This window comes from Paraburkholderia atlantica (assembly GCF_000092885.1).
GTDB lineage: Bacteria > Pseudomonadota > Gammaproteobacteria > Burkholderiales > Burkholderiaceae > Paraburkholderia > Paraburkholderia atlantica.
In genome coordinates, this window is sequence record NC_014117.1 from 803,235 (window position 1) to 918,577 (window position 115,343).

Genomic DNA, 115,343 nt, shown 5'->3' on the forward strand with positions numbered 1-115,343 from the left:
GCGGATCGCGCAGACCGTCGGGCTCGACGAGTTTTCGATCGGCCGCAGCGACGTCGGTCTGACCGATCCGCAAGTGGTGATGGTGTCGAAGGCGATCAACGAGTGGCTCGTGATCGGCTACGAGCAGGGGCTGCAGTCGGCGAGCAATGCGATCAAGGCGACGATCAATCTGACGCGGTACTGGTCGCTGGTCGTCTACGGCGGCACGTTCTACGGCGCCGACGTGCTCTACACGCGGCGCTTCGATCGGATCGCGTGGTGACGCGGGCGGCATAAAAAAACGGCACGCCTGGAAGCGTGCCGTTTTCGTCATACCTGCCTGCTGCGAGGTGGGGTGGGGCGCCCGAACGCGCCTCGCGTTACTTCACGCGCATGCCGGGCTTTGCGCCGCTATGCGGTTCGAGCACGTAGAGGCCCGGTTCGGCCTTCTCGTCCGCCGCCGAAGCCGCCAGCACCATGCCTTCGGACATGCCGAACTTCATCTTGCGCGGCGCGAGGTTCGCGACCATCACGGTCAGCTTGCCGATCAGCTGCTCGGGCTGATACGCGGACTTGATGCCCGAGAACACGTTGCGGGTCTTCTCTTCGCCGACGTCGAGCGTCAGTTGCAGCAGCTTGTCCGAGCCTTCCACGGCCTTGCAGTCGACGATCTTCGCGATGCGCAGATCGACTTTCGCGAAGTCGTCGATCGAGATGATGCCGGACTCTTCTTCCTTCGCGGCGGCGGCGGCCTTGGCGTGGGCCTTCGCCTTAGCCTTCGCGTCGGCCGCCGCCGCTTCCGGCGTGGCCTGCAGCGACTCGCGATTGGCCGCGAGCAGCGCCTCGATCTGCTTCGGGTCGACGCGCGTCATCAGATGCTTGTACGCGTTGATCGGGCGCGCCGAGCTGAGCGGCACGGTGGCGTCGGCCCACACGAGCGGCTCGATGCCGAGGAACGCCTCGACCGCTTCGGCGAGCTTCGGCAGCACCGGCTTCAGCGCGAGCGACAGCAGACGGAACGCCTCGATGCTGACGCTGCAGGTCTCGTGCAGCGCGACCGCGTTGGCCGGGTCTTTCGCCTGATCCCACGGCTTCGCGGTATCGACGTAGGCGTTGACCGCGTCGGCGAGCTCCATGGTTTGACGCAGTGCGCGGCTGTACTCGCGTGCCTCGTAGTGCGCGGCGATCTGCGGCAGCGCCGCGCGCAGCGTGCCGAGCAGCGGATGGTGCATCGCGCTGTCCTGCACACGGCCGTCGAAGCGCTTGATCAGGAAGCCGGCCGCGCGGCTGGCAATGTTCACGTACTTGCCGACCAGATCGCTGTTCACGCGCGCCTGGAAGTCGTCGAGGTTCAGGTCGAGGTCTTCCATAGTGCTGTTCAGCTTGGCCGCGAAGTAGTAGCGCAGCCATTCCGGATTCAGGCCGGTGTCGATCACGCTTTGCGCGGTGATGAAGGTGCCGCGCGACTTCGACATCTTCGCGCCGTCGACGGTCAGAAAGCCGTGCGCGAACACGTTGGTCGGCGTGCGATGGCCCGAAAATTCGAGCATGGCGGGCCAGAACAGCGTGTGGAAATACAGGATGTCCTTGCCGATGAAGTGGTACTGCTCGGCCGCCGAGCCCTGGCGAACCCACGCGTCGAAGTCGAGGCCGCGCTTTTCCGCGAGGTTCTTGAAGCTCGCGTAGTAACCGACCGGCGCGTCGAGCCACACGTAGAAATATTTGCCGGGCGCCCCCGGAATCTCGAAACCGAAGTACGGCGCGTCGCGCGAGATGTCCCAGTCGGCGAGCTTGGCTTCGCCGGCGTCGCCAAGCCATTCGCGCATCTTGTTGGTGGCTTCCGGCTGCGCGAGGCCGCCGACCCATTCACGCAGGAAGCTCTCGCAGCGCGGATCGGACAGGCGGAAGAAGTAGTGCGTCGAAGTCTTGCGAATCGGCGTCGCGCCCGAGACGACCGAGTACGGATTGACGAGCTCGGTGGGCTGGTAGGTCGAGCCGCAGACTTCACAGCTGTCGCCGTATTGGTCTTTGGCGCCGCATTTCGGGCACTCGCCCTTGATGAAGCGGTCCGGCAGGAACATTTCCTTGACCGGGTCGTAGGCCTGTTCGATCTCGCGTGCGTCGATCAGCCCCGCTTCCTTCAGCGCGAGATAGACGTTTTCGCTGAGTACACGGTTTTCGTCGGAATCGGTCGAGTAGTAGTTGTCGAACGAAATGCCGAAGCTGTCGAAGTCGCGCTTGTGCTCCAGCCACACGCGATCGATCAGCTGCTTCGGCGTCAGACCTTCTTTTTCCGCGCGCAGCATGACCGGCGTGCCGTGTGTATCGTCGGCGCCGACGTAGTAGACCTCGTGGCCGTGCATTCGCAGCGCCCGGACCCAGATGTCCGTCTGGATATATTCGACCAGATGGCCGATATGAATCTGCCCGTTCGCATATGGAAGGGCCGACGTGACGAGAATCTGACGGCGGCCGGACGGCGCGCCTGCTGGGAGGTCGGTGGCGGGTGCTGACATAAGGATCGGGGGTGCCTGCGGTGGGACGAAACGGTGATTTTAGCAGGGCGCACGCCGCACGCGGGCCGGGCGCTGCGGGCTGGACGAGCGGAGCAGAGGGGATGGTCGCGAGCGATGGCTGAAAGCGGGAAGCGACGTCTCGCGAAGCGGGATGCAAAACCGTGCGGGCAAAAAAAAACCGGGGTCGATAAACCCCGGAGCAACAACGACAAGAGGAGAATGGTGACGTGACGGCTTCGCCAGTCACGTACCGTAGAGACAGACCGCGGATTTTCCGTAGAGTTCGAAATTTTTTTCGATTCACCGACAAACCGGTCCGGCGGCTCGCTCCGACCGCCAGCCGGGCCCGTGCGGCTGAAACGCCCGGCCGGCCCGGCGGCGCTTTCTCCTTGGGACTTGCCCTTATTGCGTCGCGTGCTGGGCGGTGGCGCGCAGATAGATTTCGACGCGGCGGTTCGCCGCACGGCCGGCTTCGGTGTTGTTGTCGGCGATCGGCTGGTTCGGGCCCATGCCGGTGGCCGACAGGCGCTGCGGTGCGATACCGCGTTGCGTCAGGTAGCCGGTCACGCTCTGCGCGCGGTTGACCGACAGCGTCTGGTTGTATTGCAGAGAGCCGGTGTTGTCCGTATGGCCGACGACCGACGCGACGACTTCCGGATTCTGCTGCAGTGTCTGCGCGAGCTGATCGAGCACCGGCGCAAACGTCGGCTTGATCGCGTAGCTGCTGGTGTCGAACGTGACCGAACTCGGGATGTTCAGCTTCAGCGAACCGTCCGGCTGCTCGGTGATCTGCGTGCCGGTGCCCTTGGTCGCGCCCGACATGCGGTTGCGGATGTTGTCCCAGTTGTAGCCGGTGATGCCGCCCACTGCGGCACCGGTGGCCGCGCCGATCGCCGCGCCCTTGCCGCCGCCGAAGATCGCGCCGAGCGCGGCTCCGGCACCGGCGCCCACGCCGGTGCCGACTGCTGTGTTGGTGCCCTGTTGGGTCGCGCAGCCTGCCACCAGTGAGCCTGCCACGGCCAATACGGCCACGCGAGTCATGATTCTTGCATTCATCTTGGTTTCCTTTCGGGTGCGAATAAACCAGCGGGTAGCGGTCAGTCTATGCAGCGAACATTACGGCAACGCAGCGACCACTCAGAAAGTCAGGAACGATTCCTGCGCCTTGCTTCGCGCGGTCCGACAGCGAAGCAGGGTCTTCGGGCACCGTGTGCCGTCAGACACTACAATAATGCCTGAACACGCAGCGATGCGACCCTACGGCGTCCCGCGTGCCCCGAAGGGTGCCCGGCACGTAAGATTTTCGCAATGCCGCATAACAATTTCTTGCAAATTCCGCCGCGTGGTCGATTCGTCCACCTCGCCACGCCGCACCTCTTCCCCACGGAGTACCAATGAGTATCGATCGGGCTTTGGTCGACGCCGCCGTCGCGGCCGTCACTGACCCCAACACGGGCGCGCCGTACGCGGCCGCGAAGAGCATCCGCAACGTGGTTGTGGAGGGCGACGCGGTCAGCCTTCAGGTCACGCTCGGCTATCCGGCGAAAAGCCAGTTCGACGCGATCCGCCAGCAGTTCGGCGATGCGCTGCGCGCGGTGCCGGGCGTCGCAAACGTGCGCGTCGAGGTTTCGCAGCAGATCGCCGCGCACACGGTGCAGCGCGGCGTGAAACTGCTGCCCGGCGTGAAGAACATCGTCGCGGTTGCGTCGGGCAAGGGCGGCGTCGGCAAGAGCACGACCGCCGTGAATCTCGCGCTCGCGCTGGCGAGCGAGGGCGCGTCGGTCGGCATTCTCGACGCCGACATCTACGGCCCGTCGCTGCCCACCATGCTCGGCATCGAGGGCCGCCCCGAATCGCCCGACGACAAATCGATGAACCCGATGACCGGCCATGGCGTGCAGGCCAACTCGATCGGCTTCCTGATCGAGGCGGACAACCCGATGGTATGGCGTGGCCCGATGGCGACCTCGGCGCTCGAACAGCTGCTGCGCCAGACCAACTGGCACGAACTCGACTACCTGATCGTCGACATGCCGCCCGGTACCGGCGACATACAGCTGACGCTCGCGCAGCGCGTGCCGGTCACGGGCGCCGTGATCGTCACGACGCCGCAGGACATCGCGCTGCTCGACGCGAAGAAGGGCCTCAAGATGTTCGAGAAGGTCGGCATCCCGATCCTCGGCATCGTCGAGAACATGGGTCTGCACATCTGCTCGAATTGCGGCCACGAGGAGCACATCTTCGGCGCCGGTGGCGCCGAGCGCATGAGCAAGGAATATGGCGTCGACGTGCTCGGCAGCCTGCCGCTCGACATCACGATCCGCGAGCAGGCCGACTCGGGCCATCCGACGGTCGCCGCGGACCCGAACGGGCGCATCGCGGAGATCTATCGTTCGATCGCGCGCAAGGTCGCGGTGCATATCGCCGAACGCGCGCGCGACATGAGCTCGAAGTTTCCGAACATCGTCGTGCAGAACACCTGAGCGGCCGTTCGGGCAAGGGATTAGGGGCGATCTCGATCCCTATTTTCACGAGCTCTCGCGGTATCATGTCGACTTCACGAGTTCGGCTCGGCGGCCGCAGGGGCGGCCGCCAGGCCGACAAGAGGATCGCATGGGAAAACGAATCGACGGGCACGCGGTACATGCGTTCATCGTTCTGACCGCCGGCTGTGTGCTGTTGAGCGGCTGTGGCGTCTTCCTGAGACCACAGGAAAAGCGCGCGGACGCGCAATTGCTGCCCACCGTGGGCAATCAGGCACACGGTCTCGTGACCTTTATCGAGCGCTCGGACGGCGTCCAGGTCACCTACAATCTCACCGGCTTGCCGCCCAATAGCGACCACGCGCTGCAGGTGCACGAGCGCGGCGACTGCAACGCCGCCGACGGCTCCAGCGCCGGTCCAGTGTTTTCGCCGGCCGCCGAACGGCTCAAGGCCGGCGCGCGCGTCGAGGGCGATCTCGGCAATATCCATGCGGACGCGAACGGCGTGGCCACCGGCTTCATCGTCGCGCCGGACGTGGCGCTCGACGGCATCCGCTCGGTGCTGCAGCGCGCGGTCTTGCTGCACCGCGACGCGACCGATCCCTACGCGTACCGTCAGCATGGCGCTGGCACGGCCATCGCCTGCGGCGTGATCCGCCAGCAGTGAACGGCGAGCGCGCTTTCGCCGCCAGGCCACCGCTCGGTGGCGCGCATGACGCCATCGGCGGCAGCGATTCCGTGATCGCGTAAAATAAGCGGCCTTCGCCGGCTGAGCGCCGCAGCGCCGCCGGCAGTTTTCATCTATCTTTCCGTCACACCTGACATTCACGTCGAGCAGCGTTCACCTATGACCATCAAATCTGACAAGTGGATCCGGCGCATGGCCGAGTCGCACAAGATGATCGAGCCGTTTGCGCCCGATCAGGTTCGCGTCTCACAAGACGGCCGGAAGATTGTCAGCTACGGCACCTCGAGCTACGGCTACGACATCCGCTGCGCCGACGAATTCAAGATCTTCACCAACATCAACTCGACGATCGTCGATCCGAAGAACTTCGACGAGAAGTCGTTCGTCGATTTCAAGGGCGACGTCTGCATCATCCCGCCGAATTCGTTCGCGCTCGCGCGCACGGTCGAGTACTTCCGCATCCCGCGCAGCGTCCTCACGGTGTGCCTCGGCAAATCGACGTACGCGCGCTGCGGGATCATCGTCAACGTGACGCCGTTCGAGCCGGAATGGGAAGGGCACGTCACGCTCGAATTCTCGAATACGACACCTTTGCCTGCGAAAATCTACGCGAACGAAGGCGTCGCCCAGGTGCTGTTTTTCGAAAGCGACGAGATTTGTGAAACGTCGTACGCGGATCGCGGCGGCAAGTATCAAGGTCAGCACGGCGTCACGTTGCCGAAGACCTGACGTCGGCAGCGTTTCGACCCACCAGTTATTCGGGTGACCGCTGCGCTTTCTACGTAACGCAGCGGTCGTTTTCTTTTTGGAGAATCGCCCATGAAGTTCCGTTTTCCCGTCGTCATCATCGACGAAGATTTCCGCTCCGAGAACATCTCGGGTTCCGGCATCCGGGCTTTGGCCGAAGCCATCGAGAAAGAAGGCGCGGAAGTGCTCGGGTTGACGAGCTACGGCGATCTGACCTCGTTCGCGCAGCAGTCGAGCCGCGCGTCATGCTTCATCCTGTCGATCGACGACGACGAACTGCTGCCGTACGTCGACAACGTGGTCGTCGAAGGCGAGACACCCGAGCTTGCGGCCGCGATCGTCGCGCTGCGCGCGTTCGTGACCGAAGTGCGCCGCCGCAACGCCGATATCCCGATCTTCCTGTACGGCGAGACGCGCACCTCGCGCCATCTGCCGAACGACATCCTGCGCGAACTGCACGGCTTCATCCACATGTTCGAGGACACGCCGGAGTTCGTCGCGCGTCATATCATCCGCGAGGCGAAGGTGTACCTGGATTCGCTCGCACCGCCGTTCTTCAAGGAACTGGTGCAGTACGCGGAAGAGGGTTCGTACTCGTGGCACTGCCCGGGCCACTCGGGCGGCGTCGCGTTCCTGAAGAGCCCGCTCGGCCAGATGTTCCACCAGTTCTTCGGCGAGAACATGCTGCGCGCCGACGTCTGCAACGCGGTCGACGAACTCGGCCAGCTGCTCGACCACACCGGTCCGGTCGCGGCCTCGGAGCGCAACGCCGCGCGCATCTTCAGCGCCGATCACGTGTTCTTCGTGACCAACGGCACCTCCACGTCGAACAAGATCGTCTGGCACGGCACGGTTGCGCCGGGCGACATCGTGCTGGTCGACCGCAACTGCCACAAGTCGATCCTGCACGCGATCACGATGACCGGCGCGATCCCGGTGTTCCTGACGCCGACCCGCAACAACTTCGGCATCATCGGTCCGATCCCGCGCAGCGAGTTCGAACCGGAGAACATCCGCAAGAAGATCGAGGCGAACCCGTTCGCGCGCGAAGCGCTCGCGAAGAACCCGAACCTGAAGCCACGCATCCTGACCATCACGCAAAGCACCTATGACGGCGTGGTCTACAACGTCGAGATGATCAAGGAGATGTTGGGCGAATGGCTCGACACGCTGCACTTCGACGAAGCATGGCTGCCGCACGCCGAATTCCACGAGTTCTATCAGGACATGCACGCGATCGGCGCGGGCCGTCCGCGCATCGGCGCGATGATCTACGCGACGCACTCCACGCACAAGCTGCTCGCCGGCATCTCGCAGGCGTCGCAGATCGTCGTGCAGGATTCGAAGAACAGCCGCTTCGACAAGCATCGCTTCAACGAGGCCTATCTGATGCATACGTCGACGAGCCCGCAGTACGCGATCATCGCGTCGTGCGACGTGGCCGCGGCGATGATGGAAGCGCCGGGCGGCACCGCGCTCGTCGAGGAGTCGATCGCCGAGGCGCTCGACTTCCGCCGCGCGATGACCAAGGTCGACACCGAATACGGCGACGACTGGTTCTTCAAGGTGTGGGGCCCGGACCAGTTCGCCGAGGAAGGCATCGGCTCGCGCGACGACTGGATGCTGCGTCCGGACGACGCGTGGCACGGCTTCGGCCCGCTCGCCGAAGGCTTCAACATGCTCGACCCGATCAAGGCGACGATCGTCACGCCGGGTCTGAACATGGATGGCGGCTTCGACGACACCGGCATTCCCGCGGCGATCGTCACGAAGTACCTGGCCGAGCACGGCATCATCGTCGAGAAGACGGGTCTGTACTCGTTCTTCATCATGTTCACGATCGGCATCACGAAGGGCCGCTGGAACTCGATGGTGACCGAGCTGCAGCAGTTCAAGGACGACTACGACACCAACCAGCCGCTGTGGCGTGTGCTGCCCGAGTTCGTCGCGCTTCATCCGATGTACGAGCGTGTCGGCCTGCGCGATCTGTGCCAGCAGATCCACGGCGTGTATCGCGCGAACGACATCGCCCGTCTGACGACCGAGATGTACCTGTCGAGCATGGAGCCGGCGATGAAGCCGTCCGACGCATTCGCGAAGCTCGCGCACCGCGAGATCGACCGGGTACCGATCGACGAGCTCGAAGGCCGTGTCACGTCGATCCTGTTGACGCCGTATCCGCCGGGCATTCCGCTGCTGATTCCGGGCGAGCGCTTCAACAAGACCATCGTCAACTATCTGCGTTTCGCGCGCGAGTTCAACGAGCGCTTCCCGGGCTTCCATACGGATATCCACGGGCTCGTCGGCGAAATGGTCAACGGGCGCATCGAATACTTCGTCGATTGCGTGCGCATCTGACGATGGGGTGGGTGAAGTTGCTGACGGGGCTGCCCGCTGGGCGTTGGCGGCGCGGGGCCGGCGTGCTGGCCTTCGCGCTCGCGGCCGGCACACTGGTGCTCGGCGCCGTCGTGAGTCCGGCGGCGCGTGCCGAGGTCGCCGCCGCCGATCCGATCGATGCGGCGATGCGCACGTGTCTCGCGCGCGCCGACATGTCGACGACCATCGGGCAGGTGCAGTGCATGGACAATGCGCGCATCGGCTGGATGGCCGCGGTCGATAACGCGTACCAGCAGTTGCTCGCGAAGGTGCCGCCGGCGCGGCGCAGGCTGTGGGAGAAGAGCCAGTCGAGCTGGCTCGCGTCGCGCGATGCCGAGAAACAGTTGCTCGCCGCCGTCTTCGCGACGACCCAGGGTTCGATGTACGTGCTTTCCGAAGCCGACATGCAGCTGCAGCCGGTGCGCGACCGTGCGCTCGTGCTGCGCAGCGCACTCGCCGATGCGAGCGGTCCGGCGCCGCGCCGGCCGCGCGCGTGCAACGCCGATGCGCGTTGCGAACATGCGATGTTCGATCTGAACCGCTACTACCGTGTGCTCGAATCGAAGATGCCGGCGAAGTCGCGGCCGACGCTGGTGCACGCACAACGCGCGTGGAATGCGTATCTGACCGCATCGACGCCGCTCGTCGACGAGCGCGGACGTATCGACATCATCGGCGCGCGCGTCGCGACGATCAAACGGCTCTCCGAAACGGCCGGCAACCACTGACGGCCGCCGAGCGGCGCGTCTTGCCGCAGCTTCAATCCCATTGAACACCGTCTGCGCGCGGCTGCGGCGCCGCGAGTGCCGGCTCGCCGCGCAGATCGCGCATCGCATCCTCGATGATCGCGGACATCGTGTTGAGCGCGAGGTCGTTGTCGTCGGTGCCGAACGGTTCTTCGAGCTGCGACGCGATCGCTTCGTGCGCCATGAACGTGTACGCGACGAACACCGCGAACACCGGCGTGAAAATGCCGATGCTGTTGACGAGCCCGAACGGCAGCGACGCGCAGAAGAAGTACACGGTGCGGTGGATCATCACCGAATACGCGAACGGCAACGGCGTCGAAGCGATGCGCTCACAGCCGCCGATCACGTCCGATAGTCCGTTCAGATTGCGGTCGAACGCGAGCACCGTGATCGGATCGAGAGTGCCCGCGCGTGCCGCGCGCTGCACCCACTCGCCGAGGCACAGCATCAGCGCGGCCGGCTTGTAGCGTGATCCCATCACCCGTTCGAACAGAGCGCCGGGCAGCCGCGCGGCAAGGTCGTCGCGGGCTTCGGTCTTGCGCAACTGATGACGCAGCGCATGCGGGAGCGCGCTCAGTATCGCCAGAAACGCGGCGGTTTCTTCTTTGGGCAACTCGCGCGATGGCAGCGTCAGAGCCTGGCGCGTCAGCGAGCGCGACTCGTTGAGCAATTGCCCCCACAGCTTGCGCGCCTCCCACCAGCGGTCGTAGCTCGCGTTGTTGCGAAAGCCGAGAAACACCGCGAGCGCAATGCCGACCAGCGAGAACGGCGCGATGGAGTTCAGGTTCAGGCTGACAGGCAGCAGATGATCGTGCGCGGCGAGCGCAATGATCGAGATGACGAAGATCAGCAAGAGCCGCGGCAGCAACTGCGGCAGCACCGAGCCGCGCCACGCGAGCAGCATGCGGAACCAGTGGAGATGCGGGCGAATGATCATGGACGCGCGGTTCGTCTGAAGCGATAGAGCGCCTATTATCGATCGCTTTTCGTGTGGCCCGAACAGAAACAGAAAACCCGCGGCGTGCGCATCACGGACGATGCACACGCCGCGGGTTCGTTCACCGCAAGCGGAGCGGGACAGCGGCTAACTTAACCTCAGTCGCGCGCCGACGAAGCCGCGCCGTGGCTCAGCCAGTCGAGTACGGCAGTCGCGTCGTCGTCGGCGCCTTCGCGCGCTTTCTCGACGGTCTCGGCCACTTCATCGCTCGGCACCGCGCGACGAATCGCCACACCGACCGCGAGAATGTCGATCATCACGAGGTGCAGGATGCGCGAGATCATCGACAGCTGCGACTCGCGAATCTCGATGTGATCGGTTTCCAGCGCGACCGTCGCGCGCTTCGCGAGCGGCGTGTTGCTCGAGGTGATCGCGATCACCTGCGCGCCGGCCTGCATCGCGACGTCGAGCACGCGCAGCAGCTCGGGCGCGCGCCCCGACTTCGACACCGCGACGATCACGTCGCCCTTGCCGAGCAGCGCGGCCGAGGCTGCCTGCATGTACAGGTCACCGTACGCGATGGTCGGAATACCGAAACGGAAGAACTTGTAGTGCGCGTCCTGCGCGACGATGTTCGAATTGCCGAGCCCGTAGAACTCGATGCGCCGTGCTCCGTTCAGCAGGTCGATCGCGCGTTCCACGTGCTCGAAGTTCAGATGCTCGCGCAACTGCAGGATCGCCGACACGGTGTTGTCGAGCACCTTCGCGCCGAAGTCGGTCGCGGTGTCCCCGAGATGCACCTGGCTGTGGCTGACCGGAATCGTGCCGGTCAAACCGGTCGCGAGCTTCAGCTTGAAATCCGACAACCCCTGGCAGCCGAGCGAGCGGCAGAAGCGGATCACGGTCGGCTGACTGACGTCGGCCTTGCGCGCGATGTCGACGATCGGATCGTTGATGATCGAACGCGGATGGTTCAGCGCGAGATCGGCGACGCGGCGCTCGGCCGGCGTCAGCGCGTCGCGCATCTGGCGAATCCGCTCGAACACCGCCGACGAGCTGCCGCCCGCGCGGTTCGACAGCTGCTCCGCGAGAATCGCCGATACGCCGAGGAACGCCGGGTATTCGGCGGTGATCACATAGGTCGGCACATTCTGCAGATACGCCTCGAAGCGGCCCTTCGCCTCGAAGCGCTGGCGGAACGACGAACGCGCGAACAACTCGCCGAGACGCGGCACGACACCGCCGCCGATATAGATGCCGCCGAGCGCGCCGAGCGTCACCGCGATGTTGCCGGCGAAGGTGCCGAGAATGCCGCAGAACACGTCGACCGATTCGGCCGCGAGCGGCTCGCCTTCGTGCGCGCGCTTGACCACATCGGCCGGGTTGACGCTGGCCGGCACGCGTTTCTTGTCGCGGCCCGCGAGCGCGCGATAGATCACCTCGAGGCCCGGGCCCGCGGCCACCCGTTCGAACGAAACGTGCGACCACTTCTTGCGCGCGTAGTGCAGCACGATCTCTTCGCGCTCGTCGGCGGGCGCGAAGGTGGCGTGGCCGCCTTCGCTGCCGAGCGCGATCCAGCGGTCGTCGGCGGGGATCAGGCCCGAGACGCCCATGCCGGTGCCGGGGCCGAGCAGGCCGATCACGCTGTTCGGCCGGCGCTGGCCGCCGCCGACCTGCACGCGCTGCGTGTCGGTGAGGCCGGGCAGCGCCATCGCGAGCGCGGTGAAGTCGTTGACGACGAGCAGCGTGTCGAAGCCGAGCGTGCGGCGCGTCGCTTCGATCGAAAAGGTCCAGTCGTGATTGGTCATGCTGACCTGGTCGCCGTCGACCGGGTTCGCAATCGCGATCGCCGCGTGATTGACGCGGCCGATCTTCGTGTCCTTCAGGTACTTCTTGATGACGTCGGCGACGCTCGGATACTCGGCGCAGGGATAGACCTGCACCGAGCCGATTTCGCCGGGGCCCGTCTCGAGCGCGAAACGCGCATTGGTACCGCCGATGTCGGCCAGCAGCCTCGGTCCATCGGCGTGCTGGGCCGCGCCCGGCACAGCTTTAGTTTGCACACCAGTAGACATCGAGTCTCACTCCCTTGTCGTTTGCCAGTTGCGAGATGGCATTTTTTTGTAGCGCAGCGGATGCGGCGTTGAGCACGTCCATCTTGCGCGGTCCTGCGATCAGCAGAAACAGGTGCTTGACGTCCTTCAGTGCGGACAGCGACCAGCTCACGCGCGCGTGCGGCGCCGCGCCCGGATGCACGGCGACGAAACGCTCGGTCGTGGTGATCGCGTGATCCCATTCGGGCGCGTCGGCGAAGATCGACGCGGTGTGGCCGTCTTCGCCCATGCCCAGCACCGCGACGTCGGGCGCCGTGGCGAAGCGCGCGTCCGCGTTCAGCGCGGCGACGTGCGAGTGCAGATCCTGGCTGGTGTCGACGAGCGGCCAGAAGGCCGCGTGTTGCGCGGCGTTCTGCAGCAACGTGGCGCGCGCGAGCTGCGCGTTGCTCGCGCTATCGGTCTCCGGCACCCAGCGGTCGTCGACCAGCGTGATCGCGATGCGGGGCCAGTCGAATGTCTGCGTCGACAACGTTTGCAGAAACGGACGCGGGCTGCTGCCGCCGGACACGGCCAGCATGGCCGGGCGCGCGAGCGGGGCTGACGTGCCGGTGCCGGCCGCCTGTGCGGCAAGCGACGCATGTAACGCATCGCCCACCGCTTTCGCCAGCGCGTCGGATTGGGCGCGTTGGTCGTCGAAAGCGTGAAGCTCGATCACTTCTCCTCCGTGCTGCATTCTTGTTGGATCCGCGGAATCAGCCTGACTGCTGTCGCGCGATGCCTGCAAGGCGGGGTGGCCCGCAGACGCCTGACGCGATACCGGCGCGACTCCGTTCAGTTCGTCGGTGGTGTTGCCGGCGCCGCGCGCCGAGATGTTCATCGCGCGCGGCGCCGTCCGTCAATTCATCAAACTCAATTCTCTTCTTCGAGCCAGCAGGTGCCGTGCTGGGCGAGCATCGCGCTCGCCGCGGCCGGTCCCCACGTGCCCGCCGCGTACGGCTTGGGCGGCTTGGTCGAGGCTTTCCATTCGTTCAGGATCGGCTCGACCCAGCGCCATGCGGCTTCCTGTTCGTCGCGCCGCACGAACAGCGCGAGGCGCCCGTGAATCACGTCGAGCAGCAGCCGCTGATACGCCTCCATCTGGCCTTCGCGGAAGAACCGGTCGAACGCGAGATCGAGGTACACGCTCGCGAGGTTCATCCCCTCGCCGGGCTGCTTCGCGAGACAGTACAGCCGAATCGTCTCGTTCGGCTGCAGACGGATCACGAGGCGGTTCGCGCCCGCGCGCAGCGCCGATGCGCCAAGCGCCGAATGCGGCACAGCGCGAAAATTCACGACGATCTCGGCGACGCGATCGGCGAGCCGCTTGCCGGTGCGCAGGAAAAACGGCACGCCGGCCCAGCGCCAGTTCTCGATCTCGACCTTCAGCGCGACGAAGGTCTCGGTCGAGCTGTCCGGCTTCACACCGTGCTCGGTCGCGTAGGCCGGCACCGTGTTGCCGCGGATCACGCCCGAATGATACTGGCCGCGCACCGCGACCTTGCCGATGTCCTGCGAATCGACCGGTTTTAGCGCGCGCAGCACGCGCAGCTTTTCGTCGCGGACCGAGTCGGAGTCCATCGAGTGAGGCGGCTCCATCGCGACGATCGACAGCAGCTGCAGCAGGTGGTTCTGCACCATGTCGCGCAGCGCGCCAGTATTGTCGTAGAAATCGCCGCGCGCTTCGACACCGAGTTCCTCGGCGATCGTGATCTGGATGCTCTCGACCCACTCGCGGCGCCACAGCGGCTCGAACAGCGCATTGCCGAAGCGCAGCGCGAGCAGGTTCTGCACCGGCTCCTTACCGAGGTAATGGTCGATCCGGTAGATCTGCTCTTCCGCGAAAATTTCGCCGACCGCGTCATTGATCGCATTCGACGATTTCAAATCGTAGCCGAGCGGCTTCTCGAGCACGATGCGCGCGTTGTGGTTCAGACCCACCGCGGCGAGCGCATGGCAGATCGGCACGAACAGCGACGGACCGGTCGCCAGATAGAACACGCGGATGCCGGGCATGTCCTGGATCGCGTCGCGAAGTTGCGCGAAGTCATCCGGATTGCCGAGATCGATCTTCACGAACTCGATGCGCGCGAGGAAGCTCGTCCACGCGGCTTCGTCGAGGCCGTTTTTCGACACATGCGGCTTGACGTGCCCGTCGACCCACTGCAGGTACTCGCCGCGATCCGCGATGTGCCGCGCGACCGCGACGATCTTGCCGTCGTCGGCAAGCATGCCGCCCGCGCGGTGTGCTTCGAACAGCGCGGGCAGGATCTTGCGCATCGACAGATCGCCGGTGCCGCCGAACAGAACGAAGGTGAAGCTTGAGTCGGTATGCATGAGTCTCCGTCGATATCCTGAAAGGCCGCCGCGCTGATCGGGCACTGCAGGTGCAGCGAACCGGAAAAGCGACCGTAGTCCGATAAAATATTTTTTGACACTGAATTGTAGTTTAACTACAATCCAAATCAAGAGGTAGCGTTAATTCGAAGAAAAAAGCGTGCGCTGTGCAGACGAAATGCACGCTTTTTGCGAATCGGCGGGCGTCCCCGGCATGCTAACGGACAATGGGGCAACGCTTTCCGGTACGCGCCAGCAGGGTGCCGGCGGACCTTAGGGGAAGTCGGGGAGTCGACGGGCTTGCGGGGTCGTTCCCGTGGCCGACGTCAGGCTGGCGTCGGATTGGTGTATGAGGTGCCTCGAGTCTGCCGCGCGATGCGGGCAGGCAAAAATCAAAAGAGGAGACAGTCAGTTGCATCCCGAACCACTCACCTCTTGAGCGTCCAGCGGCCGGACATCGGTCCGCCGGCACATGCCCTCGCGCATGCGCCCGACCATGCTCGATCGCCCGGTGTTTTGCCTGTTTGAACCAACCACAGCACCCTGGCGACATCAGGGGCCATTCGTTTTTTTGTTCAGGTGTCTGGAGGAGATAAGCAATGAAATTTCGCGCGATCATGGGCGCTCTGTGCGCTGCGGGTCTGATGTGTGGCGTGTCGGCCGTGCAGGCCGCCGAGTCGATCGAAGTGCTGCACTGGTGGACTTCGGGCGGCGAATCCAGGGCCGTCGGCGTCCTCAAGGACGACATGACGAAGCAGGGCTACACGTGGAAGGATTTCGCAGTCGCAGGCGGCGCTGGCGCGGCTGCGATGACGGCACTGAAGACGCAGGTGATCTCGGGCAACGCGCCGAGCGCCGCGCAGATCAAGGGTCCCCTGATCCAGGACTGGGCTTCGCAGGGCGTGCTGGTGCCGATCGACTCGGTCGCGGGCGACTGGAAGAAGAACCTGCCGCCGCAAATCGACAAGATCATGCAAGCGGACGGCCACTATGTCGGCGCGCCGTTCTCGGTGCATCGCGTGAACTGGCTGTATATCAACAAGGCCGCACTGGACAAGGCAGGCGGCAAGGTGCCGACCACGTGGCCTGAGTTCTTCGCGGTGGCCGACAAGATGAAGGCCGCGGGCATCCAGCCGATCGCGATGGGCGGCCAGCCGTGGCAAGACCTGACGCTGTGGGAAGACGTGGTGCTCTCGGAAGGCGCGGACTTCTACAAGAAGGCGCTCGTCGACCTCGACGAGAAGACGCTGACTTCGGAGAAGATGGTTCAGGTGTTCGACACGGTCCGCAAGATCCAGGGCTACTTCGACGCGGGCCGCACGGGCCGTGACTGGAACCTCGCCACGGCGATGGTCATCAACGGCAAGGCCGGCATGCAGTTCATGGGCGACTGGGCGAAGGGCGAGTTCACCAACGCCGGCAAGAAGTCGGGCACGGACTACATCTGCGCGGTGGTGCCGCAAACGGACAAGGCCTATACCTTCAACGTCGACTCGTTCGTGTTCTTCCAGCAGAAGGGTCAGAAGGCCGCGACGCCGGGTCAGCTCTCCCTCGCGAAGACGATCATGTCGCCGGAGTTCCAGGAGCAGTTCAGCCTGTACAAGGGCTCGATCCCGGTGCGTCTCGGCGTGCCGATGGACAAGTTCGACGACTGCGCGAAGAAGTCGTACGCGGATGAGCAGATCGCCATCAAGGCCGGCGGTTATGTGCCGTCGCTCGCTCACGGCATGGCTCAGCCGGATGCCGCTGCAGGCGCGATCTCCGACGTCGTCACGAAGTTCATGAACTCGCAGCAAGATTCGAAGACCGCGGTTCAGGCTCTCGCGAAGGCGGCGAAGACCAAGTAAGCGCAAGTACGAAGCGCTGCGCCCGGCCGCTTGCATCTGAAGCGCCGGGCGCGCCCTTCGGGCCGTGTCGGGTCGGACCTAATCTGCTTTGGTTCGCAGCGCAGTCCGGCACAACGCGGCTTACCCGGGTTTCATGGAGTCACACCCAGGCCGTCGCGGTCCCGCGCCATGCGCGCACGGGCAGCCCGGCGGTACAGTTTCAGCAGGAGTCGAGTAGTGACTGCTTCCATCAGCGGGAACGGGAAAACGGCCACCGTCACCCGCCGCACGTCGCCCATGGCGGCCCTTGCCGATCGCTATATTCCGAAGCTGGTGCTGGCACCCAGCGTCGTGATCAGCCTGATCTTCGTGTATGGCTTTATCGCAATCACCGGCTATCTGTCGCTGTCTACTTCGCGGCTGATGCCTCGTTGGGAATTCGCGGGTCTCGACCGCTATCGCGAGCTGTTCCAGAACGACGTGTTCTGGACTTCGGCCGAGAACCTCGGCTGGTTCGGCATTCCGTTCATCGGTATCTGCATCGGTCTGGGTCTGTTGCTCGCGATCCTGCTCGATCAGCAGATCCGCAACGAAGGCGCGCTGCGCGCCGTGTTCCTGTATCCGATGGCGCTGTCGTTCATCGTGACCGGCACCGCGTGGCAATGGATTCTGTCGCCGGGCATCGGCATCGAGAAGGTGTTTCACGACTGGGGCTGGACGAGCTTCGAGTTCAACTGGCTCGGCGACCCTGACCGGGCGATCTTCTGTATCGTGATCGCGGCGGTCTGGCAGTCCACCGGCTTCGTGATGGCGCTGTTCCTCGCCGGTTTGCGCGGCGTCGACAGTGAAATCTTCAAGGCCGCGCAGATGGACGGCGCGGGCCTGCCGACCATCTACCGCAAGATCGTGATTCCGAGCATGCGGCCGGTGTTCTTCTCCGTGCTGCTGATTCTTTGCCACATCACCATCAAGACGTTCGACCTGGTCGTCGCGCTGACCGCCGGCGGTCCGGGCACGTCGTCGTCGCTGCCGGCCATCTTCATGTACACGTTTTCGTTCAATCGCGGGCAGCTCGGCGTCGGCGCGGCATCGTCGATCATGATGCTCGCCACCGTGGTGGCCGTGCTCGTGCCGCTGATGTACCTGGAATCGAGGAGCACCCGCAATGCAGCCTAAGATGACGATTAGCCGTGCCGTCATTTACGCGGCCCTGGTTCTGTTCGCCGTGTACTTCCTGTTCCCGCTGTACGTGATGCTGTCGACGTCGTTCAAGGACATCGACCAGCTGCGCACCGGCAACCTGCTGACGCCGCCGACGAGCTGGAGCTTCGCGCCATGGATCAAGGCGTGGAGCGGCGCGTGTACGGGCGTGCGTTGCGACGGCATGCAGCCGTTCTTCATGAACTCGGTGCGCATGGTGATTCCTGCCGTGCTGATCTCATCGATCATCGGCGCGTTCAACGGCTATGTGCTCACGCACTGGCGGTTCCGCGGCGCCGATCCGATTTTCACGATGCTGCTGGTCGGCTGCTTCATTCCGTTCCAGGCGATCCTGCTGCCGATGGCGCGGCTCGAGGGCATGCTCGGCCTGTCGAACACGACGAGCGGCCTCGTGCTCGTGCACGTGATCTACGGTATCGCGTTCACGACGATGTTCTTCCGCAACTTCTACGTGAGCGTGCCGGCTGAACTCGTGAAGGCTGCGCGTATCGACGGCGCGGGTTTTTTCACGATCTTCACGAAGATCCTGCTGCCGGTGTCGCTGCCGATCTTCATGGTGTGCCTGATCTGGCAATTCACGCAGATCTGGAACGACTTCCTGTTCGGTATCGTGTTCTCCGGCGTCGATTCGATGCCGATCACCGTGGCGCTGAACAATCTCGTGAACACCTCGACCGGCGTGAAGGAATACAACGTGGACATGGCCGGCGCGATCATCGCGGCGCTGCCCACGCTGCTCGTCTACATCATCGCCGGACGTTACTTCGTGCGCGGCCTGACCGCGGGCGCGGTGAAGGGCTAACCAGCTTAACCGGGGGGCGTACCCCTGCGAGCGCGGCGGCGCTTCGGCGAATCAGCGCGACTGATCGGGCGCCGCCGTCAGACAGACGTTTTCAGGCAGTATCAGAGACAAGAGGATTCACAGCATGGCAAGCCTTTCCATCCGTGACGTGTACAAGACCTACCCGAACGGGGTGCCGGTTCTGAAGGGTGTCAACATCGACATCGAAGACGGCCAGTTCCTGATTCTGGTCGGCGGCTCGGGCTGCGGTAAGTCGACGCTGCTCAACATGATTGCCGGTCTCGAAACCGTGACCAAGGGCGAGATCCAGATCGACGGCAAGACCGTCAACAACCTGTCGCCGAAAGATCGCGACATCGCGATGGTGTTCCAGTCGTACGCGCTGTATCCGTCGATGACGGTGCGCGACAACATCTCATTCGGCCTGAACATCCGCAAGGTGCCGAAGCAGGAGCAGACGCAGATCGTCGAGCGCGTGTCGAACACGCTGCAGATCAAGCATCTGCTCGACCGCAAGCCGGGCCAGCTGTCGGGCGGCCAGCGTCAGCGCGTCGCGATGGGCCGCGCGCTCGCGCGCGATCCGGTGATGTTCCTGTTCGACGAGCCGCTGTCGAATCTCGACGCGAAGCTGCGTATCGAGATGCGCTCGGAAATCAAGCTGCTGCATCAGCGCCTCGGCACGACGATCGTCTACGTGACGCACGACCAGATCGAAGCGATGACGCTCGGCGACCGCATCGCGGTGATGAAGGACGGCATCGTCCAGCAGTTCGGCGCGCCGCAGGAAATCTACGACTCGCCGTCGAATCTGTTCGTCGCGGGCTTCATCGGCGCGCCGCCGATGAACTTCATCGAAGGTAAGCTGGTCGAGCAGGGCTCGGGCGTCGGCATCGAACTCGATACGGGCATCGCGCGCAAGGTGCTGGTGCTGCCGTTCGATTCGGCGAAGGTGCGCTCGCACGTCGGCAACAACGTGATTCTCGGTCTGCGTCCGGAGCGCATCACCGATGCGCGCAGCGCGCACGGCGACGACTCGAAGCTGCAGCCGGTCGAAGTGAAGGTCGATGTGATCGAGCCGACCGGTCCGGACACGCTGGTGTTCGCGCAGGTCAACGGCAAGCGCATCGTGAGCCGGGTGCACCCCGCGTCGAACCCGCAACCGGAGAAGAACGCGACGCTGCTGTTCGATACGTCGAAGGCGGTGTTGTTCGATCCCGCGAATGAAGAGCGGATCGCGTAAGTAGTCGCATACGCGCTAAAGACGTCGCTTCAGAAAAGCCCCATGCGTTCAGCTACGCATGGGGCTTTGTTTTTGCAGCCGTTACGCCGACTCTGGCAACCGCAGATCAGGATTACTGCGCGCGAGCTCGACGACCCAATCGATGAACGCGCGCAGCCGCGAACTCAGATTGCGGCGGTGCGCATAGAGGATCGACAGCGGTGTGCCGGGGCTCGTGTAGTTGCCGAGAATCTCCGTGAGCGCGCCTTGCTCGATCAGCTCGGCGACCATGAAGCGCGACGGCTGGATGATGCCGTGGCCCAGCACGCCCGCGGTGATGTAGACCGAGCCGTCGTTGACGGCGAGCGTGCTGTCCATCGCGACGCGCTCGATTTCGCCGTCCACTTCGAATTCGAACGGGAAGGTACGGCCGCTGCGCGCGGACACGTAGTTGACCGCGCGATGCTCGCCGAGGTCGGCAAGCGTGATCGGCGTGCCGAACTTCTGCAGATACGCGGGCGACGCGCATGTGACGATGCGCGCAAGCCCGATGCGCTTCGCGACGAGGCTCGACTCTTCGGGCGTGCCCATGCGGATCACGCAATCGACGCCGTCCTGGATCAGATCGATGTTGCGATCCGCCAGACCGAGACGCACGTCGATCGCGGGGTATTGTTCGTAGAAGTCGTCGAGCGCGGGCAGCAGCAGCGAGCGCGCGAGCGTGCCGGACGTGTCGACCCGGATCGTGCCGGCCGGATTCTCACGCTTGTTCGATAGCGACGACTCGGCATCGGCGACGTCGGCGAGAATGCGCACGCAGCGCTCGTAGAACGATGCGCCGTCTTCGGTCACGCTGACCTGACGCGTCGAGCGGTTCAGGAGCCGCACGCCGACGTGTTCCTCGAGCGCCTGGATCGTGCGGCTGACCTTCGCGCGCGGCAGATCGAGCGATTCCGAAACCTTGGTGAAGCTCTTCGCTTCGACCACGCGCGTGAAGATCTCCATCGCTTCGAAACGGTCCATGGTGTGCCTTGTCGGTGATGAGCCAAAAGAAGGGCGGGGCAGGTTTGCGACACGACACGAAGTCTACAGCCACGAAATCAGGTTGTCTGCCGTGCCTCGTTCGCGTGAATCAGCCCCCGCCGCTCGCGGCTCAATCCCGGTCCGGCGCGCCCAGCGGGAATAGCGGCCGATACGGCCGCGCCTCGTCGACCGCGCGGGCGAACGACGGCCGCGCGAGCAGTCGCTGCCGGTACGCGCGCACGTGCGCGAACGCGGGGTCGATCGGATGCGTCCAGTCGGCGTAGAACAGAGACGGGGCGGCGCCGCAGTCGGCGAGGCTGAAGCTGTCGCCGGCGGCCCATTCGCGCTCGGCCATGTGGCGGTTGAGCCAGGCATAAGCGGTGTCGAGCATCGCGCGCGCATCGGCGACGCCACGCGCGTCGCGCTCGGCTTCGGGACGCAGGCTATCGAACACGACCTTTTGCTGCGGCGTCGAAATGTAGTTGTCGAAGAAGCGGTCCAACATGCGCACCTCGAGCGCGGCGCGCGGGTCGGCCGGCAACAACGCGACAGGCCCCGGATAGTGCAGGCCCAGGTATTCGATGATGATGGTTGCCTCGACCACCGTGCGCCCGCCGTCGACGAGCACCGGGAAGCGCTTGATCGGCCACAGCGCGGCGAATTCGGCCATGATTTGCGGATCGTCGTATGCGAGCACGCGCATCTCGAACGGCGTGCCGTTTTCGTACAGCGCGGTCAGGGCCTTCTGGCAGTACGACGAGAACGGGTGGGCATAAAGCTTCAGGGGCATCGCGATCACCTTTGACGGTTGCACAGCACGAATCCACGGTGGCGACGAGAGCCACCGCGCGACGGCCAGGCTGGCCGTTTACCCCACGACGAACGACGGTCGTAAAAATCGACGTCAGACCTTTACGTTTGCCCCATGCGGCGGCAACGACCCCGGCTGCAACAGCACGACCACCGCGCCGGCGCCGCCGTCGTGCGGGCGCGCCTGACAGAACGCGATCACTTCGGCTTTCTGCACGAGCCAGGCGCGCACCTTGCCTTTCAGCACCGGCTCCTTGCCGATCGACCCCAAACCCTTGCCGTGAATCACGCGCAGGCAGCGCAGGCCGCGCTTGACCGATTCGCGGATGAATTCCGCGAGCGCCTCGCGTGCTTCCTCGCGCCGCATGCCGTGCAGGTCGATCTGCGCCTGCACGATCCAGTCGCCCCGCCGCAGCTTGCGCACGACGTCGCGGCTCACGCCGGGGCGGCAATACGACAGCGTTTCGTCGGTTTCGAGCAGGACTTCAGGGTCGAACTCGTCGGAGATCGCTTCGTGCAGCACCGCTTCTTCATCGAGCAGCGTCTGCACCGGCAGCGGCGGCGGGGGATTGCGCGTGAGCGTCGCGCGTGGCGGAATCGCGAGCGGCGCGACTTCGCCGATCTCGCGGCGGAACAGATCGGCGTCGGCGGCCGCTTCGCGCTGCGCCGCTCGCGCGGCCGCCTGTTCGCGCGCGCGCCGCTCGGCGTCACCCTTCAACGCATCACGCAACGCACCGAGGCCGGCGAGCCCGGACGCGCGATCGAGCTTCGGCGCGACGGCGGGCGCAGCCGTTGCGGGCGCGGGACGGGTGGCGGCTTGCGGACGTTTCGGTTCGTTCGGATGGGGCTGATTCTTCGGCATGTCGGCAATACAGGCGGAAAGGTCGGTGGGTAGTGCGGAACTGAGGCGGCAAAAACGACAAAGGCCGCCGGCGTTGCAGCCGCGGCCTTCGTGAGCCAATGACGGTTGCGCTGCGCGCCACCGTCATTTTACTGTCGCGCCCGTTGCCGCGACTTCGCGCCGCCGCGATGGCGGCGCACCGCGCATCAGCGGTCCGCTTCGGCGCTCATCGCGTGCTCGCCGGCCATCTCGTTGATGGTCTCGAGATAGCGCTGTGCATCCAGCGCGGCCATACAGCCGGTGCCCGCGCTCGTGATCGCCTGGCGATAGATATGGTCCTGCACGTCGCCGGCGGCGAAGACACCCGGCACGCTCGTCGCGGTCGCGAAACCGTTCAGGCCGCCCTTCGTGATGATGTAGCCGTTCTTCATTTCGAGCTGGCCTTCGAAGATGTCCGTGTTCGGCTTGTGGCCGATCGCGACGAACAGGCCCTGCAACGCGATGTCGGTGGTTTCGCCAGTCTGCGTGTGCTTGATGCGCAGGCCGGTCACGCCGGAATCGTCGCCCGTCACTTCTTCGAGCACATGGTTCCACTTGATCTCGACGACGCCTTCCTTCTCCTTCGCGAGCAGACGGTCGATCAGGATCGGCTCGGCGCGGAACTTGTCACGGCGATGGATCACGGTGACCTTCTTCGCAATGCCGGCGAGGTACAGCGCCTCTTCGACGGCCGTATTGCCGCCGCCGATCACGGCGACGTGCTGCTGCTTGTAGAAGAAGCCGTCGCAGGTCGCGCAGGCCGACACGCCCTTGCCCATGAACGCCTCTTCCGACGGCAGGCCGAGATATTGCGCCGATGCACCCGTCGAGATGATCAGCGAGTCGCACGTGTATTCGCCCGAATCGCCGATCAGGCGAATCGGCTTCTCATCGAGCTTCGCCGTGTGGATGTGGTCGAAGATGATTTCGGTGTTGAAGCGCTCGGCGTGCTCGAGGAAGCGCGCCATCAGTTCCGGGCCTTGCACGCCGTTGGCGTCGGCGGGCCAGTTTTCGACGTCGGTCGTAGTCATCAGCTGGCCGCCTTGCGCGAGGCCGGTGACGAGTACCGGCGCGAGGTTGGCGCGCGCCGCGTAAACCGCCGCCGTATAGCCGGCGGGGCCGGAACCGAGAATCAGAACCTTGGCGTGTTTCGTTGCAGTTGCGGGCATGATCGAATCCTTGAACGGCGCGCGGCTCGCCATTGCGTAGCCGTGCGTTTTTGAACTGAAACTGTAGATGGGTATCAGACCGGCATTATAAAGGGCGGGGCGCGTGGCTGCGCCATCAAGCTTTCTCATCGCCGCGATAGCGTGGCGGCTTGCGCGCGCGCTGTGAGCACGGGGCCCGATACGACGAAGTCAGCGCGCGTCGCGCACGCATCTGTGGTCAAACCGCGAAGTTACCGTCATTTACAGCCTCGCGCGGGACACAGCGTTTACAATAGCCCGGATCGAAGTTCCCGGTAGCCGGGATCGGGCCCGAAGCCGCGCGCGGCGAGGCTCGGGCCGCGTTCCCGGTGGCAGTTTCAGCCTGAACCGGCTACCCCAGGCAAAACAGGATCAATGGCAAAAGCTCCTTATACCGCGAGCGCGCAGGCATTGCCGCACCGCATGTCGCGCCTCTTCACCGAAATCCGCTGGATTCTGCAGGTGGCCCTCGGCGTGTTCCTGCTGATGTCCCTCGTCAGCTACAGCAGGCACGACCCGAGCTGGACCCATGCCGCGCAGGTCGACCATATCTCGAACTGGGCGGGCCGCGTCGGCGCATGGACTTCAGACATCCTGCTGCTGCTGTTCGGCCTGTCCGCCTACTGGTGGATCGTGCTGCTCGGCCGCCACATCTCCGCGAACTACAAGCGCATCACCCGCAACGAAGAGCCGCAGGACGACGACGCGCCGCGCGGCGTCAGCTGGCTCGCGGATGCTTTCGCGTTCATGCTCGTGCTGCTGTCGTGCAACGGCCTCGAGGCGCTGCGCATGTGGTCGCTGAGAGTGCAGTTGCCGCGCGCGCCCGGCGGCGTGATCGGCGAGGCAGTCGCGCGTGGCATCTCGCATGCGCTCGGCTTCACCGGCGGCACGCTTGCGCTGCTGCTCGGTCTCGGGATCGGGCTGTCGCTGTACTTCCGTTTTTCGTGGCTGTCGGTCGCGGAGAAGGTCGGCGAATCGATCATTTCCGCGGTGACGTTCGCGAAGCTGCGCCGCGAGGCCGGGCTCGATCGCAAGCTCGGTGAAGCGGCCGCCGTGAAGCGCGAAGGCAAGGTCGAGAAGGGCCGCGTGCGCATCGAGGAGCACGAGCCCGTGGTGATCGTGCCGCCGCTCGCCACGCCGGCGAAGTCGGAGCGTGTCGAGAAGGAACGCCAGGTGCCGCTCTTCACCGATCTGCCCGGCGACTCGACGCTGCCGCCCATCTCGTTGCTCGACCCCGCGCCCGCCGCGCAGGAAACCATTTCCGCGGACACGCTCGAATTCACGTCGCGCCTGATCGAGAAGAAGCTGAAGGACTTCGGCGTCGAAGTCAGCGTGGTTGCCGCCTATCCGGGGCCCGTCGTCACGCGCTATGAAATCGAGCCGGCCACGGGTGTGAAGGGCAGTCAGATCGTCAATCTCGCGAAGGACCTCGCGCGTTCGCTGTCGCTCGTGTCGATCCGCGTCGTCGAAACCATTCCGGGCAAGAACTACATGGCGTTGGAGCTGCCGAACCAGCGCCGTCAGACCGTGAGCCTGTCCGAAATTCTCGGCTCGACCGTGTATGCGGATGCCGCGTCACCACTCACAATGGGTCTCGGCAAGGACATCGGCGGCAAGCCGGTGTGCGCGGATCTCGCGAAGATGCCGCATTTGCTCGTCGCCGGCACGACCGGTTCGGGCAAGTCGGTCGGTATCAACGCGATGATCCTGTCGCTGCTGTACAAGGCGAGCGCCGAGCAGGTGCGCATGATCCTGATCGATCCGAAGATGCTGGAAATGAGTGTCTACGAAGGCATTCCGCATCTGCTGTGTCCGGTCGTCACCGACATGCGCCAGGCGGGCCACGCGCTGAACTGGGCGGTCGCCGAAATGGAGCGCCGCTACAAGCTGATGAGCAAGGTCGGCGTGCGTAACCTCGCCGGCTACAACAACAAGATCGACGAAGCGGCCAAGCGCGAAGAAAAGCTGCCGAATCCGTTCAGCCTGACGCCGGACGATCCGGAACCGCTGACGCGTTTGCCGAACATCGTGATCGTCATCGACGAACTGGCCGACCTGATGATGGTCGTCGGCAAGAAGGTCGAAGAGCTGATCGCGCGGATCGCGCAGAAGGCGCGCGCGGCCGGCATCCATCTGATTCTCGCCACACAGCGTCCGTCGGTCGACGTGATCACCGGCCTGATCAAGGCCAACGTGCCGACCCGTATGGCGTTCCAGGTGTCGTCGAAAATCGACTCGCGCACGATTCTCGATCAGCAGGGCGCCGAGTCGCTGCTCGGCATGGGCGACATGCTGTATCTGCCGCCGGGCACGGGTTTGCCGGTGCGTGTGCACGGCGCGTTCGTGTCTGATGAAGAAGTGCATCGCGTCGTCGACAAGCTCAAGGAGCAGGGCGAGCCGAACTATATCGAGGGCATTCTCGAAGGCGGCGTGAGCGGCGAGGGCGACGAAGGCTCGGCGGGAACCGCGTCCTCCGAAGGCGAGTCGGACCCGTTATACGATCAGGCAGTCGACGTCGTGCTGAAGAATCGTCGCGCGTCGATTTCACTGGTGCAGCGGCACCTGCGCATCGGCTACAACCGGGCGGCGCGTCTGCTCGAACAGATGGAGAATTCGGGCGTGGTGTCGGCGATGTCGTCGAACGGCAATCGCGAGATTCTGGCGCCGGCGCGCGAAGCGGAATAGCGGTCGCCGCTTGCGGCCATTGCGTGCGCCGCCGCGCGCACCGTGGTGCGCACCGTTATGGCTCGACGTTGCGCCAATCACTTCATGTTCAGCGAGTGGATCGGCCCGGCGCAGCCCATCACCGAATTCAATCAAGGGAGAAAAACCTATGCAAGCAATCGCGCAGCAGGACGCCCGAAAGCGTCGAGCGGTTGGCCTCGGCGAACTCGCCCGCAGGATCGCGCGCGCCGCGGGCAGTGTCGCGATCGGTGCGTCGCTGCTCGTCGCGTCGCACGCGTTCGCGAGCGGCACCGAGCAACTGAAGGCATTCGTCTCGCAGGTCCATTCGGCGCGCGGAACCTTCGTGCAGCAGGAGGTGCGCGCGCCGAGCAAGGCGCAGGGCGCGAGCGGTGCGCTGTCCACCGCGAACCCGACCAAGCCGACCACGTCGAGCGGCACGTTCATGTTCGCGCGGCCCGGCAAGTTCATCTGGCAATACGAGAAGCCCTACTCGCAATTGCTGCAGGCGGACGGCGACAAGCTCTTCGTCTATGACAAGGATCTAAACCAGGTGACAGTGCGCGCGCTCGGCAACGCGCTCGGCGCGAGTCCGGCGGCAATCCTGTTCGGCAGCAACGACCTGGACAAGAATTTCACGCTGCGCGACGCGGGCGTGAAGGCCGGCATCGACTGGCTCGAACTGACGCCGAAAGCGAAGGACACGCAGTTCGAGCGGGTCGGCATCGGTTTCAAGGACGGCAATCTCGAAGCGATGGAATTGCACGACGTGTTCGGTAATGTCACGCTGCTGACGTTCTCGAACATCCAGAAAAATCCGCAGCTGCCGTCCGATGCATTCAAGTTCACGGTGCCGAAGGGCGCGGATGTGATCAACGGATAAACCACGCGGTGGGCGCCGACGCGCGGCGCTTTCGCAAACGCCGGCGAAGCCGCGCTTGTCGAGCGCGGCTTTTTTATTTCGCGCGGGCATGCGGCGCGTGGATTGCTTAAGATGCGCGCTCTGCGTCGCGATGAAATTCATTTCATCGTAGCGGCAGACGTAATGATTTAGTGCGAGACTGTAAAGACCGGCATCGCTGATCGGCTCGAGTTAGCGCCCTCCGATCAGGATTGGGCCCGCACTCTCTAACAATTTTTTGCTGCGACGCAACAAAATAACGCCTAAACTGGTCGAAGCTGGTTGTTGCTTCGAATGTCTGGAAAGGTGAGGCATGTCATGAGATTGTCTTCTTCACACGAGTTATGCTTGGCCCCGTCCCTCCATGTCTTCGAACAGGAGGGCGGATGGCATTGGGGAATCACGGTTCCGCGGTCGGCCGGAAGTGGTTTCAAGGTCGTTGCATACAGCGAAAAAACCTTTATCGATAAGGCCGAAGCCCATCGGGAAGGCAATCGCGCCCTCGAACGTTTCTCCGATGCGCAGTCGGTTTCCTTTGAGCGGCAATAGGCCGGAGAATTTTCATGCACATAACGTGCACGTTATTTGGACGCCGGGCAAAAAACCGCAATGATTACCTGTCGGTAATATTTCAATATGCAACGAATTGCATATCTTTTTGGACTTCCGCAAAATCGTAGCGATAATGTCTCGTTTTTGAGATACCGCTCTTACTTTGACTTTCGCGGAATATGAAACTACCCACGCACTCAGCGTGGAACTGGACGGCGTGAACTATGCCGGCACTTATCGCGTGATGACGGGCACCGTCGTTGTCCATTTCGCGAACGAGAGCAAATTTGCGTCGTACGCGCCGAACCGGCCCGAGACCGTCGCCCGCTGGCTGCTCACGGACCTGTGTCGAAAGGTCGAATCGCGTCGGCGCAAAACCGCGAAAAAATAGCCGGCGGCGCGAACCGCGGCTGGCGGTTTCAAGGTCATAAAAAAGACCTGCAATTGCATTGCAGGTCTTTTTTATTTTCTGGCAGCCGCGTCTAATGCAACCGCTCGGGCTAACGCGCTCACGCATACGCGGTCTTTCGGGTCGATACGAACACGTAGTAGCACACCGCGCCGATCGCGAGCGACGGCAGCGTCGCGCCGAGATTCGGCAGCCATTGATTGATCACCTGGTACGAAGCGATGCCGATCGCCCACGCGACGAACGCGCTCAGGTGCCAGCCGCCCGAGAAGCCGTAGCGGCCCCGCACATCGGCGAGCACCGCGGCATCGATGCGACGCTTGCGCACGACGAAGTGATCCATCAGCACGACGCCGAACAGCGGCGCGAATACCGAGCCGATCAGCAGCAGGAAGTTTTGGTACTTCGCCATCGGCACGAGCAGCGCGATCAGCGTGCAGAGCGCGCCGAACGCGGCCGACAGCAACGGCACGCTGGCGCGCGTCCAGAACGTGCCGGTGGATACCGCAGCCGAGTGAATATCGGCGAACGCATTGTCGATTTCGTCGATCAGGATCAGCAGCAGCGCGAATCCGCCGCCCGCTTGCGCGAGCGCGCCGGTCAGCAATGCGTCGCCGCCGCCGGCCGCGAGGCCATAGACCGCGCCGAGCGCGTAGAACCAGATGTTCGCGATGCCATAGCCGTACAGCGTGCCGCGGAACGTCTCGCCAGCACGGCGGCCGAAGCGCGTGTAGTCGGCGATCAGCGGCAGCCACGACAGCGGCATCGCGACCACGAGGTCGAGCGCACCGCCGAACGACATGTCGCCGGTGCCGGGACGCAGCATCAGGTCCGCGAGATTGTGGCGCGCGAGCAGGTTCCACGTGAGCCACGCGGCGCCCGCGAGCAGCAGCCAGATCCCCCACTTGCGCAGAAAGCGCCGCACGAACGACAGCGGGCCGCTGATCGCGAGCAAGGTTGCGAGCAGGCCGAAGATCACGGTCCACACGAGCGGCATCGACAGGCCGAACGCCTGTTTCGCGAGCGCATCGGCGGAATCGCGCATCACGATCACCTCGAACGAGCCCCAGCCGACCAGTTGCACCATGTTCAGCACGGCCGGCACCGACGCGCCGCGCACGCCGAGCGTCGGACGCAGCGACGACATCGCCGCGAGCCCGGTATCGGTGCCGATCACGCCCGCGAGCGCGAGCAGCACGACGCCGATCACGCTGCCGAGCACGATTGCGATGAGCGCATGCGGTAGCGACAAGCCCGGCACGAGCAATGCGCCCGCCTGGGCGACCAGCAGGCCGATGCCGAGCGAGAACCACAGCGCGAACGCGTCGCCGGTACGGAACGCGCGGCGCGCGTCGGGCACCGGCGTGAGCGGCGCGTAGGTAGAGTCGGCTTCGCCGGCGACAAAATCTTGAGCCATCTGATGTGTGTTCCTCCTGGTGGTGCGGTGAAGCTCTTCGCTGTGAATATTTGCGCCGCCGGCGCGCCGGGTCGGCCATCGCGCCGCCGCCGTCACTGTCATAATGCAGGACGTTGCCCGCGTTGTTGCCTCTGCTTGCGGCCGTGCGCGGGCTTTGCGCTTGTGCCGCGCGGCGCCGCTCCGAAGCGGCGCGCACCCGGAAAGCCGAGATTATCCCCAAAACGTCATGTTTGAAGAAACCCGTGCCAATGTTCCGCTCGCCGAACGCCTGCGGCCACGCAATATCGACGAAGTGATCGGCCAGTCGCATCTGCTCGGTCCGAACAAGCCGCTCAGGGTCGCGTTCGAATCGGGCGAGGCCCATTCGATGATCCTGTGGGGCCCGCCCGGCGTCGGCAAGACCACGCTCGCGCGGCTGATGGCCGATGCGTTCGACGCGCAGTTCATCGCGTTGTCCGCGGTGCTGTCGGGCGTGAAGGATATCCGCGAGGCGGTCGAGACCGCGCAGATCCATCGCGCGAACGGCCATCAGACGCTGGTGTTCGTCGACGAAGTGCATCGCTTCAACAAGAGCCAGCAAGACGCGTTCTTGCCGCACGTCGAGTCGGGCCTGTTCGTGTTCGTCGGCGCGACGACCGAGAATCCGTCGTTCGAGGTCAATAGCGCGTTGCTGTCGCGCGCCGCCGTCTACGTGCTGAAGAGCCTGACCGACGACGAACAGCGCGAGCTGCTCGAGCGCGCACAGAAGGAGCTCGGCGGCCTCACGTTCACCGACGAAGCACGCACCGCGCTGATCGGCTCTGCCGACGGCGACGGCCGCAAGCTGTTGAACAACCTCGAGATCGTCGCGCGCGCGGCCGCCCAGCAGAAGACCACTGAAATCGATGGCGCGTTATTGGGCAGCGCGCTCGCGGAAAATCTGCGCCGCTTCGACAAGGGCGGCGACGCGTTCTACGACCAGATCAGCGCGCTGCATAAATCGGTGCGCGGTAGCAACCCGGACGGCGCGCTGTACTGGTTCTGCCGAATGCTCGACGGCGGCGCGGACCCGCGCTATCTGGCGCGTCGCATCGTGCGCATGGCGTGGGAAGACATCGGCCTCGCGGACCCGCGCGCCGCGCGCATCACGCTCGACGCCGCCGAAACCTACGAGCGTCTCGGCTCGCCGGAAGGCGAGCTCGCGCTCGCGCAGGCGATCATCTATCTCGCGGTCGCGCCGAAATCGAATGCCGGATACAACGCGTACAACGAGGCGCGGCGCTTCGTCGGCAAGGACCAGTCGCGCGCGGTGCCGGTGCATCTGCGCAACGCGCCGACGAAGCTGATGAAGGAGCTCGGCTACGGCCACGACTACCGCTACGCGCACGACGAGCCCGATGCGTACGCGGCCGGCGAGACCTATCTGCCGGACGGCATGCGCGAGCCGCATTGGTACGAGCCGACGCCGCGTGGTCTCGAAGGCAAGATCGGCGAAAAGCTCGCGCGCCTCGGCGAGCTCGATGCGCGATGGCGCGCCGAGAACAAGCCGAAGAAGGCTTGAGGCGTTTCGCCTGTGCCGGTGCGCTAAAATCGCGTTTTCATACAACGAACATCCGTCCCATCCCATGCTCGACATCCAGTTGCTGCGCAAAGACCTCGACGGCGTCGCCAAGCGCCTCGCCGACCGCGGCTATACCCTCGACGTCGCGGCCTTCACCGCGCTCGAAGCGGAACGCCGCGATACCCAGACCCGAACCGAAGAACTGCAGGCGCGCCGCAACAGCCTGTCGAAGCAGATCGGCGCGATGAAAGGGCGTGGCGAAGACACGTCGGCGGTGATGGCCGAAGTGAGCGGCATCGGCGATGAGATGAAAGCGTCGGCGGTCAAGCTCGAAGACATCCAGACGCGTTTGTCGGATCTGCTGCTCGGCGTGCCGAACCTCGCGCACGAAAGCGTGCCGGTCGGCAACGACGAGGCCCATAACGTCGAAGTGCGTCGCTGGGGCACGCCACGACAGTTCGACTTCGAGGTCAAGGATCACGTCGACGTCGGCACGCCGCTCGGCCTCGACTTCGAGACTGGCGCGAAGCTGTCGGGCGCGCGCTTCACGATGCTGCGCGGCCAGATTGCGCGGCTGCATCGCGCGCTCGCGCAGTTCATGATCGATACGCACACGCAGCAGCATGGCTATACCGAGATCTACACGCCGTACATCGTGAATCCGGACATCCTGTACGGCACCGGCCAGCTGCCGAAGTTCGCCGACGATATGTTCCGCGTCGAGAAGGGCGGTGGTGAAAGCACGGTCACGCAGTACCTGATCTCGACCTCGGAAATTTCGCTGACCAACACGGTGCGTGAGAGCATCGTCGATGCGGACGCGTTGCCGATCAAGCTGACCGCGCACTCGCCGTGCTTCCGCTCGGAGGCGGGCTCGTACGGCCGCGACACGCGCGGCATGATTCGCCAGCATCAGTTCGACAAGGTCGAGATGGTGCAGGTGGTCGCTCCTGATGCATCGTACGACGCGCTCGAGCAGATGGTCGGCCATGCCGAGGCGATTCTGCAGAAGCTCGAACTGCCGTATCGCGTGATCACACTGTGCACCGGCGACATGGGCTTCTCCGCAGCGAAGACCTACGACCTCGAAGTGTGGCTGCCCGCGCAGAACACGTATCGCGAGATTTCGAGCTGCTCGAATACCGAGTCGTTCCAGGCGCGACGCATGCAGGCGCGTTTCCGCAACGCGCAGGGCAAGCCTGAGCTCGTGCATACGCTGAACGGCTCGGGTCTTGCGGTGGGTCGCACGCTCGTCGCGGTGCTCGAGAACTTCCAGAACGCCGATGGTTCGGTGACCGTGCCCACGGCACTGCGGCCTTACCTCGGCGGCATCGAGCGGCTGGAGGTGCCGGCTGCTTGATGAGTGTCGCTGGCATGTGCGTAGGCGCGGTATCGTCGCGTGTTTGACGGTGCCGTTGCCGGCAGCTAGGTCTTTCGAAGAAATTTAGAAGTTTTTTCGTCGAGGGGCTTGGAAAACTGATTCGAGCTGTTTTATAATCTTTTTCTCCCAAGCAACGACCCGCTTGGATCCGACGAAGCAGCAGCGTGTTGGAATACCCGGAAAGGTGGCAGAGTGGTCGAATGTACCTGACTCGAAATCAGGCGTACGGTTTCCCCGTACCGTGGGTTCGAATCCCACCCTTTCCGCCAAATTCTGAAGCCCCTTGATTTCACCGAGATCAAGGGGTTTTTGTTTTGGGTTTTCGAATTGTTTTGCCAAGGCAATCCGAAATTGTTCAAGCATCATTTCTATTGGCGAAATTCATTGTTCCAATTTTTTTTGCATGAGCTAGCGGTTGCTCGTGGTCTTTTTCGTTTCCATTTCCATACAAATACCTTTAACGATACGTGCGTCACTGTCCCCCAAATTCATATGCCGGACATATGAGGCATATGGCTGTCGCATACTATAAGGGGTCGAAGTAAGAAAATTCGCGGGCAACCCGCCCCCCGATCGACTTCTTAAAGTGCGAATCTACGCCGACCCCACAGATATCCGCAAGAACTGCCTTTTTTTACAAATAAATACGATTTTTGGCTGGGCTCGGTCATTCGTTCAGGGTACGATTTACGCCGTCAGCAGCTTTTACGGGAAGATTTTTCCTACCAACAACAGCTGTCGCAGTAATCGGTAAAAGGTTCGCAAGGCAAACGTTTGCGGACTGACGCGCACCAGCATTGTCAATCTGGACCACCGCGAGGAGCCTCTTCGCGCGCATCGGTTCAATCGGACATCACAGACGTGCGTTCCAAGGCACCCTCGGGACAAATGTTTTTAAGGAATGCAAATTCATTTGCATCGAATCCTTATGCATTGTCCGTCCGAATCACAGCGAATTCACCTTTGGTCTTTTTATCGGGAATTTTCCCGACATTTGGAATTACTCCGCGATGATAAAACGACGTCAATTCATTGGGGGCCTGACGGCCCTGAGCGCAAGTTATCTTTTGGCCGCATGCGGCGGGGGCGGATCCGGCACCGCGGACGACAAGGCTGCCGCTGCTGCCGGTGCATCCGGCGCTTCAGGTACCGCGGCTTCCAAAACGGCCGTCGCGAAGACGAGCGATCCGAACAGTGCCTCCATTCCGCCCGCCTCGTCCATCACGGACAACTCCGGCAACGTCTGGACGCTGTCCGGAGGTGTCGGTGGCTCGGTCTACCGCAACGGTTCGGCGGCAGGCAACACCTATAACGTGCAGATGATCCTGTTTTACGCCGGCGTGATCTATCACGAGGGCACGGGTGGTCAGTTCTATCAATGGACCGGCTCGGGCTGGAAGGGTAGCCTCGACCCGCGCCTCGGCGGCACCTCGGCTGATGGCACCACGATCCCCGGTTCGTCGTACATCATCGACAAGTCCAACAACGTCTGGACGGTGACCAACGGTGTTATTTACTGCAATGGGGCGACCGTAGGCAACACGTACAACGTCTCGCTGCTGTTGTGGTACGGCGGCAAGATCTGGCATTGCGGCACGGGTGGCCAGTTCTACGTGAACAACGACTCCGCCGGTCATTGGCTGGCATGTAACGATCCACGTACCGCGATCGAACCGGCCGCGGGCATGTTCTACGGCATGAATGGCCACTTCGACTACAACTACACGCCTCAACAGGTCGTGTCGATCCTGAAGGGCATGGGCTGCACCAGCTATCGCGTGGGCTGCACCAACACTTCGACCCAGCTGAACGCACTGATCGGGCTTGCGCAGGCTTTCCAGTCGGCGGGCATGACGTTGATCGTGCTGATCAATCAGGGCGTCTACGACTCCAATGGCAACCTGTTCGCCAACGAGAGTGCCGCTTACAACCAGGGTTACTCGGTCGCCCAAGGCATCGCGAACGCACTGAAGCCGTATGGCGTGACCATTTACGAATGCGGCAACGAGTTGACGCGCACTAACGCCACCGTGATGAACTTCACCTATGCGGGCACGAAGGCGTCGGACTTCAACAACACGAACTGGCCGGTGATGCGCGGCGTGATGCGCGGCATGATCGACGGTGTGAAGTCGGTTCAGTCCAACGCGAAATGCGGCATCAACTTCTGTGTGAACGATATCGGCGCAGCGGACGCGCTGTGGGACGGTATGCAGCCCGATGGCAGCGGCGGCCACCCGACCGTGCGCTGGGACATCACCACGTGGCACAACTACGAGGTGTATGGCGACGTGTTCTCCCTCGGTGCGGACGGCGCCCAACCGGGCTTCGATCTGCCGATCTATTGCAAGGCCCGTTACGGCGTGCCGTTCCTGATCACCGAGTGGAACACCGGACCGGAACAAAACGAGACCTATCGTGGGAACTACATCACGACGAGGCTCGGCGAGTACTATCAGAATCGCAAGACGCACAATATCCAGGGCGTCATGTACTACGTGCTCGACAGCGGCGACCAGACGTTCGGCATCATGAAAAACGGCACGCCGTTGAATCCGGCGTACAGTGCGTTCCAAAGCTTCACGGCGGCGCATCCCGACAACTAAGCCGCAGATGTCGACGCAAGCAGCCCTGAGCGTCGATAAGAATCGCGCCCGAACCCTTGCCTCAGCGTATCGAGGCGAGGGGGTGGGCGCCTCATGCCATCCGCAACTCCTTCATCACCTCCGTCAACGCCCGGGCCTGATCCGCGGGTGACGCGCCCGCCGCCGCGCTTTCCTCGACGAGCGCCGCAGAGCGTCGATCATGCGTCGGAGAAAGCATTCATTCGCGCGTTCCGGCTCTGGGTCGGCATGGCGTTGCACGGCTCGATGAAGGTTCGAGCCTTATCTGCGCAACTCCATGTGAACGCGCAGGCCGGACAAGCTCACCACGCACGAACGGGTCACCCTGATTCGGGCGCGTGCCCCGCCAGCGCCGCCGCCGTCCGAGCATCTCTTCAGCCGGTTTGCTCCGAGTCCATCCGCGATCCTCTGTACAATTGCCCGAAATCGCCCATCGAGCGGCGGTTGCGGGCCGCCGGGCTTTCGGGCGCGGCGGGTCATTTCGCGTTTGACCCGCGACTCACATCGACTGAATTCATGGCCATTACCTACAAGACTCCCGACGATATCGCGAAGCTGCGCATTGCTGGACGCCTCGCGGCCGATGTGCTGGCAATGATCGGCGAGCACGTCAAGGCAGGCGTCTCCACCGACGACCTCGACGCGCTGTGCAACGACTACATCGTCCACACGCAGAAGGCGATTCCGGCCAACGTCGGCTATCTGGGCTTTCCGAAGACAGTCTGCACGTCGGTCAACCATGTCGTGTGTCACGGCATTCCGAATCGCGGCGAGATCCTGAAGGACGGCGACATCATCAACATCGACGTCGCGATCATCAAGGACGGCTATTTCGGCGACACCAGCCGCATGTACTGCGTCGGCCAGCCGAGCACGGTCGCGCGTGCGCTGATCGACACGACCTACGAGGCGATGGTGGCCGGCATCCGCGAGGTGAAGCCGGGTGCGACGCTGGGCGACGTCGGCCACGCGATCCAGAAGGTCGCGCAGCGCGAGGGTTTCTCGATCGTGCGCGACTACTGCGGGCACGGCATCGGCAAGGTCTATCACGAGGACCCGCAGGTGCTGCACTACGGCCAGCCGGGGCAGGGCGTGCGCCTGAAGCCGGGCATGGTCTTCACGATCGAGCCGATGATCAACGCGGGCCGCGCCGGCACGTCGGTGCAGCGCGACGGCTGGACCGTGATCACGAAGGACCGCTCGCTGTCGGCGCAATGGGAACACATGGTCGCTGTGACCGACGACGGTTATGAACTACTGACGCCGTGGCCGGACGGCACGGGCAACTACGACGCGCCGTGAGCGGGATCGCATATTCTGGTCAATAATAAATTTGACTCGCCGGCCGGTTCGGTTAAAGCTACGCGTTAGGGTTTCCAGGGGTATTCGTCTGCATGAGTCCGTCATTGACCGTTCGCCGCATCACTGCTGATCAGGGCGCCGTATTTCGCGAACTCCGCACCGCCTCGCTGCGGGAGGCGCCATATGCCTTCGGCGCGACGCTCGAGGATGCGTTGTCGGCTGATGCCGCCAGTTTCGACGCGACTGCGGCGAATCACGCCGTTTCGCAGTCCGTCGGCACGTTCCTGCTCTACACCGAGGGCCATCCGGCCGGCCTCGTCGAGGCGCACTTCGACGACACCGCAGCGCGCCGCGCGTTCGTCTGCGAATTGTGGGTGGCGCCGGCCGTGCGTCATCTGCGCGGCGGCGAACTGCTCGTCGACACCGCGAGCAGCTGGCTCGCGAATGCGGGCGCCACGGAAATCTACGCGTGGGTCGCCGACACGAACCGCAACGCGATGCGCTTCTACGAGGCGCTCGGCTTCGGCCCGACCGGCGAGCACCGGCGCGTCGAGCGCGCGCCCGAGCAGGTCGAAAGTCTGCTGGTGCGGCACGTGCCCACTACTTCGCAAGTGCTTCAACACTGATCACCCAGGCGGCGCGTCGCGCGCGCCGCTCGTCTTCGCCGTCCGTTCATCACGGTCTTTTTCCCGCCAGCATTTCTTTCGCACCGTCGCGCGTCGATTGTATCGACGACACGCGTTGCGCCCACGCGTGCGAGCACTGATTCTCCCGGGAAAAATAGTGGCCGCGCGCACGTACGCCTGTAAAATACGCAAAATTTTTTGCCGAACGCTATGTCGCCCAAGAAATCGCCCTTTTTCGAACTGCGCAGCGGCTCTGTCGACACGCTGATGTTCGTGGTCAAAACGACCGACCTCGATGCGATGCGTGCAGAGCTGACGCGACGCTTCGAGGCGACCCCCGAATTCTTCGCTAACGACGTCGTCGCGATCGACGTGCGGCGCCTCGCCGACAACGAACGCGTGCCGCTCGCCGACATCGCGCAACTGCTCGACAGCGTGCGCATGCGTCCGGTCGGCGTGGTCGCGAATGCGGAGCAGCAGTGGGCGACGGAGTCGGGATTGCCGCTGCTCGAAGCGCGCGACCGACGCGGCGCGCCGGCCAGGCAGGCCGATGAGGACAACACGTCGAGCGCGGCAAGCGCCGCATCAGGCACCGAGGCAGGCGCCGGTACGAGCACTGCCACCAGCACCGCATCCGCAACCGCCAGCACCGCTGCCGCCGCCGGCGAGCCCACGTCCGCCGTCGAACCGGTGCGCCTCGCCACGTCGCCGCAAACGATGGTGGTCGACAAGCCGCTGCGCTCCGGCCAGCGCATCTACGCGAAAGGCGATCTGGTCGTGCTCGGTCTCGTCAGCTATGGCGCCGAGGTGATCGCGGAAGGCAACATCCATATTTACGCGCCGCTGCGCGGCCGGGCATTGGCCGGCGTGCAGGGCAATCACGACGCGCGCATCTTCTGTACTTGTCTCGAACCGGAACTGATCTCGATCGCGGGTATCTATCGAACGACCGAGAACCCGCTGCCCGCCGACGTGCTCGGCAAGCCGGTGCAGATCTGGCTCGAAGACGAAAAACTGATGATCGAACCGCTGCGGCTCACGTAAAGCGCCGAGAAACGCGCGCTGCCCGAGCGATTTCGGCATGCGGCGTTTCAGTGCGACGCGCGCCGCGCATCAATTGACGCATTTGACGAACACAAGGTAAGGGTAATGGCAAAAATCATTGTGGTGACTTCGGGCAAGGGTGGCGTGGGCAAGACGACCACGAGCGCGAGCTTTGCGTCGGCCCTCGCGTTGCGCGGCAGCAAGACCGCCGTGATCGACTTCGACGTCGGCCTGCGCAACCTCGACCTCATCATGGGCTGCGAGCGCCGCGTCGTGTACGACCTGATCAACGTGATCCAGGGCGAAGCGAATCTGAACCAGGCGCTGATCAAAGACAAGAAGTGCGAAAACCTGTTCATCCTGCCGGCATCGCAGACGCGCGATAAGGACGCGCTGACGATGGAAGGCGTCGAAAAGGTCATCAACGATCTGATCGCGATGGACTTCGAATACATCGTTTGCGACTCGCCGGCCGGTATCGAATCGGGCGCGCTGCTTGCGATGCACTTCGCGGACGAAGCGCTGATCGTGACGAACCCGGAAGTGTCGTCGGTGCGCGACTCCGATCGCATTCTCGGCATCCTTTCGTCGAAGACCAAGCGTGCGATCGAAGGCAAGGAGCCGATCAAGGAGCATCTGCTGATTACCCGCTACAACCCGAAGCGTGTCAGCGAAGGCGAAATGCTGTCGCTGACCGACATTCAGGAAATTCTGCGCATCGATCTGATCGGCGTGATTCCGGAATCGGAAGCGGTGCTGCACGCGTCGAACCAGGGTCTGCCGGCCGTGCATCTGGACGGCACCGATGTGGCCGAAGCCTATAAGGATGTCGTGTCGCGTTTCCTCGGCGAGCAGAAATCGCTTCGCTTTGTCGATTACCAGAAGCCCGGGCTGCTGCAGCGCCTCTTCGGCACCAAGTAAGGGGAGCGCACGTAATGTCGATTCTTTCGTTTTTGCTGGGCGAGAAAAAGAAGTCCGCGTCGGTAGCGAAGGAACGCCTGCAGTTGATCATCGCGCACGAGCGCGCCGGCGGTCATGCACCCGCCGATTATCTGCCTGCGTTGCAACGCGAACTGGTGGCCGTGATCTCGAAGTACGTGAAGATTTCCGATGACGACATTCGCGTGAGTCTCGAGCGTCAGGACGATCTCGAGGTGCTCGAAGTCAAGATCGAAATACCGCAGGCCTGAGCTTCGGATGGACCGCGGTCCATCTCGCATCATGTGCGGGACGTCGCATTGCGTCGTGTTGGTTCGACGCGATGCCGTGCGGCGTTCGGCTGTTCCTCTGGCTTCTCTGTGAAGCCGCCTCTTCGCGCCTCCACGGCGCGCGCCATTTCCCGGTCGAAATAAACCGTCGCACTTCAGCGGGTGCCGTTACACGCGCATCGTCAGCCTCGTGTCGCCCTCACGCATTAAACCGGTAACGCCGCATCCGGTGTTCAACCTAAGAGGGAAACCATGAACCGAGCCTTTCGCCTGCTGCTTGCCAACACCGTTCTGATTGCCGCGGGTGCCGGCGCGATGGCCTCGGCTTCGGCCGCGGAAGTCGTCATCGTCGCGCCGTCCGCGCCGCCCGTCGAACGCTTCGAAGCGGTGCCCGCGCCGCGTGCCGGCTATGTGTGGGATCACGGTCACTGGCGCTGGGATCACGGCCGCTACGTGTGGGTCGCAGGCCACTGGCAGGCCGAGCGCATCGGGTACCACTGGATGCCCGGCCACTGGATCGAGCATGGTCCGAACTATCGCTGGGTGCCGGGACACTGGGCTTGACGCGGCCGTCGTCGCCGGACGCGTGGTCGTCTACTGACGCGGCGAGCCGGACGTATCCGTCGTGAGGTCGTCTCCGCTATCACCTGCGGGCGGCTCGCCGTCGACGCTTTCCGCTTCCGGCACCTCGGCCTCGGGCACTTCCGGCACCGGTGCAGGCGCCGGTTGCGGCAGCGGCGCCATGTAGCGCTCGGCGAGCGACTCATAGAGCGGCGGTGCGAACAGGCGCGATACGCGGCTCGCGATCAACGCGGTGGCCATCAGCGAAATCACGAGCGCGTGACCGTCGATCATCTCCATCACGATCACGAACGACGTGATCGGCGACTGCGTGACCGCGGCCAGATAACCGACCATCGCGAGCGCGATCAGCATCGGCAACTGCATCGAACCGAACACGATGTGCAGCAGATTGCCGAAGCCCGCGCCGATCGACAGCGACGGCGCGAAGATGCCGCCCGGAATGCCCGGCAGGTACGAGCCGACCATCGCGATCATCTTCAGGAACGGATAGAACACCGACAACTGACCGTGTCCCTCGAGCAGGCCACGCGCTTCGGTATAGCCGCTGCCGAACGTCGTGCCGCCCGCGATCACGCCGACCACGGCGATTGCGAAGCCGCACAGCGCGGCGAACACGACCGGCCGCTCGCCGTGCAACTGGCGCAGCGGCGCCGGAATCCAGCGCGCGGTGTTGAGCAGCAGCCAGCCGAAGATGCCGCCCGCGATGCCCGTGACGATCGCGGTGAGCACCACCGCGACGGCCAGCAGATCGGGGAAATGCGCGCCAATCCTGATCGTGCCGAAATACGTGTAGTTGCCGTTCAAGCCCAGCGCGACAACCCCCGCAACGACGATCGCCGTGATCAGCACACCGCTCGTGCGCGCCTCGAAGCTGCGCGTCAATTCCTCGATTGCGAACACGACGCCCGCGAGCGGTGTATTGAACGCGGCCGATAGACCCGCTGCCGCGCCCGCCAACGCGAGCTGACGTTCTATCTGCGCATTCGAGCGCGGATAGAAGCGGCGCAGATTGAACATCAGCGCGGCGCCCACCTGCACGGTCGGTCCTTCACGGCCGATCGTCAAGCCGCCGAGAATCGCGATAAAAGATACGCCGATCTTGCCGAGCAGAATTCGCAGCGATAGCAGCCTCGCGCCGTACCCCCGCTGCTTCGTGTGCAGCGTCGCGATCACCTGCGGGATGCCGCTGCCCTCGGAGCCACGAAAGAACTTGCGGGTGAGCCAGACCGCGAGTGCCGCGACCGCGGGTGTGATCACGAGCGGTGCCCACGGATGCCGCTGCCGGAGATCGAGAAACACGTCATAGCCCCAGTCGATCAGGCGCGCATAGAGCACCGCGACCAGACCGACACCGATGGCGCCAAGCCAGAAGATGCCGTATTGCCGCCAAAGGCGTTTCGCGCGACGCATGACAGCGTGCGAACGGGAAGGGAAGGGCCGGGACATGAATTGGATTAGTGCAAAGGCCAAAGTATAAAACGTGCGGGACCGACAGAACGCGTGAAAGACTTTTGAAAAAATGAACTACGCTGGATTGTCAGGCGCAGACCTTTCGTTGTCATTCGCCGTACCGAGAACCAGACAGCGCGATGCCCATTTGGCGAGGGGTCGGTAAAAACCTCAGCTAGAATAGTTTCCACTTCGGAAAACGAAGGGACCCTCAATGAAGCGAATCCTAATCGTCAAGGTCACTTCACTAGGCGATATCGTGCAGGCGCTGCCAGTCGTCGCCGATATCAAACGCGCATTTCCTGGTGTTCAGGTGGATTGGGCGGCGGACGAAGCATTTGCGCAAGTCGTGCAATGGAGCCAGAGCGTGGATCGCGTGCTGTGCGCGCCGTTGCGCCGCTTCAAGAAGGCGCGTCGCTGGAGCGATCTGAAGGCGATCCTGGCATCGATCGGCGAGCTGCGCGCGTATCACTACGACTACATCATCGACATTCACGGCGTCTACAAGAGCGCGATCATCGCATTCCTCGCGCGCTCGTCGCGGCGCATCGGCTATCAATCTCAGGATCTGGGCGAGCGAGGCGCCGCGTTCGCCTATACCGGACGTTTCGGGCCACGCCCGCAAGGCAGCGCGTGGCACGGCATGCGTATCAGCGCCAGCGAGGCGCTCGGCTACGAAGTGGAAGGGCCACCCATCTACGACCTGCAGTTACCCGACGCCGTCCCGCAGCCGTTCGCGATGCAGGACGCGCCTGTCGCGGCGCTCTTTCATGCCACCTCGAAAGCCGACAAGAAATGGCCGCTCACGCATTGGGTGGCTGTTGGGCGCGAGTTGAGCGAGCGCGGTTTTCGTGTGGTTCTGCCGTGGGGTTCGGACGGCGAGCTCGCCGAAGCCGGGCAGATCTGCGCACAGGTACCGGGCGCGACGGTGTTGCCGCCAATGAGCGTGACCGAAGTCGCGCAGATGATCGACGCGTGCGCGCTCGTGGTCGGTACCGATACGGGCTTCGTGCATCTCGCGCATGCGCTGCAGAAGCGCACCGTGATGATCTTCGTCGCGACGTCGCCGTCGCATTGCGGCGTCGAGACGCCGTATCGCTCGACCTCGATCGGCGACGGTCGCTCGGTGCCGCCCATCAGCGCGGCACTCGAAGCGATCGACTATGTACACGCAGCGGAGCCGGTGCTCGGGATGCAGCACGGATCGGCCGCCGCCTGAGTTCGTTCTCGCGATCGCGCAATCGTTTGCGCAAAAGAAAAAGAGGCGCGACGCGTAGTCCACCCTTACTGGCGGGGACTGCATCGTCGCGCCTCAAAGAACGCCCGTGTCGGGGAACAGCGGGCGGAGAGGAATCGATTACACGTCTGTTAAAACTGTCGCTTTTCGTTGGACACCGCGGCGTCCGATGCGCGCACGCGAAGGGGGCCAACCGGTAGGTCGCGGTACATCGAGGCTCGCGCGGCGCGCGTTGGACCGCTCCATTGCGGCGACGCTGGTGCGGCCAACAAGGCTTCTATCGCGACGGTGCACTCAACGGAGTATAGGCGGTGTTTTCCGCCCTGGCGGCGTGATCAGGTGACAGCGGGGCGTGTCGATCGACCGCGCCGATCCGGCGCGCCGATCCTGTAACAGCCCGGTGATCTTCCCTTACAAATGGCAACGCTCGGCGCAGCGCGCATCGTGTCCAATCGGGTCATTCGGGGTTTGCGCTCGAATCAATCTGACTCGATGGAGAACAACATGAAACGCTTGATCCTGACTCTCGTGGCCGGCGCACTGCTGGCGTCGGCGCTCGGCGGCTGCGTCATCGCGCCGGCGCCGGGCTACTATTACGGCGGCGGTGGCTACTACCATCACGGCTACTATCGCTAAGCCGCGCTCGGGCCGAAGCCACTGACCTCAGGCGACCAGCATTTCGAATGCGACCACCGCGGCAATGGCCGCGGCGTTCGCGGCCAGCGCTTCGACGACGATGGATTTCCATGACGCCGGGCGGAAGCGCAGCGCAAGCAATAGCGAGCCGAGCAAGGCCAGCGCGATGATCATCACGATATCGGCATTGTGAAGATGGACGTTCATGCGAGTCTCCCTGGTTTTTATAGGGTTATGTCAGGGAGTATAGGCAAGTCAAAAAGACGCGCAAGGCGGGGGATTTACCCGGACCGCCGAGCGGAAATGGCGATGCGATAATGCCCGCTGCATACTGCCGAAGACGCGTAACAACTGCGCGCGTGTGATATCGGTCGAACTTCGGCAAACGCGAATCGACGCAAGCGTGGTTGCGTCGATTCGCATTGCATCACTTCATCAGACTCGCATTGCGCGTTTCGCGCATGCACAGCACGCCGACAAGGCTCACGGCCGCCGCGACCGACACGTACGCGCCGACCCACGGCAAGCCGCCATGCGCGGCGAGCACCTGCGCGATATACGGCGCGACCGACGCACCGAGAATCCCGCCGAGGTTGTATGCGACACCGGCGCCCGTATAGCGCACGTTGGTCGGAAACAGCTCCGGCAGCAGCGCGCCCATCGGCGCGAAAGTCACGCCCATCAGGAACAGCTGGATCACGAGGAACAGCAGCACCAGCAACGGCTCGCCGCTGCCGAGCAGCGGCGCCATCGTGAAGCCCGACAGGATCGCCGCGATGATGCCGACGATCAGCACCGGCTTGCGCCCGAAGCGGTCGCTCGCGCGGGCCGACAGCGGCGTCGCGATTGCCATGAACACGACCGCGATGCACAGCAGGCCGAGGAACGTCTGCCGCGGAATATGCAGCGAGCCGACGCCGTACGACAGCGAGAACGTCGTCGCGTTGTAGAACAGCGTGTAGCAGACCACCATCGCGAGCGCGCCGAGCACGGTCGGCACCCAGTGCTGCGAGAACAGCGTCGCGATCGGCACGCGCACGCGTTCCTTGCGCTCGATCGCTGCCTGGAACGCGGGCGTCTCGGCGATCTTCAGCCGCACATACAGGCCGAGCGCGACCAGCACCGAGCTGACGAGGAACGGCACGCGCCAGCCCCAGCTACGGAACTGCTCGTCGGACAGCGACATCGAGAGCGCGAAGAACAGGCCGTTGGATGCGAGAAAGCCGATCGACGGTCCAAGCTGCGGGAACATGCCGAACCAGCCGCGTTTGCCGGCCGGCGCGTTTTCGGTGGCGAGCAGCGCGGCGCCGCCCCATTCGCCGCCGAGGCCGATACCCTGGCCGAAACGCAGCACGCACAGCAGGATCGGCGCGAGGCTGCCGATCGCGTCGTAGCCCGGCACGAAGCCGATCAGCGTGGTCGACACGCCCATCACGAGCAGCGACGCGACCAAAGTTGACTTACGGCCGATGCGGTCGCCGAAGTGGCCGAACAGGAACGAGCCGATCGGTCGCGCGACGAACGCGATGCCGAACGTGACGAACGCCGACAGCGCTTGCGCGGTGGCCGAGCCGTGCGGGAAGAACACCGGTCCGATCACGAGCGCCGCGGCGGTCGCGTAGACATAGAAATCGTAGAACTCGATCGCGGTGCCGATGAAGCTCGCGAAGATGATCCGCGCGCTACTGTTTTGCCCGCTTGCGGGCTGAGCCGCGGAAATCGGCGAAGTGGACATGCAGGGGTCTCCAATTGTCGTGGGGCCGCGGCGCGCTGAGCCTTGCTTCGCAGACAGGCGGCGCGCGCAAGGGCGGCATCCTCGTTGAGGTATAGGTTTGGGCGCCGCACGCGGGTGGCGTCGCGGCACTGCAGTTGCTCATGCGCCGCGCCGGCGGGTGTGCGGGCGGCGTGAGCCATGCCGGAAGGCTCCGGCGCGGGGAATCCGAAAATTATAGCGAGCGCGCTCGTCGCGCAGCAATGGCGGCGTAAGTTCGAGCGGCAACGAGGGGTCCGTTAAGAGCGATGCGCAATGACTCGAGCAGGTCACGCGTGGCCTGCCCAATGCGGTGATGCGCGTGATGGCGCGTGTCGGCGCACGCGCCAACCGCGCTTAGTCGTACGTTTCCGCTTGCGGCGAGGCGAGCTCGCGCAGCTGGAACTTGCCGTTGTCGTTGAACAGCCAGTCTTCGAATAGCTCGAGCTGGCCGCGCCCGTTCAGCAGCTTGCCGGGCGGAAGCGGCAGCGGCGCCGAGCGGCGCAGCGACGCGAGCGCGGTGCTTTCGGCCTCGTCGTCGCCGTTGGTGCGATACACCGACGACTGGACGATGCGTCCATCACGATCGACCGTGAACGACACCACCACCAGCGAGCGCAGCATCGGCTGAGGTCTGCCCTGGAGCACATACGACGGATTGCGTTCGACGATTCGTCGTGCGACCGCGTCGCGATATTGATCGAGTGTCAGGCTGTTGATTGCGGCCACCGGTGTGCTGACGGTTTCGTGCCGCGGCAGCGGAGTGATCGTGCAACCGGCCGCGGCGACGACACCGAGCACGGCGAGCAACAGCCGATGTCTGCGTGCTGCGATGAAGAAGTGCGGGGCCACACGGGGAACAGGAGGGGGAGAAGTGCGCGAGAGCATCGTCGACCAACCGCGAGGAGAACCTGATTGAATGGTAGTCAAAAACCGCCGGGATTCAATTGGCGTTCGCCCGCTGGATGTCATTGCGCGTGCTCCGACGGGGCGCTTTGCTTGCCGATGTAATGGCCGGAAATATGCGTGCGTTGGTCGGCGAGCGAAACGCGCCTACACTCTGGTGGCCTCATGCTGAGGCATCGGTGGAAGTCTTTTCAGCCCGCTTCTGGCGGGCTTTCTTTTGCCTGCGATTCGCCTATCACACGCGGCAATAAAAAAGGCGAGCCCGCCGAACGGGTTCGCCTTTTTCGATCTCGGTTCAACCAGCCACGCCGCAAGCCAAGGCTCACGGCGCGGCCCAATCATCGATTACTTCAACGCCGCACGCGCCGCTTTCACCGCGGCCAGTACCTGCTCGGGCGCGGTGCCGCCCGGATGATTACGGCTCGCCACCGAGCCTTCGAGCGTCAGATACGAGAACACGTCGTCGCCGATCAGATGCGCGACGTTCGGCAACTCGCTGCGCATTTCGTCGAGCGTCAGGTCCGCGAGATCGCAGCCGCGATCGGCGCACACGCGCACCGCGAGCGCGACTGCTTCGTGCGCGTCGCGGAACGGCAGGCCGCGCTTGACCAGATAGTCGGCGAGGTCCGTCGCGGTCGAGAAGCCTTGCAGCGCGGCGTCGCGCATCGCCTGCGGCTTGACCGTAATGCCGGCGACCATTTCAGCGAAGATGCGCAGCGTGTCGGCGACCGTATCGACGGTGTCGAACAGCGGCTCCTTGTCTTCCTGGTTGTCCTTGTTGTACGCGAGCGGCTGGCCCTTCATCAGCGTGAGCAGCGCCATTAGATGGCCGTTCACGCGGCCGGTCTTGCCGCGCGCGAGTTCGGGCACGTCCGGGTTCTTCTTCTGCGGCATGATCGACGAGCCGGTGCAGAAACGGTCGGCCAGATCGATGAAGCCGACGCGCGGGCTCATCCACAGCACCAGTTCTTCGGAGAAGCGCGACACGTGCGTCATCACGAGCGCGGACGCGGCCGTGAATTCGATCGCGAAGTCGCGGTCGGAAACCGCATCCAGCGAATTCGCGCAGATGCCGTCGAAGCCGAGCGTCTTCGCGACGGCGTGACGGTCGATCGGATAGCTGGTGCCGGCGAGCGCGGCCGCGCCGAGCGGCAGACGGTTCACGCGCTTGCGGCAGTCGACCATGCGCTCGGCGTCGCGCGAGAACATCTCGACGTAGGCGAGCAGATGGTGGCCGAACGTGACCGGTTGAGCGACCTGCAGGTGCGTGAAGCCCGGCATGATGGTGGCGGCGTTCTTCTCGGCGATTTCGAGCAGCGCGACGCGCAGTTCGGTCAGCAGTTCGCCGATGCGGTCGATCTCGCCACGCAGCCACAGCCGAATGTCGGTCGCGACCTGGTCGTTGCGCGAGCGGCCGGTGTGCAGGCGCTTGCCGGCGTCGCCGATCAGCGCGGTCAGACGCGCTTCGATGTTCAGGTGCACGTCTTCGAGATCGAGCTGCCATTCGAACTCGCCGCGCTCGATTTCACCCTTGATCTGCGCCATGCCGCGCTGGATCGCGGCGAGGTCGTCGGCGGAAATGATCTTCTGCGCGGCGAGCATCGACGCGTGCGCGAGCGACCCTTCGATGTCGACGAACGCCAGACGCTTGTCGAAGAAGACCGACGACGTGTAGCGTTTGACGAGCTCCGACATCGGCTCCGAGAAGCGAGCCGACCAGGCTTCGCCTTTTTTGTGCAGTTGGGACGTCATGGTGTTGGGCGGTAAAAACGAGCGGTGAAGAGGCTGGCGGCGCGAGCACGCGAGTCGTGCAAAAGCGCCGCCGCAGCGGAGAAAGACGAAGATTTTAACACCGGGCGACGGCGGCCAAGGCGCCGCCGCCGATCGCGGACCCATTCGCGGCCCCATTCGCGAGCCTATTCGCGCACCAGCACCACCAGCTTCAGATCTTCGCGATGCGCGGGCTTGAACGTGATCTGGTCATAAACGATGCGGCCGTCGCGCGGATGGTTGAACTCGCGCCTGCCCCCTTCGCGCCCGCCGACGTCCTGTGAGGCCCAGTAGCGCGCGAACTCGTCGCTCGCACCCGACAGCGAATCGATCAGCCCGCGCGTGGGCGCATCGTTCAGATGGCGGATCGAGTCGGCACGGAATTCGGCGGCAAGCCGCCGCGCGCGCGTTTCCCAGTCGACGATCAACGCGCGCGCGGCCGGCTCGGTGAATGTGTAGCGCAGCAGGTTGCGGTCGTACGCGCCGTCGAGCCAGCCGACGAACAGATCGGCCGCGCGCTCGTTCCACGCGAGCGCATTCCACTGCCGGTCGAGCACGTAGGCCGGCGTGTCGATCAGTTGCACGGTTTGCAGCAGCGTGGCGGGCGCATCGGCGGCGGCGGGGTCGGGCTCGGCCGGATCGCGTTGCGCGGCCAGCTCGAACAGATACGCGCGCTCGGCGCGCGACAGCTGCAACGCGACCGCGATGCGCGCGAGCGCATCGGCGGAAGCGGACACCGGCCGGCCCTGCTCGATCCACGTGTACCAGGTCGGGCTCACGCCGCACAACTGCGCAACTTCCTCGCGCCGCAGACCGGGCGTGCGGCGGCGCGGCCCCGGCGGCAGACCGACCGCCTGCGGTGACAGCCGCTCGCGATGGGCGCGGATGAAGTCGCCGAGCGCGCGGGCTGGCGTGGCGTCGAGCGGCGGCGGGTGATCGGCGGAGGAAGGCGTCGTCATGCTATCGGCTGCACGTGGAGGGGAGTAATAGAGATACCAGAATAATTGCCGGACTTGTACTGGTACATGGCGGGCTCTATTGTAGCGGCTGGATTCGCGCGACGCGTTGCTCGCCATCTCGACGCGCAATGAAAAAAGCCGGGTGTGGCCTGCGTCGGCCACACCCGGCTTTTGCTTGCTTCAGCGTTGACCTCAACCGGTATTGCGCAACCCCGCCGCGATCCCGTTGATGCACAAATGAATGCCGCGCCGCACGCGCGCATTCGTGTCGCCCGCGCGATAGCGTTTGAGCAATTCGACCTGCAGGTGATTGAGCGGGTCGAGGTACGGGAAGCGGTTCTTGATCGAGCGCGCGAGCAGCGGATTCTCGGCGAGCCGCTCGCTCTTGCCGGTGATCTCCGACAACACCTTCGACGTGCGTTCCCACTCGGCAACGATGCGCTCGAACACGTGCTTGCGCAGCTTCTTGTCGGTTACGAGCGCGGCATAACGCGACGCGACCGCGAGGTCGGTCTTCGCGATGACCATGTCCATGTTCGACATCAGGTTCGCAAAGAACGGCCAGCTCTTGTGCATCTTCTTCAGCAGCGCGAGACGGCGCGCGCGTTCGGCGTCGGACGGCGCGCTGTCCAGATGCTCGGTGACCGCGCTGCCGAAGCCGTACCAGCCGGTCAGCAGCAGCCGGCATTGGCCCCACGAGAAGCCCCACGGAATGGCGCGCAGATCCTCGATCTTGCGCTGCTTCGGGTCCTGCAGCTTGCGCGAAGCGGGGCGGCTGCCGATGTTCAGCTCGGCGATCTCCGCGATCGGCGTCGACTCGAAGAAATACTCCTTGAAGCCCGGCGTTTCGTAGACGAGCGCGCGATACGCGGCCATCGCCGTATCGGACAGCTGCTGCATCGTTTCCTCGTACACGGGCAGCTCGGCCAACGTGTGGTCGTGCGGCAGCAACGACGCTTCGAGCGTCGCGGCCACGACGGTTTCCAGATTGCGCCGGCCGATTTCCGGATTCGCGAACTTGCTCGCAATCACCTCGCCCTGCTCGGTCAAACGGATCTGACCGGCGACGGTGCCCGGCGGCTGCGACAGGATCGCCTGGTAGGTCGGGCCGCCGCCGCGGCCGACGGTGCCGCCGCGTCCATGGAACAGACGCAGTGTCACGCCGCGTTCGTTGAACAGCGACACGAGCGCCAGCTCCGCGCGATACAGCTCCCAGTTCGACGTCAGGAAGCCGCCGTCCTTGTTGCTGTCCGAGTAGCCCAGCATCACTTCCTGCTCGTTGCCCTGATGTTCGATCAGCGCGCCGATGCCCGGCAGCGCGATCAGGTCGCGCATGATGTGCGGCGCGTTGCGCAGATCGGGGATCGTCTCGAACAGCGGGATCACCATCAGGCTCGCGCGCGCGGGGTCGTGCTCGTCGCCCAGATGTCCGAGCAACAGGCCGGTTTCCTTCTGCAGCAGCATCACCTCGACCAGATCGCTGACGGTCTCCGTATGCGAAATGATGTAATTGCGCACCGCGCGCGCGCCGAATTTCTCGCGCGTGATGCGGGCTTCCTCGAGCACCGCGAGCTCACTCTTCACGAGGTCGGAGTACTCAGCGTAAGGCACACGCAGCGCGCGCGGCTGCGCGAGCTCGGCGAGCAGCACTTTCAGCTTGTTCGCTTCCGACAAGCCCGCGTAGTCGTCCTCGACACCGGCGCGCTTGAGCAGCTCGGCGATCACCGCTTCGTGGATGTCGGAGCTTTGCCGCAGATCGATGCTCGCGAGATGGAAGCCGAACACTTCGGCCGCGCGCGCGAGCGGCGCGAGACGCGGCGCGGCGAGCGGCGCGCCGTGATGCTCGGCCAGCGAGTCGATCAGCACGTGCAGGTCGCGCACGAAGTCGGCGGCGTCGTCATAGGGGGTTGCGCGAATCGGCGCGACGCCGCGGCCGGCGCTGCGCAGCGGAACGCTGCCTTCGCCGAGACGCACGCGCGCGCTCGCCGCGAGTCGCGTGTAGATGCCGATCAGCGCGCGACGATACGGCTCGTCGGTGCGATGCGGCGAGTGGTCGGGCGAGATGTCCGCGAGTTCATTGAGCGCATCGCTCACGCCGACGAGCACATTCGACATCGACAGCTCCTCGCCGAGCTTGTGCACCTGCACCAGGTAGTGCTCGAAGATCACAGCGGCTTGACGCGTGATCGCGTTTTCGAGCGTTTCGGCGGTGACGTTCGGATTGCCGTCGCGATCACCGCCGATCCAGCTGCCCATCTGGAAGAACGGTGGCAGGCGCGCTTCGAGGCCGTGCTCCTTCAGCGCTTCCTCGATGTCGGCGTAAAGCGCCGGCAGTTCTTCGAGGAAGGTGCTGCGATAGTACGACAGCGCGTTCTCGATTTCGTCGGCGACCGTCAGACGCGCGTCGCGCAGCATCCGCGTTTGCCACAGCGACGTGACGCGTGCGCGCAGCATCGCTTCGTTGTGCGCGCGCTCGCGGTTCGTCAGCGGCTGGTCGCGCTCGGCGAGCAGACGCGCGATGTCGTGCTGCGCGTCGAGAATGCTCTTGCGCTGCACCTCGGTCGGGTGCGCGGTCAGCACCGGCATGATCAGCGCGTCGTCGAAAAACCGCTGCAGCACCGGCGTCGCGGCGGCACCGGCCGCGACGAGCCGCTCGAGCGCATGGGCGATCGTGCCCGGCTGCGAGGCCGAGCCCGCGAGCGCGTGAATGCGGTGACGACGGTTGCGGTGACGGTCCTCGGCGATGTTCGCGAGATGCGAAAAGTAGCTGAACGCGCGCACGACGCTGACGGTCTGCTCGGGCGTCAGCGAGCGCAGCTTTTTGTCGAGCGTCTGCGCGGCGGCGCTGTCGTCCTCGCGACGGAAGCGCACGGCGTTCTGCCGGATCGTTTCGACGACGTCGAATACGGCGTCGCCTTCCTGCTCGCGCAGCACGTCGCCGAGGAGGCGGCCGAGATAGCGGATGTCCTGGAACAGCGGGTGGTCCTTGTCCTCGCGCGTGCGGCCGCCGCCGTTCTTGACGGTGGGCGCGGCGGCGGACTCAGCCTGCGGCATGGCTTCGAGCCTTTCCGCTTTCGCGGCGCGGGGAGGCGTTGCGTCGCCATCGACCTTGATCTTGACCTTGGCCGGTTTGCTGGCGGTAGCCGAAGTCGCGGCTTTTTCGGCCTTGCCGGCTTTCGGTGCCTTTTGCGCCTTGTCCTGCTTGACGGGCACTGTGGTTTGCGAGGCCTTCGAGGCCTTGGCGGCTTGCGCGGCGATGGCGCGGCGCTTCGCGCGCTGGTCGGCGACGCTCGACGATCTGCCGTGCGCGGCAGCGTCGGACAGGACGTCGGGCGCCGCGGCGTCGGCCGGGCGAGCGGTGGGCGAGGCAGTGTTGCGGCGGGCGGGGCGCGCCGATCCGGAAGACGTCACGATGAGTTTCCTCGGGAAAGCCAGGGTCTGTTGATTGATGAACTGCGACTGCGGAACTGCAACCAGCAATACAACGTGAACTGCGTGCAACAGGGACTGCGCAACGGACTAAAAGACAGACTGCTAATGCGACTGCAACAGAGACGAGACGGCGACTGCAAACGGCGATTGTTCGACCCACTACGAAGCGAGCCGCGCTCGCCGCAACGCCTGCGAGAAACGATGCAAGCGCTGCCGATCGCGCGACGCCGACGAGGGAGAGGGGAGCCACGGGCTGCCAGCCCGCGAAGAGACTGAACGCGCGGCACGCATTGCCGCAGCATGTTCGCCGCATTGCATCATCCCGCATGCCGCTGCGCGGTGCGCGAACGACCGTGCGTGGCAACGCTGAATGGGGGCTTTCGCGCGCGGCGCGAAGCCCGTCTCCTCCGTCGATACCGCTTCCGCACGGCGTCCCGCGGTGCCTTGCAAGCCAAGGGCACAAATAAGGGCGCGTGCTAACATTGATTGTTATTCCATCCCGACATCAAGCCGCAAGCTAATGAACACCGAGACGTTTTCCACGCCACCCCACACGCTTGTGATTGCGTCGCGAGAGAGCCGCCTTGCCATGTGGCAAGCCGAGCACGTGCGATGTGCGCTGCACAAATTATATCCATCTTGTGACGTAAAAATCCTCGGAATGACCACACGTGGTGATCAGATTCTCGATCGCACGCTGTCGAAGGTTGGTGGCAAGGGGCTCTTCGTCAAAGAGCTCGAAGCCGCGCTCGCCGATGGCCGCGCCGACCTCGCGGTGCATTCGCTGAAAGACGTGCCGATGGAGTTGCCCGCCGGTTTCGCGCTGTCCACCATCATGGAGCGCGAGGACCCGCGCGACGCGCTCGTGTCCAATCAGTACGACTCGCTCGCCGCGCTGCCGGCCGGTGCCGTGGTCGGCACCTCGAGTCTGCGGCGTGAGGCGATGCTGCGCATGCGCTATCCGCATCTCGACGTGCGGCCGTTGCGCGGCAATCTCGATACCCGACTCGCCAAGCTCGATCGCGGCGACTATGCGGCGATCATTCTGGCCGCGGCCGGGCTGAAGCGTCTCGGTCTCGCCGATCGTATCCGCGCGCTGCTCGATCCCGAGGATAGTCTGCCCGCGGCGGGACAAGGCGCGCTCGGCATCGAGATTCGCGCCGATCGCGCGGACCTCGCCGCGTGGCTCGCGCCGCTGCATCATCAGCACACGGCGGCGGCCGTCGAGGCAGAGCGCATGGTGTCGCGCGCGCTCGGCGGGAGCTGCGAGGTGCCGCTCGCCGCCTACGCAACCTGGGGCGACGGCGCGCTGCATCTGCGCGGCATCGTCGCGACGCCGGACGGCCAGCGCGTGCTGAGCGCGCAGGCGTCGGCGCCTGCGCCCACCGTCGAACGCGCGCTCGCGCTCGGCGAGGAAGTCGCGCAGTCGCTCGCGCAGCAAGGCGCGCTCGAGATCGTCCGCGCGCTCAGTACCGCCAGCGGTCCCGCGGCCGCGCCCGGCGCGGCGGCCAGCGAGTGATGGCCGCCGGCACGCCCGAGAAGGCGGGGTTCACGGTCGTGATCACCCGGCCGGCCGGCCAGTCGAGCGAGCTCGTCGAACGGCTCGAAGCAGCCGGACTCACGTCGCTCGACTTCCCGCTGATCGACATCGCGCCCGTCATCGACGACGCGCCGTTGTGCGCCGCGCTCGCGTCGCTCGAACGCTATGCGCTGGTCGTGTTCGTGTCGCCGAACGCGGTCGATCACGCGTTCGCGCGCCATCACGATATCTGGCCGCACGCGCTGCCGGTCGGCGTGGTGGGCCCGGGCAGCGTGCATGCGCTGGCGCGCCACGGCGTCAGCGCGCCGGAGCATCGCGTAATCAGCCCCGCGGCCGGCGCCGACGACGAATCGACGAGCTTCGACTCCGAGGGCCTGTTTGCCGCGATCGAGGCGCAATTCGGCGCCGCGGGCCTCGAAGGCAAGCGCGTGCTGATCGTGCGCGGCGACGGCGGACGCGAGTGGCTGAGCGAGCGCCTGCGTGAAGCTGGCGCGGAAGTCGACACGGTCGCTGCGTACCGGCGCATCGTGCCGGAGCCGTCGATCGGCGCCTGGGCGCGCGTGCACGAACTGCTCGCGGGCGCGCCGCACGCATGGCTTCTGACCAGCTCCGAAGGCGTACGCAATCTGCAGGAACTCGCACACGAACACCTGACCGCCGACGAGATCGAGCAGCTCAAACACGCGCCGCTCGTCACGCCGCATCCCCGCATCGCGCAGACCGCGCGGGCATTGGGTTTTGATAGGATTACGGTGTCCGGCGCGGGCGACGAACGCATAGTCCGAGCCCTCGTGGCCGCGGCCGCCGTGCCTTCCGTCGTCCAACCGGTATCGTCCAACCCGGCTCAACCACGCATGACTGAAACGAACGCATCCACGAACGCCTCACCTCAGCCGCCGGCAAGCGCTCCCTTGCCGCCGAATCAACCCTTCACGCCGTACGAAGCGCAAAAGCGCCGCAGCACGAGCGGACCGCTGCTGTGGTTTGTCATCGTGGTCATCGCGTGCGCGGTGGGCGTGGGCGGCTTCGCGATGAACCGCAAGCTGGTGCGCACCGAGCAGGAGCTCGCGCAGCGTCAGCAGGCCAACGACACGCAGACCAACGAGCTGCGCATCAAGATCGACCAGGCCCTCGCCACCGTGCATCAATCGGATTCGCAGGTTGCGCAGCTCGAAGGCAAGCTCGCCGATGCGCAGGCCGCGCAGCAGGCGCTGCAACAGCAATACGCGGATCTCGCGCGCAATCGCGACGACTGGACGCTCGCCGAAGTCGGGCAGATGCTGTCGGCGGCGAGCCAGCAGTTGCAGCTGACCGGCAATACGCAGCTCGCGCTGTTCGCGTTGCAAAGCGCCGATACGCGCCTCGCGGCATCCGACAGTCCGCAAGCGGTCGCGGTGCGCAAGGCCATCGCGCAAGATATCGACAAACTGAAGGCGGCACCGTCCACCGATCTGACTGGCCTGGCCATCAAACTCGACAACGCGATCGATCACGTGAGCGGCCTGCCGCTGTCGGGTGAAGAGCCGATTCCGCGTGCCACGCCGCACGCGGCCACGCGGGCCGACACCGCGAAGGTCGCAGCGGCCACCGGCAAGCCGCGCTGGGAAGTGTGGATCGACGAGATCACGCACGGCATCGGCGAACAGCTGTCGAGCCTCGTGCAGGTGCGCCGTATCGATAACGCCGATGCGATGCTGGTCTCGCCGGACCAAGGCTACTTCGTGCGCCAGAACCTGAAGCTGCGTCTGCTGTCGGCGCGTCTCGCGCTGCTGTCGCGCAACCAGACCACGCTGAAGTCCGACCTGCAGGCGGCGCAGTCCGCGTTGACGCGCTACTTCGACACGTCGTCGAAAGACACGCAGATGGTCATCGATCTGGTCAAGCAGGTGGACGCCGGTTCGGCCGCGGTCGAGCTGCCGAACCTCGATACGAGCCTGCAGGCCGTCAATCAATACCGGAACCGGGGTTAATCATGGCGATCCGGGGACTTCTGTGGCTCGCGGCGCTGTTCGCCGTCGCGGTCATGCTCGCGGTGGGCGGGCGCTTCGACGCGGGGCAGGTGCTGCTGATCTATCCGCCGTATCGCGTCGACATGTCGCTGAACCTGTTCATCGTCGGGCTGGTGGTGCTGTTCATCCTGCTCTACGCGCTGTTGCGCATCATCCGCAATATCTGGCGCATGCCGCAGCGCGTCGCCGCGTACCGCGCGCGCGCGCGGGTCGCGAAGGCGCACGCGGCGTTGCGCGACGCGATCGGCAACCTGTACGCAGGACGTTTCTCGCGCGCGGAAAAGGCCGCCAAGGACGCGCTCACGAATGGCGACAACAAAGGCGCGGCCGGTTTGATCGCGGCGACCGCCGCGCATCGCATGCATGAGTACGGGCGGCGCGACGAATGGCTCGCGCAGATCGACGAAGCCGAGTGGCAGGACGCACGCCTGATGGCCACCGCCGACATGCGCGCCGACGGCCGCGACGCCGACGGCGCGCTCCATGCGCTGACCGAGATGCAATCGCAGGGCGCACGGCGCATCCACGCGCAGCAGATCATGCTGCGCGCGCAGCAGCAGCTGAAGAACTGGGGCGAAGTGCTGAAGCTCGTGAAGACGCTGGAGAAGCGCGAGGCGATCCATCCGGCGGTCGCGGTGCGGCTGCGTCAGCTGGCGGCGGAGAATCTGCTGCGCGATCGTCGCCACAACGCGGACGCGCTGCTCGAATTGTGGAGTTCGCTGTCGGCGACCGAGCGTCATTCGCCGCGTCTCGCCGATACCGCCGCCGAACTGCTGGTCGCTCTGAACCGACCGCAGGAGGCGCGCAAGATCGTCGAGGAAGCGCTTGCGCAGAACTGGGATGCGCGCCTGTTGCGCCGCTATCCGGACACGGCCGCCGGCGATGCGTTGCCGCTGATCCAGAAGGCCGAGGCGTGGCTGAAGGATCGGCCGGAAGACGCGGACCTGATGTTTGCGCTGGGGCGTCTGTGTCTGCATCAGCAGTTGTGGGGCAAGGCGCAGTCGTTCCTCGAACGCGCGCTGAAGCTCGCCGACAACGAGACGCTGAAGATCCGCTCGCATCGCGCGCTCGCGCGGCTGCACGAGCAGCTTGGAGACACCGACAAGGCGAGCCAGCACTATCGCGAGAGTGCGTTGGCGATGAACGTGACGTGAGTTAAGCCTCTTTAACCGCTACCAGATGGCCGCAGCCTCGCGCTGCGGCCATTTGTTTTTCCGGCGCCGCTGTCCGGTTCGAATTTGCGGGACTGCGCTTTGCTTCACACCTCACTGGATGCGCAACATGGGAGGTGTTCAAAGTGGCCAGCGACGCTATGACGGTGCAAACCGACACCCGCGGCGGCGACGTCGAGCGCAAGGGCGTCGTCGTCATTACAGGGGCAAGTGCCGGCGTGGGGCGCGCCACCGCGTCCGAGTTCGCGCGGCAGGGCTATGACGTTGGGCTGATCGCGCGCGAGCCGCGGCGGCTCGCGCGTGCCGCCGAGGAGATCGCCGCGACCTATGGCGTGCGCGCACTCGCGTTGCCCGCCGATGTCGCCGATGCCGACGCGATCGAGCGCGCCGCGCAGCGCGTAGATCGCGAGTTGGGCGGCATCGACGTCTGGGTCAACGTCGCGATGGCGACCGCGTTTGCGCCGGTGTCCGCGCTCAGCGCGCGGGATGTCGAACGCGGCACGCAGGTGACCTATCTGGGCCAGGTCAACGGCATGCTGGCGACGCTCCCCGTGATGCGCGCGCGGGGGCACGGGACGATCGTCAATGTCGGCTCGGCACTCGGGTACCGGTCGGTGCCGTTGCAGTCGATCTATTGCGGCGCGAAGTTCGCCGTGCGCGGCTTTACGGATTCATTGCGTTCTGAGTTGCTGCACGACGGAGTCGATATCCATCTGACGATGGTCGATCTGCCCGCGGTCAATACCCCGCAATTCGACTGGGCGCTCAATCGCACGGGGCGCAGGGCGCGGCCGGTGGCGCCGGTGTTTCAGCCGGAGGTGGCGGCGCGGGCGATCTATTTCGCGGCCACCCATCGGCGGCGCCAGGTGTGGGTCGGGTGGTCGACGGTCAAGGCGATCCTTGCGAACCGGATCGCGCCGACGCTGCTCGACCACTATCTCGCGCGTGCCGGTTACGACGGGCAATTGACCGATGAGCCATTGCCCGCCGATGCGCCCGCGAATCTCTATGAGCCGGTGCCCGGCCACTACGCCGCGCATGGCCGCTTCGATGATGAAGCGCGTGCGTACTGCTGGGAGTTGTTTACCGACCGGCATCGCAATGCGGTGTACGGCGCGGCGGTGCTCGCGCTGGCCGGCGGCGTTGGGTGGCTGCTGAGGCGCAAGCGGACTTGATGCGCAATCGGTGTGCCACCTCACTGTCGCCGATGGAGGCTCTGGACTATTCTACGAATGACAGTTCCCCCCACGATCCGTGGCGCGGCGTCATCGACTGCGAACATTCCAAAAATGGAAGCGGACAGGCCAGTTCCTCCCAAAGAACAGACCGCTGCAAGCAGCGCGCGCCGCTGGACGCGCTGGCTGCCGGGGCTGACGGTGCTCAAGACGTACCGGCTGAGCTGGCTGCCGAGCGATCTGACGGCCGGACTGGTACTGACCACGATGCTGGTGCCAGTCGGCATCGCTTACGCGGCGGCATCGGGCGTCCCCGGCGTGTTCGGCCTCTACGCGACGATCGTCCCGTTGTTGGCGTATGCGCTGTTCGGCCCGAGCCGGATTCTCGTGCTCGGTCCCGACTCCGCGCTCGCGGCTCCGATCCTCGCGGTCGTCGTGCAAGTCGCGGCGGGCGACCCGTCGCGCGCGATTGCGGCGGCCAGCATGATGGCGATCGTGTCTGGCGTGTTCTGTATCGTGATGGGCTTGCTGCGGCTTGGATTCATCACTGAATTGCTGTCTAAGCCCATTCGATACGGCTACATGAACGGCATCGCGCTCGCGGTGCTGATCAGCCAGTTACCCAAACTGTTTGCCATCTCGATCGAAGAGCGCGGCCCATTGCGGGACATCCTGAGTCTCGTGCAGGCCATCGCAGATGGCAAATCCAACTGGTACAGCTTCGCGGTGGGGGCGGGAAGCCTCGTGCTGATCCTGTTTCTCAAGCGCTTCGAGAAGTTGCCGGGCATCCTGATCGCCGTGATCGTCGCGACGTTGTGCGTGACCGCATTGCACCTCGATAGCGTCGGCGTGAAGGTGCTCGGCAAAATTCCTCAAGGCCTGCCGAGCTTTGCGCTACCGTGGGTCACCGACGCCGATCTGGTCAAGATACTGCTCGGCGGCTGCGCGGTCGCGCTGATTTCGTTCGCGGATACCAGCGTGCTGTCGCGGACATTCGCGGCACGTTTTCGCAGCCGCGTCGACCCCAATCAGGAGATGGTCGGGCTCGGCGTGGCCAATCTCGCGGCCGGCCTGTTCCACGGCTTCCCGATCAGCAGCAGCTCGTCGCGCACCCCGGTCGCCGAGGCGGCGGGCGCGAAGACGCAACTGACGGGCGTCGTCGGCGCGCTGGCGGTCGCGGCGCTGCTGATGGCCGCGCCCAACCTGATGCACTACCTGCCCAACAGCGCGCTCGCCGCGGTCGTCATCGCGGCGGCGATCGGTCTGTTCGAGATCACGGACCTGAAGAGGATATTCCGCATCCAGCAATGGGAGTTCTGGCTGTCGATGGCCTGCTTTGCCGGCGTCGCGGTGTTCGGCGCGATTCCGGGGATCGGCTTCGCGGTGGTGATCGCGGTTATCGAATTTCTGTGGGACGGCTGGCGACCGCATTACGCGGTGCTCGGTCGCGTCGAGGGTTTGCGCGGCTATCACGACCTGGAGCGTTATCCGCACGGGAAGCGAATCCCCGGACTGGTGCTGTTTCGTTGGGATGCGCCGCTGTTCTTTGCGAATGCCGAGCAGTTTCAGGAGCGCCTGCTCGAAGCCGTCGCCGAATCGCCGCCACCGGTCAGGCGCGTGGTGGTGGCGGCCGAACCGGTGACGAGCGTGGACGTCACCTCGGCCGACATGCTGCGGGAGCTGACGCGCACGCTCGACGAGCGCGGGATTGCACTGCACTTTGCGGAGATGAAAGATCCGGTTCGCGACAAGCTCAAGCGCTTCGAGTTGACCGATCTGATCGGCGATGCGCGCTTTCATCCGACGGTCAGTAGTGCGGTTGATAACTATGTCGAGACGGTTGGGGAGGAATAGTGTTCGGAGCTGAGGCTAGATCCACCGGGGAACAGGTTTGCGCCTGGCGTTCGCTTTTGAAATGCCTGCGAAAACGGTTTGGGACCACGCCAGTTCACTCCTGTTCTTCGTCATTGCGCGACGCCCTTTGCCACCAGCTGTTCACGACGGATTCTGTTCACGGTGGTGCGGATTCAGCGCGGAATAGTCACGATTCAGGAGAACGTCCATCAGGACCGGCGTTTTGGGTTCATCAGGCGCCGGATTGTTTGGGGCTGGGTCTCCGAAAGCAAATTCCACATTCACCGGAAACCGGCTCGTTGGCAGATTCGAAGCACGATAGCGATAGCCATGCAGGCGAACCTGGGGTGGTGCCGTTCCTAGATCATTGCCGGGCCACCGGTTGCCTTGCCCGTCGATCCAGTAGCCGATATCGACCCGGAGGAGGTCTTCCAGCGTCGAGCGGCTGATATCTGTCAATAGTGGATTGAAACGGACGGTGATCGCCGTCACGACTTGCTTCACTTTCGTACGGTCGGCAGAGGGAGCGGCCGGATCGGGTACCACATACACAATGATTTGCGTCTCCGGCAAAACCGGGTTCACGAAGGAATACTCCATAACACCTACCGCACCGCGCTCAGGCCGCGCCGCAAGAATGCGGCCGAATATCGTATGTGCGGGGTCGAAGGGCTGGTCGTCCCGCAGGATTGCCATTGATGTGGTCAATATATTGAATGCCATGTCGCGCTGGGCGTCGGTCACAGTCTGTCCCATCTCAGCTCCTGGCCCCGACGATCCTGAGGGCGTCGGCGTACTGAGCTCTGCATGTACCGGGATTGCGAACGAGAGCATCACGAGGATTCTGCCAGTAGGCCTGAACCACTTCCGCGCAAGCGTAGGCGTCTTCTTCATGAAGTTGGCTCCTATAGCCGGTTTCGAATTGCGCCATTTTTTGTGTGGGAGCAGAAACGTTTAGCATGTCACATCAAGACGGCCTCTAATCATGATGTCGCGGGCGCAGCGCGGAATAGTCACGATCAAGGTGCACGTCCATCAGGACCGGCGTTTTGGATTCGCCAGGCGTCGGATCGTTTGGATCTGGGTCGCCGAAAGCAAATTCGACGTCCACTGGGAACCGGCTCGTTGGCAGAGTCGAAGCGCGATAGCGATAGTGATGCAGACGAACCTGCGGCGGCACCGTGCCCATATCATTGCCCGGGCGCCGCTCGCCGTTGCCGTCGATCCAGTAGCCGATATCGACCTGCAGGAGATCTTCCAGTGTCGAGCGGTTAATGTCCCTCATTAGTGGATTGAAGCGGACCGTGAAGTGCGTAACGACTTGTTTGACCTTAGTGCGGTCAGCAGAGGGGTTGGCAGGATCGGGGACCAAAACTACGATGATATCCGCCTCCGGCAAAACCGGATTCACGAAGGAATATTCCATCACACCTACCACACCGCGCTCAGGCCGAGCTGCAAGAATGCGGCCGAATATTGCATGCGCGGGATCAAAAGGCTGGTCGTCCCGCAGGATCGCCATTGCCGTGGTCAATATCCTCAAAGCCATGTCGCGCTGGGTGTCGGTCACGGTTTGTCTCATCTCAGTTCCTTGCGTCGACGGCCCGAAGGGCGTCGGCGTACTGAGCTGTGCATGTACCGGGGTTGCGAACGAGAGGATCACCGGGATTGCGCCAGTAGGCCTGAACCACTTCCGCGCAAGCGTAGGCATCCTCTTCATGAATTTGGCTCCTATAGCCAGTTTCGAATTGCGCCATTTTTTGAGCTATTTCAGTGGAAACATGCAGCAACTCAGATACCTTCCTTGCAGCACGCGGGAGATCTCTCTTGACGTAGTTCCAGCCCGGCTTGTCCTGCAGGCTGGAAATCAGCCAGTAGTAGTGGAATACAAGCATTCTGTGCAGACCTATGTGAACACGATGATCGTCGGGTAGCGGCTTGTTTCCAGCCGCTGTGTACGCTTTCTTCAGCATCGTCGACCAATACAACGACCGGATGTTCGGCAGATCCCTGTAGTCGTCCGGAAAGTGCTGAAGCAACGAAAACATCCAGAAGTACTGCTGGCAATGGCGAGACTCGTGATACAGCGTGTCTGCAAACGCTCTGAGGCGGTTATCTAGCGCGGCCGGCTGATCCCGGAGTCCGACGATGTGCGCAATCTCGCTCTCGTTGATGGCGATAACCCAATCCCCACCGATGAAGGCGGCGCTGACTTCCTGACGCAGGTTGTACCGTGTTGCCCGCTCTGGATTGACAATCACAATCCGTGGCATGGCACCGTTATTTTCCCGGCTAGCGGTATGACCGCTTGGCAATCCGAAGGGCCCGGCACCAAGCGCGTTTTCCAGATGCGGCCTGACCGTGTCTTGAATCATGTCTTTCGAATCGGCAGTCAACGGCCACGCCACCCCGCCCCAATCAATCCCCTGCAGCGCAGCCTTAATCGCAGCCGCATAAGCCTTGGTCACCGGGTATTCGACACCCTTGCGCATCGACATACCGGCAGGCGTATCACCCTCGGCCGCACCATTGACGAAGTGATAAAACCGCAGCCCGAAGTTCATCGGATCGCACGAGACGAATTCGGGTCGTTTATCTTCCGTCGTCGCGCTCTCGTTCGGCGAGGCCACGGCCTTTCCTGCGACCGTGGCACTGCGTTTCTCGGCATTGGGTACCGCGCCAGCGAATGACTCATTCGCCGCTCTGATCACTGCGCCTCTGCTAAGCGCAATCACTTTGTCCGGCTCGCTCGCGGCAAGCAGTTCGACCGTCGCGAACGCAAGCATGTTGCTGGTGACGAGACTCGCCTCGCCAAACGCGTTGGTCACACCCTGAATCAGTTGACCATCGTCGAGCGTGATCCGGTACGGCTGATTCGGCAGCGCAAAGCCGGAATCGTGTTCGATCAGAACATGATGCGCCGCCAGCCTGCCGGGATCGTCTGGCGTGACGGGAAGACTGACAGGCCGTGCTGCTGGCCCATCGGTCCGATGACCGCTCGCATGGATCCGATGCTCCCCACCCGTATAGACCTTGTACCCGTCCGAATTGATGACCACTTTCGTGTTGCCCGCATGGAAGACGATTTCCTTGCTGGCCATCAGATTGATCGAATCGGTGCTACTGATGATACTGACGACGCGTTGCGCGATGATCTCGACGTCATCGCTTTGCGCGTCGATCTGCACCTTGCCCGATACGGCCTTGAGCCGGATGCCGAGATGTTGCGCAAACACCCGCACGCCGTTGAGCGCCGACGCCAGCAGCGATTTCACCGCCGCGACGCTGACGTGTCCGCCCGCGCTGAGCGCGATGTGTTCGGCACTCGCCACGTGCGTGCTTTGCGCTGCCGTGAGACCGAGACCCGCCGCGCTGGCCAGCACCAGGTCGGGCTGGCTCAGTTGCGGAAAGGGAAGCTGCGCGCTTGCCCTGCCGCCGCGAATCGCGTCGTTCTGCGCCTTGATCGCCTGCGCGACCTCGCTTTGACTGGTCTGCTGTTCCTGTGCCTCGTAGCGCCGCGCGAGACCAGCGAGGTTCTCGTGGGTGTCGCGCGCCTGAGTGAGGCGCGCCACGGTCTCACCGGCATCTTTTGCCGGCGCACTCGCGCCGTGGCGTGCCTCGGTGGTGATCAGCATGCCTCGGTTGGCTCGCGCGACACCCCATGCGTTCGTCGCGAGTTCCCAGCCCTCACCGCGTGCTTGCTGCCGGCCTGCGTCGCGCACGACATGCGTGTTGTAGCCCACCACGAGGCGCGACTGTGCGTGGTCGCTGGCGATCTGCGCTTGCAATTGACCCGGCGTGTCGTCCAGTACGACGTGATTGGTCTGGCTCGCACACCCCGCCTTGAGCTCGCTGCTAAGGATGCCCGAGAGCGCCTGGTTGTCGGGCAGCCTCCAGGGCGGCTGATTCTGGCCGTTGACCATCCGGTCCGACACGTAAGGCTTGTCCGGGTCGCCTTCGTGATAATTGACCGTGACCTCCTGACCGACGCGCGGCGGATAGATCGCTCCGAAACCGTTGCCTTGCCACGGCGACGACACCCGCACCCAGCAACTGGCGCTGTCGTTCTTCGGGGCAAGCCGCTCCCACGCAAAGCGCACCTTCACGCGTGCGTATCCATCGACCCATATCGGCTGGTCCTCGGGGCCGACCACGATTGCCGTTTCCGCCGCGCAACGCGGCTTATTCTTCTGACGGTTTCTGAAGAACGTATTGGCGGGTTGGAGCACGAAGTCGGTCACGCACTGGCGCAGCGGATCGTTCGTGTCTGCGCCGGGTGACTGTGTGTTCTGCGGTGCATTACGGATATCGAGGGTCGTCGATACGACCAGATACTCGGCGTTGACTTCCCGCTGCGGATGGTTGTCGAGCCAGAATGTTTTCCCCGTTGTCAGACCGCGCAGATTCCCTTGACCCTTCAGCCGCAGACGATGACTGCGCATTGCATCGACACGCACGCTCGCGAGGTGTCCGGCTTCATTGCGGAAGTCGCTTCGCTCACCTGACAGTCCCGCCGCACCGGCAAGCGGCTGCGAGTAGTCGCCCCAGCCGTATTGCCCGATGTTGTCGTAGGCTTGCTCGCTGTGGCTCTCGTACTCGCCCTCGAAGCGCGCGCCGGGGCGCGTGTAGTCGTAATCGATCAGGCTGACCTTGCCTGTCGTGATCTGATGCGATAGCTCGAGCTTGTGAACGTGCTCCTCGTCGACGTGCCTGCTGCGGGGGGCGTAGTAGCGAAGCGTGTCGTATGCGTTGGCGTGTCGTTTGTGCGAGCCGGGCGAATCGCACAGTACCAGGGTCATTCCGTCGAACAGGTAGTAGATTCCCCATTCTCTCCAGATCCGCGTGAGGAAATCGAAGTCGGATTCCCACATCTGCCGGACATAGTCCCGCTTCGGGTAGCCGTTGCGCAGGCCTGGCGCGCCGAGTTCCATCACGGCCGGGAAGTGATATCGCTCCTTGAGTACCAGGTCAGTGATGTCCACCACGCTGGCGTCCTGGAAGATCCTGCTGTCGCAGTTCTTCGTGGCCAGCCACAGCCAGGGACGGACGACGAGGCGGTAATAGGCGCGCCGTTCATCGGTACCCATCTGTTTGATGCCTGTGATGAGGCCCGACATCGTGCGGCGGTCGGCGCCCACGTGTGCCACGTCGTCGCGCACCAACACATGACGATCGTCCAATCCGTTGCCGTCGAAAGCGATCGAAATGTCGATGACCTTGCCGATCAGGCGATCAGGCGCGACGAGTTCCTGTGCTTGCCATACACCGAGCGTCGGACTTTCGATCGTCGCGACATCGAGCGTGTATCGATAAAGCTTGCCCAGGGTTTCGGTGCCGCGCAGGCGGAGCGGAACGAGTAAAGGCGCATTGCCCCATGTGGGTAGTGCGTCAGAGGAAAGAGCCAGGATGTGGTCACTGAGGTGAGCAAGTTCTCGCAATTGGCACGCTCACGATGCAGTCAGAATCGCGCCGCAGCCTGTGCTATTGCCTGCGAGCCGGAACATTGGCCGGCCGTTGCCGTTCGTCATCGTCGTTCCTTGTTATGTGCGAACGACAAGTATCGGGAGGGAAATGACCCGCGGCGATCGGAATTGGATGAATTTTTAGCGTAATTGGGCAATAAATTCGATTCGTCGAGCGAGCGGACCCTCAAGGCCAACATGGGTTCATCCACGCTGGTGACATCGGCGTGGGCGGTCGCGAAGTCGGTTTTATGGCCGGCATGATGAAGCAGCTCTCCAATCGCGCCGATTGTCTGTTCACCGGCAAGGGACTGTCATTCGGCGGCTCGCTGATTCGCCCGGAAGTCACCGGCTACGGCACCGTGTACTGCGCCGAGGAAATGCTCAAGCAGACCGGCCGCAGCCTCGACGGTTTGCGCGTTAGCGTGTCGGGTTCCGGCAACGTCGCTCAATATGCCGTCGAAAAAGCCATGGCGCTCGGCGCCAAGGTCGTCACGGTCTCGGATTCGAGCGGCACGGTCGTCGATGAAGACGGCTTCACTGCCGGGAAACTGGCCGAGCCGATGAACGTGAAGAACCATCACTACGGCCGTGTCAGCGATTACGCAAAACGTGTTGGACTCGATTTCCTGTCGGGGCAGCGTCCGTGGCATGTGCCCGTCGACGTCGCGCTGCCGTGCGCCACGCAAAACGAACCGAATGCCGAGGACGCTGCAACGCTGATCAAAAACGGGTGTAGCATCGACGCTCGACCGAAGTTGTTGACGATGTGAATGCACACAAAAAGGGCTGGCCCGAGGGGCAGCCCTTTTTCCACTTCGGAATCCACGAATTAATGCCGGGACTCTTAGGTGCGTGAAGCCGACGTAAGCGGCTGGACAAGCTTGCAATTACCCGCTTCTCTTTAGCGCGAGCTCATAGGCAGGCTGGGTGCCAACGCATTTTCCCGGACGCTTTGATCTGCGTACGCCGCGCATGAGCGACACTGGTACTCGCGCCGCGAGCCCGGAGGTAGATGGCCATCAAGGCAGTTCACTGTTTAAGAGGCTTGATCGTGAAGTGCTCGCCATGCGCGAGGCAATCGTTGACTACCGCATACCACCAGGCGCGAGTGACTACGTCATTTCTGCCGTTGATGTCGTGGAGCGTCGCCACAGTATTTTTTCCCAATTTGAAATTAGCCTGCGCCGTGATCAAACCTGCTTCGCGTCTTTCCTGATCGGAAAAACCGCGCCATTGCAGCAATCGCTTCTGCTCCGCCCAATACACCCATATATCGAGGTCATCGTTTGGCCACGCGTAGCCGATTACACAGAAGTGGTTGGTGCCTCGATTCTTCTTCCAGTATGAGAGCAGTTTCCTGATCGCGACTTCCGGCGGCCCGTAGTAAGGATCATTGTCCGGAAGGGCACGTTTTAGGGGTTGTGGGTCGAATTCGGGTGGAAAATCATCCGTTGCATGGGCTGGTGACACATGTACCAGTAGGAGAAAACAGAAAAGATGCGCAACGTATTTCATGCCTGATCCGTCATGTAAGGCTACATGTGTGATCGCAGTAGCGGATCTTTTATGAACGCTTCGCTCAGTGTATAAAAATCTTGACTGCCTCTGCTTTCGTAAAAGATGAAATTAGACCCCGGCGATCCTCTGCCACTCGTTCGCCATGCGTATAGGCCGGTGGAGCAAGGATCACTTCCTGACTTAACGCCTCTGGCGACATCGATAGCCTTTTGAACATATTGCCGATAGGCCTGAAAATTTGCGTTCGTCGAGTCGTTGGCCATCTTCAGAACATCGTCGATTATCATTTTTTGTCCCGTCTCGATCGAGGGATAGCGCTCGAAATCTTTTACCTGATTAGGGGCCTTGATCGAGTCAGTGAGCGTTGTTGCCACCTTGCCCGCGCCGAAATGCGCCGAGCCAAAGCGCCGGCGATTCACCAATACCCAGCGCATCCATTGCATACTTATCAACGTCTGATCGGCGGAAACGAAGCTACGTTGCCCAGGCGTAATAATCTGGTTGGAAAAACCAGTAATGATTTGCCGATTCGGCAGGCTGTGGCGGGAGTGACGTACGGAAACACCGTACGTGGAAAATTCAAGATTTGTGTTGCAGATCGTTAACCCGTTCGTGCGATTTGCCGCGAACGTCTATTCCATGGCGTTTGCCGGAGACGCGGGTGAACGAGATGTGCCGGACGAGATTGCTGGCTCCCGCGCATACCCAACGTCTGGGGCACGCGTGGGGGTAGAGCGCGCGTCGTCAGTGAACGACGCGCGCCGTTCGCTCAGAAGAACCCGAGCGCCTCCGCCTGATAGCTGACCAGCAGACACTTCGTCTGCTGATAATTCGACAACGCCATCTTGTGCGTTTCCCGCCCGATGCCCGACTGCTTATAGCCACCGAATGCCGCGTGCGCCGGATACAGATGATAGCAGTTGGTCCACACACGTCCCGCCTCGATTTCGCGTCCCATCTTGTAGGCGCGGGTACCATCGCGCGTCCATACGCCCGCGCCTAGGCCATAGTACGTGTCGTTCGCGAGTTCGATCGCTTGCTGTTCGTCCTTGAACGTCATCACCGAGGCGACCGGCCCGAAGATTTCCTCCTGGAACACGCGCATATCGTTGTTGCCGAACAGCATCGTCGGCTTCACGTAGAAGCCCTCGCCGAGGCCGGCGCCAGGGGTCGCGCGCTCGCCACCGACGAGACACCGCGCCCCTTCGTCCCGGCCGATGTCGATATACGACAGGATCTTGTCGAGCTGCTGCTGTGATGCCTGCGCGCCGATCATCGTTTCGAGGTTCAGCGGATGGCCGGCCTTGATGCGTTCCACACGGGCGATCGCCTTCTCGATGAAGCGCTCGTAAATCGACTCCTGAACCAGCACGCGCGATGGGCACGTGCAAACCTCGCCCTGATTCAACGCGAACATCGCGAGACCTTCGAGCGCCTTGTCGAGGAACGCGTCGTCGCGGTCGAGCACGTCGGCGAAGAAGATGTTCGGGCTCTTGCCGCCGAGTTCGACCGTCGACGGAATCAGGTTATCCGCGGCTGCATGCAGGATTCGCTTGCCGACCGGGGTCGAGCCGGTGAACGCGATCTTCGCGATGCGCTTGCTAGTGGCGAGCGCTTCGCCCGCTTCCTTGCCGAAGCCGTTGACGATATTGATGACGCCGGCAGGGAAAAGATCGCCGATCAGTTCGATCAGCACGAGTACCGAAGCCGGCGTCTGCTCGGCGGGCTTCATCACGATGCAGCAGCCGGCCGCGAGCGCGGGCGCGAGCTTCCATGCGGCCATCAGCAGCGGGAAATTCCACGGGATGATCTGACCCACGACACCAGCCGGTTCGTGAAAGTGATAAGCGACCGTGTTGTCGTCGATCTCCGAGATGCCGCCTTCCTGCGCGCGGATGCAGCCCGCGAAATAGCGGAAATGATCGACGGCGAGCGGTAGGTCAGCGGCCATCGTTTCGCGCAGCGGCTTGCCGTTATCGATCGTTTCCGCGACCGCGAGCAGCTTCAGGTTCTTCTCCATGCGCTCGGCCACCGCCAGCAGCAGATTCGCGCGCTCCGTCACCGACGTCTTCGCCCACTTGCGGCGCGCTGCGTGCGCGGCGTCGATCGCGAGGTCGATGTCCGCGGCGCTCGAGCGAGGCACGCGACAAAACGGCTGCCCGTTGATCGGCGACACGTTGTCGAAATAGTCGCCACCGACCGGCGGCACCCACTTGCCGCCGATGTAATTTTCATAGCGCTGGCGATAGGGATACTCGATGTCGATGCCGAGGGCTTTCAGGTCAAATGGATTCATCACTTGTCTCCGTTTGTGATGGTGATCGGGTGACTGCGCGGGACCACATCAGGCAGGAACCATACCAATGCATCGACATACGAAATTTCAGGGATTGGGCTCGGATATAAAGCGGAAGCGTTCCGTTTCGGAACAGTTATGCGGGCAGCGGTTGTTCAGAAACGCCGCAGATTCGGCCGACGCTGATGCAGATCAAGGATGCGGGCCCGCGCGGGGTCACGGCAGGCGTCGGGCGGACTGGCAAAGGGAGTATTCTGTTGACACGCATCAAAGCGTCCGGCACGACCCGGGCGCATCCAGGAGGAGACAATGCGCGACGACGTTCATCCGGTCAGCGTGGCGGCGGCTAACCGCGCCAAAGGTTGGCCTGCACCGGCGATCCAGAAAGCCCACGAACGCTCCGAGACGTTCGGCCTGCGCGCATCGTTCCGGCCGGATTACGACATCCTGTCCGACACGGGACTCGCGTTGAAGCGCGAACAGAACCAGGTGCTGTGCGCGCATGCGATGCCGGTCATGGAGACGCTGCGCGAGCAGATCGTCAACACGCAAAGCATGATCGTGTTGACCAACGCCGAAGGGTTGATCCTGCATTCGATCGGCGACGACGACTTTCTGCATCGCGCGGAAAAAGTGGCGCTGCGGCCCGGCGCGAACTGGGCCGAGGATCGTCAGGGGACCAACGCGATCGGTACCTCGCTGGCCGAGGGGTGTGCGATGGTCGTTCATGGCGATCAGCACTATCTGGCGGCGAACCGCTTCCTGACCTGTTCGAGTGTGCCGATTCTCGATCCGTATGGTGATCTGATCGGCGTGCTCGACGTGACGGGCGACCATCGCAGCTATCACCAGCACACGATGGCGCTCGCGAAGATGTCGGTGCAGATGATCGAAAACCATCTGTTCTCGACTGCGTTTCGCGACGTGCTGCAAGTGTCTTTTCACGGACGTCCCGAGTTTCTCGGCACGCTGATGGAAGGGATCATTGCCTTTACCGACGATGGCCGCTTTCTGTCCGCGAATCGGAGTGCGCAATTTCAGTTGGGCTTGCCGCTCGCTGCATTGCGCGCGCATACGCTGTCGTCGCTGTTTCAGATCTCGTATGCGCAACTGATCGATCGTTTGACGCATGGCGTTGCGCCGCATCTGATGCTGAATCTGCACAACGGTGCGGTGGTGTGCGCACGTGGGCAGTTCAGGCGGGCGTCGTTTGGGCTAGAGCGCGGCGCCGTCGATGTGCAGGGTGCAGTTGCGCCGCGACCGGTGTGTGCGAATGCGCGTCAACCGGCTGCGGGACTGTCGCGGCTCAGCGATCTCGATACCGGCGATGCTCGTGTGGCTGCACTGATTGCGAAGGTTCGCAAGGTGCTCGGCAAGGATATTCCGATTCTGATCACCGGCGAGACCGGTACCGGCAAGGAGCTGCTCGCGCAGGCGATTCATAACGATTCGCCGCGACGTGATGGCCCGTTTGTCGCGGTCAACTGTGCTTCGATTCCTGAGTCGCTGATCGAATCCGAGCTATTCGGGTATGAAGAGGGTGCGTTTACCGGCGCGCGGCGGAAAGGGGCGATCGGCAAGCTGATGCAGGCGAATGGCGGCACGCTGTTTCTCGATGAGATTGGGGATATGCCTTGTTCGTTGCAGGTGCGCTTGCTGCGTGTTTTGCAGGAGCGGGTCGTGACGCCGCTCGGGGCGGCGCGGGCGATTCCCGTCGATGTCTCCGTTATTTGCGCGACACACCGCAACTTGCGCGAGATGATTGCACAGCATCAGTTTCGTGAGGATCTTTACTATCGGATCAACGGGCTTGCGGTGCGGTTGCCGGCGTTGCGGGAGCGGAGCGATCTCGCGGTCGTCGTTGAGAAGATGTTGCAGTGGGAGTCAGTTGAAGGCGGAGGGCGGCAGGCTCTCAGCGTTGCGGCTGATGTGATGGCGGCGTTCGGGCGACATACGTGGCCGGGCAATTGCCGGCAACTGGCAAATCTGCTGCGGACTGCGGCGGCGATGGTGGAGGACGATGGGGTGATCCGGTGGGAGCATTTGCCGGATGACTTTTTGGATGACGTTCGTGGTGCGGGTTGCGGCGGTGGCGAGGCAGATCGAGCTCACTCTGCCATGTCGGCCGTTTCCGACGTTGCGGCTGCGGACGCGCTTGCTACAGGTGATGCACCGGTACGTGACGGCGCGCGGCTGCAGGATGTCGCCGCGTCGGTAGTCGCGATGACGCTGGCGCGTTACGGCGGAAACGTTTCGGCGGCGGCGCGTGCGCTTGGGGTGTCGCGGAACACCATTTATCGCAGGATGCCAGCGGCGCAGTCGGGACGGCGGCCCGAAAAGGATTGACGCGGGAGTGTTCGCAGGACCAGTCGATAATGGCCGGGCGACCGGCCATTGTTTTTCCATGAGTCGGTTTGCTTGCCAACGCGTAGCGGCTAACTACAACTGCTTACAGATCTCACAATAGCAAGGTCCACCGGCTCGATGGTATCGGCGTTCTTGAAGGCACATACCACGGAGCCAGCAAATGAACACGAACTTGCCTTCCGATTCATCCCCGCGCAGCCGCATTCATCCTCTGGTCGCCGGAGCTGCTGTTGCTGTCATTCTCGCCAGTGGCACCGGCATTGCCGCGATGACCGGTCTGCTTCCGACATCCCGTGCGGTGACGCCGCCGCCGTCGCAAACTGCATCGGTGGCGGTGCAGCCAGCCAGCACGCCGCTCGAATCCCATGTTCATCCCCGCCATAGCAATGCGTCGTCGCCAGCGCCCAGGTACGCGCACGACGATAGTTACCGTGATGCCACCCAGCCGCCACCTCGAGCCGTTACCGTCGACCCTGATGGAGGTGAGGTCGTCGCGGTCAACGCGGTCCAAACGCAAGAGCCGGCCACCGGGCTCGGCGCTGTAGGCGGTGCGGTGGCAGGCGGCCTGCTGGGCAATCAGGTTGGTCAAGGTCGCGGCCGTGTTCTGGCGACGATAGCGGGTGCGGTTGGCGGCGGCCTTGCCGGTAACGGTATCGAACATGCGGTACGCAAGGTCGCCACCTACCAGGTGCAAGTCAGGATGCAGGATGGCAGTTATCGAAACTTCAACTATGACAATCAGCCTACCGTTCAGGTTGGTGAGCGGGTGCATGTCTATGGCGATTCGCTGAGCGCTTCGTGAGCACGCAGAGAACCGCAGGGCACAACGCCTTACAAACGGTTACCTGACTGACACTTCACGTTTACTTGCCAACCGGCGCGACACATACAATCGATATCGCTAAATCGCATCAACATCCGATGCCAGCGAACAGGGAGAGATACATGAAGCGCACCTTCATTTTGTGGATTGCAGGCGTTTGCGCTGCGTGCGCTTCCAGCGCTGCGCTGGCTCATGTCGACCTTGGTGTTTACCTTGGCGCGCCGGGGCCGGTTTATGTCGCGCCGCCCCCAGTGGTCTACGAGGCGCCACCAGTGACCTACGTGCCTGCTCCGGCCTATGGCTACGGGTATGGCTATGGGTACGAATACAACGACGACCGTGACAGGCACTGGCGCCATGACCGTGGCTGGCACAAGGGCTGGGAGCATCATCGTCACGGGGACGATGACGACTGATCCAGCACTGCATCCAGTTCCCGATATCGCAGCGCTCGATGAAGAACGCGTCGATGCTTGAGTTATCTTGCACCGTAGAAATGACGGTACTGCCACGCGGACTGCCTGATCAACTCGTCATCCGGCCATGGCCCGGTTCCAAATCTGGCAATCGACAGAGGCGATAAATCGATGAGGGGAGCACCGTCGACGATCCACGCGGCGAGCATCTCCCCAAGTGCCGGGGCGATAGAGAGTCCTGCGACATTGCAACCGCTCGCGAAGTAAAACCCCCGAATGGCCGGCGCGGGGCCGACGACGTGCTGGCCATCGGCCGTCATCGTTGGCAGCCCGCCACGATGCTCGCGGATCGCGGTGTTCAGAAGCACCGGAAGCTGAGCCTCGACGTCCCGCGCATAGTGCCAGAGAACGTCGGCATCGAGCGACAGATCCTTGACGTCGAAGTTGGCGTCGAAGCCATTCATGTCGAAGAACCTCGGATTTTCCTCGTAGACCCCCCACAGAAATCCTCCGTCGCAAGGTCTCATATACACCGCGGCATCCATAATTCGGACCATCGGCAATTCGGCTCGGGCATCGGGCACGGGCTCGGTGACGAACAATTGCTGCGCTGTTGTAACAAGAGGAACTCGAATTCCGCTGGCCTCGGCCACTTGTCGCGTCCAGGCGCCGGCCGCATCGACCACGACCGGTGCGTGGATACGGCCGCACGTGGTGTCGACCCCGGTCACCTCGCCGTCGTCGATCAGGACGCGCGTCACCGCGGTGTTCGGCAGTAACGCAGCCCCGTTTGCCTGCGCTGCACGAGCGAAGCCGATGGCCACTTGTGCGGGATTGAAATACATCATCGCGACCCGAGCGCCTCTCTTCGACAAGTGAAAGGCTGTCGCTGCGCCCAACCCGCCGGAGCCAATGACGATCACATCTGCCGATTCGATCATCGATACTTCTCCTGCCTCGCTCATTCGATACAACGTCGCGAAAGCGGCCATTCGATTACTAGATGCTCGCACCTATGCCAACAAAAAAAGCCCTGGCGTAGAAACATCGCCAAGGCTTTTCTCATCTGCGAGTCTGTCTTACCTATTAACCATCCTCGCCGGCACACTAATAGCAAGCAAACCGCCGAGCACCATAAACGCCGCGAGCATATACATTCCTGAGTCATTAGCCGCGGTAACCTCTTTCAGCCACCCCACAGCATAAGGACTAAGGAAACCCGCCAGGTTCCCAATCGAATTGATCATCGCAATCCCCGCAGCCGCGCCAGTCCCCGCAAGAATCGCCGTAGGCAGACTCCAGAACAACGGCAGTGTAGTGAGGATGCCCATAGTAGCCAGCGTCAATCCGGTCATGGCAAGCACGGTGTTATGCGTCCAAACGACGGAAAGCACGAGCCCCACGGCACCAAGAAACGCCGGCACCGCAATGTGCCACCGCCGTTCCCTCGACCGATCCGCACTCCGCGCCACAAACACCATCGCGACGACAGCCGCCGCAAACGGCACCGCCGACAGCAACCCGATCAGGAACGCATCGCTAACGCCGGTCGATTTGATAATCGTCGGCAACCAGAAGCTCACTCCATAAAGCCCCATCACAAACGAGAAGTAGGTGAGACTCAGCATCAACACCCGCCCGCTCGTGAACACCTGCCGAATCGGCATATCGTGCTTGGTCGCTTCCTCAGCCGACACCTGGCTCTCGAGCAACTGCTGCTCTTCCCGAGTAAGCCACTTGGCGTTCGAAATCCGATCGTCGAGCACCACGAACACGATGATCCCAACGAGCACCGAAGGTATCCCTTCGAGCAGAAACAGCCACTGCCACCCGTGCCATCCATTCACGCCATTAAAGTTCTTCAGGATGTACCCGGACACCGGCCCGCCAATCACCCCCGACAACGCAATCGCCGTCATAAACCAGGTCGTCATCCGCCCACGCCGATGCGCCGGATACCAGTAGGTGAGATACAAAATAATCCCGGGAAAGAACCCCGCCTCGGCAAGCCCGAGCAAAAAGCGCATCACGTAAAACATCGTCGGCGTGGTGACGAACATCGTCAGCATCGATATCACGCCCCACGAAATCATGATCCGTGCGATCCAGACACGCGCGCCGACCTTATGCAGGATCACGTTGCTCGGCACTTCGAAGATGAAATAGCCGATAAAGAAAATCCCCGCGCCGAAGCCGTACACCGCATCGCTCAAGCCAAGATCCGTGCTCATCCCCAGCTTCGCGAAACCGACGTTCACGCGGTCTAGATACGCAACGATGTAGCACAGCATCAACAACGGCGCGAGCCGCCAGGTAACCTTGCGATAAGTCGCTTCTTCGAACGTGGAAGGCGGCGCGCCAGCGCCGGGATGGTGGAGCGGATCTGCAGGACTAGCCATGACTGTGTCTCCTCTTGTTATGGAATTGAAATGCCACCGCCGATCGATTCTATCCGCGCCAGGCCATTTGCACGACGAATCGATATTGGGGGAAAACACTAACTGCGCACGCAGCGCGCGCGCAGCGTTTGACAACACTACACGCAGCGCCCTCCATCCACTTCGAGGCACACGCCGGTAATGAACTCCGCCTCATCCGAAGCCAGATACAGCGCGGCATTCGCAATATCCTGCGGCGTCGAAAACCGCCCGAGCGGTATCCCCGCGAGGAACTTCTGCCGATTCTGCGGCGTATCCTCGACCCCCATGAACTCGGACAGCAGCGCGGTCTCGCCGATCACCGGATTCACGCAGTTCACGCGAATCCGCTCCGGCCCGAGTTCGACGGCGAGCGACTTGCTGGCGATGATCACCGCACCCTTGCTGCCGTTGTACCAGACGAGGCCCGGCCGCGGCCGCACGCCCGCCGTCGACGCGATATTGATAAAGCTGCCGCCGCCTTGCTCGCGGAAATACGGCACGAACTCCTGCACGCTCCAGTAGATGCTTTTCACGTTCACCGCATAGACGCGATCGAACTCGGCCTCGGTCACTTCGAGCACCGGCTTGTTGCGATGCGTAGTGCCCGCGTTGTTGACGACGATCTGCACGCTGCCGAAGTCTTCGAGCGCGGCTTCGCGCAGCGTGCGCCAGTCGTCGCGTTGCGCGACGTTGCCTGGCACCGCGATCGCCTTTCCGCCCGCAATCGCGATCTCACTCGCGACGCGTTCGGCGGCCGGCCCGTTGAGGTCGTTGACCACGACGTTCGCGCCTTCGCGCGCAAAGGTCTTCGCGATGCCTTCGCCGAAACCCGAACCGCCGCCCGTGACGATGGCCGTTTTACCTGTCAACCGCATGATGTCTCCGTTGTTTGTGATGGATAGAGCGCTGCGTTGCTGCATGTAACGTGCTGCTCGCGCTGATCGTGAGCGAGCCTTGCGAGATTCGCTAGCCGTGTCGGATTGCGATTGTCTTCAGCACCGTGAAGCCATACAACGCCTCGAAGCCTTTCTCGCGACCGTGTCCCGAGTGCCTGACGCCGCCGAACGGCAATTCGACGCCGCCACCCGCGCCATAGTTGTTGATGAACACCTGGCCCGAGCGCACGCGTCGCGCGAGCCGCATCTGACGCGCGCCGTCGCGTGTCCAGATTCCGGCGACGAGTCCGAACTGCGTGCCGTTCGCGAGCGCGAGCGCTTCGGCCTCGTCGCGGAACGACATCGCGGCGAGCACCGGGCCGAACACTTCATCGCGCGCGAGGCGGTGGCTCGCGGGCACGTCGCGCAGCAACGTCGGTGCCTGATAGAAGCCGCTTTCCGGCGCTTCGGGAATCACTTCGCCGTGTGCGGCCATCGCGATGCCGTCGTGCTGCGCATCCGACAGGAAGTCCCACACGCGTTGCTGCTGTTTCGCGCTGATCAGCGGTCCGCAATCGAGATCGGCCTTCGACGGTCCGACGCGCAGCGCCTGAAAGGCGCTGCCGAGCCGGTCGAGCAGCGGCTCGTAGATCGCCTGCTCGATCAGCACGCGACTGCCCGCCGAGCAGGTTTGCCCTGCGTTCTGCACGATCGCGGAGATCAGCACCGGCAGCGCGGCGTCAAGATCGGCGTCCGCGAACACGATTTGCGGCGACTTGCCGCCGAGTTCGAGCGTGACGGGGACGTGGTTTTCGGCGGCCATCTGCGTGACGAGCTTGCCGGTCTCGGGCGACCCCGTGAACGAGATGTGGTCGATGCCCGGATGACGCGCGAGCGCGGCGCCCGCTTCGTGTCCGTAGCCGGTGACGATGTTCAGCGCACCGGCCGGCAGGCCCGCTTCGGCGGCAAGTTCGGCGACGCGCAGCACCGACAGGCACGCGTCCTCGGCCGGTTTGACGACGCATGCATTGCCGGTCGCCAGTGCCGCGCCGACGCTGCGCCCGAAGATCTGCATCGGGTAATTCCACGGCACGATGTGGCCGGTTACGCCGTGCGGCTCGCGGATCGTCAGCACCGTGTAGCCGGATTGGTAGGGCAGGGTTTCGCCGTGCAGCTTGTCGGCCGCGCCGGCGTAGAACTCGAAGTAGCGGATGAGGGCGGCGGCGTCGGCGCGCGCCTGCTTCAGCGGCTTGCCGGTGTCGCGCGCTTCGAGCTGGGCCAGGTCTTCCTGGCGCGCGGCCACCAGCAGCGACAGCCGGTACAGCACGCGGCCGCGCTCGGCGGCGCTCAGCGCGCCCCACGCGCCGTCGAACGCGCGGCGCGCCGCGTGCACGGCGGTGTCGATATCGGCTTCGGTGCCGCGCGCGATGCGCGTGAACGGCTGGCCGTCCGATGGATCGAGTACGGCGATCGACTCGCCGCCGGAAGCGGCGCACCACTCGCCGCCGATGAAATGTCGTGCTTCTTCCATGCATGCTCCTTGATGACGTGCGGCCGGCGTGCGGCGGCGCGGGTTCGAAGGGGAGACACAAAACGGTAGAGACGCGAAGCGAGACTCGCCAGACGATTATCGCGCCGATCCGAGCGCGGATGCCACCTGCCGATTGGCTATAATGGCGCATTCCGTACGGTCCGGTGCGCGGCCCCGTCGTCCGGGGCGAGAGGGCTTCAGGGCCCGGCGTTCGCGGTTCGCACGCAGTTCGCACCGCATCCGCAGCCCGCGCGCCGTTCGCCGCCTTCCGATTTCCATCCCCTTCAGAGAGCGCTCATGAGCTTCAATCACGTTCCCGCAGGCAAAGACCTTCCGCACGATTTCAACGTCATCATCGAAATCCCGGCGCAAAGCGACCCGGTGAAGTACGAAGCCGACAAGGAGCTGGGCCTGCTCGTCGTCGACCGTTTCATCGGCACCGGCATGCGCTATCCGGCCAACTACGGCTTCATTCCGCAGACGCTGTCGGGCGACGGCGATCCAGTCGACGTGCTGGTGATCACGCCGTTCCCGCTGCTGGCAGGCTCGGTCGTGCGTGCCCGCGCGCTCGGCATGCTGCAGATGACCGATGAATCGGGCGTCGACGCGAAGCTGATCGCCGTGCCGCACGACAAGATCTGCCCGATGACGGCGAACCTGAAGTCGGTCGACGACGTGCCGGCTTACCTGAAGGACCAGATCAAGCACTTCTTCGAGCAATACAAGGCACTCGAGAAGGGCAAGTGGGTCAAGGTCGAAGGCTGGGCCGACGTCGATGCCGCCCACAAGGAAATCAGCGAAGGCGTGGCGAACTACAAGAAGTAAGCACGCCGCGGTTCACCCGCTCGCTGCATGCAGTACGAAAACCGCGCGAGTCCGCAAGGACCGCGCGGTTTTTTATGCGCGTTGCGCGGCGCTCGACTACCGTGCAACGAGCGCCGCGAGCGTCGTCCCGCACGCTTGATGTCGCGCGCATAACCTGAAGGCATCGCTCCGATGAACGGAACGCATTTTTATATTTAGGTGTAAACCCTTATCATTCGCCGCACGAGCTTGCGCGCGAACTCACGGCATCTACGCGCCTTTCCATCACTTCAACAACCACCGTCCGGATGATGAACCGCAGCAAGTCCCACTCGACATCGCCGCGCTGGTCGACCCGCTTCCATTCGGTCGTCACCGCGATCTATCGCAAGCGGCCGGTCTGGATGGTGTCGTTCGCGGCGAGCGAGGCGAATCTGTCGGAAGGTTTGCGGGCGGCGTGCGCGTCGACGGCGATGCTCGCGCTCGGCAACGTGCTGCACGATCCGGTGTTCGCGTGGGCCGCGATCGGCGCGTTCTGGACCTGCCTCGCCGATGCGGCCGGCTCGAACCGTGCGCGCTTCATGTCGATGATGGGCTTCGCGCTGCTGTCGACGCTATGCGGTGGCATCGCCGCGTTCGCATCGGCGTCGGGCACCGCGTGGGCGGCGCTCGCGGTGCTCGCGTTCACGACGCTCGGCGCGTTCGGCCGCATCTGGGGCGCGGCCACCTCGCAGGTGACGATCCTCGCGGCGACCGCCTGCGTCGTGATGGTCGATCGGCCGATGCACGACGCGCGTGCCGGTGTCGAGTTTCTCGGCGTGTATCTGGTCGGCTGTCTGTTCGCGATCGTGCTGAGCCTGACCGTGTGGCGCATCCATCCGTTCGGCGCGAGCCGGGCGTCGCTGCGCGCGGTGTATCGGCGCCTCGCCGATATCGCGTTCGATACCGCGCGGCTCGTCGGCCGACGGGCCGCGCCGCGCGAATGGGCCACGCATGCCGCGCGCTTTCGCGCCGATGCGCGCGCGTCGCTCGAACGTTCGCGCGATGCGCTCGCGAACGTGCCTGCATCGAAAGCGGGCGGCGCGGCCGTCTACGACACACTGCTCGGCTTGCTGACCGATGGCGAAGCGTTGTTCGCGTATCTGATCGCGGTGTCGGGCGCGGGCGAGAAAGTGCCCGACGATCCGCGCCGCACGCAACGCGCGGTGCGCTTGCTCAATGCGATCGGCGAAGTGCTCAGCGACATCGGCAGCGTGACCGGCGACGCGCGCTGGGAACGTCTCGGGGAGCCCCAGGCGCGTCTGCGGCGTCTCGCGCATCGGCTCGAAAGCGCGTTGCTCGAACCGGTGAAGCTGCAATCCGGTTTCGAGCTCGTCGATTTCGCCCCGCGTGAGGTGCACGTCGAGCCGTGGAGCGCGTGCGTCGCGCGTTATACGGCGCGCGCGTGGTCGACGCTGAAGGCGAACCTGTCGTGGCAGTCGGTCGGCTTGCGCCATGCGGCGCGTGTCGGCGTGACGACGACCGCGGGCTTCGTCGTGATTCGCGCGCTCGGTCTGCCGTTCGGCTATTGGGCGACGATGGCCACTCTTCTGATCCTGCAGCCGTCGATTGCCGCGACCTGGCCGCGCAGCATCGAGCGCGCGGCGGGCAGTATCGTCGGCGGCGTGCTCGCGGCGGCGATCGGCTATGCGATTCATTCGCCGCTCGGCATTTCGCTCGCGGTGTTCCCGCTCGTGATCGCGACGATGGCGCTGCGCCCCGTCAGCTACAGCCTGTTCGTGCTGTTCCTGACGCCGACCTTCGTGCTCGTCGCCGACTTCGCAACTCCTGGCGCCAACGAACTGGCGTTCGCGCTGACGCGGCTCGGCAACAACGTGCTCGGCTGCGTGCTCGCGCTGCTCGCGACGTTCCTTTTGTGGCCGACGCGCGAGAAGCTCGACCTGCGCGTCTATCTCGGCGACGCGGTGCGCGCGAATCTCGCGTATCTGCGCGCGTCGCTCGAAGCGCCGCGGCACGGCGGCAAGGAGATCGAGCAATTGCGCCGCGCGGCGGGCCTCACCAGCAACAACGCCGAAGAAGCGATCGGCCGCGTGCGGCTCGAAAAGCTCGAGGACTCGATGGCCGATACGGTCACGCTGACGGTGCTGAGTCTGCTGCGACGGATGGCCGGCACCGCGACGCAGTTGCGCCTCAGCGCCAACCGTCGCGACATGCATAGCGAACTCGATCAATGGGTCGTGGCGATGAGCGCGGCGATCGAGGCCGCGCTGAACCGCACGTTGCGGCCGGTGCGGCTCGAGTTACCGGCGCGCGAGCAGTTGACGTCGCTGGAAGCGGATGTGGTGGGCGAGCTTGCGCGCGTGCATCGGTTGCTGACGGAGAGGATGCGGGAAGCGCGGGGGTAGCGCGACTCAGCCGTCGGCGCTGTCGCCGTCTTTAGCGAGGTCGTTCATCGTCACCGCCGGCAACACCGACTGCAGCGTGAACACCCCGGCCGCCAGCGCCCGCTTGTCGGCGGCAGTGAGCCGCTTGACCCAATACTCGGCGCTCGACGCGCTAGAACGGTCCGCCAGCTCGAACGACGCCAGCACCCGCACCGGCTTGCGCGAGCGCGTATAACGCGCGCCCGTGCCGCTCATGTGTTTGTCGAAGCGGGCAGCGACGTCGGTCGCGATGCCGGTATAGACGCTGCCGTCCGAGCACTCGAGCAGATAGAGAAACCACGCCATAGCCGCGCTTCTAGCCTTTGAACGGATTGTGTTCGCGCAGCTCGTCCACGTACGCGTGGATGCTGTTCTTTTCGTTGTCGAGGAAATGGCCGACCGCATCGGCGAACGCCGGATGCGCGAGCCAATGCGTCGAGCGCGTGACCGTCGGCAGAAAGCCGCGCGCCATCTTGTGCTCGCCCTGCGCGCCGCCTTCGAATGCGCCGAGCTTTTCTTCGATGCAGAATTCGAGCGGCTGGTAGTACGCGGTTTCGAAGTGCAAGCACGGCACGTGTTCGAGCGCGCCCCAGTAGCGTCCATACAGGGTGCCGCCGGTTTTGTCGTCGCGCTGATAGACGACGAGCGAGCTCGCGATCGGCTTGCCTTCATATTCGGCGATCACGAGCAGCAGATTCTCCGGCATCGACGCGCCGATCATCCGGAAGAAATCGAGGTTCAGATACGGACTCGAAAAATGCTCGCGATAGGTTTGCCGATAGCACTTGCTGAAGAAGCGCCAGTCGGCATCCTTGATGTCTTCGCCGCGGATGCGCCGCATCGTGATGCCCGCGTCGTGCACCTTGCGACGTTCGGCGCGAATGTTCTTGCGCTTCTTCTGTTCGAGCGTCGACAGAAAGTCTTCGAAGTCGCGATAGCCGTCGTTGAGCCAGTGAAACTGCACGCCTTCGCGTTGCATCATGCCGATATCGGTGAGCGCGTCGGCTTCGCTTTGCGTCGGAAACAGCACATGCAGCGACGATACCTCGGCCTGCTCGGCGAACGCCATCAAGGTGGCCGCGAGATGGCGCAACGCGTGCTCGTTCGCCGATAGCAGGCGGTTGCCCTGCACCGGCGTGAACGGCACCGCGCATAGCAGCTTCGGGTAGTAGGGCAGGCCGTTGCGTTTGTACGCGTCGGCCCAGGCCCAGTCGAACACGTACTCGCCGTACGAGTGGCCCTTCAGATAGACGGGGGCCGCCGCCGCGAGCTTGCCCGTGCGTGCGTCGGTCAGCGTGACGAATTGCGGCGCCCAACCGGTGTCGGGAACCGCGCATTGCGTCGCGTTGAGCGCACTCAAAAACTCATGCCGCAAAAACGGCGTGGGCTGCGGCTGCGCGGCGAGGAGGGCGTTCCACTCGGCGGCGTCCACCTCGGAGGGCGATGCCAGAATGCCCGTGCGATAATCGATACGTTGCTGGTTCAATCTGCGTGACTGTTTGCAATGACCGGCGCGGCGCTGTGAAGCTGAAGCTGCCACGTCGTTCGTTGAGTTCGTTTATCCGGTTTGTTCATTTCCGTCGAGCCATCGAGCCGCGGTACCGCGAGCCGTGAAGGCTTGCCTGTCGATCCTGCCATGAAGACCCGAATCGCTCTTGCTCAAATCAATGTCACCGTCGGCGACTTCGCCGGCAACGTCGCGAAGATCGTCGCCGCCGCGCGCGCCGCGCACAGCGATGGTGCGAAACTGCTGGTCGCGCCTGAACTCGCGCTGTCGGGTTATCCGCCCGAAGACCTGCTGCTGCGCCCCGCTTTCTACACCGCGAGCGCGGCCGCGTTGGCCGATCTTGCCGCGCAGTTGAAGCCGTTCACCGGTCTGCATGTGATCGTCGGTCATCCGCTGCGCGACGGGTCGGACAATCTCGCGCACAACGCGGCGAACGGCCATGGTAATGCAAACGCGCCGATCGAGCGCGGCGTGCCGCCGGTCGATACGTTCAACGCGGCGTCGCTGATCGTCGACGGCGAAGTGAAGGGCACCTATCGCAAGCAGGATCTGCCGAACACCGAGGTGTTCGACGAGAAGCGCTACTTCGCGTCCGACCCGCAGCCGTTCGTGTTCGAACTCGATGGGCTCAGGTACGGTGTCGTGATCTGCGAAGACGCATGGCATGCGTCGGCCGCGCAGATGGCGAAGGCCGCGGGCGCGCAGGTGCTGCTGATTCCGAACGGCTCGCCGTATCACCTGAACAAGGAAGCGGTGCGTTTCGACATCCTGCGCGCGCGCATTCGCGAGACCGGCATTCCGATGGTCTACGTGAACATGGTCGGCGGCCAGGACGAACTCGTGTTCGATGGCGGTTCGTTCGTGCTCGACGCGCAGGGCGCACTCGTCGCGAAGCTCGCGCAGTTCGAGGAAGCCACGGCGATCGTCGAGTTCGACGACGGCAAACCGCTGCCGGCCGCGATCGCGCCGGAGCAATCGATCGAAGCACAGGTGTACGCGGCGCTCGTGATGGGCGTGCGCGACTACATCGGCAAAAACGGTTTTCCGGGCGCGCTGATCGGTTTGTCGGGCGGTGTCGATTCGGCGCTCGTGCTGGCCGTCGCGTGCGATGCGCTCGGCGCCGACAAGGTACGCGCTGTGATGATGCCGTCGCGCTACACGGCCGACATTTCCACGACCGACGCCGCCGAGATGGCGCGCCGCGTCGGTGTGCGGTACGACGAGATCGCGATCGCGCCGATGTTCGATGCGTTCCGCGGTTCGCTCGCCGAGGAGTTCGCCGGCCGCGCCGAAGACGCGACCGAAGAGAACATTCAGGCGCGCATTCGCGGCACGCTCTTGATGGCGCTGTCGAACAAGTTCGGCTCGATCGTGCTGACCACCGGCAACAAGAGCGAAATGGCGGTCGGCTACTGCACGCTGTACGGCGACATGGCCGGCGGCTTCGCGGTGATCAAGGACATCGCGAAGACGCTCGTGTACCGGCTGTGCCGCTATCGCAACGCGGCCACCACGTTTGCGACGCGCGACGTGATTCCCGAGCGCATTCTGACCCGCGCGCCGTCCGCCGAGTTGCGCGAGAACCAGACCGACCAGGACAGCCTGCCCGAATACGAAGTACTCGACGCGATCATGCGCATGTACATGGAGGAGGACCGTTCGCTGGCGGAAATCATTGCGGCGGGCTATCGGGTCGACGACGTGAAGCGCGTCACGCGCCTGATCAAGATCAACGAGTACAAGCGCCGGCAGGCGCCGATCGGCATTCGCGTCACGCATCGCGCGTTCGGCCGCGACTGGCGTTATCCGATCACGTCGCGCTACACCGAACCGGTGGAGTGAAAGACGGCACCCGCGCGCGGATGCCGCAATGCATCCGGCGCGGCGTAGAATAAAAATCATCCTTTCCCTTTCCACTCTTCCCATCAAGAGACGAGGTTCGCCATGAAGCGCATCACCGCAGTCATCAAACCGTTCAAGCTCGACGAAGTGCGCGAGGCGCTCGCGGAAGTCGGCCTCACCGGCCTGACCGTTACCGAGGTCAAGGGGTTCGGCCGGCAGAAAGGGCATACCGAGCTCTATCGTGGTGCGGAGTACGTGGTCGACTTTCTGCCGAAAGTGAAGATCGAAGTCGTGGTCGCGGACAGCCAGTGCGATCAGGTCATCGACGCGATCATTGGCGCTGCGCGGACCGGCAAGATCGGCGACGGCAAGATTTTCGTCGCGGATGTCGAGCGCGTGATCCGTATCCGTACCGGCGAAGAGAACGAAGCGGCCGTCTAAGCTGCGCAAGCACGCACCGGCCCGGTGCGGGCAAGTACTCGAATTCGGCCGCCGAAGAAAAAACGGTGCAATACCCTTGCGGATATTGCACCGATACGCGCCTCTCGCAGCAGCGTGAAAAAGATTCTCTTGAAGAAACCTGTGTTACACCCCGAGGTGTGACCCTCGGGGCGCACCGTTCGATTAGAACGAGTGCTGGATACCCGCGTAGACGCCGGTTTGCTGGCGGCCTTGCAGCGGGTTGTCCGTTGCAGCGGCGAAGCCCGCATTGTTCGCGTTCAGACCGAAGTTGGCATTGCGGCTGTTGCGCACGGTTGCTGCCTGCAGGTCGAGCAGCGTGCGCTTCGACAGGTTGTACGAACCGCCGATCGTGTAGATCGTCGCATTGCCCGCGCCGTTGTTGCCGTTCACGTGGTAGACCGCCGCGATCAGCGCTGCAGCCGGCGTTGCCTGCCACGTCACACCGCCCCATTCGTGATCCAGGGTGGTCGGCTGACCAGGTGCAACGCCCGTCGCACCTGCCGAACGGATTGCCTGGTAAGCGGCCTGAATCTTGAACTGGCCGAGGAACACGTTCACGAGAGCCGAGTACTCGCGCGATGCCGCGAAGACGCCGTTGCCCGTGTTATCCGTATTGATGCCGTTGTTGGCGACCGGGCCACCCCACAGCTGGCCGTTATTCTTGTTGCGAATTTCGTCGTACAGACCGCGGATCTGGAACAGCGAGGTCGTGTAGGTGATCTGCGCGCCAGCTTCGCGACCTTGCGGCGTCGTGCCGTTACCGTTCCAGCTCGTCGCATTCGACAGCGCGTATTGACCGTAGAAGTCAAAGCCCGCGATCTTCGGCGACTGGTAAGCGAAGTTGTTGCTCGACTGCGGCCAGTTGCGGCCACGTACCAGCGATGCCGACGACCAGGACGACTGACCGAACGGGTCGAAGTCCCACACGCCGTTCGAGATGAAGAGCATGCGGCCCATCGTGAACGTACCGAACTGGTCGTTCGAGATGCCGACCGTTGCCCAGCGATTGAAGAGACCGCCGCCGCCAGGACCTGCGCCCGTCATCGTGTTGAACGAGCCTTCCAACTGGAACAGAATCTTGTTGCCGGCGCCGATGTCCTCGACACCCTTCATGCCCCACAGGCTGGTGCCCCAGTCGCCGCTTTCCGCCTTGAAGCGGTTCGAGCTGGTATTGGCCGCACCGTTGGCGTTAGCGCCGGTCGGGACGCCCGACATGTACTCGAGACCTGCATCCAAACGGCCATACAGCGTGACGCTGCTCTGAGCGTGTGCAACAACGCCGGCCGACATCAGCGCAGCGACGAGCAAAGCTTTCTTCATCTTCTCCTCCATACCCTGTCAAAAAAAAGAAACCCAGTACTGCGAGTGGTGTTCGGACGCGATCAGCACCGAACAGAAAGCGGTACCAGGGGAGAGTGGCGGGTGGATAGGGGTGCTCCTGCCATGACATGTAGCGTCGAGCTATCTGTGCGTCATGCCGATCCCACGCCGACCGGTTCTCCTCTGTGTTTTGAAGTGAAACTACTTTTAATCAACTTTGTTTTGCTACTTTGGTTACCAATTTATCAAAAATAACTTTAACTGGGAGAAGAAATTAGTACCGTCCACAGGCGGTGTCGCCAAATTGCAATACGAATGTGCGGCGGGACCCGGAGGAGTCCCTCGAAAAATCGCGCAAAGCCTTGTCCGGCAAGGGAATCGCGGCTCGGAAGAGGCCGTATTAAGGATTGCCACTATTGACGAGTCAAAAGTGGCAGGTTAGGGCGAAAAACAGGCTTGAATAGCCCGTTTTGTGGGATTTTCGTCGCTTTTTCGTCGTTCGAATGGCCGGTAGGAGGAGGCGGTAAAAACGAAAAAGGCGCTCGTAAGCGCCTTGTAAAACTACATTGACTACATTTTCGATGTTATTCGCATCGTAAGTCGCGGGTAATTTTTATTACTTGAGACTGCCCGACAGGAATTGCTTCAGACGCTCGCTTTTCGTGTTTTTGAACACTTCGTCGGGATGGCCTTCTTCCTCGACGCGGCCCTGATGCAGGAACATCACATGGTTCGACACGTTGCGCGCGAAGCCCATTTCGTGCGTGACGACGATCATCGTGCGGCCTTCCTCGGCGAGCTTCTGCATCACCTTCAGTACTTCGCCGACGAGTTCCGGGTCGAGCGCCGAGGTCGGTTCGTCGAACAGCATTACGTCCGGGTGCATCGCCAGCGCCCGCGCGATCGCGACACGCTGCTGCTGGCCGCCCGACAGATGCGACGGATACTGCTTCTCGAGACGCGGCGCGAGACCGACCTTCTCCAGATATTCGCGCGCACGGTCTTCGGCTTCCTTGCGCTTCAGACCGAGTACATGTACCGGCGCCTCGATGATGTTCTCGAGCACGTTCATGTGCGACCACAGGTTGAAGTGCTGGAACACCATCGAAAGCTTGGTGCGCACGCGCTGCAACTGCTTCGGGTCCGACACGCGCAACGCGCCGTCCTTGGCGGTCTGCGTGCGCACTTCCTCGCCGTCGACGAAGATGCGCCCGGCGTTCGGCTGTTCCAGAAAGTTGATGCAGCGGAGCATCGTGCTCTTGCCCGAACCGGACGAACCGATCACGCTGATCACGTCGCCGGCATTGGCTTTCAGCGACACGCCCTTGAGGACTTCGTTGTCGCCATACTTTTTGTGAAGCTCGTCGACGAAGAGCTTCTGCTTCTTGGAATTCATCAGGATCCTTAACGCTTGCTTGTCCAGGGACGCGCGGTTACTTGCCTTGCGGCCGCAGGTAAGCGAGCCAGCGACGCTCGGCGCGGCGGAACAGCCACACGAGCGCGAAAGAAATGCACAGATACAGCAGCGCGGCGATGCCGAACGCGTTGAACGACTGATACGTCGCGGAGTTCACGTCGCGCGCGATCTTCAGGATGTCCGGCACCGTGGCCGTGAACGCGACCGTGGTCGCGTGCAGCATCAGGATCACTTCGTTGCTGTAGTAGGGCAGTGCGCGGCGCAGCGCCGACGGCAGAATCACGCGCCGGTACAGCGTGAACGACGACATGCCGTACGCGCGCGCCGCTTCGATCTCGCCATAAGGCGTCGCCTTGATCGCGCCCGCGAAGATTTCGGTCGTGTACGCGCAGGTGTTCAGCGTGAACGCGAGCAGCGTGCAGTTCATGCCGTCGCGGAAGAACGCGTTGGTCAGCTCGTTGTTGCGGATGATCTCGAGGCTGTAGAGACCCGTGTAGCACAGCAGCAATTGCACATAGAGCGGCGTGCCGCGGAAGATATAGGTATAGAGCCACACGAGGCCCGCGAGCCATTTCTTCTTCGACACGCGCGCAACCGCGAGCGGCACCGACAGGCAGAAGCCCAGGCCGATCGACACGACCAGCAGCCACAACGTGATCGCGACGCCGGTGAAGCGATAGCCATCGGTGAACAGATAGTTGCGCCAGTATTGCTGAATGATCTCGATCATAGATCCGCCTTTCGCACGCCGGTCGAGTAACGCTTTTCGAGGTACATCAGCACGAAGTTCGACACTGTGGTGATGACGAGATAGATCGCCCCCGCGAGCAGGGTGAAGAAGAAGAACCGCAGGGTGCCCTTGCCGGCGTCCTGCGAGGCCTTGACGACATCGGCGAGACCGATGATCGACACGAGCGCGGTCGCCTTGACCATCACCTGCCAGTTATTGCCGATGCCCGGCAGCGCGAAGCGCATCATCTGCGGGAACATCACGCGCGAGAACACCTGCCAGCTCGTCATGCCGTAGGCCGCGCCCGCTTCGAGCTGGCCGCGCGGCACCGCCAAAAACGCGCCGCGGAACGTCTCGGTGAAGTACGCGCCGTAGATGAAGCCGAGCACCGCGACACCGGCCACGAACGGGTCGATGTCGATCTGGTCCCAGCCCATCGCGTCGGTCAGGTTGTTCAGCCAGATCTGGATGCTATAGAACAGCAGCAGCATCAGCACGAGATCGGGCACGCCGCGCACGAGCGTCGTGTAGACGGTGCCGACGCCGTTCGACAGGCGGTTCTTCGACAGTTTCGCCGCCGCGCCGAGCAGTCCGAGCACGAACGCGAGCGCGAGCGAGAACACCGCCAGCTTGACGGTTTGCCAGGTGCCGCTAAGGAGTAGCGGGCCGTAACCTTGAAGGAACATAGGTAGTCCTCGACGATGCGCTTCTCGCGCACCGCGAAAGACGCGGCCCGCGATGCGCCGCGTCGGGGACGAGCGCCTGGCTCGCCGTGATCCGCGGCGCACAGCGTGCCGCTGTGCAAATCATGCCGCAGAAACGTTGGTGGCTCCTGCAGCGCGCTTTTGGGACTTTCGTCTCGGATTGTTTTGAATCTACTGCTTTGTGTTGCCACCTTCGATGCCACTTGTACTGTCATCGCCACCGGCCCGAGCCGGCTTACCACTCAGTATCCTGCCTGTTTCGCTCAACGGCCAGGATAAATGTCGAAGTCGAAGTACTGCTTCTCGAGCTTTTTGAACGTGCCGTCCCGATGAACCTCGGCGAGCGCCTGATTGAACTTCGCCTTCAGGTCGGCATCGGCCTTGCGCAGGCCGATCGCGGTGCCTTCGCCGATCGTCTTCGGATCCTTCACTTCCGGACCGGCCCAGCTGAAGCCCTTGCCGCGCGGCGTCTTCAGAAAGCCGGCGTCGGCCTGCACTTCGTCCTGCAGCGCGGCGTCGAGACGGCCCGATGCGAGATCCGCGTACACCTGGTCCTGATTCTGGTACGGCACGACGACCACGCCCTTCGGTTCCCACCAGACCTTCGCGTACTGTTCCTGCGTCGAGCCCTGCTCGACGCCGACGCGCTTGCGTTTCAGCGATTCAGGGGTGGGCAGAAGCGGAGAACCGGTCTTCGCGATCATGCGGGCGGGCGCGTCGAACATCTTGTCGGAAAAGTCGATCTGTTCGCGGCGCTTGTCGGTGACGCTGAGCGAGGAAATGATCACGTCGAACTTGCGTGCTTTCAGCGCCGGAATGAGGCCGTCCAGATCCTGCGTGACCCACACGCACTTCACGTTCATCTTCGCGCACAGCGCGCGGGTCAGATCGGCATCGAAACCGACGATGTCGCCGTTAGGCGCCTTCGATTCGAACGGCGGATAACTGGCGTCGACCCCGATGCGCACCGTTTTCCATTCTTTCGCCATCGCGCCGGTGGCCATGACTGCCAGAGCCACGCACAGTGCGAACTTCTTCATGTTTCTCCTGAATCAAACTGATCGTCGTGATGACTCGACCCGACGAATGCCGGCCGAGGCCGACGGTCGCTATTCTAGGCGGTCAAAATTGCCGTGCCGCAGGGATTGTCGCCGCGCGCTGGTGTTCTTGCGCGGGCGGTTCGTCCGACGTGGTGCGCTGCTCCGGCGCGTTCGGTGCTTGCCGGACGTGCCTCGCAGGGTGGCGCCGAGTCGGAGCCCGCCGCCCCGTTGCGGCCGGCCCGGCGAGGCTTGCCAGCGCGGCCTGCACGTCCCGCTGGACGTCTACGCAGCTTGAAAAGCGCGGTATTTTACCCGAAGAGCGGCAAGCTGCCAGTGCAGGGCGGCAGCGAGCGGCAAGACGCCGCGCAGCGCGTTGTGCGTGCGCGACGCCGGCGCGGATTTGCGGGCGCGGGGCATCCCGGCGCCGGGCATCCGGGCGTCGGGCATCCGGGCGTCGGCCATCCGCGCGCCGGTCGCGCCGTGCGCGCGATTGCATGCAGCGATGGAACGCTGCGGTGCGGTCGCGCACGATTGTTTAGTGGACACGCAGCCCCTACATTTCCGTCATCGCTCTGATTGAATACTTCCCGGGAGACTTTCCATGATCGAGATTCGCCGCTCCGCAGAACGCGGTCACGCCAACCACGGCTGGCTCGACTCGTATCACAGCTTCTCGTTTGCCGATTACCGTGACCCCGAGCACGTGCACTTCGGGCCGCTGCGCGTGATCAACGAAGACCGTATCGCCGGCGGCCAGGGGTTCGGCGCGCATGGGCATCGTGACATGGAGATCGTCACGTATGTGCTCGAGGGCGCGCTCGCGCATCGCGATAGCATGGGCAACGGCTCGACGATCCGTCCCGGCGACGTGCAGCGCATGAGCGCGGGCACCGGCGTGCAGCATAGCGAGTTCAACGCGTCGCGCGACGAACTCGCGCATTTGCTGCAGATCTGGATCATTCCGCGCCGCGCGGGCGATCAGCCCGGCTACGAGGAAAAGCGCTTCGACGCCGACAGCAAGCGCGGCCGTCTGCGCGTAATCGCATCGCCCGACGGTCGCGACGGCTCGGTGACGATCCATGCGGACGCGTCGATCTACGCGGGACTGTTCGACGGCGCCGAACACGCGACGTTCGCAATACCGGCGGGACGTCTCGCCTATCTGCACGTCGCGCGCGGCATGCTGAGCGTGAACGGCACGGTGCTCGAAGCGGGCGATGCCGCGAAGCTCAGCGACGTCGACGCGGTGACGCTCGAAAAGGGCGACGACGCGGAAGTGCTGCTGTTCGATCTCGGTCAGTTGAACGGCTGATCCGAGCGGTTGGTTCGCGCGGCCTGCGCCTCATGCAGTGAGCCGCGTCAAACGAAAACGCCACGGAAAACCTCTTCCGTGGCGTTTTTCTATTAGCGAGGCGCTCTTTCCTGGTACGCCTCGCGGATGCAACGTGCCGCTTACTGCTTGGCGGCCGGCGCCGGCGCCGACGCCGCGCCATTGTGATGCTCCCAACGCTCGCGCATTTTCTCGTGACGCTGTTCCATCCGCGCGAAACGCTGCTTGATCGCCGTGCTGACGGTGGTCTTCTGCTGGTCGTTCAGGCCGTTATAGAACTTGAGCCACGCGTCGCTGGTTTGTTGACGCAGTTGCGCGTCCTTCTGCTCGATCTGCTGATGCGTCGCGGCCATCGCGTTCAGATCGAGAATAGGCTGCTGCTGCGCGGCCTTGAACTGGTCGTGAGCCTGCTTGTGGTTGGCGCGCATCGCTTCGTGGTTCTGCTTCATCGTATCGAGCGCGCTTTGCCACAGCTTTTCCTGTTCCGCGTTCAGCTTCAGCTGGTCGTGGAGTTGGGTCAGTTCTTTCATGAAGTGGCCATGCCAGCCGCCGGGGCCGCCGTGCGCCTGCTCGGCGGGTTGAGCGGCGTAAGCGGCGCCCGCGCCGATGGCGAGAGCGGTGGCAGCAACGGCGAGAACGCGCGACATCTTTTTGGTGGACATATGAGGCTCCTTGTAATGGAATAGCCGACGATGCAACCGGTCTTTGGACTGCCTGCACTCGGTAAGGCACAGCGTAGAGAACCGCGTGCGCCGCTGTGTTACGCGCCAGGACGCCGCCATTACCAGCAATTACGCGCGGCTTTCACCGTAACACCCGGTAACCCTTCAGACCGTTTGCAAAACGAAATCCCTTTCTGCCGCGCGTTAAACTTCATTCCATGGCTACTCAAATCCTGGTCGTCGACGACGACGTCGAACTGCGCGATCTGCTGCGCGACTATCTGGCCCGCCAGGGCATCGAAGTTTCGGTGCTGCACGACGCGGGCTCGCTCGAACGGCGCCTCGAGCGCGAGCGCCCCGACCTCATCGTGCTGGACCTGATGATGCCCGGCGTGGACGGGCTCACCGCGCTGCGCAAGCTGCGCGCGTCGGGCGACGATATCCCCGTCATCATGCTGACCGCGCGCGCGGACGACGTCGACCGGATCGTCGGCCTCGAACTCGGCGCGGACGACTACCTTGGCAAACCGTTCAATCCGCGCGAACTGCTCGCGCGCGTGCAGGCGGTGTTGCGGCGGCGCCGCACGCTGCCGTCGGCGGCTGCGCCCGAGCAGCGCGAGCCGTTCAGCTTCGGCCGCTTCACGCTGGATTTCCAGTCGCGCACGCTGCATCTCGAAGACAAGCCGCTCACGCTGTCGGGCAGCGAGTTCGCGCTGCTGAAGATCTTCGTCAATCACCCCATGCGCACGCTCACGCGCGAGCGTCTGCTGGAACTGCTGCACGGTCCCGAGTACGACGGCACCGACCGCGGCATCGACGTGCAGGTGTGGCGCCTGCGTCGCATTCTCGAAACCGATCCATCCACACCGCGCTTCATCCAGACTGTGCGCGGCCGCGGTTACGTGTTCGTGCCGGACGGCGAGCAGAATGCGTCGGCCCATTGATTCGCTGTTCGGGCGGCTCGCACTGCTCGTCATCGCGGTGCTGATGCTGTCGCATTTCGCGTGGTATGCGCTGATGCGGCTCGAACGTTCGCAACTGCAAACGCGCTACGCGGTCGAGGAAGCGACCTTCCTCGTCGACGCGGTGCGTCAGCACGTCGCTCGCACACCGGATCAACCGTTGCCGTCGCGCGTGAAGCTAGTCGACCCGGCGAGCCCGGACGTGCCGGCAGCCAGCGCGAACATGCCACCGCCGCTCGAGCGTTTCGTCGAGGACGTGCGCGACCGCATGCCGGCCGATACCCAGGTGCGCGTCGGTCCGCCCGGCGGACCGCCCACGCTATGGGTGCGCGCCGCGACTGATCAAAACTGGATCGTCGTGCCGGTTCAGCCGCTGCGCATGCCGCGCTCGCTCGACCGCACGGTGTTGTGGCTCGCCATTATTTTCTCGTTTGCGGTGATGGCGGCGCTGTTCGCCGCGTGGGCGCTGCAGCGGCCGCTGCGCTTGCTCGCGCAGGCCGTCGCGCGCTTCGGCCGCGGGCTGCCGGTGCCGCCGGTGCCCGAGCGCGGGCCGCGCGAATTGCGGCAACTCACGCACGGCTTCAATCAGATGGTGCAGGAAGTCGCGCGCACCGAGAACGATCGCGCGGTGATGCTGGCCGGTGTCGCGCATGACCTGAAGACGCCGCTCGCGCGTCTGCGGCTGCGCGCCGAAATGATGGACGACGCGAAGACGCGCGACGGCGTCGTGCGCGACGTCGATTCGATGACGCATATCGTCGAGCAGTTCCTGCTGTTCGCGCACGACGGAGCAGACCGCAGCGAACCCGTGGAAGTCGATGCGCAGTGCGAGCGTGTCGTGCGCAGCTATCGGGCGGTGACCAGCGATGCTCCGACCGTTTACACGGAGCTCAACGCCGGGCCGTCGTTTCTGTTGCCGGCCGCCACGCTCGACCGGATCCTGTCGAATCTGATCGACAACGCGCATGCATATGGGGCGCCGCCGGTGGTTGTAGCGACCGCGCGCACACCGCAGGGCTTTACGCTATCCATCAGCGACAACGGCAAGGGCATCGCCGCCCAGGACCTGATCAGCGCCAGCCGGCCGTTCGTGCGGCTCGATCCGGCGCGCGGCGGCAACGGCCATAGCGGGCTGGGTCTTGCGATCGTCGAGCGGCTGGTGCGGCGCGCGGGCGGTGAGTGGGAAATCGGCAATCACGGCGGCCGCGGTCTGCGGGTGTTGATGAGCTTTCCGTTCGAAGTGCTGCCGCGTGTCGCGACGGCATCGGAAAACGCCTGGTAGGAGCAGGGTGTTGGCGTCGCGATGCGCGCGCGGGGCGTCGGCATCGCGAGCGGGCGAGAGGTCAGTCCGAAAACAACGTATTCAATGCGTTCGCCGTTTCGCTGTCGACGGTATTCCACGTCACCGATTCCGCCTCGAAAATATAGTGCGTCGTATATTTGCCGAGGCGCGCGAGTATTTCCTCCTGAATCAGTTCCGGTGCGACTTCCAGTTTCAGATACCAAGCGGTCGACGACAGACGCGTCTGGAACGCGCCGTATTCGGCGAGCAGATGGTCGAATGCCTCAGCGTCCTGATCGCGACAGACGATCACCAGATTTCCCTTCATGCGAATCTCCCGTTAGTGCGATAGTGACAATCCGATATCAGGATCGATGATACCTGCTTCGCTGCGTGAAGCCCGGCGTCGTTTTAGCGTGGGCAGGGTGTTGGCGTGGGATGGCCAAACGGAGAGGGCGATACCGTCGCGCGCTGAGTTTTTCCGCGAGCGTCAGGGATTCACCAGGCATTCACCGCCGTGCGCGCAGGCGGCGCGGTATCGTCGGGCGGCAGTGCTTCGGTGCGATCGCGCCCGCCGGTTTTCGCCGCGTACAGCGCGGTATCGGCACGGCTCATCAGGCGCTCGGGCAGATCATCGAGCGACAGCTCGGTGATGCCGATGCTCACGCTCAGCCCCGCCGAGGCCGGCAGCTTCGGCGAGGGCATCGCTTTCAACCGCAGCCGCAGACGCTCGACCACCTCGCGCCCGCCTGCCAGATCGGTGGCCGGCAGCAGCAGGCCGAACTCCTCGCCGCCGAGCCGGCCGATTGCGTCGGAGCTGCGCAGCTCGGCGCGACACGTATCGACGAAATGTTCGAGCGCGCGGTCGCCGGCGGCATGGCCGAAGCGGTCGTTGATCTGCTTGAAGTGGTCGAGATCGGCGATCGCCATGCACAGCGGTTCGCGGTCCGCGTGCGCGCGATCGATCTCATGGCGCAGCAGGTCGAGGAAATAGCGCCGCGACAGCGCGCCGGTCAACGCATCGTGCCGCGCCTCCGCCGACAGCAGCGTATTGGCCGACTGCAACTGCTCGGCGAGATCGCGTGTCGCGCGGTGGTGGCGTCGCTCGCGCACGTAGGACACCGTGATCACCCACGCGAGCGCGACGGTGCCGGACAGTGTCAGGAACACCAGCAGATGGTCGCGCTTGTGATTGCGCAGCAGCTCCGGCCACGCGGCGAGCGGATCGACCAGATGCGCGGAGAGCCCCGAGTTCAGGCCGCCGCGGTTCTGATAGAGCGCCGGGGTCGGCTGCTCGATCATGCCGAACAGCTGCGCGGCGACCGACGCCGGCACCCACGGCGCCTGCTCGCGCACCTGCGTGTCTTCGCGGATCAGCATGTCGGGGAACGTCTCGCGGCGGTAGATGATGCGCCGCTCGGTGGGGTTCATCTGCGTGACGCGCGAGTTCGGCAACGCGTGGCCTTCGAGCGCGCTGTTGTGCGCCATGATGATGACGCCGTTGTCGTCGGAGACGAAGGTGCCCGCGTGCGCGACCCAGTGGCGCAATCGCGCGATGCCGACCTTGGCGACCACCGCGCCGACCAGCAGCCCGTCCGAATACACCGGCGCGGTGATGAAGATGCCCGGCTCGCCGCTCGCGCGACCGACCCCGTACGCTTCGGCGAATGCGCCGAGCAGTGCGCTCGTCAGATAGCCGCGCGCGCGCATATCCACGCCGACGAACGATTGCTGTGCACCCTCGGGGTTCGACATCGTGCTGCTGGAAGCGACGCAGATGCCGTTCGCATTGACGATCCAGACCTGATCGAGCCCGGAGAAGCCTTGCGCTTCATGCAGGAACCTGCTGACCGCCGCCATCTGCGGGTCCTTCAGCAACGCGGCGCGCAAGGCGGGTTCCGCCGCCTCGCTGTTCGCGGCATAATTCTGCGATTGCACGAGGGCACGCTGGACCACGTCCATTTCGGCCATGGTTGCGGGGATGGCGCGGGACATCGCGAGGTCGCTGGCAATCACTTCGGCCATGTTGTCGACGATCGACGTGGACATTTGCCGCTGCGTGTGCAACGCCGCGTCCAGCTCTTGCTGTACCATCCGGTCCGCGACCATGCCAGCCACGAACCAGCAGGCGAGGACGATCAGCACGAAGCTGACCGGCCCGGCTATCTGGCGCAAGGTTGTCCTGTTCATCGACCCTCTGATCCGTCTGGCTGTGACATGCAACTTGCTTGTTGGTGGGCAGCGTGCTCTCAACGCTGTGTCGTTATCTGCGTCAGCTGCGGTTTCGTTCCGTCACGAGCGACGTGCGCTACGTTGTCGCCATGCCCGGATGAACCGCTGATAAACAGGTAAGTCGTTTCCCGATTTTAACCGTCGCGAAGCACGTTGCCACCGTTATTGGTGGGATGCTGTCTGCATATGCCGCGCCGATTAGATTCTTAACGGCAGCCGCGCGGCATTCTTGATAGCTGTGTGGACGGATGGAGCGAATGAGCGGCGACGGCCGCGGTGTCAGCCGATGTGGCTTGCGCGCCACGCCGCGAGACAGCCCGCGACGTGTCACGCTGAAGTACGCGCGAGCGGGGTACAGTGCGGCGCGGCGACGCGTGCCGGGGCTTGCTGAAGCCTTACGCCACGGCCTTGCGACGCCGTCTCGCGATTTGCGGCGAAAGGTTGTGCCTGAAACATAGGATGGTGTAGTGTCGTGCCGTCCAAAACGAGGAAAGCCCGCCAGCCCTCGGGCGGCGCACGCGGCGACAGGAGTTCGGCGTGATGGTTGTGGTCGTGGGCGACGCGTCCACGTAGCTGTCCATTGCCGGCCCATGTGTCTCCAACGCTAACGATTTACCACGCACGCGCGTTTTGCCATGCCCGATTTCCGCTTTCCGGACCGACCCATAGACCGCCGCGGAGCAGCCGCGGCCTCCTTCGAGCGTTCGAATGCCTGTTTCAAGAGGGAGGGCATCTGATGGATTTCAGCTTCAACCTGAAGCGCACCGCCAATGCGTCGGCATGGCGGGTGTTGCCCAACCGCTGGGACTTCGTTGCATTCCCGCTGATCATCTGCCTGATCGCGATGGCGTCGATCGGCTTTCACGAGACGCTCGCGCCGATGTCGACGCTAAAGACCCAGGCGATCTCGCTCGATCCGGCCAACCTGCCCGAATACGCGATGCGCACCACGCTGCGCATGCTCGCGGCGATGGTCGCGTCGCTGATATTCACCTTGGTCTACGGGACGCTGGCCGCCAAGAGCCGCCGCGCCGGTCTCGTGCTGGTGCCGATTCTCGACATCCTGCAGTCGGTGCCGGTGCTCGGGTACATCTCGTTTACGGTCACGTTCTTCCTCGCGATGTTCCCGGGCCGCGTGCTCGGCGCCGAGCTCGCCGCGATCTTCGCGATCTTCACGAGCCAGGCCTGGAACATGACGTTCAGCTTCTATCAGTCGCTGCGCACGGTGCCGCGCGATCTCGATGAAGTGTCGCGCGGCTTTCACCTGACCTCCTGGCAGCGCTTCTGGAAACTCGAAGTGCCGTTCTCGATGCCGGGCCTGATCTGGAACATGATGATGTCGATGTCGGGCGGCTGGTTCTTCGTGGTCGCTTCCGAAGCGATTACGGTCGGCAACAACACGATCACGCTGCCAGGCATCGGCGCTTACCTCGCGCAGGCGATCAGCGACAAGAACCTGCACGCGATCGGCTGGGTCATCCTCGCGATGACGGTCGTGATTCTCGCCTACGACCAGTTGCTGTTTCGTCCGCTCGTCGCGTGGGCCGACAAGTTCCGCATGGAGTTCACGAGCTCGGGCGACGCGCCGGAATCGTGGCTGCTCGACCTGATCCGCCGCACGCGGCTGATTCACCGGCTGCTCGTGCCGCTCGGCTGGATGTTCGCGCGCGCGGCTCGGGTGCGTTTCCAGTTGCCGGCGTTCAGCGCACCGCGCTTTCACATCCCGCAGAGCGAGAAGAACTCGAAGCTCGGCGACATCATCTGGGCGGCGATCGTGCTGCTCGCCACGGTGTACGTGGTGTACCGCGTGTTTCTGTATGTGCGCACCGGCGTGACGCTCGACGAGATCGGCCACGTGTTCTTGCTGGGGCTGGTTACGCTGCTGCGCGTGGTCGTGCTGATCGCGATCGCTTCGGTGATCTGGGTGCCGGTCGGCGTGCTGATTGGCCTGCGCCCGGCGCTCGCGGAAAAGGTGCAGCCGCTCGCGCAGTTCCTCGCGGCGTTCCCGGCGAACCTGCTGTTCCCGGTGTTCGTGATCGTCATCGTGCGCTTTCACCTGAATCCGGACATCTGGCTGTCGCCGCTGATCGTGCTCGGCACGCAGTGGTATATCCTGTTCAACGTGATTGCCGGTGCGAGCTCGTATCCGAACGACTACCGCGAGGCGGCCAAGAATTTCCACATTCGCGGCTGGCAGTGGTGGCGTCAAGCGATGCTGCCGGGCATTTTCCCGTACTACGTGACCGGCGCGATCACCGCGTCGGGCGGGGCGTGGAACGCGAGCATCGTTGCCGAGTTCGTGCAGTGGGGCGATACCAGGCTCGCCGCGCATGGCCTTGGCGCCTATATCGCGCAGACCACCGCGGCGGGCGACTATCCGAAGATCATCGTGGGCATCGCCGTGATGTCCCTGTTCGTGACCCTGTTCAACCGTCTGCTGTGGCGTCCGATGTACGCCTACGCCGAAGGCAAGCTCCGTCTAGATTGAGAAATGAAGGCTTAACGCGATGCAAAATCCTAAAGCTGCTATGACCGCCGCGCCGATCCAGACGCCGCCGAAGCCCCCGCGCCTCGGCGAGGAAATCCTGCGCGTCAAGGACGTGTGCCGCGGCTTCAACAAGACTCAGGGTGAACTGCTCGTCCTCGACGACGCGAACCTGTCGCTGCGCGAGGGCGAGATCGTCGGTCTGCTCGGCCGTTCGGGCTCGGGCAAGTCGACGCTGTTGCGTATCATCGCGGGCCTGATCGAGCCGACCGACGGCGAAGTCACGTACATGGGCAAGCCGCTCGAAGGCCCGGCGAAAGGCGTCGCGATGGTGTTCCAGACCTTCGCGCTGTTTCCGTGGCTGACCGTGCTGCAGAACGTGGAAGCGGGTCTCGAGGCGCAAGGCGTCGGCGCGTCGGAGCGGCGCACGCGCGCGCTCGCGGCGATCGACCTGATCGGTCTCGACGGCTTCGAAAACGCGTATCCGCGCGAGCTGTCGGGCGGGATGCGTCAGCGCGTCGGCTTCGCGCGCGCACTCGTCGTCGATCCGACACTGTTGCTGATGGACGAGCCGTTTTCCGCGCTCGACGTGCTGACCGCCGAAACGCTGCGTACCGACCTGCTCGATCTGTGGACGCAGGGCCGCATGCCGATCAAGGCGGTGCTGATCGTCACGCACAACATCGAGGAAGCGGTGTTCATGTGCGACCGCATTCTGGTGCTGTCGTCGAATCCGGGCCGCGTGATCGCCGAGATCAAGGTGCCGTTCAAGCATCCGCGCAATCGTCTGGACCCGGCGTTCCGTCGTCTCGTCGACGAGATCTACGCGAAGATGACCGCGCGCCAGACCGACGAAAAGACCAGGAAGGGGCTCGAGCTCGGCAGCTGGCTGCCGCACGTGTCGACCAACCTGATGGCCGGTCTGATCGAAACGCTCGCCGCCGCGCCGTATCACGGCCGCGCGGACATGCCGGAAATCGCGCGCTCGCTGCATCTGGAGGTCGACGATCTGTTTCCGATCGCCGAAGTGCTGCAGCACCTCGGTTTCGCCGACGTGCGCGAGGGCGACATTTTCCTGACCCCGCCGGCGCGCGTGTTCTCCGAATTCGGTACGCAGGAACGGAAAATGATGTTCGCCGAGCATCTGCTGCGGCATGTGCCGCTCGCGGCGCGGATCAAGAAGGTGTTGAACGAGCGGCCGGGACATCGCGCGCCGCGCGTGCGCTTCGAGCAGGAGCTGGAAGACTTCCTGTCGGACAGCGCGGCGGAAGAGACGCTCGACGCGGTGATCAACTGGGGCCGTTACGGCGAGATCTTCTCGTACAACGACCAGACCGAAATCTTCAGTCTGGAAGACGTGGAGTCTTAAGTCCGGGTCGTCGCGGAAACGAACGCGGTTCGGACAAAAAAGCGGCGAGGAAAGCCTCGCCGCTTTTTTATTGCAGGTTGCCCCAGCGTGCGACCGCCGGTTCGGCCGTCGCCCACTTCCAACCGTTGTCCTGCTGGCACGCGCTCGCCGTGAACCACCTCTCGGGCGCGTCCGGGCCGTCGCCGTCCTGCACCGAGAACACGAAGTCTTTGCACAGCGCGAGCGCCGAGTTGACCGCGCGCGTCACGCGCACCTGGCCGTGACCGTTTTCGATCGGCAACGTGTGTTTGACCGACCAGGGTTTCGTTTCGCCGACCGGCATCGTGCCGACCAGCGCCGCCATCAGATCCTGCTGATCCTTGTGCATGCTGCGCATGTAGCGCGCGACCGCTTCGTCGGTGGCGGCCTGCACGGCCACGCCGACGCCGAGCGCGATGGCCGGATTGCTGGTCACGATGCCCGAAGCGACACCCGCCGCCGCGCCGCTCGCGGCGCCGATCGACGCGCAGCCGCTCGCCAGCAGGCTCGCGCCAACGCATAGCGCGCCGGCCGCGACGAGCCGCACGCGATCACCCATCGGAACGCCAAGCGAACGCAATCTCATTGCAGCGCACCCCAGCGCTCGGTGGCGGGTTCGGCCGATGCCCAACGCCAGTCCTTACCGTCGCGGCAGACCGATGCGATATAGAACGCGCTGTTCGCGGGCTTGTCGCGGGTTGCGTTCTGATCGACGGAAAAGACGATTTCCTTGCAATCGAGCGCGCCGGTGCTGATCAGGCGGCTGACGGTCACGCGGCCGTGTTCGTCGTCTTCGATCGGGAAAGAGTGGGTGATGCTCCAGGGGGCGACAGCGCCGACCTCGAGCGGACCGGCCGCTTGCGCAATGCTGTTCTGCGTATTCGTGTGGACCACACGCTCCGAATACTGCACGCCGGCGCGCGCCGCGGCGACCGCGCCAAGACCGATACCGGTCGCGACCGCCGCGTTGCTGGTGACCTTGCCCGCGACCGCGGCACCCGCGATGCCGGCGCCCGCGACTGCGCCTTCCGAGTACAACGAACTACACCCGCTCAATGCCGACGACACCGCCAGCGCCAGCGCAAGCAGCGCTATTACGTGGGGGCGTTTGCCTGCGACAACGGACTTCGCGTTGTCGGCCCACACCATGTTCTTTTGCATTTCTCCCGTCCCTGCCCGTACAGGTGCCTGCGTTCACGCGTCGCGCGTGTAACGAAGGACACGTCGTTTACTACGCTGCCGCATTGTGCAGGATGCGTTTTGTAATTGGCAGCGAAAAAATGCAAGCAATTGCAAAACACCGTGCGCCGCGATGTTTTCTGTTGCAAGGGCGGAGGGCTTGCCTGGCTCTGCCAGGTGTTCGGGACGCCAGGCAGATTCGCCATCGATGTGAGAGCTGGCGGGGGTGAATTCGGTGCGGCGAAACGCGCGGCGAAAGGATCACGACGAATAGCGCAACAGCGGGCCGCCGCCATCGGCGAACGGCCTACGTTGCAGCGTGCCTATGAGTCGGATTCGTCTTCGCCGCTTTCGTCGCCGTACGCGCTCAGCCGGTTGTACAGCGTCTTGAGGCTCACGCCGAGCGCTTTGGCCGCGCGCCGCTTGTCGCCGCCGCAGTACTTGAGGGTGCCGAGAATGATCTGCTTTTGCGCGTCGGCGAGCGGCGTGCCGATCCACACGCTCATCGCGTCGCCTTGCGTGACCGCTTTCTTGACTCGCGACGCAAGATGCGGATGTGGCAATTCGACGGTCTTCTCCGCGAGAATGAACGCGCGATACACCGCGTTCTTCAACTCGCGCACGTTGCCCGGCCACGACCATGACCGCAGCGTTTCGATCGAGCGCTTGCTGAAGCTCTTGTTGGTCGCTTCCTGCTGGTTCAATTGCGCGAGGAAGTATTGCGCGAGCAGCTCGCGATCGTTTTCGCGCTCGCGCAGCGGCGGCGCGCGCAGCGGAAACACCGCGAGCCGGTACATCAGATCCTCGCGCAAGCCGTTTTCCTTGACGGCCACCGCGGGATCGCGATTGGTCGCGGCGATCACGCGCACGTTGCCGCTGATCAGCTCGTTGCCGCCGACCCGATAGAACGTGCCGGTTTCAAGCGCGCGCAGCAGCTTGACCTGGCGCACCGGCGCCATTTCGGTGATTTCGTCGAGAAACAGCGTGCCGCCGTTCGCATGTTCGAAGTAGCCGATGCGGCCTTGGACCGCGCCGGTGAAGCTGCCTTTTTCGTGGCCGAACAGTTCGGCTTCGATCAGCTCATCGGGAATCGCGCCGCAGTTTACGGCGACGAACGCGCCGTCCTTGCGGCCGCTGCGCTCGTGGATGGTGCGGGCGATCAGCTCCTTGCCGGTGCCCGATTCGCCGATGATCAGCGCGGTCGCGTCGGTATCGGCGACGCGTTCGATCTGCTCGTACAGATCGAGCATCACCGGCGACGAGCCGTACAGCAGCCCGTACGATTTCAGTCCCGCGACGGCATCCCCGACGCGCTGCTTCGATTGTGGCGAAGCATTGCCGCCGGCGGACACGGTGGGCGAGTCCAGATCGATTGACGCCATAAAAGGGGGAGTCCTGTGCAAATGAAGTTCGTAATGCGGCGCGCAGGCCTTGAATGCGATAGACCGTACAGCCACTATCTCATAAAAGACGATTTAACCACTTCGACACGGATTCCGGCAATCGAACTGGCAGCGGCTGCGGCAGCCATGCGCGCAATCGGTCTAAAGTGCTCGAAATTGGCCTTTGTCAGCGCGCTGAAGCGGTAAATATACCGGGCACATGCATTGCATCATTGACCGTTTGACCGAGTCGTGCGAGCTTTTGACGGCTACGTCGCGGCGGCGCTGGCGAGCGCAGGGCGGCAACCCGGCAACCCGCATCGCGGGGCCAGGAACGCCGAATCAGACGAGGAGTGAACGATGACCGACACCACGCAACAACTTGCACTCGGCGGACAGAAGATCGTCGAGGATCTCCGGGTGCTGCTGAGGGACTCGGAGGAAATGCTGCGGCTCGCCGCCAACGTGCCGGGCGAAGGCGTGGACGCCTTGCGCGACCGGCTCGGCACGCATGTGGAAACGCTGCAATCGGCGCTCGGCGATGCGCAACGCAACATGCATCGCCGGTATCGCGAGGCGGCGGTCAGCACCGAGCACTATGTGCGCAATAACCCGTGGCGCGCGCTCGCGCTCGCGGCGGGCACCGGTTTTCTGCTGGGCGTGCTGGTCGCACGTTAGAGGCGGCGCGGCGAGCGACGCTCGCATCGGCTCGCTGAAAGGCGCGGCGCACGTCTGGCACGACCTGCACTCATCTGCATCACGATCCAAGGAGTTCATGATGACACGTCCCACGATTGGTCTTTTTAGCGCATTGATGGCACTCGGCGGCTTTCTCGCGGTTCGCTACGTGCAACACAAACGCACGGGCCAGATTTCCCCGGCCCGCGAGTTGAGCCGCTGGGAAAACGAGGGCGGCGCGGTGGCGGCGCCGGCAACTTTGTCGAGCGAGCTAGCGCCCGCCTCTCAAAGCACCAACGGCTCAGGGCAGGTTGCCGGCGAACACCGCGCATGGCCATTTCCGCGTGGCTAACGCGCGGCGCTCGAAGCCCAGCGAGGGCGGCGATGCAGCCAGATCGGCGGTCGGCGCCTGGAAGGGATTGTTAAATGGATTCTATAAACCCGTATAATAGGCAAATAGACAACAATGACGCATTAGTCGGCCGGAATTCCACCGTTATTGTTGCAATTTTTCATCAAATGGTCGGCGAAGCGGGACTCACGTCGAATCCGCGTCATGCAGACGACCCGAACGAGCGGCATGCCCATGGCGATGTTCCGCATATTTTCTGACCCACGCTTGCAGGCTTTCCAAACGCGATGCCACATGTACTGATTGTCGATGACGACGCAGGTACCCGCGAGGCGCTTTCCGCCATCATTGGGGAAGACGGGCTGACCACCGCCACCGCGGGCGATCTGCGCGAAGCGCGTATTCAACTGATCCGGCAGATGCCGGACGTCGTATTCACCGACCTGAAGCTGCCCGATGGCAGCGGGGTCGATCTGTTCGAAGATCTCGATCCGCGCTCCGGCGTCGAAGTGATCGTGATCACGGGTCACGCAACGGTCGAGTCGGCGGTCAGCGCCCTGAAAATGGGCGCGGCCGACTACCTCGTGAAACCGATCAACATGCAGCGCGTGAAGGCGATCCTGTCACGCCTGCCGCGCCCCGGCGACCTGAAAGCCGAAATCGGCACGCTGCGCGGCGAGTTGCGCCGCATGGGCCGCTTCGGTCTGATGCTCGGCAATTCGCCGGCGATGCAGGAGGTCTACGATCAGATCAGCCGGGTCGCGCCGACGGCGGCCTCGGTGATGCTGGTCGGCGAATCGGGCACCGGCAAGGAAGTCGCCGCGCAGACGCTGCACGAGCTGAGCCTGCGTCGCAAGCACGCGTTTCTCGCGGTCAACTGTGGCGCGATTTCGCCGAATCTGATCGAGTCGGAAATGTTCGGCCACGAGCGCGGTTCGTTCACCGGCGCGGATCGGCAGCACAAGGGCTATTTCGAGCGCGCGAACGGCGGCACGCTGTTCCTCGACGAAATCACCGAGATGCCGATCGAGCTGCAGGTGAAGTTGCTGCGCGTGCTCGAGACCGGCATGTTCATGCGTGTCGGCACGACCAAGGAAATCGAAACCGATGTGCGTCTGATCGCGGCCACCAATCGCGATCCCGAGCAGGCGGTGCTCGAGGGCAAGCTGCGGCTCGACCTTTACCACCGGCTGAACGTGTTTCCGATCAGCCTGCCGCCGCTGCGCGATCGCGGCAAGGACGTCGAACTGCTTGCGCAATCGTTCCTAGATGAGCTCAACGAGCGTCACGGCACGAAGAAGCATTTCCCGGTCGCGGTGAAGGAAATGCTGCTGTCGTATCCGTGGCCGGGCAATGTGCGCGAGCTGAAGAACTACGTGCAGCGCGCGCACATCATGTCGAGCGCGGATTCGGATACCACGGCGACCGTGCCGTTGCAGATCACGCTATCGAAGCCCGCGACCGGCACCGCGATCACGATCCCGTTCGGCACCTCGCTCGCGGAAGCCGACCGTCAGCTGATTCTGGCGACGCTCGAGCAATGCGGCGGCGTGAAGACGCGCGCCGCGGAAATTCTCGGCATCAGCCTGAAGACGCTGTACAACCGGCTCGTCGAGTACGGCAACGATGCGCGCGAGGACGGCGACCCCTCCGACGAATCACGCGCGCTCGGCGGCGCGGACGCCTGATCCGCGCTCGTTCCCACGTCGTCCGCATCATCGGCAATCGCCCGCCCGGGCTCCGGGCGGGCACCCTGACGGCACAGGCCTTGCTGCGCTTCCGGTGGAACGCAAAACGAGGTCACCGACATGCCGCACCTGCCGCCGCACCTGCCGCATTACGCTGCCGTTTCCCCGCCGTCCGGGCCGTTGCACGCTCACCGGCCCGAACCGGTCGAGCCGCCCGCCGCGCCGCCGGACCCGGCCGAACCCGACACGATCCCCGGCCCGACACCCGATCCGATCGAGCCCGTGGAACCGGTCACGCCGCCGATCGGCGATCCGCCGCCGCAGCCGACGCAGACGCCCCAGGCCGCCGACCGACGAGAGCGTCCGCTGCAATGCTGATGCGACCCCTCGATGCTGATGTACTATCGCGCGCCGGATGCAACCGAACCCGCGCTGCAGCGGATCGTTGCCCCGCTTCGGTGCAGTGCATTGCTGTACTTGTTACAAAGCCGGCGCATCTTTTACCGGCAATTTACGGTTTCGCCCCCTAGACTGTAGGGATGCCGCAACAAGCGGCAGGCTTCTCCGGAGGCACGATCATGAGACACCCCGCATTGCGTCGTTCCGCGCGGCATTCCAAGCGCGGGCCACGGCCGGCCGATGTCAAGACTGAGCCGGCTGAGTCGCCGGACCCGGCGGCGCAGAACCGGATCGCCCCCCATACGCCGCCGGACGGCGAGCACAACCAGGGCGGGGTGCGTCAGGAAGGCCTCGAATACCAGCGCGATCTGGGCTCGGAGCAGGACGCCTGACGCAGCGCAGTAGCCGCGCGGGGTGTTCCAGCGGCAGCGATGCCGGTAAGAAAGACCGCCGCTTTGGTCCGGTTGAACAGAAAAATTTTCTTCGCAATTCGTGGGGATTGCGGGGATTCGCTCGTTTGTCACATTTTCATACAACTTTATTTCCGATATCTCAAATATCGGCACGTTGCTTGCATGCACCGTTTTGGCGCAATTCCGCATACAACGAAACAATGGAGCACTAATGAGCAGATTGATCGTGGTATCGAATCGTGTCGCACCGATTCAGGAAGCGCGTCCGGCAGCGGGCGGGCTCGCGATCGGCGTGCTGGACGCGCTGAAGGAAACCGGCGGCGTCTGGTTCGGCTGGAGCGGCGAAACGGTCAGCGAGCCATCCGCGCCCGTGATCGAGAAGCAGGGCAACGTCACCTACGCGACGGTGGGCCTCACCAAGCGCGATTACGACGAGTACTACCGCGGTTTTTCGAACACCACGTTGTGGCCGACCTTTCACTATCGCAACGACCTGTCCCGCTACGACCGCGAGGACTATGCGGGCTACCAGCGCGTCAACGCGACGCTGGCGAAGCAGTTGAAGGAACTGCTCAAGCCCAGCGACATCATCTGGGTTCACGACTACCATCTGCTGCCGTTCGCGCGTTACCTGCGCGATCTCGGCGTGAAGAACCCGATCGGCTTCTTCCTGCACATTCCGTTTCCGGTGCCCGAGGTGCTGCGCACGATTCCGCCGCACGAGGAGATCGTCAAGGCGATGTGCAGCTACGACGTGATCGGTTTTCAAACCGAGGCGGATCGCCAGTCGTTCGTCGACTATATCGAGCGCGGCCACCACGGCACGTCGAGCGAAGACGGCATGGTGCACGCGTACAACCGCTTCCTGAAGGTCGGCGCGTACCCGATCGGCATCTATCCCGATGCGATCGCCAAAGCCGCCGAGCAGTTCACCGACCGTAAGGCGGTGCGCAGCCTGCGCGACGGCATGCGCGGGCGCAAGCTGATCATGAGCGTCGACCGGCTTGATTATTCGAAGGGGCTGGTCGAACGCTTCCAGGCATTCGAGCGGCTGTTGCAGAACGCGCCCGGCTGGCATGGCCGTGTGTCGCTGGTGCAGATCGCGCCGCCGACCCGCGCCGACGTGCAGACCTATCAGCGCATCCGGCAAACGCTCGAAGGCGAAGCGGGCCGCATCAACGGCCGGTTCGCGCAGCTCGACTGGACGCCGATCCAGTATCTGAACCGCAAATACGAACGCAATCTGCTGATGGCGCTATTCCGCCAGTCGCAGGTCGGCTACGTGACGCCGCTGCGCGACGGGATGAATCTGGTGGCCAAGGAGTACGTCGCGTCGCAGGACCCGGCCGATCCGGGCGTGCTCGTGCTATCGCAATTCGCGGGTGCGGCCGAGCAGTTGCCGGGCGCGCTCGTCGTCAATCCGTTCGATCTGTCGCAGATGGCCGAAGCACTCGAACGCGCGTTGTCGATGCCGCTCGCCGAGCGTCAGGCGCGTCATGCGGACATGATGGAGCCGATGCGCGAGAACAATCTGTCGGTTTGGCGCGATACCTTCCTCGACGATCTGCGCCATGTCGCGACCGCTTCTTCGGTGACGGCCAAAGCGGTAAAGCTCGCTGACGTGACGGCATCGTCCTGAGCGGATAGTCGCGGCCCGCGCGGGCGGGCGACGCGTGAGCCGGTCACGTCGTGAATGAAGTGACAACGAAGATCGAAGCAAAAAGGGCGTGCATCGCGTCGTGCGATGCATGCCCTTTTTTCGTGGATGCGTTGCAGGTCGCACGGCCACGATCCCGCCACAACCCTCAAGCCGGCTGCGTCACCTTCTGCATGACCCGCATCGTGCTGACGACCGCCGCGACCGCCGAAAACCCCGCGGCCACATACAGCGCGACGACCGTCCCGCTTTGCGGCGCGACGCCGAAGATCAGTGCGACCAGCGCCGCGCCGAGCGTTTGCCCGGTCAGGCGCGCGGTGCCGAGCATGCCGCTCGCGCCGCCGCTGCGTTCGCGCGGCGCGGACGACAGTATCGTGCGATTGTTCGGCGACTGGAAGATGCCGAAGCCCGCGCCGCACAGCGCCATGCGCCACGAAATCTGCAGCGCGTCGGGGTGAGGTCCGAGCGTCGCGAGCAGCAGCAGGCCGACCGTCATCGCGGCGAGCCCGACGCCGCCGAGCCAGCCGGACGATATCCTGTCCGACAGCACGCCCGCGATCGGCGCGGCGATGATGATGATCGCGGGCCACGGCGTCATCAAAAGACCGGTTTCGACCTGCGACATGCCGAGCGTTTCCTGCAGCAGGAACGGCAGCGACACGAACGCGAGCATCTGCGCGCAGAACGAGCAGACCGACGTGCCGATCGACAGCGCGAACACCGGAATACGCAGCAGGTCGATCGGCAGCAGCGGGGCGGGCCGCGTCAGTTGCCGGCGCACGAAGAAGTAGCCGACCACCAGTGCGCCGAGCGCTTCGAGCGTCACGTAGCCCAAGCGCTGACCGTGGCCCAGGCCATCGACCGCGAAAATCAGCAGGCCGAACACGAACGCGTTCATTACCGCGCTCAAATAGTCATACGGCGATTCGTGGCCGGGGTTCATCGGCAGCGCCTTGAAGCCGCCGACGATCGCAGCGATCCCGATCGGCACGTTGATCGCGAACAGCCACGGCCACGTGGCGATCGCGAGCACCCCTGACGCGACCGTCGGCCCGACCGCCGACGACACCGCCACCACCATCGCATTGATCGAGACGCCGCGCCCCAGCTGCGCCGGCGGATAGATCATGCGCACGATCGCGGTGTTCACGCTCATGATGCCGGCCGCCCCGAAGCCCTGGACCACGCGCGCGAGCGCGAGCGTCGCAAGCGAGTTCGACAGCGCGCAGCCGAGCGACGCAACCGTGAACAGGATCAGCCCCGACAGATAAATGCGCCTGTAGCCGATGCGGTCGCCGAGCGACGCCATCGGCAGCAGCGAGATCGTGATCGCGAGCTGATACGCGTTGACGACCCAGATCGACGCGGCGGCGCTCGCATTGAGGTTGCGCGCGATCGTCGGCAGCGCGACGTTGGCGATTGCGCTGTCGAGCACCGCGAGCGTCAGCGACAGCGCGATGACCAGCATCGCCCAGTAGCGTTGGGGAACCGGCAGGCCCAGTTCCTTGCCTTCGAAGCGGGGAGTGGAAGGCGTCGGGCCATCCGTGCGCGGGGAGGGTGCGTGCATCGATTATTCGATTTGTCGGAGATGTAGCCGCGCCTGTGCGCGGCTACGCGCTGGCCGCCGCTGGCATATCGGTCGGCGCGGCGCCAGCGCTGCCGGGACGCCGGCGCCGCGCTCGCGTCATTTGAGTTCGTAAAGGCCGGTGTGGGTCGTCGAGTCGATTTCGTTCAGATGCGTCATGAAGCGCGCGACCGCGTTGGTGGTTTCCGCGCTGACCGGCAGATGCGGCACCTTCAGCGCATGCAGCCGGAAAATGAAGCGATGCGTGCGATCGCCGCGCGGCGGCGCGGCACCGCCGAAGCCGACCGTCCCGTAGTCGTTGCGCAACTGTATCGCGCCCTGCGGCAGCAGCGAGCCGTCGGCCTTGCCGGCGTTGCGCGGCAGCGAGCGCGCGTCGGCCGGGATGTTGACGACGACCCAATGCCAGAAGCCGCTGCCGGTCGGCGCGTCGGGATCGTGAACGGTGAGCGCGAAGCTTTGCGTGTCCGCGGGCGGCGCTTCCCATTGCAGTGACGGCGAGATGTTTTCGCCGTCGCCGCCGAACGCCTTGTCGTTGTATTCGTGGTCTCTCGGCATGAAGCCGTTGTTGGGAAAGTCGTCGGACCAGAGACGGAAGTCAGCCATGATGTGCCTCCCTTGTTGATTGCTTCTGGGATCGTCGCAGTGCGCGATGTCGCGGCGGGCGAGGCGCATCTCGTGGCATGCCGGAGCGCGTGAGGACGTGCCGTGAAAGCGTCGGGAAAGCAGCCGGAAATCGCCGCCGAAGCGTGCCTCGAAGGCATCTCGAAAGCATGCCGGGTGTGCTTTTCGAGTGTAGCACCAGCGACCGCGAGACTCGCGCGAGCAGGGCAGCTCGCGCGTGGTTTCAGCCGCGTTCCTCGAACTCCGGCGCGTCGCTTCTGATCCACGCGACGAGCCGTTCGATCACGCCCGCGATATCGCGATTCGCACCCCGCAAAGCGCATTCCCAGACGATCGCGACGCGCCAGCCGCTCGCGAGCAGCGCGGCGCGCGCCTTGTCGTCGTTGCTGCGATTGCGGCCGATCTTGTCGCGCCAGAAGTCGGGCCGTGTCTGCGGCCATTTGAACAAATGACAGTCGTGGCCATGCCAGAAGCAGCCATGCACGAGCACCACCGCGCGATAACGCGGCAGCACGATGTCGGGGCGGCCGGGTAGATCGCGCGCGTCGAGCCTGAAACGCAGGCCTTGCCGATGCAGCAGGCTGCGGATCAGCACCTCCGGCTTGGTGTTGCGGCCGCGAATGCCGGACATCATCCGGCTGCGCGTCGCGCTATCGACGATATCGACCATCGTCAGCGGGACAACGGGTCGCGCGGCCGCTCACGCGTAGAGCGGCAGGGAGTGTTTCGACGCATCGCGGGTCGGGTGGGCGAGCAGGGTTTGCACATGCGGCAGCATGATACGCGCCACTTCGCGCATCACCGGCATCACGACGCTGTTGCCGAACTGCCGGTAGGCCTGCGTATCGCTGACCGGAATCCTGAAGGTGTCGGGAAAGCCCATCAGCCGCGCGCATTCGCGCGGCGTCAGACGACGCGGGCGCAGCGCCTCGCCCTGATAGACGAGAATTTCGGAGCCGTCCTTGTGATAGCGCGCGGACAGCGTGCGCGTCACGCTATCCGGGTATGCCATGCCGAAACCGAAACCATTGCCCGCCGCGCGATGCTTGGCCGCGTAGTTCTGCAAATACGCCCACAGCTTCGGGGTGAGCGTGTACTTCGGCTGCACGCGGCGCGTGGCGTGATCGAAGAAGCGGTCGTGGTCCCACGGCAGCACCGGTTCCGTGCCGTCCGTGCGGTGCAGGATCGCGCCGAGCCGCGGACCCTCGTCGGGCAGGCGCAGGTCGTCCCACGTGAACGCGGTCTTGCCGCGAAAGCCGACGATGATGATGCGCTCGCGATGCTGCGGCGTGAAATGCTGACCATCGATCACGCGGTAATGCACCTCGTAGCCGAGCTCGTCGCGCAGCGTTTGCAGGATCACGTCGAAGGTGCGGCCCTTGTCGTGCGACAGCAGGTTTTTCACGTTTTCGAGCAGAAACGCGGCGGGGCGCTTCGCGGCGATGATGCGCGCGACGTCGAAAAACAGCGTGCCCTGGGTCGTGCATTCGAAACCGTGCGGCCGGCCAAGCGCGTTTTTCTTGCTGACGCCGGCGATCGAAAACGGCTGGCACGGAAAGCCGCCGAGCAGCACGTCGTGGCTCGGCACGTCCTCGGCGGGAAACGCGACGATGTCGCCGATCAGCGCGTGCGCGCTGCCGCTCGCGGCGTTGCCGCCGTAGTTCTCGCGATAAGTCCGCGTCGAGAAATCGTTCCACTCGCTGGTGAACACGCATTCGCCGCCGTGCGCCTCGAAGCCCATGCGAATGCCGCCGATGCCCGCGAACAGATCGATGAAGCGAAAGCGCGCCGCGTCGCCCGCGTGTCGCGCCTCACGCGCGCCTTGCCGCAGCAGATCGCGCAACGCGGGCTCGAGCATCGCGGGACAAGGCGTTTCACCTTTTTCCCAGCGACGCACCGTCTTGATGTCCTTGCCGACATGGGCTGCGATTTCGCGTTGGGTGAAACGGGCGCGCGCCTGCTTGAGCAGGTCGAACGGGGCGACGAGGGTCACGTGGCGTCCTGGCTGGGAATTTTTGCGGACATTATGACCTAAGGTCGTCCCCTTTCCCTATTTTTAGCGCCGATCGAACAGGATTTTTTCGCGATAAGTCGCGCCGCTGCGTTTGTCAGCGGCGGGTGCGGAAGCGGTGAGGGGGCTGCGGCGTGACGAGATCAGGCCGACTTCGCTTTCTTCGCCGGCTCAGCCGGTTCGAACCGTGAGGTCGGCGCGGGCGCGAAGCGTTCCCACTCGGGCAGCGGCGTCGAGGCGAGCCGATCGAGTTGCAGAAGCAGGCTTTCGACCTTGTCCAATTGGGCGGGAGAAAGCTGGCCGCTGTCGACCAGCGCGGTCAACCGTTTGCGCCAATAGGTGGCTGGCAGGATCGGACCCCCGAAATCGCCACGCAGCGATACGTGCATCACGCGTGCAATGTGCGCGATGTCGTGGTCGATCAACGCAGCTTGCGATGATCCCGAAATCGTAGTGTCCGTATGGTCCATGACTCCTCCCTCAACGCATTTACGGCGGTCCGCGGCGAGACTTTAGGCCTTATTCGATAAAAAATTTGCGCGATCGCGCATCGGCGTTCGTCGATGGCGCCGCGCCGCGCGCGGAACGGCCCCGGGAACAGCCGTTGCTGAGTCCCACATACCGGCGGAATACCGCGCCGGCATCTCTGTCGACTACGCATATGGGAGCCGAAGATGAACAAGGATCAAGTGAAGGGCGTTGGCGAGCAGGTCAAGGGCAAGGTCAACGAGGCCGTCGGCAAGGCCACGAACGACCCCGCGAAGGAACTCAAGGGCGATGTGCAGCAGGGCGCCGGCAAGGTGCAGAAGGCCTATGGCGATGCGAAGGAGGACGCCAAGGACAATGCAAAGCGCGGTCATCACTGACCCCGTTCGGCGTAGGTTGCCCTAACGGCGAGGCGTCGCGACTGTCGCGGCGCCTTTGTTTTTCGGACGGCGCAGATCGGGGCGCGCCAGTCCGATTTCACTGTTTGGGTCGCGGCTGACGCTTGCGCGGCGGCCGGCCTGGGAGTAACCCGTGATCACGATGATGGGCATTCCGCACGCGCCGCGAGCCCTTTAGACTTGGCGCAATCCCACCAGGAGGTCGCGCCAATGACACCCGAAAAGATACTTTCGATGTTCGAACGGCAGTACCTGGAAGGCAAGGCGCCGCCCGATCTCGAAGCGACTTGTGCGAGCTTCGCGACGTGGCTTGCGGCCGCGTGGGAACTGCTCGACGGCACCGAGAAGACGCTGCTGCTGACGGTCGGCGCGACGCTGTGGCGAGAGGGCTTCAATTTGCGCGCGGGCACGGCGACGAAGGACTTGTGGTGATCCGCCGATCGCGAACGGCGCTGTTGCCACGGCGTCTGTAAGGTCTTCGCGCGGCCTCGCACGCGTTGTGGCGAGTCGGTTTATATTGGGCGGTCTTGCAATTTCCGTCCCTATGGCGACCCGAACCCATGACCGATTTATCCGCTTTCGCGATCACGAACAAATGGCCGGCCGAGCATCCGGACCGGATTCAGCTCTATTCGCTGCCGACGCCCAATGGCGTAAAAATCTCGATCATGCTCGAGGAAACCGGCTTGCCGTACGAGCCGCATCTGGTGCGTTTCGATACCAACGATCAAATGACGCCGGCGTTTCTGTCGCTGAACCCGAACAACAAGATTCCGGCGATCCTCGATCCGAACGGTCCCGACGGCAAACCGCTGCCGCTGTTCGAATCGGGCGCGATCCTGATTTACCTGGCCGACAAAAGCGGCCAGCTGATCCCGAAAGACGCCGCTGGGCGCTACGAGACGATCCAGTGGGTGATGTTCCAGATGGGCGGCATCGGTCCGATGTTCGGCCAGGTCGGCTTCTTCCACAAATTCGCCGGCAGGGAATATGAGGACAAGCGTCCGCGCGATCGCTACATCGCAGAATCGAAGCGGCTGCTCGGCGTGCTGGAGCAGCGCCTCGAAGGACGCGCCTGGGTGATGGGCGATCAGTATTCGATCGCCGATATCGCGATCTTCCCGTGGGTGCGCAATCTGGTCGGCTTCTACGAGGCAGGCGAGCTGGTCGGCATTCAGGACTTCCCGAACGTGCGGCGCGTGCTTGCTGCGTTCGTCGAGCGTCCGGCGGTGGCGCGCGGCCTGAATATTCCGCAGCGGCCGGCCTGATGCGGTAAGCGGGGCCTCGACGGATTTTCGTGTCCTTGAAAATAATGCCGCTCAGCGCGTATAACCCTTTTTAGGTAAGTGAAGTCCTTGCCGGGATTTTGGGCGAGTTTCGCGCGGCGGCGCTGTGACGCGACCGGACAAAAAGGTGAAGCAATGAGCGCGGTTACATTGTTCGCATGGTCCGTTCCGGCGTATTTCCAGGGTTCCGTGGTCGATCACACATGGGTCACGACTTACGACAGCCGCGTGACGATTTACCCGGCGCTGGCGGACGTTCTGCTCGCTGGCGAGCACTACTGGTACAGCTGGGGCAGCTTCCACGCCCGAGGCGGGACGCCGGTCAGTGCGGATGGTTTTCTGGCTTCCGGCGCGGCAAATCTGCTTTATGCTAGTTGTCTATGTAAGCCCGATGTGGACTCGAACATCGATCCGGCCGCTCGTGGAACGATATTCAGCTATGGTCGCGATGGTGTATGCCATCAGCTGTCGAACCAGATTCTTTGGGCGACCGGCAGCGCTGGAGCGACTCCTGCTACGGTCCGCACATCCAGGGGCTACTGGTTGAGCATCGCGATCTTCGGAACATACGGCAAGCAGCATGCTGGATGGGCGAGCAAAAAGATTCAGTGCTCGACACCAAGCGGGAGTGACGCCATGAAGCCAGGACATCAGGAATCCGAGGTCGACGATTTTCAGGAGCATCTTCAGGCGACCTTGAAGGGTCCCGACGCGCAAGCGAAGATCAAGTCGTTGATGAATCACCGCCGCGCGTTTATGGTGCGGGTCGAGCGTTTGCAATACGCCCCGCAGGGTAGCGATGCTCCGTCGGCCTCGGAGCTGAATCAGGCCTATTCGTCTTTTCTCCACGACGCTGCCGACATTCTGGGTGCCGACGA

The 115,343-nt window shown here is 63.8% G+C and carries 99 protein-coding genes, 1 tRNA gene and 1 pseudogene (2 of these 101 cut by a window edge); 53 read left to right on the forward strand and 48 right to left on the reverse strand.

The annotated features are described in order from the left end of the window. Positions 1-262, forward strand: partial view of a translocation/assembly module TamB domain-containing protein gene (locus BC1002_RS03605; protein WP_013088718.1) — the final stretch only. The gene continues 4,106 nt to the left of window position 1, outside the view; 262 of the gene's 4,368 nt are visible here — the last part of the coding sequence; the start codon falls outside the window, past its left edge; the stop codon is at positions 260-262. 97 nt (positions 263-359) lie between these two features. On the opposite strand, the gene metG is transcribed toward BC1002_RS03605, so the two are convergent. Both metG and BC1002_RS03615 read right to left on the reverse strand, forming a co-directional pair. Further along, a complete protein-coding gene (gene metG / locus BC1002_RS03610) occupies positions 360-2,495 on the reverse strand; it encodes a methionine--tRNA ligase (protein WP_013088719.1) in 2,136 nt (711 codons plus the stop codon). A gap of 402 nt (positions 2,496-2,897) precedes the next feature. After that, a complete protein-coding gene (locus tag BC1002_RS03615) occupies positions 2,898-3,551 on the reverse strand; it encodes a YiaD family glycine zipper/OmpA-like lipoprotein (protein WP_013088720.1) in 654 nt (217 codons plus the stop codon). Between the two features lie 338 nt (positions 3,552-3,889). On the opposite strand from BC1002_RS03615, the gene apbC reads away from it, so the two are divergent. From apbC to BC1002_RS03640, 5 genes are all read left to right on the forward strand, one after another. Then, positions 3,890-4,978: an iron-sulfur cluster carrier protein ApbC gene (gene apbC, locus BC1002_RS03620; protein WP_013088721.1), complete on the forward strand. Its 1,089-nt coding sequence runs from the start codon at positions 3,890-3,892 to the stop codon at positions 4,976-4,978. A 130-nt stretch (positions 4,979-5,108) separates the two neighbouring features. Further along, on the forward strand, positions 5,109-5,645 hold the full coding sequence (locus BC1002_RS03625; protein ID WP_013088722.1) for a superoxide dismutase family protein: 537 nt from the start codon (positions 5,109-5,111) through the stop codon (positions 5,643-5,645). Positions 5,646-5,825: 180 nt separating this feature from the next. After that, on the forward strand, positions 5,826-6,395 hold the full coding sequence (dcd, locus tag BC1002_RS03630) for a dCTP deaminase (protein WP_013088723.1): 570 nt from the start codon (positions 5,826-5,828) through the stop codon (positions 6,393-6,395). Positions 6,396-6,485: 90 nt separating this feature from the next. Then, positions 6,486-8,771 carry an arginine/lysine/ornithine decarboxylase gene (locus BC1002_RS03635; RefSeq protein WP_013088724.1) on the forward strand — a complete coding sequence of 762 codons (2,286 nt, stop codon included), beginning with the start codon at positions 6,486-6,488 and terminating at the stop codon, positions 8,769-8,771. 2 nt (positions 8,772-8,773) lie between these two features. Then, the gene (locus tag BC1002_RS03640) at positions 8,774-9,517 is read left to right on the forward strand and encodes a lysozyme inhibitor LprI family protein (protein ID WP_013088725.1); all 744 of its coding nucleotides are present in this window, start codon (positions 8,774-8,776) and stop codon (positions 9,515-9,517) included. Between the two features lie 31 nt (positions 9,518-9,548). Here BC1002_RS03640 and BC1002_RS03645 read toward each other — a convergent pair whose 3' ends face one another. The 4 genes from BC1002_RS03645 to zwf form a co-directional block, all read right to left on the reverse strand. Further along, a complete protein-coding gene (locus BC1002_RS03645) occupies positions 9,549-10,475 on the reverse strand; it encodes a bestrophin family protein (protein WP_013088726.1) in 927 nt (308 codons plus the stop codon). 158 nt (positions 10,476-10,633) lie between these two features. Further along, positions 10,634-12,550: a bifunctional transcriptional regulator/glucokinase gene (locus BC1002_RS03650; RefSeq protein WP_013088727.1), complete on the reverse strand. Its 1,917-nt coding sequence runs from the start codon at positions 12,548-12,550 to the stop codon at positions 10,634-10,636. Next, positions 12,528-13,244, reverse strand: coding sequence for a 6-phosphogluconolactonase (gene pgl / locus BC1002_RS03655; protein ID WP_041734570.1), 717 nt, complete (start codon positions 13,242-13,244; stop codon positions 12,528-12,530). Before pgl ends, BC1002_RS03650 begins: the two co-directional genes overlap by 23 nt. 194 nt (positions 13,245-13,438) lie before the next feature. Beyond that, entirely contained in the window at positions 13,439-14,902 is a 1,464-nt protein-coding gene (gene zwf / locus BC1002_RS03660; RefSeq protein ID WP_013088729.1) for a glucose-6-phosphate dehydrogenase, read from the reverse strand. Positions 14,903-15,501: 599 nt separating this feature from the next. Between zwf and BC1002_RS03665 the strand changes: the two genes are divergently transcribed. The 4 genes from BC1002_RS03665 to BC1002_RS03680 all read left to right on the forward strand — a co-directional run bounded on the left by BC1002_RS03665 (position 15,502) and on the right by BC1002_RS03680 (position 19,991). Continuing rightward, positions 15,502-16,749: an ABC transporter substrate-binding protein gene (locus BC1002_RS03665; RefSeq protein WP_013088730.1), complete on the forward strand. Its 1,248-nt coding sequence runs from the start codon at positions 15,502-15,504 to the stop codon at positions 16,747-16,749. A gap of 216 nt (positions 16,750-16,965) precedes the next feature. Then, complete coding sequence (locus BC1002_RS03670; protein WP_013088731.1) at positions 16,966-17,904, forward strand: carbohydrate ABC transporter permease; 939 nt, start codon at positions 16,966-16,968, stop codon at positions 17,902-17,904. Further along, entirely contained in the window at positions 17,894-18,751 is an 858-nt protein-coding gene (locus BC1002_RS03675) for a carbohydrate ABC transporter permease (RefSeq protein ID WP_013088732.1), read from the forward strand. The genes BC1002_RS03670 and BC1002_RS03675 overlap by 11 nt, the downstream gene beginning before the upstream one ends. Before the next feature lie 124 nt (positions 18,752-18,875). After that, on the forward strand, positions 18,876-19,991 hold the full coding sequence (locus BC1002_RS03680) for an ABC transporter ATP-binding protein (protein ID WP_013088733.1): 1,116 nt from the start codon (positions 18,876-18,878) through the stop codon (positions 19,989-19,991). An 81-nt stretch (positions 19,992-20,072) separates the two neighbouring features. Here BC1002_RS03680 and BC1002_RS03685 read toward each other — a convergent pair whose 3' ends face one another. The 4 genes from BC1002_RS03685 to trxB form a co-directional block, all read right to left on the reverse strand. Beyond that, on the reverse strand, positions 20,073-20,993 hold the full coding sequence (locus BC1002_RS03685; protein WP_013088734.1) for a LysR family transcriptional regulator: 921 nt from the start codon (positions 20,991-20,993) through the stop codon (positions 20,073-20,075). Positions 20,994-21,123: 130 nt separating this feature from the next. Further along, positions 21,124-21,783 (reverse strand): glutathione S-transferase family protein, encoded by a 660-nt coding sequence (locus tag BC1002_RS03690; protein WP_013088735.1) that lies wholly within the window; start codon positions 21,781-21,783, stop codon positions 21,124-21,126. Positions 21,784-21,897: 114 nt separating this feature from the next. Continuing rightward, positions 21,898-22,665 carry a Smr/MutS family protein gene (locus tag BC1002_RS03695; RefSeq protein WP_013088736.1) on the reverse strand — a complete coding sequence of 256 codons (768 nt, stop codon included), beginning with the start codon at positions 22,663-22,665 and terminating at the stop codon, positions 21,898-21,900. 185 nt (positions 22,666-22,850) lie between these two features. Beyond that, positions 22,851-23,852, reverse strand: a complete 1,002-nt coding sequence (gene trxB, locus BC1002_RS03700; protein WP_026227962.1) for a thioredoxin-disulfide reductase — start codon at positions 23,850-23,852, stop codon at positions 22,851-22,853. A 393-nt stretch (positions 23,853-24,245) separates the two neighbouring features. On the opposite strand from trxB, the gene BC1002_RS03705 reads away from it, so the two are divergent. From BC1002_RS03705 to BC1002_RS36040, 3 genes are all read left to right on the forward strand, one after another. After that, positions 24,246-26,555: a DNA translocase FtsK gene (locus tag BC1002_RS03705; RefSeq protein WP_013088738.1), complete on the forward strand. Its 2,310-nt coding sequence runs from the start codon at positions 24,246-24,248 to the stop codon at positions 26,553-26,555. A 148-nt stretch (positions 26,556-26,703) separates the two neighbouring features. After that, on the forward strand, positions 26,704-27,435 hold the full coding sequence (gene lolA, locus BC1002_RS03710) for an outer membrane lipoprotein chaperone LolA (RefSeq protein ID WP_013088739.1): 732 nt from the start codon (positions 26,704-26,706) through the stop codon (positions 27,433-27,435). A 336-nt stretch (positions 27,436-27,771) separates the two neighbouring features. After that, positions 27,772-28,002: a hypothetical protein gene (locus BC1002_RS36040; RefSeq protein ID WP_013088740.1), complete on the forward strand. Its 231-nt coding sequence runs from the start codon at positions 27,772-27,774 to the stop codon at positions 28,000-28,002. An 82-nt stretch (positions 28,003-28,084) separates the two neighbouring features. Here the strand turns inward: BC1002_RS36040 and BC1002_RS37595 are convergent, their stop codons facing one another. Together BC1002_RS37595 and cytX are read right to left on the reverse strand one after the other, a co-directional pair. After that, positions 28,085-28,522, reverse strand: coding sequence for a hypothetical protein (locus tag BC1002_RS37595; RefSeq protein WP_157874644.1), 438 nt, complete (start codon positions 28,520-28,522; stop codon positions 28,085-28,087). Continuing rightward, positions 28,515-29,831, reverse strand: a complete 1,317-nt coding sequence (gene cytX, locus BC1002_RS03720) for a putative hydroxymethylpyrimidine transporter CytX (RefSeq protein WP_013088742.1) — start codon at positions 29,829-29,831, stop codon at positions 28,515-28,517. Before cytX ends, BC1002_RS37595 begins: the two co-directional genes overlap by 8 nt. Before the next feature lie 226 nt (positions 29,832-30,057). Here cytX and BC1002_RS03725 point away from each other — a divergent pair, with 226 nt between their 5' ends. The 10 genes from BC1002_RS03725 to BC1002_RS03770 all read left to right on the forward strand — a co-directional run bounded on the left by BC1002_RS03725 (position 30,058) and on the right by BC1002_RS03770 (position 40,120). Continuing rightward, positions 30,058-31,371 (forward strand): replication-associated recombination protein A, encoded by a 1,314-nt coding sequence (locus tag BC1002_RS03725; RefSeq protein ID WP_013088743.1) that lies wholly within the window; start codon positions 30,058-30,060, stop codon positions 31,369-31,371. A 64-nt stretch (positions 31,372-31,435) separates the two neighbouring features. Then, positions 31,436-32,731 carry a serine--tRNA ligase gene (serS, locus tag BC1002_RS03730; RefSeq protein ID WP_013088744.1) on the forward strand — a complete coding sequence of 432 codons (1,296 nt, stop codon included), beginning with the start codon at positions 31,436-31,438 and terminating at the stop codon, positions 32,729-32,731. Positions 32,732-32,930: 199 nt separating this feature from the next. Then, positions 32,931-33,021: transfer RNA gene (locus BC1002_RS03735), tRNA-Ser, on the forward strand. A 741-nt stretch (positions 33,022-33,762) separates the two neighbouring features. Further along, positions 33,763-35,358, forward strand: a complete 1,596-nt coding sequence (locus BC1002_RS03740; RefSeq protein ID WP_013088745.1) for a hypothetical protein — start codon at positions 33,763-33,765, stop codon at positions 35,356-35,358. A gap of 534 nt (positions 35,359-35,892) precedes the next feature. Continuing rightward, positions 35,893-36,678, forward strand: a complete 786-nt coding sequence (gene map, locus BC1002_RS03745) for a type I methionyl aminopeptidase (protein ID WP_013088746.1) — start codon at positions 35,893-35,895, stop codon at positions 36,676-36,678. Between the two features lie 92 nt (positions 36,679-36,770). Next, complete coding sequence (locus BC1002_RS03750) at positions 36,771-37,304, forward strand: GNAT family N-acetyltransferase (protein WP_013088747.1); 534 nt, start codon at positions 36,771-36,773, stop codon at positions 37,302-37,304. A gap of 210 nt (positions 37,305-37,514) precedes the next feature. Continuing rightward, complete coding sequence (gene minC, locus BC1002_RS03755) at positions 37,515-38,348, forward strand: septum site-determining protein MinC (protein ID WP_013088748.1); 834 nt, start codon at positions 37,515-37,517, stop codon at positions 38,346-38,348. A gap of 105 nt (positions 38,349-38,453) precedes the next feature. Next, positions 38,454-39,269 (forward strand): septum site-determining protein MinD, encoded by an 816-nt coding sequence (gene minD, locus BC1002_RS03760; protein WP_013088749.1) that lies wholly within the window; start codon positions 38,454-38,456, stop codon positions 39,267-39,269. A 14-nt stretch (positions 39,270-39,283) separates the two neighbouring features. Then, positions 39,284-39,538, forward strand: a complete 255-nt coding sequence (minE, locus tag BC1002_RS03765; protein ID WP_008922443.1) for a cell division topological specificity factor MinE — start codon at positions 39,284-39,286, stop codon at positions 39,536-39,538. A gap of 270 nt (positions 39,539-39,808) precedes the next feature. Further along, the gene (locus BC1002_RS03770) at positions 39,809-40,120 is read left to right on the forward strand and encodes a YXWGXW repeat-containing protein (protein WP_013088750.1); all 312 of its coding nucleotides are present in this window, start codon (positions 39,809-39,811) and stop codon (positions 40,118-40,120) included. Positions 40,121-40,150: 30 nt separating this feature from the next. On the opposite strand, the gene BC1002_RS03775 is transcribed toward BC1002_RS03770, so the two are convergent. Beyond that, positions 40,151-41,551 (reverse strand): chloride channel protein, encoded by a 1,401-nt coding sequence (locus BC1002_RS03775; RefSeq protein ID WP_157874645.1) that lies wholly within the window; start codon positions 41,549-41,551, stop codon positions 40,151-40,153. 253 nt (positions 41,552-41,804) lie between these two features. Here BC1002_RS03775 and waaC point away from each other — a divergent pair, with 253 nt between their 5' ends. After that, positions 41,805-42,809 carry a lipopolysaccharide heptosyltransferase I gene (gene waaC, locus BC1002_RS03780; RefSeq protein WP_013088752.1) on the forward strand — a complete coding sequence of 335 codons (1,005 nt, stop codon included), beginning with the start codon at positions 41,805-41,807 and terminating at the stop codon, positions 42,807-42,809. Between the two features lie 522 nt (positions 42,810-43,331). Beyond that, positions 43,332-43,463 carry a hypothetical protein gene (locus BC1002_RS39350; protein WP_013088753.1) on the forward strand — a complete coding sequence of 44 codons (132 nt, stop codon included), beginning with the start codon at positions 43,332-43,334 and terminating at the stop codon, positions 43,461-43,463. A 27-nt stretch (positions 43,464-43,490) separates the two neighbouring features. Here the strand turns inward: BC1002_RS39350 and BC1002_RS03790 are convergent, their stop codons facing one another. From BC1002_RS03790 to ppc, 6 genes are all read right to left on the reverse strand, one after another. Further along, positions 43,491-43,670 carry a hypothetical protein gene (locus BC1002_RS03790; RefSeq protein WP_013088754.1) on the reverse strand — a complete coding sequence of 60 codons (180 nt, stop codon included), beginning with the start codon at positions 43,668-43,670 and terminating at the stop codon, positions 43,491-43,493. A 220-nt stretch (positions 43,671-43,890) separates the two neighbouring features. Beyond that, positions 43,891-45,198 (reverse strand): MFS transporter, encoded by a 1,308-nt coding sequence (locus BC1002_RS03795; RefSeq protein ID WP_013088755.1) that lies wholly within the window; start codon positions 45,196-45,198, stop codon positions 43,891-43,893. Positions 45,199-45,570: 372 nt separating this feature from the next. Then, positions 45,571-46,101 carry an energy transducer TonB gene (locus tag BC1002_RS03800; protein ID WP_013088756.1) on the reverse strand — a complete coding sequence of 177 codons (531 nt, stop codon included), beginning with the start codon at positions 46,099-46,101 and terminating at the stop codon, positions 45,571-45,573. Positions 46,102-46,464: 363 nt separating this feature from the next. Continuing rightward, positions 46,465-47,871 (reverse strand): argininosuccinate lyase, encoded by a 1,407-nt coding sequence (gene argH, locus BC1002_RS03805; RefSeq protein ID WP_013088757.1) that lies wholly within the window; start codon positions 47,869-47,871, stop codon positions 46,465-46,467. 164 nt (positions 47,872-48,035) lie between these two features. After that, a complete protein-coding gene (locus BC1002_RS03810) occupies positions 48,036-48,848 on the reverse strand; it encodes a helix-turn-helix transcriptional regulator (protein ID WP_013088758.1) in 813 nt (270 codons plus the stop codon). A gap of 192 nt (positions 48,849-49,040) precedes the next feature. After that, the gene (gene ppc / locus BC1002_RS03815) at positions 49,041-52,259 is read right to left on the reverse strand and encodes a phosphoenolpyruvate carboxylase (RefSeq protein ID WP_013088759.1); all 3,219 of its coding nucleotides are present in this window, start codon (positions 52,257-52,259) and stop codon (positions 49,041-49,043) included. A gap of 541 nt (positions 52,260-52,800) precedes the next feature. On the opposite strand from ppc, the gene hemC reads away from it, so the two are divergent. The 5 genes from hemC to BC1002_RS03840 all read left to right on the forward strand — a co-directional run bounded on the left by hemC (position 52,801) and on the right by BC1002_RS03840 (position 60,030). Then, entirely contained in the window at positions 52,801-53,799 is a 999-nt protein-coding gene (gene hemC / locus BC1002_RS03820; protein WP_013088760.1) for a hydroxymethylbilane synthase, read from the forward strand. Beyond that, on the forward strand, positions 53,799-55,790 hold the full coding sequence (gene hemDX, locus BC1002_RS03825; protein WP_013088761.1) for a fused uroporphyrinogen-III synthase HemD/membrane protein HemX: 1,992 nt from the start codon (positions 53,799-53,801) through the stop codon (positions 55,788-55,790). Before hemC ends, hemDX begins: the two co-directional genes overlap by 1 nt. A gap of 2 nt (positions 55,791-55,792) precedes the next feature. Next, on the forward strand, positions 55,793-56,983 hold the full coding sequence (locus BC1002_RS03830; protein ID WP_013088762.1) for a heme biosynthesis protein HemY: 1,191 nt from the start codon (positions 55,793-55,795) through the stop codon (positions 56,981-56,983). Positions 56,984-57,141: 158 nt separating this feature from the next. Next, positions 57,142-58,176, forward strand: a complete 1,035-nt coding sequence (locus BC1002_RS03835) for an SDR family oxidoreductase (protein WP_049870197.1) — start codon at positions 57,142-57,144, stop codon at positions 58,174-58,176. Between the two features lie 114 nt (positions 58,177-58,290). Next, positions 58,291-60,030, forward strand: a complete 1,740-nt coding sequence (locus tag BC1002_RS03840; RefSeq protein WP_041734299.1) for a SulP family inorganic anion transporter — start codon at positions 58,291-58,293, stop codon at positions 60,028-60,030. 141 nt (positions 60,031-60,171) lie between these two features. On the opposite strand, the gene BC1002_RS03845 is transcribed toward BC1002_RS03840, so the two are convergent. The 3 genes from BC1002_RS03845 to BC1002_RS03855 form a co-directional block, all read right to left on the reverse strand. Further along, a complete protein-coding gene (locus BC1002_RS03845) occupies positions 60,172-60,786 on the reverse strand; it encodes a hypothetical protein (RefSeq protein ID WP_041734574.1) in 615 nt (204 codons plus the stop codon). A gap of 223 nt (positions 60,787-61,009) precedes the next feature. Continuing rightward, a complete protein-coding gene (locus BC1002_RS03850; protein ID WP_238537916.1) occupies positions 61,010-61,600 on the reverse strand; it encodes a hypothetical protein in 591 nt (196 codons plus the stop codon). Between the two features lie 13 nt (positions 61,601-61,613). Continuing rightward, entirely contained in the window at positions 61,614-65,468 is a 3,855-nt protein-coding gene (locus BC1002_RS03855) for a type VI secretion system Vgr family protein (protein ID WP_013088767.1), read from the reverse strand. Between the two features lie 230 nt (positions 65,469-65,698). Between BC1002_RS03855 and BC1002_RS03860 the strand changes: the two are divergent. Next, a pseudogene (locus BC1002_RS03860) lies at positions 65,699-66,226 on the forward strand (dehydrogenase family protein); the annotation flags it as partial. Between the two features lie 298 nt (positions 66,227-66,524). Here the strand turns inward: BC1002_RS03860 and BC1002_RS03865 are convergent. From BC1002_RS03865 to BC1002_RS03875, 3 genes are all read right to left on the reverse strand, one after another. After that, a complete protein-coding gene (locus tag BC1002_RS03865; protein WP_013088768.1) occupies positions 66,525-67,010 on the reverse strand; it encodes a hypothetical protein in 486 nt (161 codons plus the stop codon). A 20-nt stretch (positions 67,011-67,030) separates the two neighbouring features. Then, positions 67,031-67,456, reverse strand: a complete 426-nt coding sequence (locus BC1002_RS03870) for a hypothetical protein (protein ID WP_013088769.1) — start codon at positions 67,454-67,456, stop codon at positions 67,031-67,033. Positions 67,457-67,782: 326 nt separating this feature from the next. Next, positions 67,783-69,309, reverse strand: a complete 1,527-nt coding sequence (locus BC1002_RS03875) for an aldehyde dehydrogenase family protein (protein ID WP_013088770.1) — start codon at positions 69,307-69,309, stop codon at positions 67,783-67,785. Between the two features lie 309 nt (positions 69,310-69,618). Between BC1002_RS03875 and BC1002_RS03880 the strand changes: the two genes are divergently transcribed. From BC1002_RS03880 to BC1002_RS03890, 3 genes are all read left to right on the forward strand, one after another. Then, positions 69,619-71,655, forward strand: a complete 2,037-nt coding sequence (locus BC1002_RS03880; protein ID WP_013088771.1) for a sigma-54-dependent Fis family transcriptional regulator — start codon at positions 69,619-69,621, stop codon at positions 71,653-71,655. 181 nt (positions 71,656-71,836) lie between these two features. After that, positions 71,837-72,478, forward strand: coding sequence for a glycine zipper 2TM domain-containing protein (locus BC1002_RS36045; RefSeq protein WP_013088772.1), 642 nt, complete (start codon positions 71,837-71,839; stop codon positions 72,476-72,478). A gap of 143 nt (positions 72,479-72,621) precedes the next feature. Beyond that, positions 72,622-72,915, forward strand: coding sequence for a hypothetical protein (locus BC1002_RS03890; RefSeq protein WP_013088773.1), 294 nt, complete (start codon positions 72,622-72,624; stop codon positions 72,913-72,915). Positions 72,916-72,977: 62 nt separating this feature from the next. Here BC1002_RS03890 and BC1002_RS03895 read toward each other — a convergent pair whose 3' ends face one another. The 4 genes from BC1002_RS03895 to BC1002_RS03910 form a co-directional block, all read right to left on the reverse strand. Then, complete coding sequence (locus BC1002_RS03895; RefSeq protein WP_013088774.1) at positions 72,978-73,856, reverse strand: NAD(P)/FAD-dependent oxidoreductase; 879 nt, start codon at positions 73,854-73,856, stop codon at positions 72,978-72,980. Positions 73,857-73,994: 138 nt separating this feature from the next. Next, entirely contained in the window at positions 73,995-75,314 is a 1,320-nt protein-coding gene (locus BC1002_RS03900; RefSeq protein ID WP_013088775.1) for an MFS transporter, read from the reverse strand. Between the two features lie 137 nt (positions 75,315-75,451). Next, positions 75,452-76,210: an SDR family oxidoreductase gene (locus tag BC1002_RS03905; protein ID WP_013088776.1), complete on the reverse strand. Its 759-nt coding sequence runs from the start codon at positions 76,208-76,210 to the stop codon at positions 75,452-75,454. 91 nt (positions 76,211-76,301) lie between these two features. Beyond that, positions 76,302-77,741, reverse strand: a complete 1,440-nt coding sequence (locus BC1002_RS03910) for an aldehyde dehydrogenase family protein (RefSeq protein ID WP_013088777.1) — start codon at positions 77,739-77,741, stop codon at positions 76,302-76,304. 297 nt (positions 77,742-78,038) lie between these two features. Between BC1002_RS03910 and ppa the strand changes: the two genes are divergently transcribed. Together ppa and BC1002_RS03920 are read left to right on the forward strand one after the other, a co-directional pair. Beyond that, positions 78,039-78,566, forward strand: coding sequence for an inorganic diphosphatase (gene ppa, locus BC1002_RS03915; protein ID WP_013088778.1), 528 nt, complete (start codon positions 78,039-78,041; stop codon positions 78,564-78,566). 287 nt (positions 78,567-78,853) lie between these two features. Beyond that, positions 78,854-80,950 (forward strand): FUSC family protein, encoded by a 2,097-nt coding sequence (locus BC1002_RS03920; RefSeq protein WP_041734300.1) that lies wholly within the window; start codon positions 78,854-78,856, stop codon positions 80,948-80,950. A gap of 6 nt (positions 80,951-80,956) precedes the next feature. Here BC1002_RS03920 and BC1002_RS03925 read toward each other — a convergent pair whose 3' ends face one another. Beyond that, the gene (locus tag BC1002_RS03925) at positions 80,957-81,274 is read right to left on the reverse strand and encodes a GIY-YIG nuclease family protein (RefSeq protein ID WP_013088780.1); all 318 of its coding nucleotides are present in this window, start codon (positions 81,272-81,274) and stop codon (positions 80,957-80,959) included. A 10-nt stretch (positions 81,275-81,284) separates the two neighbouring features. Next, positions 81,285-82,454, reverse strand: coding sequence for a GNAT family N-acetyltransferase (locus BC1002_RS03930; RefSeq protein ID WP_013088781.1), 1,170 nt, complete (start codon positions 82,452-82,454; stop codon positions 81,285-81,287). A gap of 150 nt (positions 82,455-82,604) precedes the next feature. Between BC1002_RS03930 and BC1002_RS03935 the strand changes: the two genes are divergently transcribed. Further along, complete coding sequence (locus BC1002_RS03935; protein ID WP_013088782.1) at positions 82,605-84,317, forward strand: NAD+ synthase; 1,713 nt, start codon at positions 82,605-82,607, stop codon at positions 84,315-84,317. A gap of 102 nt (positions 84,318-84,419) precedes the next feature. After that, a complete protein-coding gene (glnK, locus tag BC1002_RS03940; protein ID WP_013088783.1) occupies positions 84,420-84,758 on the forward strand; it encodes a P-II family nitrogen regulator in 339 nt (112 codons plus the stop codon). 183 nt (positions 84,759-84,941) lie between these two features. Here the strand turns inward: glnK and BC1002_RS03945 are convergent, their stop codons facing one another. The 6 genes from BC1002_RS03945 to BC1002_RS03970 all read right to left on the reverse strand — a co-directional run bounded on the left by BC1002_RS03945 (position 84,942) and on the right by BC1002_RS03970 (position 90,536). Then, entirely contained in the window at positions 84,942-86,099 is a 1,158-nt protein-coding gene (locus tag BC1002_RS03945; RefSeq protein WP_013088784.1) for a porin, read from the reverse strand. A 616-nt stretch (positions 86,100-86,715) separates the two neighbouring features. Beyond that, complete coding sequence (locus tag BC1002_RS03950) at positions 86,716-87,495, reverse strand: ABC transporter ATP-binding protein (RefSeq protein ID WP_008918159.1); 780 nt, start codon at positions 87,493-87,495, stop codon at positions 86,716-86,718. Between the two features lie 37 nt (positions 87,496-87,532). Continuing rightward, positions 87,533-88,246, reverse strand: coding sequence for an ABC transporter permease (locus BC1002_RS03955; RefSeq protein WP_013088785.1), 714 nt, complete (start codon positions 88,244-88,246; stop codon positions 87,533-87,535). Then, positions 88,243-88,932, reverse strand: coding sequence for an ABC transporter permease (locus tag BC1002_RS03960; protein ID WP_013088786.1), 690 nt, complete (start codon positions 88,930-88,932; stop codon positions 88,243-88,245). The genes BC1002_RS03955 and BC1002_RS03960 overlap by 4 nt, the downstream gene beginning before the upstream one ends. A 281-nt stretch (positions 88,933-89,213) precedes the next feature. Then, on the reverse strand, positions 89,214-89,990 hold the full coding sequence (locus BC1002_RS03965; protein ID WP_013088787.1) for an ABC transporter substrate-binding protein: 777 nt from the start codon (positions 89,988-89,990) through the stop codon (positions 89,214-89,216). Positions 89,991-90,272: 282 nt separating this feature from the next. Next, positions 90,273-90,536, reverse strand: a complete 264-nt coding sequence (locus tag BC1002_RS03970) for a hypothetical protein (RefSeq protein WP_157874646.1) — start codon at positions 90,534-90,536, stop codon at positions 90,273-90,275. A gap of 55 nt (positions 90,537-90,591) precedes the next feature. Between BC1002_RS03970 and BC1002_RS03975 the strand changes: the two genes are divergently transcribed. Beyond that, positions 90,592-91,302: a pirin family protein gene (locus BC1002_RS03975; protein ID WP_013088788.1), complete on the forward strand. Its 711-nt coding sequence runs from the start codon at positions 90,592-90,594 to the stop codon at positions 91,300-91,302. A 140-nt stretch (positions 91,303-91,442) separates the two neighbouring features. On the opposite strand, the gene BC1002_RS03980 is transcribed toward BC1002_RS03975, so the two are convergent. Then, positions 91,443-91,982, reverse strand: a complete 540-nt coding sequence (locus BC1002_RS03980; protein WP_013088789.1) for a Spy/CpxP family protein refolding chaperone — start codon at positions 91,980-91,982, stop codon at positions 91,443-91,445. Positions 91,983-92,200: 218 nt separating this feature from the next. On the opposite strand from BC1002_RS03980, the gene BC1002_RS03985 reads away from it, so the two are divergent. Both BC1002_RS03985 and BC1002_RS03990 read left to right on the forward strand, forming a co-directional pair. Beyond that, entirely contained in the window at positions 92,201-92,926 is a 726-nt protein-coding gene (locus BC1002_RS03985) for a response regulator (protein WP_013088790.1), read from the forward strand. Then, positions 92,910-94,226 (forward strand): ATP-binding protein, encoded by a 1,317-nt coding sequence (locus tag BC1002_RS03990; RefSeq protein WP_013088791.1) that lies wholly within the window; start codon positions 92,910-92,912, stop codon positions 94,224-94,226. The genes BC1002_RS03985 and BC1002_RS03990 overlap by 17 nt, the downstream gene beginning before the upstream one ends. 61 nt (positions 94,227-94,287) lie before the next feature. On the opposite strand, the gene BC1002_RS03995 is transcribed toward BC1002_RS03990, so the two are convergent. Next, positions 94,288-94,554, reverse strand: a complete 267-nt coding sequence (locus tag BC1002_RS03995) for a hypothetical protein (RefSeq protein ID WP_013088792.1) — start codon at positions 94,552-94,554, stop codon at positions 94,288-94,290. 170 nt (positions 94,555-94,724) lie between these two features. Next, the gene (locus tag BC1002_RS04000) at positions 94,725-96,416 is read right to left on the reverse strand and encodes a sensor domain-containing diguanylate cyclase (protein ID WP_013088793.1); all 1,692 of its coding nucleotides are present in this window, start codon (positions 96,414-96,416) and stop codon (positions 94,725-94,727) included. 778 nt (positions 96,417-97,194) lie between these two features. Between BC1002_RS04000 and BC1002_RS04005 the strand changes: the two genes are divergently transcribed. Together BC1002_RS04005 and BC1002_RS04010 are read left to right on the forward strand one after the other, a co-directional pair. Further along, positions 97,195-98,946, forward strand: coding sequence for an ABC transporter permease (locus BC1002_RS04005; protein WP_013088794.1), 1,752 nt, complete (start codon positions 97,195-97,197; stop codon positions 98,944-98,946). Positions 98,947-98,965: 19 nt separating this feature from the next. Next, on the forward strand, positions 98,966-100,312 hold the full coding sequence (locus BC1002_RS04010; protein WP_013088795.1) for an ABC transporter ATP-binding protein: 1,347 nt from the start codon (positions 98,966-98,968) through the stop codon (positions 100,310-100,312). A 67-nt stretch (positions 100,313-100,379) separates the two neighbouring features. Here BC1002_RS04010 and BC1002_RS04015 read toward each other — a convergent pair whose 3' ends face one another. The 3 genes from BC1002_RS04015 to BC1002_RS04025 all read right to left on the reverse strand — a co-directional run bounded on the left by BC1002_RS04015 (position 100,380) and on the right by BC1002_RS04025 (position 102,891). Further along, a complete protein-coding gene (locus BC1002_RS04015) occupies positions 100,380-100,916 on the reverse strand; it encodes a hypothetical protein (RefSeq protein ID WP_013088796.1) in 537 nt (178 codons plus the stop codon). Next, positions 100,913-101,491, reverse strand: a complete 579-nt coding sequence (locus BC1002_RS04020) for a hypothetical protein (protein ID WP_013088797.1) — start codon at positions 101,489-101,491, stop codon at positions 100,913-100,915. Before BC1002_RS04020 ends, BC1002_RS04015 begins: the two co-directional genes overlap by 4 nt. Positions 101,492-101,832: 341 nt before the next feature. Then, the gene (locus tag BC1002_RS04025) at positions 101,833-102,891 is read right to left on the reverse strand and encodes a sigma-54 interaction domain-containing protein (RefSeq protein ID WP_013088798.1); all 1,059 of its coding nucleotides are present in this window, start codon (positions 102,889-102,891) and stop codon (positions 101,833-101,835) included. Positions 102,892-103,251: 360 nt separating this feature from the next. Between BC1002_RS04025 and BC1002_RS04035 the strand changes: the two genes are divergently transcribed. From BC1002_RS04035 to otsA, 6 genes are all read left to right on the forward strand, one after another. After that, entirely contained in the window at positions 103,252-103,569 is a 318-nt protein-coding gene (locus BC1002_RS04035; RefSeq protein ID WP_013088799.1) for an ElaB/YgaM/YqjD family protein, read from the forward strand. 100 nt (positions 103,570-103,669) lie between these two features. Beyond that, positions 103,670-103,921, forward strand: coding sequence for a hypothetical protein (locus tag BC1002_RS04040; RefSeq protein WP_013088800.1), 252 nt, complete (start codon positions 103,670-103,672; stop codon positions 103,919-103,921). 287 nt (positions 103,922-104,208) lie between these two features. Further along, positions 104,209-105,609, forward strand: a complete 1,401-nt coding sequence (locus BC1002_RS04045; protein ID WP_013088801.1) for a sigma-54-dependent transcriptional regulator — start codon at positions 104,209-104,211, stop codon at positions 105,607-105,609. A gap of 120 nt (positions 105,610-105,729) precedes the next feature. Beyond that, positions 105,730-105,987, forward strand: a complete 258-nt coding sequence (locus tag BC1002_RS04050) for a hypothetical protein (protein ID WP_013088802.1) — start codon at positions 105,730-105,732, stop codon at positions 105,985-105,987. Positions 105,988-106,187: 200 nt separating this feature from the next. After that, positions 106,188-106,400 (forward strand): hypothetical protein, encoded by a 213-nt coding sequence (locus BC1002_RS04055; protein WP_013088803.1) that lies wholly within the window; start codon positions 106,188-106,190, stop codon positions 106,398-106,400. Between the two features lie 232 nt (positions 106,401-106,632). Beyond that, positions 106,633-108,060 (forward strand): alpha,alpha-trehalose-phosphate synthase (UDP-forming), encoded by a 1,428-nt coding sequence (gene otsA, locus BC1002_RS04060; RefSeq protein WP_013088804.1) that lies wholly within the window; start codon positions 106,633-106,635, stop codon positions 108,058-108,060. Between the two features lie 166 nt (positions 108,061-108,226). Here the strand turns inward: otsA and BC1002_RS04065 are convergent, their stop codons facing one another. The 5 genes from BC1002_RS04065 to BC1002_RS04085 all read right to left on the reverse strand — a co-directional run bounded on the left by BC1002_RS04065 (position 108,227) and on the right by BC1002_RS04085 (position 112,765). Continuing rightward, positions 108,227-109,645, reverse strand: a complete 1,419-nt coding sequence (locus tag BC1002_RS04065; protein ID WP_013088805.1) for an MFS transporter — start codon at positions 109,643-109,645, stop codon at positions 108,227-108,229. A 117-nt stretch (positions 109,646-109,762) separates the two neighbouring features. Beyond that, positions 109,763-110,266 carry a YbhB/YbcL family Raf kinase inhibitor-like protein gene (locus BC1002_RS04070; RefSeq protein WP_013088806.1) on the reverse strand — a complete coding sequence of 168 codons (504 nt, stop codon included), beginning with the start codon at positions 110,264-110,266 and terminating at the stop codon, positions 109,763-109,765. Positions 110,267-110,507: 241 nt separating this feature from the next. Beyond that, complete coding sequence (locus tag BC1002_RS04075; protein ID WP_013088807.1) at positions 110,508-110,954, reverse strand: very short patch repair endonuclease; 447 nt, start codon at positions 110,952-110,954, stop codon at positions 110,508-110,510. A gap of 30 nt (positions 110,955-110,984) precedes the next feature. Further along, a complete protein-coding gene (dcm, locus tag BC1002_RS04080) occupies positions 110,985-112,277 on the reverse strand; it encodes a DNA (cytosine-5-)-methyltransferase (RefSeq protein ID WP_013088808.1) in 1,293 nt (430 codons plus the stop codon). Between the two features lie 161 nt (positions 112,278-112,438). Then, entirely contained in the window at positions 112,439-112,765 is a 327-nt protein-coding gene (locus tag BC1002_RS04085) for a hypothetical protein (RefSeq protein ID WP_013088809.1), read from the reverse strand. A 204-nt stretch (positions 112,766-112,969) separates the two neighbouring features. On the opposite strand from BC1002_RS04085, the gene BC1002_RS04090 reads away from it, so the two are divergent. The 4 genes from BC1002_RS04090 to BC1002_RS04105 form a co-directional block, all read left to right on the forward strand. Next, positions 112,970-113,161 carry a CsbD family protein gene (locus BC1002_RS04090; RefSeq protein ID WP_013088810.1) on the forward strand — a complete coding sequence of 64 codons (192 nt, stop codon included), beginning with the start codon at positions 112,970-112,972 and terminating at the stop codon, positions 113,159-113,161. Between the two features lie 228 nt (positions 113,162-113,389). Next, positions 113,390-113,611 (forward strand): hypothetical protein, encoded by a 222-nt coding sequence (locus BC1002_RS04095; RefSeq protein WP_013088811.1) that lies wholly within the window; start codon positions 113,390-113,392, stop codon positions 113,609-113,611. A 128-nt stretch (positions 113,612-113,739) separates the two neighbouring features. Continuing rightward, on the forward strand, positions 113,740-114,447 hold the full coding sequence (locus BC1002_RS04100) for a glutathione binding-like protein (RefSeq protein ID WP_013088812.1): 708 nt from the start codon (positions 113,740-113,742) through the stop codon (positions 114,445-114,447). A gap of 153 nt (positions 114,448-114,600) precedes the next feature. Next, on the forward strand, positions 114,601-115,343 hold the 5' portion of the coding sequence (locus tag BC1002_RS04105; protein WP_013088813.1) for a hypothetical protein. Its footprint extends 97 nt past the window's final position; 743 of the gene's 840 nt are visible here — the first part of the coding sequence; it begins with the start codon at positions 114,601-114,603; its stop codon lies off the right edge, out of view.

What these genes read in the sequence shown, in the direction of transcription:
- metG (WP_013088719.1), bottom strand. Translation starts at nt 2,495, where the DNA reads ATGTCAGCACCCGCCACCGACCTCCCAGCAGGCGCGCCGTCCGGCCGC.
- BC1002_RS03615 (WP_013088720.1), bottom strand. Translation starts at nt 3,551, where the DNA reads ATGAATGCAAGAATCATGACTCGCGTGGCCGTATTGGCCGTGGCAGGC.
- apbC (WP_013088721.1), top strand. Translation starts at nt 3,890, where the DNA reads ATGAGTATCGATCGGGCTTTGGTCGACGCCGCCGTCGCGGCCGTCACT.
- BC1002_RS03625 (WP_013088722.1), top strand. Translation starts at nt 5,109, where the DNA reads ATGGGAAAACGAATCGACGGGCACGCGGTACATGCGTTCATCGTTCTG.
- dcd (WP_013088723.1), top strand. Translation starts at nt 5,826, where the DNA reads ATGACCATCAAATCTGACAAGTGGATCCGGCGCATGGCCGAGTCGCAC.
- BC1002_RS03635 (WP_013088724.1), top strand. Translation starts at nt 6,486, where the DNA reads ATGAAGTTCCGTTTTCCCGTCGTCATCATCGACGAAGATTTCCGCTCC.
- BC1002_RS03640 (WP_013088725.1), top strand. Translation starts at nt 8,774, where the DNA reads ATGGGGTGGGTGAAGTTGCTGACGGGGCTGCCCGCTGGGCGTTGGCGG.
- BC1002_RS03645 (WP_013088726.1), bottom strand. Translation starts at nt 10,475, where the DNA reads ATGATCATTCGCCCGCATCTCCACTGGTTCCGCATGCTGCTCGCGTGG.
- BC1002_RS03650 (WP_013088727.1), bottom strand. Translation starts at nt 12,550, where the DNA reads ATGTCTACTGGTGTGCAAACTAAAGCTGTGCCGGGCGCGGCCCAGCAC.
- zwf (WP_013088729.1), bottom strand. Translation starts at nt 14,902, where the DNA reads ATGCATACCGACTCAAGCTTCACCTTCGTTCTGTTCGGCGGCACCGGC.
- BC1002_RS03665 (WP_013088730.1), top strand. Translation starts at nt 15,502, where the DNA reads ATGAAATTTCGCGCGATCATGGGCGCTCTGTGCGCTGCGGGTCTGATG.
- BC1002_RS03675 (WP_013088732.1), top strand. Translation starts at nt 17,894, where the DNA reads ATGCAGCCTAAGATGACGATTAGCCGTGCCGTCATTTACGCGGCCCTG.
- BC1002_RS03680 (WP_013088733.1), top strand. Translation starts at nt 18,876, where the DNA reads ATGGCAAGCCTTTCCATCCGTGACGTGTACAAGACCTACCCGAACGGG.
- BC1002_RS03685 (WP_013088734.1), bottom strand. Translation starts at nt 20,993, where the DNA reads ATGGACCGTTTCGAAGCGATGGAGATCTTCACGCGCGTGGTCGAAGCG.
- BC1002_RS03690 (WP_013088735.1), bottom strand. Translation starts at nt 21,783, where the DNA reads ATGCCCCTGAAGCTTTATGCCCACCCGTTCTCGTCGTACTGCCAGAAG.
- BC1002_RS03695 (WP_013088736.1), bottom strand. Translation starts at nt 22,665, where the DNA reads ATGCCGAAGAATCAGCCCCATCCGAACGAACCGAAACGTCCGCAAGCC.
- trxB (WP_026227962.1), bottom strand. Translation starts at nt 23,852, where the DNA reads ATGCCCGCAACTGCAACGAAACACGCCAAGGTTCTGATTCTCGGTTCC.
- BC1002_RS03705 (WP_013088738.1), top strand. Translation starts at nt 24,246, where the DNA reads ATGGCAAAAGCTCCTTATACCGCGAGCGCGCAGGCATTGCCGCACCGC.
- lolA (WP_013088739.1), top strand. Translation starts at nt 26,704, where the DNA reads ATGCAAGCAATCGCGCAGCAGGACGCCCGAAAGCGTCGAGCGGTTGGC.
- BC1002_RS36040 (WP_013088740.1), top strand. Translation starts at nt 27,772, where the DNA reads ATGAGATTGTCTTCTTCACACGAGTTATGCTTGGCCCCGTCCCTCCAT.
- BC1002_RS37595 (WP_157874644.1), bottom strand. Translation starts at nt 28,522, where the DNA reads ATGCGTGAGCGCGTTAGCCCGAGCGGTTGCATTAGACGCGGCTGCCAG.
- cytX (WP_013088742.1), bottom strand. Translation starts at nt 29,831, where the DNA reads ATGGCTCAAGATTTTGTCGCCGGCGAAGCCGACTCTACCTACGCGCCG.
- BC1002_RS03725 (WP_013088743.1), top strand. Translation starts at nt 30,058, where the DNA reads ATGTTTGAAGAAACCCGTGCCAATGTTCCGCTCGCCGAACGCCTGCGG.
- serS (WP_013088744.1), top strand. Translation starts at nt 31,436, where the DNA reads ATGCTCGACATCCAGTTGCTGCGCAAAGACCTCGACGGCGTCGCCAAG.
- BC1002_RS03740 (WP_013088745.1), top strand. Translation starts at nt 33,763, where the DNA reads ATGATAAAACGACGTCAATTCATTGGGGGCCTGACGGCCCTGAGCGCA.
- map (WP_013088746.1), top strand. Translation starts at nt 35,893, where the DNA reads ATGGCCATTACCTACAAGACTCCCGACGATATCGCGAAGCTGCGCATT.
- BC1002_RS03750 (WP_013088747.1), top strand. Translation starts at nt 36,771, where the DNA reads ATGAGTCCGTCATTGACCGTTCGCCGCATCACTGCTGATCAGGGCGCC.
- minC (WP_013088748.1), top strand. Translation starts at nt 37,515, where the DNA reads ATGTCGCCCAAGAAATCGCCCTTTTTCGAACTGCGCAGCGGCTCTGTC.
- minD (WP_013088749.1), top strand. Translation starts at nt 38,454, where the DNA reads ATGGCAAAAATCATTGTGGTGACTTCGGGCAAGGGTGGCGTGGGCAAG.
- minE (WP_008922443.1), top strand. Translation starts at nt 39,284, where the DNA reads ATGTCGATTCTTTCGTTTTTGCTGGGCGAGAAAAAGAAGTCCGCGTCG.
- BC1002_RS03770 (WP_013088750.1), top strand. Translation starts at nt 39,809, where the DNA reads ATGAACCGAGCCTTTCGCCTGCTGCTTGCCAACACCGTTCTGATTGCC.
- BC1002_RS03775 (WP_157874645.1), bottom strand. Translation starts at nt 41,551, where the DNA reads ATGCGTCGCGCGAAACGCCTTTGGCGGCAATACGGCATCTTCTGGCTT.
- waaC (WP_013088752.1), top strand. Translation starts at nt 41,805, where the DNA reads ATGAAGCGAATCCTAATCGTCAAGGTCACTTCACTAGGCGATATCGTG.
- BC1002_RS39350 (WP_013088753.1), top strand. Translation starts at nt 43,332, where the DNA reads ATGAAACGCTTGATCCTGACTCTCGTGGCCGGCGCACTGCTGGCGTCG.
- BC1002_RS03790 (WP_013088754.1), bottom strand. Translation starts at nt 43,670, where the DNA reads ATGAACGTCCATCTTCACAATGCCGATATCGTGATGATCATCGCGCTG.
- BC1002_RS03795 (WP_013088755.1), bottom strand. Translation starts at nt 45,198, where the DNA reads ATGTCCACTTCGCCGATTTCCGCGGCTCAGCCCGCAAGCGGGCAAAAC.
- BC1002_RS03800 (WP_013088756.1), bottom strand. Translation starts at nt 46,101, where the DNA reads ATGCTCTCGCGCACTTCTCCCCCTCCTGTTCCCCGTGTGGCCCCGCAC.
- argH (WP_013088757.1), bottom strand. Translation starts at nt 47,871, where the DNA reads ATGACGTCCCAACTGCACAAAAAAGGCGAAGCCTGGTCGGCTCGCTTC.
- BC1002_RS03810 (WP_013088758.1), bottom strand. Translation starts at nt 48,848, where the DNA reads ATGACGACGCCTTCCTCCGCCGATCACCCGCCGCCGCTCGACGCCACG.
- hemC (WP_013088760.1), top strand. Translation starts at nt 52,801, where the DNA reads ATGAACACCGAGACGTTTTCCACGCCACCCCACACGCTTGTGATTGCG.
- hemDX (WP_013088761.1), top strand. Translation starts at nt 53,799, where the DNA reads ATGGCCGCCGGCACGCCCGAGAAGGCGGGGTTCACGGTCGTGATCACC.
- BC1002_RS03830 (WP_013088762.1), top strand. Translation starts at nt 55,793, where the DNA reads ATGGCGATCCGGGGACTTCTGTGGCTCGCGGCGCTGTTCGCCGTCGCG.
- BC1002_RS03835 (WP_049870197.1), top strand. Translation starts at nt 57,142, where the DNA reads ATGACGGTGCAAACCGACACCCGCGGCGGCGACGTCGAGCGCAAGGGC.
- BC1002_RS03840 (WP_041734299.1), top strand. Translation starts at nt 58,291, where the DNA reads ATGGAAGCGGACAGGCCAGTTCCTCCCAAAGAACAGACCGCTGCAAGC.
- BC1002_RS03845 (WP_041734574.1), bottom strand. Translation starts at nt 60,786, where the DNA reads ATGGGACAGACTGTGACCGACGCCCAGCGCGACATGGCATTCAATATA.
- BC1002_RS03865 (WP_013088768.1), bottom strand. Translation starts at nt 67,010, where the DNA reads ATGAAATACGTTGCGCATCTTTTCTGTTTTCTCCTACTGGTACATGTG.
- BC1002_RS03870 (WP_013088769.1), bottom strand. Translation starts at nt 67,456, where the DNA reads ATGCAATGGATGCGCTGGGTATTGGTGAATCGCCGGCGCTTTGGCTCG.
- BC1002_RS03875 (WP_013088770.1), bottom strand. Translation starts at nt 69,309, where the DNA reads ATGAATCCATTTGACCTGAAAGCCCTCGGCATCGACATCGAGTATCCC.
- BC1002_RS03880 (WP_013088771.1), top strand. Translation starts at nt 69,619, where the DNA reads ATGCGCGACGACGTTCATCCGGTCAGCGTGGCGGCGGCTAACCGCGCC.
- BC1002_RS36045 (WP_013088772.1), top strand. Translation starts at nt 71,837, where the DNA reads ATGAACACGAACTTGCCTTCCGATTCATCCCCGCGCAGCCGCATTCAT.
- BC1002_RS03890 (WP_013088773.1), top strand. Translation starts at nt 72,622, where the DNA reads ATGAAGCGCACCTTCATTTTGTGGATTGCAGGCGTTTGCGCTGCGTGC.
- BC1002_RS03895 (WP_013088774.1), bottom strand. Translation starts at nt 73,856, where the DNA reads ATGATCGAATCGGCAGATGTGATCGTCATTGGCTCCGGCGGGTTGGGC.
- BC1002_RS03900 (WP_013088775.1), bottom strand. Translation starts at nt 75,314, where the DNA reads ATGGCTAGTCCTGCAGATCCGCTCCACCATCCCGGCGCTGGCGCGCCG.
- BC1002_RS03905 (WP_013088776.1), bottom strand. Translation starts at nt 76,210, where the DNA reads ATGCGGTTGACAGGTAAAACGGCCATCGTCACGGGCGGCGGTTCGGGT.
- BC1002_RS03910 (WP_013088777.1), bottom strand. Translation starts at nt 77,741, where the DNA reads ATGGAAGAAGCACGACATTTCATCGGCGGCGAGTGGTGCGCCGCTTCC.
- ppa (WP_013088778.1), top strand. Translation starts at nt 78,039, where the DNA reads ATGAGCTTCAATCACGTTCCCGCAGGCAAAGACCTTCCGCACGATTTC.
- BC1002_RS03920 (WP_041734300.1), top strand. Translation starts at nt 78,854, where the DNA reads ATGATGAACCGCAGCAAGTCCCACTCGACATCGCCGCGCTGGTCGACC.
- BC1002_RS03925 (WP_013088780.1), bottom strand. Translation starts at nt 81,274, where the DNA reads ATGGCGTGGTTTCTCTATCTGCTCGAGTGCTCGGACGGCAGCGTCTAT.
- BC1002_RS03935 (WP_013088782.1), top strand. Translation starts at nt 82,605, where the DNA reads ATGAAGACCCGAATCGCTCTTGCTCAAATCAATGTCACCGTCGGCGAC.
- glnK (WP_013088783.1), top strand. Translation starts at nt 84,420, where the DNA reads ATGAAGCGCATCACCGCAGTCATCAAACCGTTCAAGCTCGACGAAGTG.
- BC1002_RS03945 (WP_013088784.1), bottom strand. Translation starts at nt 86,099, where the DNA reads ATGAAGAAAGCTTTGCTCGTCGCTGCGCTGATGTCGGCCGGCGTTGTT.
- BC1002_RS03950 (WP_008918159.1), bottom strand. Translation starts at nt 87,495, where the DNA reads ATGAATTCCAAGAAGCAGAAGCTCTTCGTCGACGAGCTTCACAAAAAG.
- BC1002_RS03955 (WP_013088785.1), bottom strand. Translation starts at nt 88,246, where the DNA reads ATGATCGAGATCATTCAGCAATACTGGCGCAACTATCTGTTCACCGAT.
- BC1002_RS03960 (WP_013088786.1), bottom strand. Translation starts at nt 88,932, where the DNA reads ATGTTCCTTCAAGGTTACGGCCCGCTACTCCTTAGCGGCACCTGGCAA.
- BC1002_RS03965 (WP_013088787.1), bottom strand. Translation starts at nt 89,990, where the DNA reads ATGAAGAAGTTCGCACTGTGCGTGGCTCTGGCAGTCATGGCCACCGGC.
- BC1002_RS03975 (WP_013088788.1), top strand. Translation starts at nt 90,592, where the DNA reads ATGATCGAGATTCGCCGCTCCGCAGAACGCGGTCACGCCAACCACGGC.
- BC1002_RS03980 (WP_013088789.1), bottom strand. Translation starts at nt 91,982, where the DNA reads ATGTCCACCAAAAAGATGTCGCGCGTTCTCGCCGTTGCTGCCACCGCT.
- BC1002_RS03985 (WP_013088790.1), top strand. Translation starts at nt 92,201, where the DNA reads ATGGCTACTCAAATCCTGGTCGTCGACGACGACGTCGAACTGCGCGAT.
- BC1002_RS03990 (WP_013088791.1), top strand. Translation starts at nt 92,910, where the DNA reads ATGCGTCGGCCCATTGATTCGCTGTTCGGGCGGCTCGCACTGCTCGTC.
- BC1002_RS03995 (WP_013088792.1), bottom strand. Translation starts at nt 94,554, where the DNA reads ATGAAGGGAAATCTGGTGATCGTCTGTCGCGATCAGGACGCTGAGGCA.
- BC1002_RS04000 (WP_013088793.1), bottom strand. Translation starts at nt 96,416, where the DNA reads ATGAACAGGACAACCTTGCGCCAGATAGCCGGGCCGGTCAGCTTCGTG.
- BC1002_RS04005 (WP_013088794.1), top strand. Translation starts at nt 97,195, where the DNA reads ATGGATTTCAGCTTCAACCTGAAGCGCACCGCCAATGCGTCGGCATGG.
- BC1002_RS04010 (WP_013088795.1), top strand. Translation starts at nt 98,966, where the DNA reads ATGCAAAATCCTAAAGCTGCTATGACCGCCGCGCCGATCCAGACGCCG.
- BC1002_RS04015 (WP_013088796.1), bottom strand. Translation starts at nt 100,916, where the DNA reads ATGAGATTGCGTTCGCTTGGCGTTCCGATGGGTGATCGCGTGCGGCTC.
- BC1002_RS04020 (WP_013088797.1), bottom strand. Translation starts at nt 101,491, where the DNA reads ATGCAAAAGAACATGGTGTGGGCCGACAACGCGAAGTCCGTTGTCGCA.
- BC1002_RS04025 (WP_013088798.1), bottom strand. Translation starts at nt 102,891, where the DNA reads ATGGCGTCAATCGATCTGGACTCGCCCACCGTGTCCGCCGGCGGCAAT.
- BC1002_RS04035 (WP_013088799.1), top strand. Translation starts at nt 103,252, where the DNA reads ATGACCGACACCACGCAACAACTTGCACTCGGCGGACAGAAGATCGTC.
- BC1002_RS04040 (WP_013088800.1), top strand. Translation starts at nt 103,670, where the DNA reads ATGACACGTCCCACGATTGGTCTTTTTAGCGCATTGATGGCACTCGGC.
- BC1002_RS04045 (WP_013088801.1), top strand. Translation starts at nt 104,209, where the DNA reads ATGCCACATGTACTGATTGTCGATGACGACGCAGGTACCCGCGAGGCG.
- BC1002_RS04050 (WP_013088802.1), top strand. Translation starts at nt 105,730, where the DNA reads ATGCCGCACCTGCCGCCGCACCTGCCGCATTACGCTGCCGTTTCCCCG.
- BC1002_RS04055 (WP_013088803.1), top strand. Translation starts at nt 106,188, where the DNA reads ATGAGACACCCCGCATTGCGTCGTTCCGCGCGGCATTCCAAGCGCGGG.
- otsA (WP_013088804.1), top strand. Translation starts at nt 106,633, where the DNA reads ATGAGCAGATTGATCGTGGTATCGAATCGTGTCGCACCGATTCAGGAA.
- BC1002_RS04065 (WP_013088805.1), bottom strand. Translation starts at nt 109,645, where the DNA reads ATGCACGCACCCTCCCCGCGCACGGATGGCCCGACGCCTTCCACTCCC.
- BC1002_RS04070 (WP_013088806.1), bottom strand. Translation starts at nt 110,266, where the DNA reads ATGGCTGACTTCCGTCTCTGGTCCGACGACTTTCCCAACAACGGCTTC.
- BC1002_RS04075 (WP_013088807.1), bottom strand. Translation starts at nt 110,954, where the DNA reads ATGGTCGATATCGTCGATAGCGCGACGCGCAGCCGGATGATGTCCGGC.
- BC1002_RS04085 (WP_013088809.1), bottom strand. Translation starts at nt 112,765, where the DNA reads ATGGACCATACGGACACTACGATTTCGGGATCATCGCAAGCTGCGTTG.
- BC1002_RS04090 (WP_013088810.1), top strand. Translation starts at nt 112,970, where the DNA reads ATGAACAAGGATCAAGTGAAGGGCGTTGGCGAGCAGGTCAAGGGCAAG.
- BC1002_RS04095 (WP_013088811.1), top strand. Translation starts at nt 113,390, where the DNA reads ATGACACCCGAAAAGATACTTTCGATGTTCGAACGGCAGTACCTGGAA.
- BC1002_RS04100 (WP_013088812.1), top strand. Translation starts at nt 113,740, where the DNA reads ATGACCGATTTATCCGCTTTCGCGATCACGAACAAATGGCCGGCCGAG.